Raw genomic sequence first — 115,343 nt, forward strand, 5'->3', positions numbered from 1 at the left:
GAGGAGTTCAACGAAATAATGAGCGCCCTTGATGAGTAAGCCCTTTCCCTCAGAACAGGGAATTAACCGGGGAAATAGTAAATTCTATCCCATTTCGGTACACCCTTTTATACACTGGAAAATATATTTCTGTAGCGATAATGTAGGCGTAATGTCCCTACATTATCAGGATAACTAGGCGTATCGCTTCACTCACACCGGGCTAAGAATGAAGCCTGTCTTACTCAGAGGGTATGATGAATGCCATACATTCACCTGTTCAAAAGGATTCAGTTTGTAAGTCTACAAATGTACAAGCGGGATTCGCGGTTTAATTCGTGTACCTTAGAGGGCTACAAACTAACCAGTACTGAAATATCCAAATGGTATACACCAAACTGAAGTTCGAAAAGATACTGGAATTGTACGTATTTAGAGTAGCCGAAGGGTTTATTGATCGCGTTGACGCTGAGACGCAAGCCAAACTCATCCGGATGATTAACGACATCAACAATGAAAAAAAGTAAAAATTAAGCTTGCAGGAAAGAGTACTGCAAACGGAGTCGCTACCCTTACTCTCCTTCTTACACCAATTTACCGGGTACAGCCAACCGCTGTAGCGGGCTGGCATCTAGGCGGCATTAATTGACTACGCCCCAAATCGTATGAATACCCGATTCTATGGTCACATTCCGATTTGTTCCAATCCAGTCCTGTAGGTCAATACCTCCAGTGTCGCCGATCTTTGGGCTTATTCCTTTACCCACTACAGGGCCAGCTAAAATGCGTACCGGTACCCGACAAACAAACCCTGTATTGGTCTGGATGAAAAGGTAGTTAAAGATAATCGTCATGGTTTGGGGAAGTTATGGTTGGGATTTCTAGCGGCTGAACTAGAAAATAGATTGTTCTAAAAACCCACTTTTAGCATTGAATCCAAAATTGGGTTTATTCGTTGGTAAACCTTGCGGTAGTTAACGTGTGCAGGCCGTATCTATGCAATCGGGAATTCGCAATGATTTCCTAAGCGTCTAGCTGTTTCACCGATCTTAAGATTGCTTTCAATGCAGGTTAACTTCAATGCTCCAATACCTGACTACTTCAACGACTACTTTTTGAGTTGACATCCCAGGAGCGATCGGCATATTTCGTTTTTAGCTGTTGCTAGCCTATGATCACTAGATATTGGCTGCTTCAGGCATACCAGGCGGTCGGTACTTCAGTCAATACCCGTTTTAGTCTCAAGTTTGCTGCCATCAACTACTTTCGCCTGCTGCTGAGCCCTATCCGAGTGGTTTTTATAACTAAAATAACCAATTAACAGGAGTAGGATGCCAATCAGCATGTTGTAAAATGTATTCGATTGGTGGGCAATCGGAGCCTGGTCAACAGACAAGCCTGGTGCCAAAAGCTGGCAAAGAAAGATTCGAGTCATGATAATAGAAGGTAAAAATAGATGCATACTCAACTGGCAGTTAGCTACAGACAAGGTCAATACCGTTTGGCAGTACTATTTTCTTGCTGGCTTAGTAGCCAATCCATGAGCGAGTCTGTTGGCAGAATAAGACCAAGCCGTGAGTCGATGGTTTACGCCATGCCACACAAGTCTTTTTTAATCAATAGCTCATCATTGAGGGTTAGTTTTCCGTTTTGCCCAAAATCATAAAAAGTCCGACCACAGGTGAGGGCTTGATTTCTGTCCCCACTGGCTATGGCCCTTCGGTAAGCCTGCTGCAAGGCTTGCCCTCGTGTATGGCGATTACGGGCCTGCTGAAGAATAAGCCAGAAAGCGCCAATTCCAAACGCCAAGCATACGATTGTTTCCATAGGTTTAACCGATTAGGTATCGGTAATAAGTGAGTTAATTAAATGAGTTGGGCCCGTCAACTCACCCAGCTCCTTCTATTGAGACAGTAGGAGAAAAGTATTCATTGGTCTGAAGCCATCGAATGACTTCCTGGGTTGACGGAAAAACCAACACTATAGCCGGATCGTGAGGCTGATGGCCACAACGAGTTAATTCCATTAATTTGTTGAGCCGACAGGTAATGCTTGGCTGGTTCAGGTTGGGCAGGTGGGTAGCCGGACTCACTTGAATCTGTAGGAGTTCGACCGCGCCCAGCTCTGGCCTGTCGCTATCTAAGAACAAGAGCTCTAGTGACTGGTGGCCCACATGGTTTAGTTCACCAAGTACCTGATTTTTTCGTAAAGGCTGGCGGGTGGTTAATGCCTCGACGGCCCAGTCTAGTAACTGCTTCATACGTTTAGTCAAATTAGTCTGAAGCGTAGTTACTCCAGTTTAGGGTTATAAAGTTGGCCCATACCAGGGGGTAGATGATTGCTCAAAACGGGAACGGCTTTCTTGCCAATCTTTCTCGCTCAGGACATAGATGTCTATGTCCTGCACCGTATCTGTTGAAAATCATGGATGTTTTCTTCTTGTAGGGTGATTGGCAATCACATAGGTTTTCGCCACACTTCCTTCTGTTTGCTCGATCAACAGGACTGATTGACCCTTGGTAAAGCTTTGCATCGAACTAGTCTGGGTATCGGCTAGTAGGTAATGGTAGGTTTGCTGCTGAGCGTCATCATAGGCAAAAAAACGTACGTAAAATGGCATGAGTATGGGCATATACCAACCTGTGGCTGCCACAGCTTGACAATCAAAAAGCAATGATTTCAGAATCGAAAGAAGACTAGTGAAGGCTCGTAGTCAATTAATGGAACGATGGCTACGAGTCTGGATTAGGCCGCTACCTAATACGAGTGAAGTACAAGTCTATAAGCACCTTTGGGGTGTAATTGTTCAACGACTAATGAAAAAGATTTGATTTACTGCCAATGGCCCATCCGACCTTAGGGCCGGTTGCACCAGGTGACTCCATTTAAATCGAAGGAAAAACTTCTAAGAGTTGGTAATCATTTTTCTTCTAGCCGTGTTCACTGGGTAATACCCTAGCCGCGTGCTAGTTTTTCGGCAGTCAACTGCCTGGTTTACTGGTCAACTTCCCCAGTGTAATCCCGAATAAGAAGGGCTAGGTTAACTCCCTAGTTCAGCTTCCTTGAACCATTGTGGGCTAACAGCCTTTTCCTTCTGGCTGCAATACGTATTTCTTCCCGTGATTAGGCACTTGGTAGTAGGCGATCGGATCAATCACCTACTTGAGTAGACCCTACTAAGCAGGGCTTACTGTCACATTGTCTTGCCTGTTTTTGATACTTTATGTATGGAAGGCAGCGCATACCCTATTTAGTCTCACCTTTAATGAACCAATCGCATGCGAATCAATTTTGATGAACTCTTCACAGTGGAAGATGGGGTAATGACCCCTAAAGTGCTGATCAATATTATGAGCGTAATCCGGGGTGGCCCTGAGATCAGTCTGGCCAAAGATTCGCTTACGATTAACGGAGTTGACCCGTTTAGCTGGCGGGGAAAAGACTTGATGGTCGATCTGCGCAAAGCAGGAACGATTCAGGAGTACTATATTCGAGGCTTAGCGATCGGCTAATTCTCGACTGCAATCGGATCTAACAATCAATTTATCAGGTATGGCATCGAAAACACTAGTCATCATCGCTGGGGATGGATCTGTCTCCCCGAAACCCTGGAAAAAAGCGTATTTCAATATGAGTGTTGAGGAGGCAAAGCAACGTTTTATGCAAACGTATCCTCAGTCCAGAGATGTTACGATTGCCAGCGTTGTCTTTAAGGATGAATTTACGATCGGTCCTCATGGGGAAATTTCTTCCAGCTACTATTAAGCCGATCAAGATGCTACTGCGAACTTTTGACGAACAATTCTTATGAAAACCGTATACACTCGTTGGGTATTCAGCCAAACTCACGGCATACTTTTCGTGTCCGTATCGGCCTATCACTTTTCCCAGCAGCGACATTGGCATATGTCATTAAATTAGCTATATGCTGGAAGCGATGAGGATGCTAGAGATGGTTACAGTCATAGGACGAAGTATGTTTTTCTTGCCTAGTTTGATAATAGTGAATGGTACGCATTATTCAAACAAGTAAGCCAGCGGCATGTTATACTACATATCACACGATTAGTTCTTACATCCCCGACTCGTCATTTGGCCGGGTTTTGTTTGGGGTTTACTCTGCTCTATCCTAATCGTTTACCTGTAGAGTTGTTCCAGTGTTTCTTTCTGTCTATTCTATACCAATCTCTCACGTAATAACTTGAGTTGCTTAATATTATCAAGGCAACTGGTTATATTCTCATTTGCTATTTCGACAAGGATTATATCCGTTTCAGAGGGCTCTTCTCCATGCATAGTGATACTGAGTAACATTCGTTCAAAGCCAACTTGTAACTGACCGTACTTATCGATTTGGTGGTCGATCTGCTCAACTGTTTTGGTGCTATGCATATATAATTGCTTCTGTTGAAACTGTTGGCGGTAAGGGGCATCAATACGGGGACGGTTGACCAACCGTTGGCCATTTTCACACCAGAGTTAGTTTTAAGTCGTGGAGGTAAATCTCCACCCATTCATCTCGTACGGATCAGATCTGGGCGCCAAAGTCAGCTACCGCTTGATGGCGCTGCTCGTCAGCTTTTATGTTGACTAGCCTGATGCCAAGACCAGTAAATGTTTGCCCGGCTCAGAGGTTGATCATTTTTTGGTTAAGACGACAGATCCAGAGACCTAATACAGGATTCGTTTTTCTGGTATTGGGAAACTTTGGGTGCGTCTAGAACCTTAGTGACCACGAAGGCAAATTCTTACCATTCTTATTGTTCTTTCCTTAGAGAACAATGTTCGAAGTGTTCAGGGATATAACACGGAGCAATGGAAAACGATTTAATTAATTTTTACCTTGTAGTAAGTATTGGGCCGATCAGAGAGTTTTTCAAAACCGGGGAAGTACAAACTCACATATGGGTAGTTCTGGGGAAAAGGTGCGACTCGTTCATCCGTCCCTGAGTTTCACACTCATTTAGGATGAACGAGTCGCACCTTTTCCCCAGAACTACCCGACATCGCTTACTCGAATTATAGCCAAGGATAAATTAGAGACCGATGGGTGGCTTTACGATCCGTATGCAACTGACTGGACTGCGGTAGCGACGGTCAGTCGCTGCTGGCCACTTGATATTCTCATGAAAAGAATCGTCTCCCTAAACGCTCCCAACTGAGACGAGGAGAGAGTTGAGATCTGCCTCGATCAACCTAGTTATATCCCGGCGAAGCGATCCATCAGGCTGTGCCACCACAACCACTGACCCGCCAAGTTCATCGTTAAATGCAAAAGCAGAAACAGCCCCAAGGCCAACGGATAAGCGGGCTGTAACCTACCCATTCGCCTATCGTCAAGCAGCAACAGCACCAATACCGCTTCAATGGCGAAGAAGCTGCCATTGAGCGTTTTAGCGAAACTATCGAACCAGGGAATGAAAAATAACAGGCGTGTAATGGCGGGCGGCAGGATGATGAGGACGGTACAAACCATATAGCGGGCATGGAGGGCCAATCGGCGTCCATGCCATAAGCTTAAGCCTAGAAACAAGCTAAATAAGATCAACGAGGCAGCATCAATAAAGGACAGCTGATAAACTGCACCGGGTGGGTATGCATCGGCGGCCTCGATCATCAGCTGCATCATCTTGAGTCCGCCAATCAGCAGGGCAGGCACCAGCACAATCGTGCCGATCCAACCCAGTTTTCGATGCCAGGCTAATTGTCCACGCCGATACAAAATAGGTTGTAAGATTAGTAGTACCATCCATAATCCAGCGGATGCTCCATGCAGATGGTGGTAGAGGTCAGTCTGCATGAGCCGGGAAAAATAAGAGCGGGAAAAGCCCAGCCAGGTGATGAGCACGGCTAGCCCAAAATACCAGGGGGCATTGGGATAGAGCAGAGTCGGTTTGCGGGTAGTTGACTTGACGTGGTCTGGGCTAGGCTCTTTCAACTTAGGTAGCAGTCTATGGGAAGGCTTTTTCAAGTAAGATAGGTATAAAACCGTACAGATTAAAGATCGTAGGGTGTGTAGTTACTGCTCAATATTTGGGTTTGGTACTTCCGGTGGTTACTAACAAAACGAAGCTAGCCAATACCAAGGAATTAATCATCGGCTAAATCTCAAGATAGGCTCCCCCTTGAGACGAAGGAGCGTTTATGAATAGGCTCCCATCTTAGACGACGAAGTATTCATGTAGCTGCTCATTAATTCGGGCATTTAAAAAGACACTGAAAGAGTCAGGTCAAATCGAGACTATCAAACCTTTATTGGTATTGTTCAACCCAGTACAGTTGCTTATTAAGTTGGCCCACCGAACTAGCTGGCCATTTTAGACGTAGACCTATGTATCCTCCGTCTCAGGTGGGGGCGATTGGTGAGATCATAAAAAAGGGGAGTAGACCCATTATTCGTCGTTGAATTAGAAAATAAATCGACCACAACTTGCCTGCCTTGGCATGCCTCGTCATGAACACTCAATTTGCATACTAGCCCCTACACCCAGCCAAAACGCTCCAGAAGTCGGTCTTTTTGTTGACGCGATACGGGAATGTTGCTGCCATCGCTCAATACCAGATACGTACCTTCTCCTTTGACCAGTCGTTTTATGTGGCTGAGGTTAACGATATATTGCCGGTGAACACGTAGGAAATTGCGGCTTTCGAGCAGTTCCTGAACATCGCCCAATGTTTTGGAAACCAAATACTTCTCGCCAGTATTCAGCACAAAATGGGTGTAGTTGCTGTCGGATTCGGCGTATAGGATTTGGTTAGTGTCGACAAAAGCCAGGCCATTTGCGTGCGGAAGGGCGAGTCGGGAGGACGTAGCAGCGTGAACGGCTCCCGATTCGCCAGTTGTCGGGTAATACGTTCTTAACAATTCCAGTTGTTCCGTCAGGATATGAGCCGGTATCGGCCAAGATGACGTACTACGTTGGATGGCCTGCTCAGCTCGACCAACGGATTTGACTAAATCGATGGTATCGACGGGTTTCAGTAGATAATCTAAAGCAGCAAATCGAAAGGCCTGTACTGCATACTGATTGTAAGCCGTTACGAAGATGACCTGAAAGGAAATCTCGCCTAACTGTTCCAGCATTTGAAACCCGTTTAACATCGGCATCTCAATGTCCAGGAATACCAGCGCAGGCTGAAGCGAACGTATCGCCATTAATGCCTTCGGGCTTTCGGTAAATTGCCCAACGATCTCAATCTGTGGACAGTGACGCGCCAATTGCATTGCCAGCAACTCCACATTGTCGGGTTCGTCGTCGATGATAACGGTACGTAGCATGCTTAAAGAGTGAATGAGCGAAAGAGTGAATGAGTGTGGTCCGGCATTCCGGTTGGCGTTGGCAATACGCTCTTTCACTCTTTAAATTGGTATGTCCAGCACGACTTTCGTGCCTAGGGGGTCGCCATCGGGGGCCACTAAGTCAAACACCTGCGCCTGGGTGTGGGTATTGTAAAGCTGGTTGATCATCCGAATGCGATCGGCGGTTACCTGCATCCCAAACGACTTATGCATTCCTGCTGACTTGCTTTTTAGTACCTTGGCCCGCTCCCTGCCAACGCCGTCATCGGTGATTTCGACATGTAGTAAATGGTCTCCTGCCTGTTGCACCTCCACCTGCACGGAACCTCCCTCGGGCTTGTGCATCAATCCATGCCAGATGGCGTTTTCCACATAAGGCTGCAACAATAAGGGCGGAATCTGCACAAACTGCTGATCGATTTCGGGCGATACCTGAATCAGAAACTGTACTTTCTGTTTGAAACGCATGGCTTCCAGTTCGATGTAAAGTTGCAGGGCTTCCAGTTCATTTTGCAACGTAACGCGTTCTGAACGAGAGTTTTCCAGCACCAGACGTATTAGTCGGGCAAACTTGGTGAGGTAATCAGACGCTTTGTCGGCGTTGTGCTGGAGGGTATACAGTTTGATCGAGTTGAGGCAATTGAAAATGAAGTGTGGATTCATCTGAGCGCGCAGGGTCGTCATCTCGGTATCAGCCAGTTTCTGCTCGAACTCGGTTTCGAGTTGGCGCAGGTGTTGCGCTTCCAGCTGGCGATTCTGGCGATTGTTGCGGTACAGAAAGAAAGCCGCCAATAAGGCCACAACCAATAAACCTAGTAAAGCATAAAGGCGCAGTTGATTCTGATAAGCCAGCGCATTCGCTTCTAACCGCCGTTGGGTAGCGGCCTCCCGCTCCCGATCTTCGTAAGCTGCTTTTTCCGCTTCTCTTACTTTTTCCTGGGTTTTCAGGCTGTCTTTAGTGGCTGTTGCAATGAGGTGGTATTTAAGCGCTTCAGCTGCGTTTGACGTTTTATACAGGTCGAAAAGCAAGCTGGCCGTTTGAATGATGTAGATGGTCTCTTCTCGTTCCAACTGAATGCCCAGTGCTTTTTTGGCGTAAAATCGGGCCGAATCCAGTTGATTTCTGTCCCGAAAAATCTTGGCAATACCTTGGTAGGTTTGCCCATTTGGTTTGCCCCCTGATGCCGCAATCGACCGACGAAAATAGCGCAGGGCCAGGTCCGGCTGCTTTTTTTCATAGTAGAGTCTCCCCAATGACACATACCTATAATTGAGATTGCGTTTTTCTTTTAGCGCAATCTGTTCGCTTTTTTGCAGATAAAATAAGGCTGAATCTAGTACATCCCATTCAAGGTAGAAATCGCCCAGGATTTCTTCGATTGGTTTGGGGCCTATGGGCAAGTTTTCTTTGCCAATTAATTCCTGGCTTAACTTATTGTAGTATAGGGCTTTTTTAAAATCAAATTTGCTGTAGGCATAGCCCAAATAGTTGAGGGAGATCAACAGTCCAGGCTTGTCATTTCGCTTTTCACAAAGCTGTTTGGTTTCCATTAGTATCGGGATGGCCTTGTAGTAATCCCATTCGACCAGACAGAATCCAAGTTTTTGCCCGCAAAGGATCGTTCCTCTATCGAAATGGATCCGTTTCGCCAGGGCGAATCCCCGCTGCCCATACTCGATGGCCGCCTTTTTATGCAGCCATGTGTATACGGCCGTCAATTGCGCATAAATCAGCACACGGTCTGTATCGCTTTTGGCTTTGGCTAATTCGCGTATCAAGCTATCATGCTGCATGACCCTGGTATCCGTTTGGGCCGAGAGTAGGTGGGCATGCACAAAGAGAAGTAAACAAACCAGAACGTTTTTCATCTAAGGTAAGCCAGCATAGAGGGGTGTAATTATGAGCCAAAGTACTGATAAGCAGCCGTATTATCCACTTCTTCCAGGACGAATGACCTCCTATTTCGCGTAAGTGGTTGCTTTTTTCGAGTAAACCGATTCATACACCGGTTAAACGCTTCGCTCAAGAATTTCGGCCACTGACGCGAAATTCTTCACCACTAATCCTACTTCACTTGAGGAGCCTGTTTATACCTGCTACGTTTGGATCAGTCAACCGGCGGGATGCCCCGCTACTCCTAAAAACAGCTCCATTATCCCATGAAAAAGTTACTTTATTCCCTATCTGGCACCCTACTGCTTGGGCTCACTCTTTCGCTCGTCCAGGCCCAGTCCAATGCCCAAGCTCAACCGACACCGCCTGATAACGATACCGCTCTGGTAGCTGCTTTCCTCAACGACATTACTAGTGGTCACTACGATGCCGCCCGCAATCGAATGACTGACGATTTTCGGGCCTATGGTCCCGACTACGACGATTATGTATCGGCCGATAATCTGCTACAGCGTTCCGAACGAAATCAGTACCTGTTTACCCATCAGAAGCTGACTATTGACCAGCTAAAATCGGTAACGGTCACTACGGGCGAGCGAAAGGGGAAATGGGTGTTTGTCAAGGGCGTTTGGTCGGCCGAGGATGGTCGGCAACGGGGAAACCCTATCCGGATGACCTTCCACGAGCTGTTCCGTCTGTCTAACGACAAAATTGATCGCACCTACATCAGCTATGGTAACGATCAGATATTCTATGATCTGGGTTTCCCGCTCTATGCTGATGGACCAACGCATTTGCCCTTAGCCACGAAGAAAAAGTGATAGCAAATTATCGATCTGTATACCCCCAATTTTCATTTACCAACCCTCAATTCACACCATGAGAAAGCTCCTTATTTACACCTTGCTTGGCCTGATTAGCCTGTCGTGCCAGAAAACCAACAATGACCCCGCACCTGATACCTGTAAACTTAGCACCTCACCGAGCGTAAAAAATAGTACCTACGATAGCAACGGGCGGGTGGCTACTCTGTCGACAGAAAGTTTCAATGACACCACGACGGTACTTATCCTCAGCACATTCACCTATGACACGGCAGGTAAGCTAACTAAAACGGGTTATACGTCAAACGGCAATCCCATTTCAGAAGAAACATACACCTACACAAACGGACGTATCACGCGGGTCAATTTTAGTGGACCTAACTCCCCAACGGGCCTTAACAATCTAAGCTACGACGCTGCCGGGCGGCTGGCCCGCTATAGTGTTGAAGTAGGTGGAAAAGTGCAGTACGTGCAAACCTACGCGTACAACGCGGATGGTATATTGACCGAACAGGCTGTAGTGGATGAACAGGGGAATGCCTTGTTCAAAGTAGTGACCAAACCCGTTGGTACTGTTAAGTCGCCGGAACAATTGCTCATCCGTAAGGGCCTTCCTTATTTACTACCAACCGGTGAACCACTCGTGGCGGCTGAGGGGAATATCGGAACGGTAAAAGACTATTTTTCAATAGATGATACGGGAAAATTGGTTTCTGTTGGCAGCCAGAAAATAACGGCGCTGAAAACCAACACCCAACAGTATCTCACCGAGATGACAATGGCCGATTCCGATGGTAAGAATCCGTTAATCGTGAATTACACACTCAGTGATTGTCCTTAAGAGTTAACCCAGACTGTCCACATGATGAAAGTCATTAGCCTAGTATTGCTTCTACCCATATCTTCCCAACTGGCTCAGGCTCAGACAACCCTAAACGGGACCGTTCATGATGGTGCAGGTCGTCCTATACCCTTTGCCACCGTAGCCCTGCTCAATGCCCGCGATTCGAGCCTGGCCAAAGGTTCTGCCAGCGACCAGCAGGGGCTGTATAGCTTCACCAATGTCCGAGCCGGTCACTACATCGTACGGGCTACTGCTGTTGGCTACCAGAAGAGGCACTCGAACGTAGTGGAGGTAACAAACCGACCGACCGACGTAGCACCCCTCATGTTACCTGAAATAACCGGCAAACTGGCCGAAGTTCAGGTACTGGCCAAAAAACCATTTGTTGAACAGCAACTCGACCGCATGGTGGTCAACGTAGCGGGTAGCATTGTGGGGAGTGGCAGCACTGCGCTCGAAGTACTCGAAAAATTGCCGGGCGTAACGGTCGACTACCAGCATGAACGTCTTCAACTCCGGGGTAAAGACGGCGTCATTGTGCAAATTGACGGCAAACAGACGTACCTCTCGGCACAGGACGTAGTGGCACTGCTCCGTACCATGTCGAGCGATAATATTGCCACGATTGAACTCATCACCAACCCCGGTGCCCGTTACGACGCGGCTGGCAACTCAGGCATTATCAACATTCGGCTCCGAAAAAACGCGGATCTGGGTACAAATGGCACACTCACCTTAGCCGGTGGGTCAGGCCGATACGACCGGGAGCGGGGCAGCCTGCAACTGAATCACCGGAGTCAAAAACTAAACCTGTTTGGCTCCTATAGCCTGAATCGGAGCGGCACCTACTGGGATTTTACATTTAATCGAAATCAACCTGATCCCTCACCCGATGATGCCAGCCGACGTAATATTGTTACTGCCACGACGTATCAGATCACGCGCGATCTAGGGCAAAATGCCAAAGCCGGATTTGATTTTTCGCCCACGAAACAAACCACACTAGGTGCCGTCTGGACAGGTTTCTGGAGCGATCATCGTTCGGATACGGACTTGCCCGCCAACGCCAGTTTTCGCCGACAGGATAACCTACCGGCCTACTATCAGATTCAGACCGATAAAAAAGAGAAAACCATCAGTCAGAATCAGGTTATCAATTTGAATGGACAACACCTATTCGGGGAAAAGGGCACCAAAGGCCAGTTGAGCGCCGATGTAGATTACGGCCAATTCAACAGTGACTTTACGAATAGTCTCCTGACACGAACGCTAATGTCGATCGAAAGTCCGGCCAAACCGGCGCAGGTATTGATCACCACCCAGCCGACAACGGTGGACATTCGCACCGCAAAAATTGATTTTATCCGTACGCTACCCATTGGCTGGAAACTCGAAACAGGCCTGAAATGGGCATCAGTCAAAACAGATAACGACCTGGCGCTGCGTACTGGCCCACTCGAACAGGTGCAATCCGATCCGTTGCTATCGAATCGGTTTCAGTACACCGAGCGAGTGGGCGGGGCTTATGCAAGCCTGTCGGGTAAACTGGGCCGGGGCACCGGGCCCAAAACCGAGGTGCAGTTGGGGCTGCGGGCCGAGCACACCCAGTCGGAAGGTCGGTCGCTGACGCTCAACCAGGTGGTGCCACGCACGTATTTCAATCTGTTTCCGAGCCTGTTCGTAACCCGCGCACTGGCAAAGGGCCAAACGATTTCCCTGTCGTACAGCTACCGCATCGACCGGCCTAATTACCAAATCCTGAATCCAGCCCGGAGTTTCGTCGATCCGTATTCGTACCGGAAGGGCAACGCCTTTCTCAAACCCCAGTATACCTCGGCGGTCGAGTTGCGCTACGGACTCAAAAGCGGGCTATTCGTTTCGGCAGGTGCCAATTTCACCATCGATCTGGTTAACCCGATTGTGTACGGCACAGGGGGCAATGCGTCGTACATCATCTGGCAGAATGCCGGTAACGCACAGGGGTATATGCTTACGGCAGGCTGGCCCCTAACCCTTATGAAAGGCTGGCAGCTCCAGACCACCCTGCTGGGCTACTACAACCAGTTTCAGGTAGACTATGAAGGGCAGGCGGTACGGGTAAGCAACGTAGCGGGGCGTATCAATGGTAACAATGCCTTTACGTTAGGCCGGGGCTGGACGGCTGAATTGACGGGCTGGATAAAAACGCCTGCCGTCCAAGTGCTCGACCGATCCCCCTGGCTTGGGTCGCTGGATTTGGGTCTACAACGCGCCGTGTCACCGGTATTGAAGTTGAAGCTCAGTGTTCAGGACGTCTTTCACTCCAATCGGTTTGCGAGCGCAATGAGTGTGCCCGGAAAATTCTCGTCGGATGGCAGTTTTTATATGGATACACGCGTACTTCTGGTTAATCTAACGTATTCGTTTGGTAATCAGAAAGTAAAAGCCGTCCGGCAACGACGTAGCGGCTCAGATGACGAAACCCGGCGGGCGAATTAATGGCCTTCATCCTCTACCCTATCACCTGAACTCAATACGTTATCGAACGACTGTCTTATTGATCACAAGCTGTTTAAGAAAGGCACAAACATTTAGACCAGCTTACTTGATTAGGGCCAACTTTTATAGCCAGGTACTATTGATCGCAATCTCAGAAAAGGCTACTCTAATGCGACGTTGAGTTGGGTAAATGACGCTTCAAAAACTCATTTACGGCGCTAAAAAATAGGTTGGGCTGTTCAACATTGACGAAATGACCCGCTTCATTGATACCCCGTACTTCAGCCTGGGGTAGCGCTTGGCTAAGCGAATAAAACGTGGTGGCTCCAATAGAATCTTGCCAGCCGTAAATAATCAGGGCGGGTCCCTTGTAGGCTTTCAGCGTCAATTCTAGATTAAATCCTTCCCGGCGCAAGCTACTCCACATCAGCGAACCCATGGCTCGATTTCTAACCCCTTTTTCTACCTGAGCAAAAACACGAGCTAGTTTTGATCGATCATAAACCGAATTAGCGGTCCTTATTCGTCTTAGTTCTCGGGTGGCCAGTTGAGGGTCTTTTTTGGCCGTGGGGGAATCTAACCAATAATTGATCGCACTGGTATCCGAAAGTTGGTAACTCTTCTGTTCACTGGCGTTAATAATGGGCGAATGAGCCAGGTTAATTTCGCCACACCCATTCAGGATAAGCAGGCCAACCCGGTTAGGATAGCTAGCTGCATAAGCTGCGGCTAACATACCACCCCAGGAATGGCCATACAGATTTAGTTTAGTGACCCCTAAGCGCTTACGAAGTAAATCCAGGTCATTTATGGCGGAGTGAATATTGATCGTGGTGCTATCCAGGGGTTTAGTCCAGGAGCGCCCCGTACCCCGCTGCTCAAAGAGGATGGCTCGGTACGACTTAGCCAAGCTCTCCACTACATCGGACTCTTGTTGGGCGCTAATGCCTGGTCCGCCACTCAATACCACGATTGGCGTACCGGTCCCATAGGTATGATAGTACAAAACCGCCTGATCGAGCACGAGTGAATCGGTCTTCTGAGCCCATGATTGAGTGGGCATGAATGGCTGCCAAAAGACGAGAATGAGTAGATAATACTTCATTTGAGGTGGCGATAGAGGCTGAGTGTGTTTTGGCTCCTTTCTGGAGGAGGCCAGCTTTGGGTTTATTTCTTCAATATCGCTAATTTTCTGTAGCTGCATTAGTAGCTGCATTAATTGACTTAGTAAATGGTCTTCATCACCGCTATGTTACGGGCTGGTAGAGCAATAGGAACAATCTTGATGGCGATGCGTCTTTTTGAGGATGCCAGTTCGGCCAGGAATAAGTATGGTAGTCAATATTACCCTAGACCCTTAATTGCATTTAATAAAAGATTGTACCCTCTGATTTTACAGTCTCAAGATTCGCTCATTTTGGGTTAGCGAATAACCATCTGGCAACAAGTCGGACATATCGAGGCATAATCACAAAGGTCATTAAACCTACAATAATCCCACTCGTTAGTAAAGGCTTAACTAAAGGAAAAGCCAAAAAGGGAACCGCCGAAAAAATAGGGGCGAGTAGCCAGGGAACCAGTATACTGAGGGGAAAAATGGCCGACAGCGTGATCAGAAACTGTTTATAAGCCGGTGCTAATTTCCTGGTTTGGGGTGGAGTGAACCAAAATTCAAGACCCGTTTTTAGTTGAATGGTTTCATCCGCCTGCAGCAATGGCCGCACTTTTTCAATCAATTGCTGGCGAGTATCGGACTCAAGCCAAGCCCGTAGATTCGCTTCGGAATCAAAGTGAAGCACAATAGTGAATGGCTGGGAAGCCTCATGGGGTCGAATTATAGTTACGCCACGATGCCCGGCTGCTTTCTGGGCTAGTGGAACAATTTCGGTTAACCAGTTTTCATAGGCTTGCATGTGTTGCTTGGTAGGGTGTTGCAAGATAATGGTGGTAACAGCGCTGTCCATTTCGATCGGTGTCTTTGTGGGCATAATCGGATTGGTAGGGGTAGCTTAAGCCTTGGGGTGACACCAGGGGCAGGTAGGTCCATCCGCATTGGTTTAAGCACGCATAGTCATTTTAAATGAACCGGGTTAGGGGTTAGGGTTAGTGACCTAAGCCATCTTTGTCCAGACAAAGATGGCTTAGTTTTCTGTCCAGTAAAAGGTAGCAAGTCTAATCTCAGAAAATGCTTCTTAGTGAGACGAATCGAGATTTGAGTAACTATAATAGGGGCGTTTAATAGGACACTGTCTACCTTTCCTACTGCCTGGAAAAGTACGAAATCATAAGAGGGCTATGCTGTCAGAAGCACTCAATCACTACCAGCAACCAGCCAAGGAGCGCTCGAGCCGATCAATCGTTAGCCCATACTGCGCCAGTAACTTGCTCTTTCGAGCTCCGTCGCTCAAACAACATTGAGCACTTTCCCGTAACTCGAGCATCTGAATGAGTGTGTCTTCCAGATTAGCCCGGTAATCCAGACGCGACTGCACCAACCGCGCTTTCAGGGCCGCTACCGATCCCTGATGAGACTGGGGGATGGCCAAGGGGACAGCCAAACAGTGTTCCCACTGCTGTTTCAATTGGTGAACGGGATTCCGCCAGCCACCTTGATTGAGCTCCTCGACCGCTAGACCGTACCGACCGCGCCGATCAACCAACTCAGCGGTTAAAAAGACATCCCCGCCTTGTTGGACATGGAGCATAAAATTATAGGCTTTCTCCAAGTCATCGAACTCACAGTGGAACTCTTTGCTATGGTGTTGAGCAGTGATGGTACAAATGTTTAGCGTCATTACGGGGCAGTTCTACTGGCAATGTAACCCTAAATCGGTACAAACGTTCTCCGCAGTAAGCAAAAGGGCCAGGGAACGATGAATGAGTGCCGTGTTACGGTTGGCTGAAGAAAAAATAACCACTCTCGTTTGACTCCTCGATGAATAGGCTCACCTTTGAGCTAATCAGTTCACACTGAGTTTCTTCTCCGTCTCCTCTTGTTAATGCTGCCGGTCAAGTCACTTCCAAACCAGCCGGTCGTATGGATCAGCCAATCATGCTCCTTAAAAATACCCAAGCTCGCTTGCGGTTTACCCAAAATTGCCGGGTATTGAGCGCTAAAATCACCACGCTCCAAACCAGCAATGAACGTCTGTCCCATCGGTTAGAGGCCCTGATCGACCAGCAGGCCCGGTTGATTGATCGGCTGAAGGATTTACTAGCCAGATAGCGTTAGCGTCTTTTGGATGCATGCTGGAGGGCTTTTAGCTTGGTCTCCAGGACATCCATGCGGTGCAGGAGATTGGCTTTTATCTGCTGGAGTTGGTGCTGTCTTCGGTTGATTTGCTCAGCTTGCCACCGATAGTAGCTAATTCGATCTTGGTAGTTAGCCGTAGATTGCCGGGGCAGTTCGTTCTGCTTGTTCATTGATAGAAGAAGTGCTCTTCCAACTATCATATGAAGATCACTCTCTATAAAGATACTGATTCATTGGCCATGTACCAAGCCTATAGGGTGAGCTTGAAACCGCCATTGTAGATAAACCCATCCGTTGGTGCCCAGATATCCACAAAGCGCGGGTTCTGAATCGTACCCGTGTACATCGGCTCGAAACGACTTTGACGCACGTCCAGGAAGTTTTCAAAGTTGACAAACAAACTGAATTGCTTCCAACGCCGTTCGGCTGAAATGCCCATCATCCAATACGAGGGCTTTCGGCTGCCATCCCGAATGGTTTGATGGCCCACGTAAAATAACTCGTACCCGATCCGCAGTTTCTCTTCGATTTCATAAAGAACCGTCGTGTAAAGCCGATTTCGGGATGTGAACGGATTTTGCCGAATTTCGGGCATGCTGGCCAGGGGGCTATAATCGGTTTTGGCATCAATGAAGGTGTAACCCAGATAAACCGACAGATCGTCATACGACAGCTTTACGTTGGTTTCCATGCCCCTGGAAACCAATCTTCCTGCTGCGCTGTAGAATTGATAATAGCCATCTGAGGCAGGCCTATCCTCCAGTAACAAGGCGTGCTTCAACCGCGTATAAAAAAACAGATGATTGATCGACAGATTGATCTCGTCGGAAAGCTGGGTTCGATAGGTAAAGTCCAGATTACCACCCAGCGAGGTTTCATTTTGCGTAGTGGCTAAGTCAATCGGACGAATCGCCTGAAAGGCTTGTTCTTCGGCTTCTTCGGTAAAGATAGTGGGTGCTTTATACCCCATGCCTCCCCCGGCACGAATGGAAAAAGAGGGTGAGAGCTTATAGAGAGCCGATACCCGAGGGAGCAAAAAGGCGGTTCCCCGGTTGATGTAATCTAGCCGCAGCCCCGTTTCTAGGACCAATTTGGCCGATGGTTTCCAGTTGCTCTGGGCAAATGCCCCTACCGTGTTGAGCGAGTAATCTAAGGGGATTGACGGAGCGTTGTTTTGACGAAACTGGTCCGTCCATAGATTCGCGCCTAATACCCATTCAAAAACTGGATTGGGGCGGCTGTAGGTCAGCTCCGAATACGTGGCCAGTTGATGCCCACCAAACTGATACGTCGGTCGCGTTAGATCACGAGTAAAATACCCGACGCTATTTTTAAGGGTGAGTACGTCCTTATTGGCGTAGGTCTTATCGAAACGGAATTGGGTGGAAAGCCGGGCTGTGTTGTTGCCTTCCACATACTGGTGCATGTTGTCAGTCCTCCTGCCAATCACCTGCATATCCCCGCCCAGGCGATCTTCAAACGTGCTATTGATGCCTAAACTGATCGTAGTCGATGGATGGACATACCAAAACCATTTGGGGTTGATCGTGTAGCGGGTGTAGTGGGGAATATCCGAAAAGCCGTCTTTATTGACATCATAGGCGGCCTGGCTGTTACGAGCCACGTAGAGGGTCAGTCCTGTTTTGCCAAACTGCTGGCTGTAAAAGCCGCTCAGATCGAGCGCGCCCGTTTGGTTGATGTTGGCCAGAAAAGATAACTCTCTCTCAGCGGTGGGCTCTTTGGTGACCAGGTTAATTAGTCCGGCAATCGCTCCGCCCCCATACAAAGTTGATGAAGAACCTTTGACCACTTCGACCCGCTTTAAATTCAAGGGGGGAATTTGCAAAATGCTTAATCCGCTGGCAAAGCCGGAATAGAGCGGAAAGCCATCCTGAAGCAATTGCGTATAGCGTCCATCCAGCCCCTGAATCCGAATGGTGGTATTAGCCGACGTAGGCGAGGTTTGCTGGGTTTGAATGCCGGTGCTCTCCGATAAGGTCATGCGGATATTGCTAGGCTGCATGCTGGCTTTTTCGTCTAGTTCCCCGGCTGAAATGACCTCTACTCGGGTGGGAATATCACTAATCGTGCGACTGCTGCGCGTGGCGGAAACCGTAATTTCAGCCAGCTCTTCGCCAGTAGGGGATAAAGCGAATTGAAGTGTATCCGTTGTCGAAAGAGGAAAGCGGTATTGGCTTTGGCTGGATTTATAGCCAATGAATCGAGCGATCACCTCATACGAACCCGCCGGAATGTTGGCTAAAGTAACTAAGCCATTGGCATCCGCTGCGGCTTCCAAATTAAGCGCCGTTAGTTGAAGGGTAGCCCCTGGTAATGGAGACAGCGATTGCGCATCGACAATGCGGGCACGGAGGATGGATTGTCCGGCTGCGGATGTAGCCATCATCAGAAAAGGAAGTAGCCAGTATCGCCAGCGCAGTCTCACGCGGTAAAAATAAAGCTTTTGGCTAACCAAGCTTGGCTAGAACGCTATTTCGTTGCCTATTCTATCAAAAGGCTCATTTTTGGGACGACGAGAGATTAGCGTATCTGTAATTCGGGCGTTTCACGAGACTATATGTGAACGGGAAAAACTACGCAGCGTAACATAGCCAATTGCGCCAGCTAGGACTGAGCCCAGAAGAATGGCAAACTTACTTCGAGAAAGTAACGCTAACTCCTCAAAAGATAGGTTGGCGACAAAAATCGAAATGGTAAACCCGATGCCCCCCTAAAATTCCAATCCCAATGATATGCTTCCATTCCGCCCCAGAAGGCAGCGTGGATATACCCAGCTTTACCGATATAAACGAGAATAAAGAAATGCCGAGCGGCTTACCTACCAACAGGCCCAGCAAAATACCAAGCCCTAGGGGCGTTGTTAGGCCCTCTACCATGCCATCTTCAAACCGAATGTTCGTGTTTACTAGTGCGAAGAGGGGCATGATTACAAAATTTACCGGCCGAGCGAGTGCATGCTCCAGTTCCTCAAGAGGTGAGCGCCCGTTGATCTGATTAGCTGGGATCATGAGCGCCGTCAGCACGCCTGCAATAGTGGCGTGGATACCAGAATGATGAATGCAATACCACAACACGAGGCCAGGAATGAGATAGAAGAATAGGTTTCTAATGCCGCCCCGATTTAGAGCGAACAGTAGCAACACAATCCCACTCGCATATAACAAGTATAGGATGTGTAAACTGGTCGAATAAAAAACAGCGATCACAATAATGGCTGATAGGTCATCGACAATAGCCAGCGCTGATAAAAAGATTTTCAAGGACATCGGAATCCTGTTGCCCAGCATCACAATGATTGCTAGAGCAAAGGCCACATCGGTCGCCATTGGGATGCCCCACCCTTTAGCGGTCGGTGTTCCTTGATTGATGAGTGCGTAAACCAGGGCCGGAACGATGACCCCTCCCAAAGCGGCAAAAATGGGAAGCGCGGCTTTTTTGATCGAGGCTAATTCGCCGTAAAGCGCTTCTCGTTTGATTTCCAGACCAACTAGCAGAAAGAAGACAGCCATTAGCCCGTCATTGATCCATAGTAAAACCGAGTGGCGCAAGTGCAGGAAGTATGAGTCAAATCCGATCTCTTTGTTTAACAGCCAGTCAAAGCCTTCTGCCGCAGCGGAATTAGCCAGCAGTAAGGAAGTGATGACACAAACTAATAAAAGGATACCCGGAAACGTCGGCGATTTGAGAAAGTTCTTGATGCTTCCTAGGTATTGATATTGCATTGAGATTTGTAGCAGTACTGGTCAAAGTTCGGAATAAAGGATCATAATTGAGCAAAAGGCATCCTTAGAATAAGCTTAGAAAATTCTCCTCAAACGCTTCTAAGTGATACAGAAAGAAATTTCCATATTCTCATTCCTAGCATTTGATACAATACATTGACGGATCATGCACAAGTAGTTAGCCTATAAGCATTTACTTTGACTGATAGTAGGCAATCCATTTAACCTCGATGATCCGGTATTTCATACTTGTGCTTTTTACCGCCTTGATCAGCTCGTCAACATGGGCGGCTAACACCAATAATCGATATGATTCTACCCAGGTCAGAATCAAAACTGATTCGCTCAAGCTGATGGATAAAGTCCGTAACCGACTTATTCCCGTGGCTTTATACATGCCTCAATCGTCAACTGACCCCTTAAAGCTAGCCGTACTCAGTCATGGATACGGGGGCAGCAATAAAGCCTATTCGTTCATCGCTCAGAATTTAGTTATCCATGGCTATTTGGTCGCCAGTATTCAACATGAACTACCAACCGACGAACCCTTACCAATGAGTGGCAACCCTTATGAAGTTCGAATGCCAAATTGGCAACGAGGTTCGGACAATATTCTCTTTGTTATTAAAGTACTCCAAAAACTGAAACCGAATCTGGATGCGGACCACGTGTTATTGATCGGTCACTCAAATGGCGGGGACATGACGATGTTGTTTGCTCAGCAATATCCAAGTTTAGTAAATCAGGTAATTTCGCTGGATAATCGACGGATGCCGCCACCGCGAGTGCGGCGGCCTCGCATCCTATCGATCCGTTCAAGTGATCAGGTCGCTGACAAAGGGGTGCTGTCCACCCCTGAAGAGCAGCAGCAATTCGGTATACGAATTGTTCAACTGCCAGCCACGATTCATAATGATATGTGGGACGGGGCAACTCTAAGTCAAAAACAGGAAATTAATAAAGCGATATCCGACTTTATTAAGTGAACTAACACGACCGCATCGTTTCAGACAGGCCTGGCAGCATGCTCGGTACTGAAATGGACAGGAATATATAAATAGTATTCCTATAAAAGGCCTCAGCCTGAAATTGAGAGATTTGTGTATCGATAATTCGAGCGTTGCAGGAGATGAGGTTATGCATGGGAATCAGACTTTTCTCGTTGTGGTAATTCAATGGCAAACGTAGCTCCTTCACCCGCTTGGCTCTCCACTCGAAGCATGCCGCCATGTCCTTTAGTGATAATATCATAACTTAGTGATAAGCCTAATCCGGTTCCCTCTCCCGTGGGCTTGGTGGTAAAAAAGGGCTGGAAAATCTTGGCCTTCACCGATTCCGGAATGCCCGTACCGTTATCCTTCACTTGAATGATAACCCCATCAGCTAGCCGACGCGTACGAACCTCAACGGTTGGCTTGTAGTCGGGATCAGGAGTTTGTTTAGCTCGCTCTGAAACGGCATAGAAGGCATTGTTATAGAGGTTCAATAAAACCCGTCCAATCTCTTGAGGGGCTACTGCCACGGGTTTCAAAGTCGGGTCAAAATGGGTGACTAACTCACAGGTAAAGGATTTGTCCTTTGCTCTCAGGCCGTGATAGGCAATCTTGAGGTATTCATCCGCTAAGGCATTCAGATTGGTAGGCCTTCGTTCACCCGACTCAGAACGGGAATGTTCGAGCATCCCCTTAACGATGCTACTGGCCCGGCTACCGTGGTGATGAATCTTTTGCAGATTTTGTGTCAGGTCATTGGCGATAGCTTTGGCTTCCTGAGTATCCCCCCGATCCAGTTCGTCTTTTAATTCGTCAACTAGCTCAGCACTCACTTCGGAGAAGTTGTTGACGAAATTCAAGGGATTCTGAATCTCGTGGGCGATACCCGCTGTCAGTTCGCCCAGGCTGGCCAGTTTCTCTTTCTGAATAAGTTGGGTCTGGGTAGCCTTCAAGTCGTTGAGGGTTTCTTCCAGATAGTCGCGCTGCGTTTCGATCTCCTCCTTCTGTTGATGAACTTCGGCCGTACGCTGGGCAATCCTTTCTTCCAAGAGCTGATTTTCCCGACGTAAGGTTCTTGACCGATAGGATATATACGCACGAAGTAGGCCCGCGACAATCAACGCGTACAATATATACGCCCACCAGGTTTGCCACCAGGGGGAACGGATGGTCACCTGGAGGCTCGTTCCGGTTTCGTTCCAGACCCCATCCGCATTGGCCGCTTTGAGCTGAAAGGTATAGGTGCCGGGCTGTAAATCCAGAAAGCGGGCTTGCCGGGTGGCGCCTAAAGGCACCCAGGCCGTATCAATTGGGCATAATTTAAACGCATATTCCGATTCGCCACCCCGGTTATAACTCAGCGCGGCAAACTGGAAGGTAAGATCACGCTGGTCATGAGATAGGATAATTTCGTTCGTGACCGAGATATGACTGGGTAATTGGCCGCCAGGACCAAGCGTAGCGGGTCGACCATTAATGAGTAGATCGGTCAGGACGACGGGTGGTGGTATGGGGTCGTCCTGAACCTGCTCGGGGAAGAACGCAACGACATCCCGATCACTGCCCGCATAGACTTCACCAGTGCTGGAGACCCAGCTGGGCGTGAATAAACCCTGTAACCCGTTGCGCTGGTTAAAGTGGCGAATTTGATCCGTTTTGGGATCTAGCCGCACCAACCCGTTGCCCGTTCCAATCCATAGTATACCTTGTTTGTCGCGATGTACACTAATCACGGTATTACTTGGCAGGCCGTTCGCGCGGGTAAAGTGTTTCAGAATCCGCCCCTTGTCATTGACCAGCCAAAGGCCAGCCGTAAAATCACCCACCCAAAAACAGCCCGGTCGGGTATCGGCTAACAGACACTGGACACTGGAAAGGCCGTTTGCCTCGGTCAGGATGGTGGTTAATTTGCCCGTAATGGGGTCTAGCACCTGGATACCACCGCTTAGCGACGTGCCAATCCAGATACGTTTCTGAGCATCTTCTGCCAGCGATAACACATACGTGCTGTGTAAACCAGTGAACCGCCGTTTACGGGCTAATTGGGCCATAGCTTGACCTTCGGCCGCTGAAAGGGCAATGCATTGGATGCCCCACAACTGGGGGTGATAGGGAGGAGCTACTTCCCACTGACCGTAAGCGTAGGTGTCATTGGATCGATATCGCAGCCGATAGTTGCCTGCTTTCAGGTGAATAACGGCTATCTGATTGCGGACTTGCTCCACTGGGCCATCGACCGCGCTCTGCTTGTCGGTAGTGGTCCAGATACGCTTGCCCTGTTCGTCTTCCAACCAGCCATAATCGAGCTTTGTATCAGCGGTCCATTCCCCACCAACCACCAGCAGCAAATCGCTCGGCTGGGTTAAGCGGAACGCCACCGTCTGGTTTACGTTCGTACCTGGTTGCCGGATAGCCGCCACGGGTTTGCGGGCGGTCGTCAGCGATTGGATGCGGGCGTAGAGTTCAGGCGTATAGAGGGAGTCGGCCTGGTAAAAGTGAGTAAACGTCTGATGGATTGGGTCATAATGATCCAGTCCCTGAAAGGTGCCGATCCAAAGCGTACCGTCCGAAGCCGGGAAAACCGCTCGAATATGATCATTCATCAGGCTATTGGCATTGGCCGGATCGTGCATCAAGTGGGTAAACGTCCCGCGCTTCCTATCGAATAGGTTTAGGCCCCCTCCCTGGGTTCCTACCCAGAACCGGCCCTGCTTATCCTCAGCCATCCCAAAGACATAGCCATTACTGATCGACTGGTTGTTCCGATCTTGGTGGCCATACGTCGTTCGGCGCCCTGTTTTTCGATCCAGCCGCTCTACTCCGCCGTCAGTACCCAACCAGAGAACACCCGGCTCGGAGGGAGCCTCGTACATTCGGAAAACGAACGAGCTTGGTACCGAGCTAGAGGGAGCCTGTTGAGCCGACTCCGGTTCACCATTGATCGACGAAAATTTAACCGCCCGGCTCTGTTTGTAGACGCCATCTTCAGCCTTTCCCGCCCAGACTACGTTGGTTCGATCCACCAGAAACGAGATGATTTCCCCTCCGGATTTTAGTCCATCCGGCTCATTACGCTTCTGATTTGGCCGGGTTATGGCGAAAATAGGTCCAGGTTGCTGTTTTAGGATTCAAACGATCCAGCAAGAAGGCATTGTCGCCATAATTACCGGTGATCGTCCAGATATGGCCCCGCTGGTCTTGATGGATCAAGGCGACGAAGTTGGCGCTTCGCTTGCCTTCGGGTGCTTTCTGGGGATACTCGATAAATCGCCCGGTAGCCCGTTCAAACCGGATCAGCCGCTCACAACCGATCCAAATGTCGCCGTTGGGGTCTTCGTAGATGGATTGGACATTGCTGCCTTTAAAGGAGTATTTATTTTTACTGTCTTCTTGAAAATCAATAATTTGCGTGCCATCATACCGGGCCAGGCCACCCTGAGTGCCTATCCAGATAAATCCCATATGGTCCTGAATCATACAGGTGACCGAATTTTCAGGCAGGCCATCGGCCACCGTCAGGTGCTCGAAACGAATGCGAGTCGGAAATTCGCTGGGGGGAACGGATGTTTTCTGGGCCAGCCCGTTGGGCAGCCTTGTCAGACATATCAGAACGAGGAAGGATAAACGAAGTCGACTCATGGGGGTGGTATGTAGCAAGCGGATAGCTAGTCAGTAGCCGCGTATTTGCCCGGCTAAGATAGGTAATCGATGCTTGGCGAGGCTATGTCATTTGAGACAAAAGCTATACCATTTGGGTCATCACTTTAGTAGGTAAACGATTGTGTCGTAATCCGTTACTCATTCTCAAAAAAGGCTCATATGTGAGACCTTGTAGCTTATATTACTATTTGTAAACCTACTATTGATACTCATCGGGAAAACACTAGTCAATCAGTAACCTGCGCATGCGATGCATACCTATGATTGCCTCACGACCTGTAGGATTACCCAATGGCTTGGCTGATCGGGTTTACTAGGGCATTAACCCTTACTAGATGGTCTAGTAAGTCTAACTGTTTGGCGTAGTGTTGTAGGGAAGGGACCTTCTGGGGGGAGACATCATCCGTGTAGGTCAACCGCTGCGTTCGGGCCTCATACTGTACCGTGACGTAACTGTCAGTCTGGGCACTTACCCCACGGACGGCCTGTAAAACATCCGATTGGCGTAGCCGCTCACCCAGGGCTTGATCCTGGGCATGAATCATCAATTCTTTGGGGCCTTGCCCCAGCCAGCCCGTTACATAAAATTGCAGGTGCCAGTCCTGCTGGCCCACCACATGAAGGATCTCGATGATGAAGGCATTGATGCGAGTTGCGCTCTCGCCTGTACCTACTGATTGGTCGGGGAAAAAGGTGACCATTACTTGGTGACCACGGTAGCGGCCCCGAATCAGGCCCTGCTCTAGTTTACCCTCAATGGGTGTGGCCAAGGGGGCCAGCAAACGAGCCGAGTTAGCATCGGCGACCTTGGTCGCTAGCCGTGCCAGCAGGTACAGCAGTGGTAGGGCAATTACTAAAATGATTGCGCCCAGTAGTGTATCGGATAGTTCTAGCAGCATGGCAGTTGGTCAGTTAAACTTTGTCGTGAGGGAAGTAGGGTAAACCCCATGAAACAAGTTGATGGGATGAAATTGAGGATTTATTCTGACAATTAGCAAGGCGTAATCTACAAGTTGGGCAACCCCAATTAGAAGAGCTTATCCAGGCGTTCAGTTTTGAGTAACTAACCAAGTGGTAAGCGAAAAATGTGCCCTGTGTAGATCAGTGAAACCAGCTCACTTCTATTGGCTGATTATTGATTCAAGATGACTATAGAGCCAATAAATCATCTGACGGCCACGTTGAATGGAGCTTTCCCCTGTCTCAGTTGGGAGCAACAAATAGACAGGGGAATCTCCCAAGATTTGACTCTTTAATTGGGCGTTTTAAGAAATGTTTGTATACAAAAGCTATTGATTGTTATGTGCTTATGTTCCTATAGCCCTTGTCGTTTTTTGAGAAAGGCCAGAAACCCGCCGATCATGGATTTGAGTTGCGGGAGTGAAAAATGTCATTTTTTTACCAGTATCCAACCACGATACCCGTCTAGTTTTGCCCCTGAATTATTCACTTACTGCAAAAGATTCGGGTATGGATATGAACACACCTACGCAGGAATCGGGCGAAAAAACGCTACGTCCTTTTATTGTTGAACCGTCAAAACCCACCGACATCGGCGTTGGAAATGGTGTAAACATCGTCCGAACCATGATTCGGCAAAGCCAGACCAACAACCGTTTCAGTTGCATCGAAGGCTACGTAGCCCCCAAACGAATGGGACCGCCAATTCATCTGCACAAAGAAGCGGACGAACTGATGTATGTCGTAGAAGGTACAGCCGGTATGATGGTCGATGGGAAGATTTTCATTGTCGAAGCGGGTGGATTTGGCTTTCGCCCGCATGGCCTGGTACACACCTTTTTCAATCCCTCAGATAAGCCGCTACGGTTCATCGACATGTTTCCCAATCAAGGGTTCGAGGTGTATCTGGAGGGTATGTTTAGGGACATCCCTGCCAAATTGATCGCGCAGGGAATCCAGCCCGGAACCCCTGAATTTGGGGCAGCTATGCAGGCTGGTATCCAGGAACTGGATCAACAATTCGACGTCGTCTGGTTTATGGCCGATCCTCGCTACCAGCAAATTGTCGATACGTATGGATTGACCGTATAAGCTCATCCCTACATATCATGGAGCGTTCCTATAAACACGTTAGCTATTTATTCGTAGCTATGCTGGCGATTATTATTGCTGGGTTCTACAAAAACTATTTCGGCAAGTTCCCGGTATTCGCTGGCCTTTCGTATGTGCATCATACGCACACGATGCTGCTGTTACTGTGGTTTGCTATGCTCATCATACAACCGATTCTTATTTACCAGAAACGGCTCGATCTGCACCGGTTCATTGGAAAAGCGTCTTACGTACTGGTACCGATGATCGTCTGGTCGATGCTGGCTGTCATGCGGAGACAGTACCTGCGAAACTTGCCCAAAATGCCGGAAGCGCGGAACTTAGCGTCTCTGTATCTTCCCGTATCCGCTCTGATTCCGTTTGTTACGTTGTATGTGCTGGCAATTATTTATCGCAAAACGCCAGCCCTGCACATGCTCTACATGATTGCATCGGCAATTGCCTTGCTAGGGCCCGCTATCGGACGTATCAATTTCGGATTTGCTGATTTCAAATTAGCTGTCCTGTTTGCTTTTGCACTTGGCGATGTTTTTCTGGTTGGGCTATTGATTTATGAATTTGTCAAGGTTAAAAACTACCGCCCTTACCTTCTTTCGCTGCTCATATGTATGCTTTTTTATGACGCATTTCCGTGGGTACCTAACTCGGCAGGCTGGCAATGGATAGCCCAGGGATTTGTACGCTTGTTTGGCATTGCTGCGTTATAGCCGCTAACTAAAGCTAGTTTGGTTTACGTGCTGTAAATCAGTATATTTCCCTAGAGAACAAGCCGATGTTTTATATGGGTGCTCTATTTTACAAGGGTCAGTTCGACAATCTTGCTTTGCAAACATGTGTTCTTCGGTACGAAGTTTTCCGCTTCGAATTTGAGAAGCATATGTGTTTACCTGTCAAATACTATACACCCCGCCCTGAACATTGCCTAACCTTTTATGTTCGCGATCCGCAACGGGCCAGTTATATCGATTCGCCCACGATTATCACCTACCCGCGAAGCATCATTTACGGCCTTCAGGATATCCCCATCTATCGCTACGGTGGGTACAATTTTTGGGCGATAAAAGTAATTTTTCAGCCAGGAATGCTCTATCGACTCACGGGTATTGCGTTGCATGAATTGACGAATACATTCATCGATGCAGAAGCCATATGGGGCACTACTATTCGGGATGTTTGTATTCGTTTGAACAGTAGCGATGACCTGGTGGAAATGCTTGAAATCATAGGTGTATTTCTGGAACGTTTGATAAAAACTGTTCCCAAGGCTGAGTCGGCTGTTGACAAAGCAAGTCAATATATTTTGCACCAAAAGCAGCCCATTTCATTAGATCGACTCGCTGATCAATCGTGCCTGAGTGTACGGCAGTTTATCCGGAAATTCGATGAGCGGATGGGGGTAAGCCCTAAAACGTTCGACCGGATTATCCGATTTGATAAAGCCCTTCGACTGAAAAATAAGTATCCAGCTTTAGATTGGCTTAGTATTGCCCTGGCCTGCGGTTATTTTGATTATCAACATCTGGCAAAAGATTATAAAGAGTTTACCCATCTCACGCCAGCCTCTTATCTGGAAATGGAAAAAGCCACAAACAGCCGCTTTTTCGGCTTCTGCGAAGAGTGAACCGGTAACTTTTTGTGACATGGTGTCAAAGGCGTTTACCCTCGAAATTCATGAAATCTCATTAAACCCTCCCACTTGGGACGACGAAGCATTCATGGTCTGCTTTAGGGATGGGTGATTAATGAGATGGCGAGACAATATCGGCTTCAGTTACATTGACAACTAATTGGCCGCTCCAATGGCTACTATCGGCATGGTCAATGGCTCAACAACACGATCTTGTAAAAGAGAAGAAGCCGGCTGGAGTTAATCTATCCCGCCAAACATCGGTTACAGATTAACAACGACGGCTCCGTTTTTCGAGCCGACCTGGAAGTAGACACGTATGCGTTGCCTGATCGTTGATGATGAACCCCTGGCCCATGAGGTGATCCTGGCTTACGGGGCAGATATCCCATTTCTGGAAATAGTAGGTCAGTGCTATCTGGCCACCGAAGCCGTTGCGGTGTTAAATCGTCAAGCGGTAGACCTGATTTTCCTGGACATCCAGATGCCCAAACTAAATGGACTGGATTTTCTGCGAAGCTTGCCCCAGCACCCGCTGATCATTGTGACCTCGGCCCATCAGGAGCACGCCCTGGAAAGCTTCGAGCTGGAGGTCTGCGATTACCTGCTGAAACCGTTTCGTTTTGACCGCTTTCTCAAAGCAGTCAACCGGGCACAGACGCAATTTACGCTGCGCCAGCTACCGATACCCAGTGGAGCGGAAGCGCCTATCAGGCTCCAGGCTGCGTCCGACCATATCTACGTTAAATCTGACAAACGGCTGGTGAAGGTACTGCTAGAAGACATCAGCTATCTGGAAAGCCTGGGCAATTACGTCAAGGTTTGGGGGAAGCAGACGTTTCTGTTAACAGCCCGTACCTTAAGTAGTTTTGAGGACCAATTGCCCGCTATTTCCTTCGTACGGATCCATAAGTCCTATATTTTGAATAAACACTATGTTCATTATCTGGAAGGCAATCGGATCCATCTCAAAACGGGTAGCGAGTTGCCGATAGGCAAAAATTATCGGCATTTGCTGTCGAACGGTGCTTTGGGTAATTAGTAACCGTTCGCCTTTAAGTGGCTATGTTGCGCCCGAAACGGATGCCATAAAACTCACACGGGTTCTTCTCAAAAAAGGCTCCTGCATGAGACGACAGGGTTTACATGCGCCTTTAATAGGGGCATTCGCTAAATGATTAGGAGTAGTGTTTGGCCTGACGTCTCGTACTTCAGAATTTTACTTTAATACTGAATACCGCAGGTGTGTAACGCCTTCGCCTGAGGTGACAGTTGGATTACCAAGAACAAATGGGGTATTGGCTAGCCGGTCAAAGAGCCGAATGCCCGAACCCAGTAGAACGGCAGCCAAGTCAATCTGTAACTCATCCAGTAGACCCGCGTTCAAACATTGTTGAATGGTATCCGCACCATGAACCCCAACGGCCTTGCCAGCAGCCGCAGTTTTCGCTTGCCTGACAGCCGATTCCAGTCCATCCGTAACGAAGTGTACGGTCGAGTTAGGCCTTGGCCAGCCAGCAGGAATCGAGTGCGTCAGCACGAAGGCGGGTCCCCAACTATGATTGCCACCCCAGCCATGGGCCACCTCGAAGGTACGTCTACCGGTTAGTACAGCGCCTAGTTCATCAGAAAGACTTTTATAATGTTGGGCACTGGGAGCAGATAAGCGAAAGGTCATGGAATCGGCTCCGCCAGTCTTGATTTCTACATCACCCGAGAAATACCAATCAAACACCTCGGCTACGCCATCTTGCTTGTCAGCGACAAAGCCGTCCAGCGACATGGACATGATTGCAATGATTTTTGACATAGTTTGTTAGATATAGCTAACTCGTATACCGTATATAACGCATGTTGTACGATAGGTAGTAAACAGTTTTGATTCCAACTCAAAATCCGCTTTTCTTAAGTATCAACCGTGCACGTCTTAATTTTTCCAGCTCGTCGGTGGTTTGCCCTGAGGGCGCCACCAATGGATATAAACTCAAAAATAGCCATAGTTCGTTTCTCCCAATCGTATCGTCTGTACACAACCCAATCCATCGGTAAGCACCGTTTACCGAAAAATAGAGTCGTTGACCAGAAAAAGGCTACCACCCCACTTCCCAAGATCAATTCTCGCTAAACCCTCCAAACTGAGACGTAGGGGATAGGCATACTGTCACCTTGGCCTATTTCGACCAAAGGCGAGGGTCAATTACTAGTGGCTTCTCATTAATCACCTGTATGGAGCCATAGCTACTATGGGCCGGATGCAATAAATAGTTGATGCCATCAGGCATAACCGAGGAGGGTACACCTAAGGCTAGCACATCCGGCTTGGCTAGCCAATCGGCTAAAAGATGTTGACTACGGTTGTACGTATTTTCCTGCCAATAAGGCGGTAGTTGAGTCACATTCAATACACGCTGACTGTCAGGAGGTAACTCCAGACTCAACAACCGATAGGTGGGTAACTCATCATAGGGCACCTGAGGCATATGCACTAAGATTTCCACCAAAGCAAGTGCCGGATGTTCGGCTGTATAAAGAATGCCAACACCCGGCGGATTCCACCGACCTCCATTGAGCCATGTACCAGTAACATCTAGGGGTTGGGCGGCATACTTCTGACGCACTACGCGATAAACAATAGCCATAGCTTATCCGAAGATGCCATAGTCAATACGGCCCAGTACCCGATCTACCAACGTATAGCCCGTAACCGTATCTAGTGTCTGAAGGGGCGTTTGGTAGTCAAGTTCACGTAAGGGGGCACGCATCCAATTGAGGGCCGTTAAAGCACGTCCTTCGAAGGTATCTAACATGTGTAGAAGTAAGTTCTCTAGCAGCAGCAGTCGCTCGGAGGCATTCTGACTAATGCGTTGATCGACTTTCAGCCGATGCAGGTAGGATGCTGATAAGCCTAAAGCAATAGCCATTTCTTTATCGGTTAAGCCAACTAACCGTGCTATGCGGTCAGCTTCCGCTCGTAGCACGCCTTGTCGACTGCGGGCGATGATCTCCTGCTCGGTCATGAGCCGGGGGAGCAGGGCTTGATTAGGCGGTAAGAAGGGCAGCGTGATGGCCATCGGAGTGAATTTATCCACTAAATTAACTATAAAAGTTCACTCGGTCAAATTCACCATCTGCTTGGCCAGCCTGATAGCATGTAATAATAAGCGTAGACCAAAATGATAATTTCTCAGGAAGATGCAACTGACGGATTTCTAGTCGCATCTTCCTGAGAAACTATAGCTAAGGTCATGGCTTGTCAATCAGCTCCCCCCGACTGATTCACTTACGAAGTACATGGTTCGCTGCTATTGGTTCAGCCTAGCTTCCTTGCCTGCATTGAAATAATAGTATGCTATTCGGATACGCCCGCGTTTCAACGCAAGATCAAAACCTGAACTTGCAACTAGATGACCTCAAAAAAGCAGGTTGTCAAAAGATCTTCCAAGAGAAGGTTTCCTCGGCTAAAGAGAGGCCCCAGTTACGAAAGTTACTGGAAATGCTGCGAGAAGGTGATACGGTCATTGTTTGGAAGCTTGACCGACTGGGCAGGTCACTAAAAGAACTCTTCACGCTGGTCAACGATTTTCAAACCAATGGCATTGGTTTCCGTAGCCTAAATGATGCTATCGATACCACCACTGCACAAGGTCGTTTGGTATTTAACCTGTTTGCTTCGCTGGCCGAATTTGAAAGAGATTTAATCCGCGAGCGTACCCTAGCGGGTTTGGCCGCAGCGCGGGCTAGGGGACGAATAGGCGGCCGTCCGAAAGGACTCTCTACCGAAGCCCAAGTAAAGGCCCAAGCTGTAAAGACGATGTATACTCTTAAAACCCATACGATTTTAGAGATTGGTCAGTTATTTCACCTAAGCCGAGCGACAGTTTACCGCTACTTAGCTTGGCGAGAAGCAAAATAACGGTTGCTTCAAAAAATGGGTGTTTCGTGATTCGGTAAAAGTATTACAAGAAATCAAGCTAAACCGTATGTTCGTGCCATGAACTGGATTACCCGCGAACGACCTAAAATTGACCGCCTGGCTTGCCCCTGGCTTATCAAACGATTCATTGACCAGCAGGCCACAATTATTTTTGTACCGGAAGACCAGGTAATCCAGCAAGCTCAAACACTCCAAGCGACTCCATTCGATGTACCAGGTGTCGAATACTCCCATTACGAGGATCGATGCACCTTCGATTATTTTCTTCAAAAACATGACCTTACCGATGCCGCTTTGCAAGCAATGGCACCTATTATTCGTGGGGCTGATACCGATAACCACACGTTAGCGGCTCAGTCGGCGGGGTTGTGGGCTATATCTGCCGGGCTGGCCTTTAATATCCAGGATGACCAACAATTGCTCACGCAAGGCCTAATGATCTATGATGCCCTGTATAGCTGGGCAAAACATCTCCAGGCCATCAGGCACACCCAAAGCCCAACCGAACAGCTACTATTAGCCGTTTTACAAGCCTACCTCAAACCAACCGGTCAGCGAAAAACACCCGGCTGGGTGCAGGAATTGAGAGGATTAATTCAGGATCAGATCGATACTAACCTGTCGCTAAGTCTCAATGAGTTATCAGAAAGTTTGGCCGTCAACCCGGCCTATGTTTCGCGCACATTCGCCCGTTACTTTGATGATCTTTCCTTTGGGGAATATATTCGTAAACTCCGTATTGAGAAGGCCTTGCAATTGCTGGAAACAACCACCTATACCCTAACCGAAATTGCCTATCTAACCGGTTTCTCCGATCAAAGCCACTTTACGCGAATATTCAAAAAAACGGTGGGCCAAAACCCCTCGAATTACCGAAAAAATAAGTCCATAGGTAAAACCAATACAAACAGGTAAAATCCATTCTATTTTTGGGCTCTATCGAGGGCGTATCCTTGCAAAAAGTATAACCATTCGATGGATAAAGCTAACTGTCTTGTACCTATCCAGACCACGTTTAAAGTGGTTTCTAGGAGCATTTATGCTTTCGTGTTGCTGACCATACTACAGTCGGCCAGCGTATTGGCTCAACCACTAGCCTCACCACCCATAGCCCCTGTATATCCGCGAATGGTTGGCTACCTAGGGGTATTACATCCGCTGGTTACCTGGAATGATACAGGAACCGAAACCAATTTTAATAGCTATTATGCGGTTGGATTTCCGATTGGGTTGAATCTGTGGAAAACTAAACAAATTGGTTTTAGTGTAGAGGTCGTTCCGCTGGTGCGGTCTGAGCATGGAACCAGTAAGGTGGCCAACGTACTGGTTCATCCCGGTGTATTAGTAAACCTGGGAAAAGACTATACGCTAGCTACCCGTTTAGCCTTTGAGACTTCGGGGCGCTATGGATTCACCCCCGTTCTGAACAAAATCGTTCGTAAAGCCCCAACCAACAGCTACTTTGTCGCTCTGCCCCTACCGGTTCGTTTTGGCAATGATCATGGGGCTTCGTTTACGATAGGTTTTCAGTTTGGTATTGTCTTTTAATGCAATCAGGATGCATTCACCTCCCTGTTTGTATACGCTAACCGAACTGATCCGGTATTTTCTGCGCTTAGGCACGATTGGCTTCGAAGAGCCACCCGCTTGACAATAATTTGGTTGAACTCTCGTACATATCCATCATAATAAGTTCCGGTAGCTGATCCCGTGTAGCCCGTATGAATCAGGGCCACATTGCCCTGCTTATCGAGGATAGTCGTGGTTAAAGCCAGTACTTTACTCAGTGCAGGCAGAGCATACGACGCCACTTTCTTATTGGCCAGCCCCGCAAACAGCAAATCGTAATCGACATCGTACCGCTTTAATAGTCGCGACAGAGCCGTTTTGGAAAGTGCCAGATCATTTTTTCGCTCGAAAGTCAACCCAAGGATTTCGACACCGCGGTTTCGGTTGGCTTTGTACAAGGGAGCCAAAATCGCCGTTTGATAAATTGATCCCCTTGGCTTCGGCATTATTTTTACCCAATCAAATACGGATATGTTCAAATTCTCCGTAACTGAAATTGGGCTTTTTCTAACGAAACAATAAAGAGGCTATAGCAAGGGTAATAAAGATATTGAACGTCTGAGCGATAAGAAACGCATAAAGGGGTCGGCGGTTATCGGCATTGAACAGATCAGCGAAGCGGGTTTCCAGACCGATGCTAGTGAAGGCCAGCGCAAACCAAAGTCCCTGTAAACTTTTCAAACTACCTTTTACGACATTCACTGTATCCGGACTGATGAAAAACGAAAACAGTAACGATGCGGCTAGGAAACCCAGAATGAATTTTGGGAAACGTTCCCAGATAACATCTAATGTTGGCTTGCTGGTTTTTACTGTTTCAGACTGATTTTTCGTATAAGTCCAATAAACACTGATGGCAAAAGCAGCAATTCCTAGCAATACGTTCTGCGAAAACTTAACGATTGTACTGATTTTCAGGGCTTCTTCTCCAGCGAGTGTGCCAGATGCGACCACCGCTCCTGTGGTATCAATAGTGCCGCCGAGCCAGGCCCCGGTCACTTCGGGCGATAAGCCCAGTGCCTGAGCCGCGTATGGCATCAGCAACATCATTGGAATGGCTGTAATCAATACTAATGAAATCACGTAAGACAGTTTTTTCCCGTCTCCCTGAATAGCGCCCGAGGTGGCAATGGCTGCTGATACGCCACAGATCGATACCGCTGAAGCCAGCATCATCGTGAGTTCATCATCTACGTTCAGCCGCTTGCTGATCCAGTACGCAAAATACCAGACAGATACTACCACGGCTAGTGCCTGTATAAGCCCTAATGATCCAGCTTTCAGGATATCACCAAAAATGACCGTGGTTCCTAGCAGAACTAGCCCAATTTTGACGAACAGTTCGGTAGACAGGGAAGCTCGTAGCCAGTCTGGTAAGCGGAAGAGATTTCCGACCGCTAACCCGATACTGAGACTAAAAATGACCGCTTCGAGGTTCAGATTTTTAAGCGTTTTATTCCCTGCCAATAGCAGTGCCAGCAAGGTAAGTGCGAAAATCACCGGGAAACCAAGCAGCGTAGCGCGAACGGATTTGACGATCGAACCATCACTTTTTAACAGACTGCCAAGTAGTGCTAGTGTGTATGTAAAGAGAAACTGTTCGACAATTAATAAGCCATTCTTCGATGTAAAAATACTAGTAAATAAGTCGTCAGTACTGTACCAATCGAATTTAGGAGCGGGAATAATTAGGCCGCTCAAGGCTAGTATAATACTCAGCAAGCCAAGGACGACAACCGTCCAATCTTCTGTGAGAGCAAAGCGGGTTTTAGAATTTGTGGCAGCAACTGTTGACATAAAATTGCAGGTTAATTAAAAGTAAACTCAGTTTATTGGCCGGCCAGGGTAATCGGTACGGGTTTACCAAAGCCTTCGCGTAGGGCGACCCGAGCCGCGTGATAGCCACACATGCCATGAACGCCACCACCCGGTGGAGTCGCTGATGAACAGATAAAAATGCCCGGTTCGGAGGTTTGGTAGGGCGATAAGCCAATGACTGGGCGTGTATATAATTGCCAGATATCGAGGATGCCACCGTTAATATCACCCCCAACATAGTTCGGATTCCAGGATTCAATTTGCGCTGTATTCATGGAATGACGAGCCAGAATTCGGTCTCGGAAACCCGGTGCAAATCGCTCTACTTGCCGTTCGATTCGCTCGGTCATATCTACTGTTGAACCATTAGGGACGTGACAATACGCCCAAGCCGTTTGCTTGCCTGCCGGAGCACGGGTGGGGTCGAACAAACTTTGCTGAGCCAGTAGGACAAACGGCTGGTCTGGAGGTTGTCCATCGTAGGTTTGTTGTTCGGATCGGACAATTTCTTCGAACGTACCCCCTAAGTGAACCGTACCGGCTTGCTGGCAGTCCGAAGCAGTAAACGGAATAGGCCCATCTAACGCCCAGTCGACTTTGAAAATGCCAGGGCCATATCGGTAATGTTCCAACTGTTTCCTATAAATCTGATTCGCTAATCCGCTGGATAGTTTACCGTTGAGAATAGTCAGCAGTTGCTTCGGCGTCAGATCAAACAGCACCACCCGTGATTTGGGTAAATCAGCCAGGGATCGAACCGGATGGTCTACTTCTATATGACCACCTAATGTTTTAAAATAAGATCCTAAAGCATTCGCAATCGCCTGAGCCCCCCCTTTGGGCATCGGCCAGCCACGTTGGTGGCCGATTGCCATCAACACGAGGGCAACCGCTGAGGTAGTCAGATTCGTGAGCGGTTGAATAGCATGTGCGGCCATTCCTGCCCAGAGTCCTCGGGCTTCAGGCGTTTTAAATCGATTGGCTATGGCCGTTGCGGGAAGCAGTGCATCCAAACCAAACTGCGCTAGATCAAGCGGATGAGTCGGAAAACGTAAAGGGCCCAAGAGATCAACTGCCAGAGTAGGCCAATGCTGAACGATAGAGTTGAAGAGTTTATGATACGTCTTTCCATCAGCTCCCAGCTTACGGGCAGTATCGTCTACAGTGCCAACGAGCGTAGCAGCCGTACCGCCGTCGAGGGGATGCGCAGCGGCTATAGGTGGATAAATGAATTCCAGACCATGTTCGGCCAAAGGCAATTGCTGAAACAAGGGTGAACCAGCCGCCATCGGATGAATGGCCGATCCCATATCATGTACAAAACCGGGCAATGTAAGTTCTGCCGAACGCGTCCCTCCGCCAATCACTGACTGAGCTTCCAGCACTATGACCGACAAACCGGCTCGGGCCAGTACAATAGCCGCGCTTAAACCATTCGGTCCAGCGCCAACGATTACCGCATCAAATTCATGTTTCGCCATGCCTCACTATTCTGGTCTGAATAAGACCGAGCCGTTGGACTTAATTCGCCAGGCTGTAATCGGGTTAAAATGATAGCCGGTGGTATGGTATTACCACGCGCTTCAATTAATTGGTTCATAGTAGGCTGAAGATAACCTGTATCGTCAGTTACGCGACTCAAAATCTCTGTTTCACCCCCGTTCCAATTCCACAGATACCGAAACGCTGTATGCGCTTTGTCCATAACTGGCTCCTGAAGCGCAGCTAATTGCCAGGATTTCCCCGCATCGGTGCTAACCTCTACCCGTATCACCTTACCTCGACCACTCCAGGCCAGGCCCCGAACTTCGATCCAGCCTTTTTCAACCGTCTTCGGGTAAGCTGGAAAGGTGATGATTGACCGGGCATCAATGTCGAAACTAAACTGTCGATACTTGCCCGGGCCGCGTTCGGCGTCTTTGATCGGTTCAGTATATTTCGAAGTCTCTTCGCGAGTCATAAACGGCTGATCGGACAACTCGATTCGGCGGAGCCATTTGACGGACGTATTCCCCTCCCAGCCGGGTAGAAACAGTCGGACTGGGTAGCCCTGTTCAGGACGAAGGGCCTCGCCATTCTGGGCGTAGGCAATAATGGTATCATCCCAACCTTTTTTGACGGGAATACTGCGCGTCATAATAGCTGCGTCTGACCCTTCGGCCAGAAACCAACTGGCAGTCGGTTTGACACCTACCTCCCGAAACAAGGTCGAGAGTTTTACGCCCGTCCATTCACTTTGGCTGGTTAGTCCGCAGATTTCCTGCGGACTAAGCGTTTCTTTGCCGCTACGGAAATTGCCTGAACACTCTAAAAAAGCAATTCGTGAAACCGATGGAAAGCGTTTTAGGTCTGCAACAGTAAATACCAGTGGCTTATCGACCATGCCATGAATCAGTAATTCGTGTTTAGCCGGATCTATGACAGGTACACCCGCATGGTGCCGTTCAAAATGCAGATCGGATGGGGTAATGATCCCGTAAAAATCCTGCAATGGCGAACGCGAAGAAATGTCGGACGGTTTTTTGACGACTTTTTCAAACGCAGATCGTGTTCCAACTTCACCAGCCAACGTACCTACTTGTTTGGTTGGATCGTCGGGTAGTAACTCGTTGAGCGATACGCCTTGCTGGATCGTTTTGCCTGAGGCCGTCTGAACAAATGCTACGGCTGCCGTGGCCGCACCTCCAAGCATCGTCCTTCGGGAAATACGGTTCGTAAACTGCTCTAGTTGAATGCGAAATTTCTTCATTTACTTAATTTCAGGTCCACCCTTTCGGTCGTCTGGAACGAACAGTTTTTGCGCAGGCATCACCACACGCGGAAGCGTCTGCGCATTGATGATGGTTTTTTCGTTGATGACTCCATTGGCCTGTAGCAAGTAGGCTGTCAGGTGGTACACTTCGTCATTCGTAAGCGAACCAGGCTGGCTGAATGGCATTGCCCGACGGATGTAATCAAACACTGTTGTGGCATACGGCCAGTAATTGCCAATGGTTTTTTCCGACCGTTTTCGGTCTGAATTAGTCGTAGTTACCAGTGAACCGTTTGGGCCGCCCACGCCCCCCGGACCGTGACAGGCTGCACATTTGGTCGCAAAAATCTGTTTGCCAGTAACAGCCAGCCCCTGGCCAGGCGGTAATCCTTTTCCATCGGGTCGAACGTCGATATCCAGCCGAGCAATGTCAATTGCTGTAGCTGGTCGTCCGAAACCGAAACGAGCGGGTATCGTATCGATTTTGGCTGTCGGTGAATATATAGTCGTTTCGCCGTCCGTCTGTAAATAGCTAGTCAACGTCACGAATAAAAAGACACCTGGTAGCCAAAGACTATATCGGTTCATAATGAAAATCAGCGGCTAACGTGAATCAAGGTCAGGATGACAAAAATCGTCTATAATAGCTTGTTAATAAATAGTATTTGTAGGCCGAATCAACTGTAGCTCACAATAACTAATATACACCTGCATTCAGCCTACTCTTCGACAGCGCGTAGGGCCGATTGATCCGGTCCAGCACGACATAAATTGAATCCTTATTTTCGTTGACACCGGTCAGAATAACATGCGATCCGTTGGTCGTCTGGTAGTTGAGAATCATTCGCTTCCGTTTGCCATCTTCCTGACGCATTTCGGATTTTATCCCTTTTGTACGTCGAGTAGTACGGGCAATCGCTTCAATTTTTGAATTTTCGGGGCCAATATTCGCCAAGGCTGTCGCCGGAATCCAGTTGTCTGCTGGTTTATCCTTGCGGTCTTTTGGGCTCGGTTTACCCTTCTTGGAATCCTGTCCAGAAGGCGAATCGCCCTCACCACCTTCACCTCGTCGACCATCGAACGGGCGGTATTTATCCTGTAAATACAGCGTGTGATTAACGGGGTCGGCATCGTAATAAAATACCCGCTGGCCACCCGCTACGCCTGTCAGCTCAAAGGTTCGGTTAAGATCACGCATGGGCGAGCCACCGCCATTAGACAAATCCAACGGCGTCGCTCGAGCTACCTTAAACGTCAATGTTGACCAATTTTCAAATGTGGCTTCCTGCCAACGCAGAGAATCCACTGGTGAATAAGGGATGGTCTTATTGTTAATTCGGAACTCCGTTATATTGTAATTACCCCGAAGCTCCCGAACGCCTTTCTGAGCGGGCTGTTTGTACGGATCGTATCGGAAATTGAGGTATTGAATCCAGCCTAGCAGCACTAGGAAAACGAATATAGTAGCGGTTTTAAGGCCAATGCGGGCTCCTTTCTGCCAACCTTTAAATGTTGGATAGTAATAAACGGGAATCGTGAATTTCTCCCGAATAAACAGATTATACAAATCCCGAACGTAGTATATCAGTAGAAATCCGGAAAGTAGTACGAAATACGAACTGTACCCATGAACCCCACCATCGTAAGCGATATTCACGTAAACAATATCAGCTAGGGCACCGAAAAGCAGCACAGAGCCCCAAAACGTAGTGGCCCGGAAGAAGAGCAGCGCCCCCGCCAGCACTTCGACGACACCCGTAAATACTTCATACCAGGGTGCAATACCGATGGACAACCAATAAATTTTCTGCGCCGTCAGATCGCCAAAATTGGTGTTCAGTAAACCCAGTGATGGATACGGCAATTGCGTCGGCATCAATTTGGTAAACCCAAACCCAATAATCCCGATTCCCGCCCGGTAGCGAACGACGACTCGCAGCCAGTAATACAATAAATTATAGTTACGCGGCTCTGCTTTTCGAAGTCGAACGATGGCCGTCCATACTAACCCGATAGCCGCAGAAACAAGCAGGATAAACACCCATTCACCCCAACCCATCCAGGCAGGCCACCATTTCACTCTGCCTAACAAGTTTGGTTGGAAACGCGCTACGTCATATAGATCGCGGTAATGCAGATGTAGCCAGTCGAGCGAGAAGGCATTTTTATACCAGTTCGCGCTGGTTGGCAGCGACATGGCAATGAAGAAAATAAAGGCAATACGGAACAGGATTTTTTGCCAACTACTCCAGTCTTGAAAACGTTTGATCGTTGCAGTTGAAGCGTCGTCGGGAGCGGGCTTTTTCGCCAATACGTAAGTATCTACCAGTTCTTCGGGCGAAACCAGTCCTAAGTCTAACCGTTCGGGAGTGATATTTGGAAGTGCCATGAATACGCAATGGTTAGAGTTTGAGAGTACCGCGACGGCCCGCTTTGGCCGCTTCGTTGAGTAGGTATTTCTTATTCAACTTATGTAGCACAACGTAGACCGAATCCCGATTCTCGTTAAGTCCTGACAGAACTAAATCCTGTTTGCCAACTTGATTATAGTGCAGCGTCAGCGTTTCGTTTGGATAATTCGGATTCCGATTTTTCAGCGATAATATGTGCTGTACCGAATCAATCTGATAGCTGTAATAATGCCGTCCGGCGGAGCCAGCTTCTTCGTACGTACGGTCTGCATCTGCCTTATGAATCTGTTCGGTTTCTACTTTGTCGAGTAAAACGGGCCGGTTTGATTTGATGCTGATCGTATTCCAGGTTTCAAAGACGACATCCTGCCAACGCAACGAATCTGTTTTCGAATAGGGATGTGTCTGTCCCGCCAGTTTGAATTCAGCGACGTCATACACTCCGGCAGTTCCCGGCAGACCAGGCGTTTTGGGGAACTGGTATGGGCCAATCCGATAAGCCGCGTAGGTTTTGTATCCGTAAACGAAAACGGCAAAAAGGATAAACGCGCTTTTAAGTGCCAGACGACCATAACGCTGCCAGGCTTCTGTCAGCACAGGCTTAAATCGATTGGGTATGGCCGGTTGCTCCAGTGAAACGAGTCGAAATAGCCGAACGGCATCGAAGGCAAATAGAAACAGAGCATACGTGATTAGCAAAAAGCTATACACATACTCGCCCCCTTCGTAGGCCAGGTTCGACATGAAGATATTTCCCAGAAACGGAATGATGATCAGTGTAGCAATCGAGGTCGTTTTCCGATTCAGCAGTAGCAATCCTCCAAGAATTTCAACTAGCCCTAAAAATGACTCGTAGGAAGGCACAATCCCTATGCTCAGCGAAAACAATTTCCAGGCTGTAAAATCACCGTAGGCCGTATTTAGGTTGCTGATCGATGGTAGTGGCGCCTGCATCGGAAATAATTTAAGAAATCCGTACGCCAACACACCGATGGCCAGCCGATAGCGAAGAATGACTTGTAGCCAGTAATAAAGCTCCGTATAATCCTGTCGTTGATTATCGCGAATCGTCCATATCACCGTACCTACTAATGCGATAATCGCAACAATACCCCAGTTAGCGAACGTATCGACGGGACCGAAAAAATGCGGGGCGTAGTGTGACAGATTGAACAGGTCACGATAGTAATAGGCACCCCAATCGATCGTAAACAGATCGCGGTAAAAGTGCCAATCGAGTGGAACAGCCTGGATTACAAAATACAGGAAGACAAAGCGGAAAACGATCCGTTCGCCGTTCGACCAGGCAGGTAGTGAAGCAGATTCAGCGTTAGACATCGTTCGAGTAGTTGGATTTTATTTAGCTGGTTCGTTGGGCCGGGCGGGTGATTGATTGATCACTTTGCGCGCTTTCAGATCGAACTTTTGCCCTTTGCCAATAAAGTAGAACGGTCCGCCAGTGCTGTTTTGGCTCGATGGGTATTTCGTACTATTCGCAATTTGGGCTGCTTCATAAATGCCTACGTACGAGTTACCAATTACGTCGAATGTATTTTGTTGCACCACAATCGCTGTGCTTTCGTCGATTGCAATACCGAGTAATTCGGGCCTAGATTTGATGACATCAACCAGATCGAACTGGCGATTTCGGCGTAGAAAGTGCTGATCAATCGTGACGTTGTGAATAAAATCGAGGCCCTGTGTATGATCGCCAATCATGATCGAGTTGCCTTTAGTATCGCCCCGAACCATGAATGAACCTTGAATCGTTGCACCCGCTGACGTACCGCCAATCACGCCACCCCGATCGAGTACAGCCTTGAATTCTTTGTGAGATAGTGTATTCAGATACGAATCGGCTATCCGCCAGTGACGTCCACCGACAAACCAGACGCCTGTAGCATTCTTTAATGGCGCCACAAACGATTCCTGGTTGGCGACTTTGGGATCGCGTGTATGAAGAACAGTCAGATTCTTGACGCCTAGTTTCTGTAATTGTTCCAGTTCCCGTGGCGTGCGGACAACGGACGAATCCTCACCCGCTGTGGGAACTACCACAATCCAGGCGTTGGCCGCTCCACCCGCCAAGTCAATAAATCGATGCCAGATTTCGGGGCCCATAGCTCCACCACCGACAATTACCAACGCCCCTTTTTCAGGGCCCACCGTTGGGGGTGTCTGCGCCTGAGTTAACGTTGTGATTAAGCTTAAAAAGAGGAAGGTGAAAATGAGTTGCTTTTTCATGTTAATGATTTCTCTAAAGAACATTAGCCTATTATTTGTCCTGCTGACGAAGGAAGCATCTTCGAGGGAGATCATTTATTTAGCTACCGAACCGGGCCGCCGGAGCGGATGCTTCCTTCGTCAGCAGGACAAAAACGCCTTTTCAAAATAAACTGAGCTATTTTACTTGGGCACTTATTATACAATCGTTATATCGATACACGGCTTTATAAGCTAATAGCCAGGATTTTGCGTAAGTGCTTTATCGGCTAGAATCTCGCTGTTTGGAATGGGTAGTACGTATTTATTCGCATCGGTAATGCCCAGTACAGTCGCTACCCGACCCGTTCGCACTAGGTTAAACCAACGGTCAGTTTCAAAGGGAAACTCAACCTGCCGTTCGGTTTCAATGGCTAGTAGGATGGCATCCTTTGTTGCCGCTTGTGATGCCGCTAAACCAGCTCGGTCGCGAACGGCGTTTAGGTCTGCTAATGCCGTTGTTATTTTGCCGAGTTGGGCGCGCGCTTCGGCCCGAATTAGATACAATTCCGACAACCGGATGATGTAAGCCGGATCAGTTCCCAGAGGAGTACGATAGTAAAGTTTGCCATACCACAAATTACCCGGAGCAGCGGTTTGGGCGATCAGGTCTTTACGGTTGCCACCGACGGCTGGATCGTTGAGTAGTGTAACCAGAGCCGCATTAGGCGCCCATTCGCGCCGACCACTCAGGGCCGGGGGAAGCCACCAGTTATAATTGCCATTCTTAAACGAATTCGTATAGGCAACTTCGAAAATCGATTCAGTCGTAGCCGCAGCATTATTCGCATAGAAGGTATTGTATGGCTTGGCTAACTTGTAACTCGTGGCATCGTCAATGATTTTGCTGGCGTAGGTTTCGGCCTGATCCCATTCCTGTCGATACAGGTGATAGCGCGCCCGCAACGCCCACACTGTTTTCCGGGTTATTTTGTTACGATTAGTGGTTGCACTCACTAACGGTTCAGCAGCCGTCAAATCCTTTAGAATTTGAGCATAGGTATCAGCCACACTACTACGGGCAATTCCGGTATTATCCGAAGGTGTACGCGTTGCTTTTAGAATCAACTGAACGCCACCCCATCCCCGAACCAGATCGAAATACGATAACGCCCGAATAGCATACGCTTCGCCCTGAATCTGGTTCTTGCGATCAGCCGTTAGTTGCGGATCGGCCAACGTAGGAACCGTTTCGAGTAAATAATTTGCCTGTAAAATTGCCCGGTAAATTGCCTGCCAGGCTGAACCTACATAGCTGTTATCGGCGGTTAATTTCCGGGAGGTAATTTCCTGTGGAGCCGACTGAGAACCAGTCCATTGAATATCACCACCCGATAAGTATGACAATGATGGATAGTTGGAACCGTAATACCCATCGCTACCCAGCCGATTATAAAGGCCATTGACGGCAGCTTCGGCCGTACTGGCATTGGTAATGGCCTGCGACTCATCGACCTGTAGTTCGGGCTGCACATTTAGAAAACTCTGGCAACCCGCGAGTAAAAGGACAAACGGAATCAGTTTAAACGAATTTTTCATGATATCGGATCGTGGCTGATTCGACCGCAGAGAGCGAATCAGCCACTGGTTTACTGTTAGATAGTCAGATTGAGGCCAAATTGGGCAGTACGGGGCTGAGGGGGTGTACCCAGGTCATAGCCTTGCGTAGTGGGATTTCCTGTTACGTTTACTTCTGGATCAGGCCCCTGATAATTACTCAGCAACCACAGATTGGAGCCATTGTAATAAACACGCGCTGAAGAGATACCAATTTTGCTTAGGATCGCTTTAGGAATCGTGTAACCAAACACGACTGAATTGAGCCGGATGAACGAACCATCTTCTACAAATCGGCTGGTTGGGCTCAGGTTGTAATTGTTTCCTATCGTTGTTACGCGGGGAACATCCGTAATGTCGCCTTCTTTCTGCCAGCGATTCAACTGGTTTTTGTTGATAGCCCGTCGGTCGTCGCGCGTACCGCCCGATTCATGGAAAAATCGATTGTTGTTGAAGACTTTACTGCCGGAACTGAAATTGAAGAATACCGACAGATCGAACCCTTTATAGGAAAATGAATTGTTCAAACCACCAAAGAATTTCGGTAATGCACTGCCGTAGAATTGCTTATCAGCCACGGTAATCAGCCCGTCTTTATTCACATCTTCGTAGACAGCATCACCCGTTTTTGGATCGACATAGAGTTGCTTGTAGACGAAAAAGGCGTGAAACGGCTGGCCCTGCGCCATGCGTTCGGTAGCATAGCTGGCATCCACAGGAATCGAAAGCCGCTCGATCCGGTTTACGTTGGTCGCAATATTAAAACTGGTATTCCACTGAAAACCGCCTTTGCTGATGTTCAGGGAGTTGATGGCAAACTCAAGTCCGCGATTGCTGATTTCGCCGTCGTTGCGGTAGATGCTGGCAAAGCCTGAACTCTGCGCCAGGGGCACTTGCAGCAACAAATCGTAGGTGTATTTCGAATAGGCGTTGATTTCCAGACCAATTCGGTTGTTTAGCAAGCCTACGTTTACCCCAATATTCGTCTGGCGAGTCGTTTCCCATTTCAATTCCGGATTCGCCAGTTGAACAGGAACCGTGCCAGGATTGTCCTGATAATTGTAACCACCGCCCCAAAGTCCGCGCGATGCATAATTGTCGATGCCGTTCTGATTCCCAGTCCAGCCAACGCTCGCCCGGATTTTCAGATCACTCAGGAACGTAGCATTCTGGAGAAAACGCTCCTGTTTCAACTGCCAGGCTACCCCAGCGGAAGGGAAATAGCCCCAGCGATGTCCATCCGCAAACTTCGACGACGCATCAGCCCGCAAGCTGGCTTCGAAAAAGTATTTCCGGGCAAAGTTGTAATCGACCCGTCCGAAGAAAGAGGCAAGATTATATTGGTTGCGGTTGGACGACGATGTAGTGACCGATGCTGATGCAATCTGTTTGAACGCATCTGATGGGAAATTGGTCCCCTGCGCTAACGTCTGAGTCGATACGTTGCCCTGGAATGTATTGCCTAACAGCGCGCCAAAATTATGTTGTGAACCGAACGTTTGCCGATACGAAAGTGTCTGTTCGTTAATCCAGATCGTATTTTTGCTAATGCTCGAGGTTGCCAATCCTTTGCTGGCACTACCCCGGTTCGTGAGCGTATTCCAGTATTCGTATTCATTATAGTCGTTGTAATCAATACTCCAGCTACTCCGAAATTTCAGGTTGCTCAGAATGTCGTATTCGCCGTAGATATTACCAATATAACGCGTACTGGTCGAGTGCATATCGGTATTGTTGATCAGTACGTCGAGGTTATCGAACCCAGCCCATTTGGCGTACGTACCGTCCGTGTTGAACTTAGGCAAATAGGTTGGTGTGTGTAGCGCGGCTTGTAAAATACCCCCTTGTGGACCATCACCGACACGGGCGTTGGTCCGGTTCGACTGCGAAAAAATGTTGCTCGTGCCAATCCGAACTTTATCCGTAATATCCTGATCCAGATTTAGTTTAAAACTTGCCCGAGAAAAGTCGTTGGTCCGTAGCGTAGCTTGTTGACTGGTATAGCCACCGCCCAGATAAAACCGCGTTTGCTTAGTACCGCCCGATACAGCTACATCATAATTCTGTAGAGCCCCCGTCCGGAAAATGTCGCTTAGTCGATCATACGTAGGTTGATCTTCTGGTAAACCACGTTCACCTTCCGAAACGGGTCGGAAAGGTCGCGTAGAGGCTGGTTTACCGTCGTTGGTCCAGGCTTCGTTGATAATCGTCGCGTGTTCGGGGCCCGTTACCAAATCCCAAAGCTTGGGCGCCCATGCCTTCCCGACCGAAGCGTTGAGCCTCACTTTCGTTTTGCTATTGTAATTGCCTCGCTTGGTCGTAATCAGGACGACACCATTGGCTGCCCGCGCTCCGTAAATAGCCGTTGCTTCGGCATCTTTCAAAATCGAAATCGATTCAATATCAGCAGGATTAATGTCGGCTAGTGGGTTATTGGATTGCCCCTGCGTCGTGATTTTTTGCAGGGACTGGTTGTTGACGAACACACCATCCACAACATAAAGTGGATCGTTGCTGGCATTGATAGATGTCGTTCCCCGAATTCGGAAAAAGATTCCATCGCCGGGTACGCCCGTATTTGCGGCTACCTGCACACCAGCGGCCCGTCCCTGCAATTGTTGATCGAAACTGGCAACGGGACGATTCTTGATCTCATCAGCATTGACCTGACTGACCGAACCCACCAGATTTTTACGATCCTGGGTACCGTAGCCAACCACCACCACTTCACTCAGCTGCGAAGCTGACTCTTGTAAAGTAATGTTAAGTGGATTGCTTGAGCTAATTTTTAGAGTAGTCGTTTGGTAGCCAATGGCCGAAACAACTACCTCGTCACCAACCTGCGCTTCCAGCGTAAAATGGCCTTCAGCGTTCGTGGTTGCCCCTTTTGTTTGATTTTTCAGGACGATGTTTGCGCCTGGAAGTGCTTCGCCTGTCTGGGTTCGAATCGTACCCGATTGGCGGGAAGGGGTTGATTGAGCGAATACTCCTCCGCAGGAAAGTAGCCAGATTACTCCTGCAAATAAAAGTTTTTGCATTACTTTGTTTTGGTTATATGAAAAATGAGGCTTGTCAGAGCCTTGTTAGTAACTAGCCGGAACGGTTGCCGCCGTTTCGGCTTTTTTATGCCTCATAAACCAGTTGCCGCTGAATCACGAAGCTGTACGTATTAGCTATTCTTCCTGAAACTTTACCTTTCCAGGGAATTTATAAAACCATATATCCTATTGATTTTGTAGGATAAAAAGCAATCATTTAGTTTTCCGTCATTTTAACTTGCACTTGTGAATTGATGAATATTGTGTTAAAGTAGGCAGTCTATTATCCAACCCGAAAATTGTACGAAGCAGATAAGAGCAGAGAATCATTAGGGGCAGCAATCAGGCGCATTAAATTCAAAAAATGCACCGATACGAACAGAGTGCCCTATTCATTTTTAGGAAGTACTCATGGTAAAACGCCTACTAATCTTGTTAATTAGTAGGCAAAGGTGATTAGCCGATTTTACATTTCCAAAAATATTTAAAAAAAATGATTATCAGGCAATTATCTATTAGTCTATAGAGAATTACTGTTATTACAAACTGGCTATAAGTCTTTTTACTTAGAAAGTATAGTGGTTAATTGGCTCCGAATGACAGGTAAGTTTTAGAAATTGAGCAGGTTAGTGTAGTTAGCTTACTTGGTTTAACCTAACAAGAATCTACTTGAAAAAGGCCTACTATATACACTAAATCTATCAAAGCGGCTGATGTAAAAAGTAGGACTTTGTTGGGAATTTCAGTGAGCCGACCGGATGAATAATACAGAAACTATCGCCAGACCGACCCTAATCGAGTAAGGTCGGCTGACGTAGTAACGTACCTACTAACCTATCATGCTAATACTTATGGACTGTATTCTATAATCTCGCTTATTAATCGAATCAGTGATCGCCATATCGTTTTTCTCCCGCCAGGATAGCAACCGCCAGTTTGTTGTCTTTAGGTGGGGTTGGGCAGGTGGCATAGGACGTAAAGGCACAGGGCGGATTGGTCGCTTTATTGAAATCCAGATACGTAAAGCCTTCGGCATCTGGCCCTGGCGCGTCTAAAAACCGCCCCCACCATACGTTTCATGTTTATTGGTCTGATCGGCAAAAACGAAGTGCAAATGAGTAAGATTTCCGGTCGCATCAAGGCCATACTCTTTGCCATTTATCATAAATAACAACCGCCCTGGCGAGTCCTGATCACTTGTCCGACCAGTGATGTCGGTAATGGCAATTTTCTTACCGGGCGTTGGTACAAACTTCGCTTTAATGCGCCAGTCGGTACTGATTGGATATGTGTCGATACCCTTAAATTCTTTTAAAAAAGGGCTTTCCAGATCGCGCAGACGAATCGCGTATTTATCGCCCCGCTGGATGACAAACCACCGCAACGACTTATGTTTCAGCGTAACAGGTTTGCCTGTGTACGGAAAAAGCTGGAGTTTCTGACCGGTGTATCGCCTGAAAATACTTGAGCATTAGATGCCGTTTCTACTGAAACAGTGCCGTTTTTTAGGATGAATTTGCCTAGCGTTGCATCGCTATGATCTGACGGAAACACAATCTTGTTTTTATCGCTGCAGCCAAAGGTGTTTTCACCTTCGGTTAGCCAGAATAGCCCTGCCAGATTAAGCCAGCCTTCTTCTTTTTTCAGAAGTGTCTATAAATCCACAGCTACTCTGCAGCCGGGCTGCCGGAGCAGTAGTAATTGTAAGACGGCGTAAAGGTAAAGCCCCCTTTTTTTCATTTCCAAACTTAATATATGAATTTTATAGAAATAAACTAACTATATCAAAGGGAGTATAGAAAACCTTTTATTAATCCAAAATTAGTACTCCTATCAACTACAGTAATCGATAGAGCAAAAGATAACTTTCTAGTAGTCAGACGATTATGCTTGCTCAGCAACCTCCGTACTTTTAACAGATTTCAACACTGAGCTTAGAACACCCGGAAATTTTTTCTCCAATTCTTCAGTCCGTAGCGAAATCAAACTTTGGTTACTGTAAGGTCTTATATGAATAACCCCAGCTTCTCGCAGCACCCGAATATGATGAGACATAGTTGACTTGGCAACGGAAGTCGGGATGGTGCCACAGGCCTGTTCACATTCGGATAGGGCCAGACATTGCACGTAATTTAGCCGTACGGGGTCACTCAGCGCGTGGAGCACACCCGTCAGCGTGATTTGGTCAGCGGTAGGATGTTGGTACTGTTTCATAAAGTAGATTCTGTTGCTAATTAATGAAGTAGCTACAGTAGTTGTCAACACAACAATGTGACTACTGAAAATAATTCATTAGTTTTTTTAGAATTGAGAAACCATCTGCATAGTCATCTTGTTCGACATCCATAAAACAATCAAAGTTCGATAATTGTAGAACAATAAAACATTCAACCTGATTTAAAATGAAAACGTTAAACTTTCGAACTCAGTCGCTGATCGCAGGCATGCTCGTCTTGACAATCGCGCTATTTTTAATCACGCCAAACTTATTTTCTAATAAGCCAACATCATCCAATAGTGGTAATCCTACTTCGCCAACACCGCCGACCGAAAGCAAAGTAGCCACCGATGCTTTCGTTATAAAACGTGAAACAATTACCGATGAACTTCAATCAACTGGGACTATTCAGGCCAATCAGGAAGTCGATCTGGTCAGTGAAGTGTCCCGTAAGCTGATTCGGGTTTATGCTCGTGAAGGTAGTAACGTAAACCAGGGTACGTTGCTTTACAAGTTAGACGACGCTGATCTGCTCGCTAAAAAGCATAAAATAGCGCTTCAGGAAAAATTGGCTAAGCTAGACGAAAAACGCTTCCGCGAACTTTTGGCCACAGAAGCGATCAATCAGCAGGAATACGATAAAGTATTGACCAATCTGAATGTGTTGCAGGCTGAAATGGCGATGGTTGATGTAGACTTGGCCAAAACCGAAATCCGGGCGCCGTTTGCGGGAAAATTAGGTCTAAAACGCGTCGACGTTGGTGCTTACGTAACCCCATCGACTGTTTTAAGTTCGATTGATGACATTAGCCGGGTAGAGGTAACATTCACGATCCCCGAAAAATATGCGTCACAGGTTCGCCCAGGCCAGACTATTCATTTTACGACCGAAAACAGCAGTCGTCCGTTTTTGGCGAAGGTTACGGCTACGGAACAAAAGATGGAAGCCAATACCCGGAGTTTATTGGTCAAGGCCATTAGTGAAAACAAAGGCGGTAAACTGGTACCCGGTTCTTCGGCTAAGATTGCATTTGCGCTGCATGTGGCTCAAGACGGAATTTTGGTACCTACGCAAGCCCTGATTCCGAATGCTAAAGGGTATTCTTTGTTCAGAATCAAAAGCGGAAAAGCCGAGCGTCGGGAAGTAAAAACCGGAAATCGAACCAAAGGAACCGTACAGATTCTGGAAGGCCTAGCGATTGGCGATACGGTATTGACGACCAATTTACTACGTATAGACACGGGTGTATCAGTGACAGCATCAACTATTGAGTAATTAGTACTGAGGCTCCCAGGGTCTGTGTCCTTACAGACACATGTGCGCCAGCAGCAGTAATCATCCGAAAGGGTGTCTGTGAGGACACAGACCCTGGGAATGGAAGTCTTTATCTTTATTTAGGAAGGGCGCCAGCCACATTCATTGTTCTCCTTCTCTTTGTTTTAAACATACTCCACAATGAGTTTATCGGGAATCAGTATTCAGCGGCCAGTGCTGGCCGGGGTACTCTCTGTATTAATTATACTTTTTGGGTTCGTCGGGCTGACATACCTAGGAATTCGCGAATATCCCGTTACGGATTCGCCAATCGTAACAGTTACCACAACCTATCCAGGTGCCAGCCCCGACGTAATTGCCTATCAGATTACCAAGCCATTAGAAGAGGCCGTCGGAGAAGCCAACGGCATTCGAACCATTTCGTCGGTATCGCGGGAAGCGGCCAGTGTGATTACGGTTGAATTTAACCTCAATGCAGATCTGGAAGCGGCCGCTAATGATGTACGGGATAAGGTAACCAAAGCCCGGCGTCTGCTGCCCGGTGACGTTGATCCACCCATCGTGGAAAAAGCCAACAGTGGCGACATTGTGATTTTTATGGCGGTGGAAAGCAAAACTCGTAGCATTCTAGAAGTAAGCAACATTGCCTCCACGGTCATCAAAGAGCGTATGCAGACCATTCCGGGCGTAAAAAGGGTGGGTATTGCTGGGGAGAAAAAGTACGCTATGCGCTTGCGAATCGATCCGGCAAAACTGGCGGCTTACCGGCTCACACCTTCGGATATTGAACAAGCTTTGCGTAAAGAAAACGTGGACCTACCTTCGGGCCGGATTGAAGGCGATCGCAATGAACTGACGGTTCGAACGCTAGGACGATTGACGAGAGAGGACGATTTCAACAACATGATCGTCAAGCAGGAGGGTAACAGTATTATTCGGTTTCGGGATATTGGCTATGCTGAGTTGGGCGCGGAGAACGAGCGGACGGCCATTCTGAATAGTTTGAAGGGGAATTCCGCTACCATCGGTGTTTTTGTTGAACCTCAACGCGGAGCTAACGCTGTTGCCATTGCCGATGAGTTTTACGCGCGACTGAAGGAACTGCGTAAAGAAATACCCGCCGATTACGAGCTGACAATCGGGAAAGACTTTACCGAACCGATCCGGGACTCCATTTCTGAAGTGGAAGAAACGCTGTTCGTTGCGTTTGGGCTGGTTATTCTGATTCTGTTTCTTTTCCTGCGCGACTGGCGATCGACGATTATCCCGGTCGTTGCTATTCCGGTGTCCATTGTCTCGGCTTTCTTTATCATGTACATCGCGGGTTATTCGATCAATATCTTGACGCTGCTGGCGCTGGTACTGGCGATTGGTTTGGTGGTGGATGATGCCATTGTGGTACTGGAGAATATTTATGCCAAAGTGGAAGAGGGCATGTCGCCGTTGCAGGCTGCGTTTAAAGGATCGTCGGAAATCTACTTTGCTGTCATCTCGACCACCATTACGTTAGCGGCCGTATTTCTGCCGATTCTGTTTCTGCCGGGTATTACCGGAAAGCTTTTCCAGGAGTTCGCCGTAGTCGTTGCGGGTTCGGTGTTGGTGTCAGCATTTGTGGCTCTGACGCTTTCTCCGATGATGAGTGCGTACCTGCTAAAACGGCATGACAAACCCAACTGGCTATACCGAAAAACGGAGCCTTATTTTCTGGCGTTGAACCGGGGATACGAACGGTCGCTGTCTGGATTCATGCGCTACCGCTGGGTTGCTTTTCCGACATTGATCGTAACGTTCGGGCTAATCTATATTATTGGTAAACAACTCCCTTCTGAGCTGGCTCCGCTGGAAGATCGCTCGCAGATCAGCTTGGCCGTCATAGCACCGGAAGGATCGTCGTACGAGTATACGGAAAAGTACATGGCCGAGATTGCCAAATTCTCGGTCGACTCAACGCCGGGTTTGTTTCAAACGTATTCGATTTTGGCTCTGACATTTGGCCCTCCGGCTCCGGTGAATATTGCCATTCAGAATACGTTCCTCAAAAAAGCCGACCAGCGCACCACGACCCAGGCCGATGTCTTCGCGACCTACGCCAGAAATATCCAGAACTTCCGAGGTGTGATGGTCTTCCCAGTGCAGCCACCAACCATTGGTAGTCGATTCGGACAGGCCCAGCCCGTTCAGTACGTCTTGCAGGGCACGAATCTGGCGGCTATTACAGCTGTGTTGCCTAAGTTTATGGATGAAGCGCGCAAAAGCCCAGTTCTACGATTCGCTGATTCAGATTTGAAGGTCAATAAACCGGAATTAGTCCTTCAGATTAACCGCGATAAAGCAGCTGAGTTAGGTATCTCCGTTGCGGAAATTGCCCGGAGCCTGCAACTGGCACTAAGTGGTCAGCGGTACGGGTATTTTATTTACAATGATCGTCAGTATGAGGTAATCGGTCAGTTGCAAAAACAGGATCGTGATACGCCCTATGATTTAAAAGCGATGTATGTACGGACCCGAACCGGAGACGTTGTATCGCTGGATAACCTGGTTTCGTTCAAGGAAAGCATTAGTCCGGCGGCCATTTATCGGTACGATCAATCCATTTCAGCAACTGTATCGGCGGGGTTAGCACCCGGTTTCACAATCGGCGACGGTGTAGCGGAAATGAACCGAATTGCCAAGATCGTTTTGCCGCCAACTATCAAAACCTCCCTGGCGGGTGAATCGCGGGATTACTCCGAAAGCTCGTCGAGTTTGCTCTTTGCGTTTGTGTTCGCGCTGGTGCTGATCTATCTGGTTCTGGCGGCTCAGTTTGAAAGCTTAGTCGATCCGTTTATTATCCTATTGACGGTACCGATGGCTATGACGGGTGCTCTGCTAAGTCTATGGGTATTCGGTCAGACGCTAAATATTTTCAGCCAGATCGGGATTATTACCCTCATCGGGTTAATCACTAAAAATGGTATCCTGATTGTTGAGTTTGCCAACCAACAAAAAGAAGAAGGTTTGAGTACGCTCGAAGCCGCCAAAATGGCAGCAGCCTCCCGATTCAGGCCAATTTTAATGACCAGCCTCGCGATGATCTTCGGTACCATTCCGATCGCACTGACCGTAAACAGTCGAAACTCGCTCGGAACAGTAATTGTCGGCGGTTTGCTGTTCGCTGGTCTGCTCACACTCTACATCATTCCCGCAGTGTATTCTTATTTCTCGCGCGTACCCAAGAAGAAAGCCGAAGAGCTGGAACTGGTCGCGTGATACCAATTTGTTTCTCACCATACGATTATGAAATATCCAATTAATACCGTCGGCTTATTGCTGGTAATCGGTGCTCTATTTAGCTCAATAACGCGGGCACAGGTTCGTCAATTGACGATGGAAAGTGCCGTTCAACTGGCAATCGATAAAAATCGCGACTTGCAGGTAGCCACGCTGGAAACTTCGAAAGCCGCTCAAAAAGTGCAGGAAGCACGGGGCTATGCGTTGCCAACAGTAGCCGCTTCAGCGCAATACCTGTATTATTTCAACAAGCAGGTTTCATTCCTACCCGGTAGTTTTGTCGGGTTAGGTGAAGATCAACTGGCCATGTTCCGGGTTGGAGGTTCGAATGCATTTTTGGGTGGAGTAGCTGTATCTCAACCGTTATTTCAGGCCAGTGTTCGCTCGGGTATTCAAGCAGCACAAATCGATAGGTTAGTCACGGAACAGGCGCTGGCGGATGTTCGGGCAACCGTCGTCACCGATGTAAAAAAAGCGTATCTGGACGTACTAATCACGCAGGAACAACTGCGATTGCACCAGCAGAGTATCACTCGCAATGAGCAAGCGTTGAAAGATTCCCGTTCGCTGTTAGCACAAGGACGGGCCTCACGCGTCGATACGCTGCGCGCTTATGTAACACTCGAAAACCTGCGCCCGACACTTATTCAGTTAACGAACCGAATTGGCATTACGACAACGGTGCTGAAGCGTACAATGGGATTGGACGAGCGGGAAGAAATTGACCTACAGGACTCGCTACGTTACGACAATGCTTTCTTCGTTTCGCCGGGTACCGATGCCTTCCTCGACGCTGTACAAGCCCGGCCTGAAGTGCGCCGTTTGGAATTGATTGAACAGCTAAACAGGGAACAAATTGCGTTGCAGGTAGCCGAGAAAGGACCAAAATTATCTGCGATTGGATTGGTACAATCCCAGTCGCAGGCTAATAATTTTCGGCTAGGTGATTACCAATGGCCCGTAAGCTCGTACGTAGGCTTGCAGCTTAATGTTCCGATTTTTACGGGTTTTCGAACGAATTCGCGGATTCAACAGGCGCAGATAACCCGTCGGCAAAGCGAAACACAATTGGCTAATCTGAAGGAGATCGTGCGGGCGCAGGTGAAAATAAGTCTGGCGAACGTACAGGAAGCTCGGTTACGTATCCAAACCCAGCAACAGACGATTTCCGTTGCCGAATTAGGCTACCGGATCACTCGCGACCGCTGGAAACAGGGCATTGCCTCCCGATTAGATCTGACCGATGCAGAACTCTCGCTTACGCAGGCTAAATCAAACTACCTCCAGGCCGTTTATGATTACCTGATTGCATCGGTCGAATTAGATAAGGTATTAGGTCGAATAAAGTAGTGTCTTAGGGGCAAACGGTGTCTACCGCATAAATGATGGTACTTACTATCCTAGGGTCGTGAGTTATTTAGTTTTCAGATATAAGAAATAGCTATTTAACAAAAGTCCGGCGTCTAAATGTTAGCTAAAGTATGAAAAATAACGTGCTAACTGCTTCTGGATTTTGCATCTCGTAAAACGCTGATTTATTAATATTTGTCTACCTCAGTCAGTCGCATAGGTTGAAATCAGGTAATTATACGCTAAAGCCATTTAGTCTGTCTAAATAATTTTGGCCTTCCTTAAACGGCTCATTATTACTTTACCTTATGAAACGATTCTTTGTCGTTACGCTCCTACTAGGCGCTAGCTTAACGGCTACTGCCCAGGTGAAAAACCAGTTAGCTAATACCGCCTGGCAAGGTACCGTCGAGACCAGCAAAGTCGTGGATGTTGTGCTTCGGTATGGAGCAGACACGATGAGGATGTATACGGTAGCCGACAAGCAGTTGCTCGAAACAATGTCTTATACGATGAAAGGAGATACACTGACTTGGCAAAAAGTAAGTGGCACTAGTCCCTGTGACACCCAAGCGATTGGGATCTATCAAGTGGTGATCAAGAATGAGGAGATGGTATTGAAACTACTTAAAGATGATTGTCGATTACGATCAGGTTCCTTGCTACCAAAGCCATTCAAGAAAGTAGAATACAGCAATAAATAGCTTAAAATTTGAGGTGAGTGAAATGATTTTTACTGTATGAAAGTGAAGCTATACCTAGTCACAGTGGTAATAGCGAAGCGTATACGACTGATGGCGTTTGACAGATAGTAAAACATAACCGTCTCCTAAAAGGCTCATTTACGCAGTCGGCTATCGAGTGGTATGAGAGATTGACCAACTACCTCCACTTCCGCATATGAAGCATGTTGGGGGTGCAACAAGAGATTGTACGACATCTCCAAGATGACAGAAGGTACCGCTACAGCTAAGCAAAAAGGGGCTTGCAGCCATTCCGTTAGGATCGTTTGAGTTTCGCCTAAAGTACCACTCTTCCAATAAGCCGGTAGCTTGGTAGGATCAAGCCAAAAAATACTGTCAGCTTCGACAGGCAAACGTAGAGTACTCAACCACAGTTGAGGTAGTTCGGTTAAGGTTAAGGGAGGTAAATGCACCAACGTTTCCAGCAGTGCCAGCTCGGGTGTACGACTGGTGTACAGGATCCCCGTACCTTTCGGATTCCAACGGCCTCCATGTCGATGGCTTCCCACAACCGATAATGGCTCCTGGTGGTAGGGCTCTTTGTTGATACGATAGACGTCCATTCGCTTACCCCACCAGGCCCCATTCGATGCGACCCAGTACATCTTCGGCTAGTGAGAAACCGGATACTGTATCCAGCACCGCTAGAGGGGATTGAACTACCAATGAGTCTTTAGACAACGCATGGGGCGTTTCTTTGATAGCTAGCTGAGTAGGCGGCTCAAGGGGTTGACTAAAAGTCCCCATATCTTGAAGAGAGCTAGGGACGATTAGCTCAAGATTCGAGTTCGTCTCTGGACGGTAGGCTAATTCAGCCAGTGGCGTACGTAACCAACGAGCCAGTAGATCCGCTCGTCCGTCAAAGACGGCAAGACCTCGCTGGACGAGTCGCTCCAGCAACAAGAGTCGTTCACTAGCGGCCAAACTCAATCGTGTCGCCGTGGCCTTTCCATGCAAGCCTCTGATGGACATGTTCAGGATACGGGCCATCTCTTTATCGGTGAGCCCCACCAAGCGAGCGACTTCATCGACGCGTCGGCGCAAAACACCTTGTCTGGCTTGGCTGATAATGCTGGTAACTGGCAGAACCGTTTGCATAAGCTAGGTAGGAATATATAGCGCAAAAATACACATTATAAATGGCAAATTTGCACTAAAAGTTTCTCATCCTACGTACAAGCCAAACAGGTTAATCTGTATGTTTTAATTATACCTCGTTCGCCGAACGAGAATAGATGCAGGCGGGGTGACCAGACATGGCTTCACCTGACAATCTTTCCCGAATGAATAGTTATCGGTATTAATATCCCAATCACAGAAAAGACGCTCCTTTGAGACAAATGAATTTTATGATCTACCTCTGAAATGTGGCGCTAGAAGATGTTTTTTCGTATAGATACAACTAGTAATCAGGCATTTGCATCTACACGAAACCCATAATATATTAATCAGACCCTTTTTGAGACAATTCTATGCTATTCGGATATGCACGCGTTTCTATCGCTCCGGCGGCCCGGTCAAGATCAGAACTTAGTTCTCCAGTTGGATGATCTCAAAAAAGCAGGTTGTCAGAAAATCTTTCAGGAGAAGGTATCTTCGGCCAAAGTAAGACCGCAACTTCAAAAGCGGTTAGATATTCTTCGAGAAGGAGATACAATTATAGTCTGGAAACTGGATCGGCTAGGGAGATCACTCAAAGAGCTTTTCACACTGACCAATGACTTTGAAAGTAAAGAACCGGGTCGCCGGAGCGATCGGTTTTCGGAGTTTGAATGATGCCATTGATACCACTACGGCTCAAGGGCGTTTAGTATTTAATTTGTTTGCATCCCTAGCCGAATTCGATGGCACCGGCCACCCGGCGTGATCTGATCCGCGAGCGAACCAAAGCGGGTTGGCCGCTGCGTGTGCCAGAGGGCGAATCGGCGGACGACCGAAGGGCCTTTCTAGCGAAGCCCAAGCAAAGGCAAGGGCTGTTAAGTCGATACATGCCCTCAAGACGCATACGATTCCGGAAATTGGTCAGTTGTTTAATCTCAGCCGAGCAACGGTATACCGGTATTTGGCTTGGCAGAGAAAAAATAGCAGTTGATTCATTAATGATAGTGCTTCATAAAATGGGCGTTTCACGAGATAGTAGCCAATTCTACACTTAGAGTAAAGCGCGTTATTGGTTCAAGAACAATCGCAAAGTAGGTATGCCAATCCGAGGCTATTCCCTTTCTCGTTCACAGTTACCGATCCCTTAAAAATACAGTAAATCCTTGCTTTTTCAGTCGCTTATGGGTCAATTGCTCGTTCAATTGATCACTTTTCTTTTCGCTGAATTAATCATGAATAAACTAATTATTTTCTGCACTATTCTTGGATGGCTAAGCTCTCTCAGCCTACTAAAAGCGCAAGGTAATAAAACCAATCTGTTAATGGGTATTGGTAATAATACGACCAATGGTAGTTACAATACGAGTTATGGCTGGTTGGACAATCTGCCTGGAGTGCCCAACCAGCCTGACTATCCGACCGGATCGGGAAATACCTTTATGGGGGCAAACTCTGGTACCGACAACCGAGGCTCCAACAACACTGCGGTAGGTTTTAATGCGGGCGGCTGGTTTATTAAAGGGTCCCAGAATGTGTTTATTGGCACTAATGCAGCCTCCTATGCTTACTCTTCAGATTATGGCGATATCGGCCCCGGCGTTACTAGTAGAACGCTAACGGGCAACAGCTTTTTAGGCTATCAGGCCGGCTATTATAATCGGGCCGATTACAACGTATTTATTGGTTACCAGTCAGGCTACTCCAATGTGACCGGCACCCATAATGTGTTTGTGGGATCAAACACAGGCTATACTAATACGGGGGCCGACAATGCCTTTCTAGGTTTTCAGGCGGGTCAGAATAACACCACCGGCACGGATAACACCTTTCTGGGGTCGCTGGCTGGACAGAGCAATACCACCGGTCAATTCAACTCGTTTGTGGGCAGCTATACAGGTCAGGCCAATACCACGGGTCGACTGAATGTCTTTATGGGCTATGGCACTGGCTCGAACAATTCCGCAGGCCGAGTCAATACCTTTCTAGGGTCTTATGCCGGCTTAGCCAATACCACCGGCAATCAAAATTCCTTTGTGGGCTACCAGGCAGGCCAGGCCAACACGACTGGCACCAATAACACATTCATGGGTTACAATGCAGGGTATAATGTAACCACGGGTAGCAACAACATTATCATCGGGCCCAGTTCGGGCACTGCCGTCACGGATGGCAGTGATAATGTATTGATGGGCTACAACAGCCAGTCCGAAGATGGACTTGATAACGCCATCGCCATCGGTGCCAATAGTCGGGTGGCGGCTAGTAATGCCCTAATCTTGGGCAATCGGGTCAACGTAGGCATTGGTACCTCTGCCCCTGCTAACCGCTTAGAAGTGGTCAGCCAATTGGCCAATACTAGCGGTTTAACCTTAACCAACCTGACGACTGCCAGCCCCACCAGCCGCACCACCGATCAATTTTTAACGGTTAGTGAAGCGGGAGAAGTTGTTAAAGCTAGATATCAATTACGCATCAATAATGCCAACGAATGGAGTGATAAGGTTTTCAGTCCAACTTATCCCCTACAATCGCTTTCTTCTGTCGAAGCATACATTGGCCAACACCGTCATTTGCCGGGAGTGCCCTCAGCGGAGCAGGTAGCGAAAGAAGGCATCGATCTAGTGAAGATGAATGCTATGCTGCTGGAGAAGTTGGAAGAGTTGACACTGTATAGTATTGAGCTTGAGAAGACGAATCAACACCTTCGTCAAAAAGATCAACAGTTAGACTCTGACAACAAGCAGCAACAAACGGAGATTGACGAATTAAAGAGGCTCATGAAACAAGTACTTCAGAAGAAGTGATGTTTGATAATCTCACAAAACGCTAAATAATAGGAACGCCAACATGACAACAGCAATGAAAATATCCGAAATCATTGCTAGCCATTCATTTGGGCTAACTGGCTTTTTGACCAGGTGAGTAATACCCGCAATGCCAAAGAAAAGCCCCCCTCCGCAGGCCACTATAACCTGAGCCGCTGGCACATATGCGGATAGTATGGCCATAAGCCCTAAACAGATATTGGCAAAGCCAAGCTCTCTGATAATCACAAAACTTTCCCGAGTTGTAAGGTGAAAAATATCCTGGGCTGTAAAGGCAGGATTGATAGCCTGCCGGATACCTGCCGTAAAGAGCCGAATGCCCACTGCCCAAAACAAAAACCATTTACCTACCAGGTTCATAACGGGGAATGGGACTTTATTGACGAACAAATCAATAAAAATTGAACTCAGCGGTAAAACAAACATCAATAAGATGACCGCGATTGAATAAGAACGGCTAGGTTTAGTTTGACTTTGATGGGCCATTTGTGTTAAATCCTTAAACGATAACTAGAATTCTATGATCTACCTGTTGATGTAAGTCTCCAGTCACCTGCTGATGGCCTGAAGACAGGGCCTTTATCGCCTGCTAGGATATCCCAGAGCGCCTTTTGCCGCGTAACCGGCGTTGTACATGTGCCGAAAGCACGTTTCAAAGGAGGCTTCGCCCTTTGAGAAGTCCCACAGGGGCAACAGGATTATGACCGATACGTCCGTGTCAGGGTCATAAGCCATCACCGAGAGATAGCCCGCAATGGCCCCATTGTGGCCGTAGCCCAGGTTGGCAAACTGGTTGCAGCCCAATCCGTACCTTGGATTCGCCGATGAACCGTCGGTGCGCATAAGGTACGCAGACTGAGGATTGAGCACGTTCTCACCCCGCATCAGTGAACGGATGTAGGTGTTGAGTGCGGTTAACGTACCATATCCGTTGCCTTCGCCCACGTGGGCACTCATATTGACCGGACCAAAGCCTACGCCCCATTTGGCCGATTGCCGGATCAGACTGGCTACACTGGGCAGGGGCAGTAACTGGTCATCGGTCCGGTAGGGAAACGACACGGAGACAGGTACCCGGCTAGCCGGGCCAGTGACGTGATCGTTGAGGTAGTCCGCATAGGTCCTCATCCTACCGCTTTTGGCCGAGTAGACCCGTTCGATGATCCGGCTCAGGATGGTGTAGCCCGTATTGCTGTAGTGGTAGCCCGTACCTGGGGCAAAGTAGCGCAGTTGGTGATCGATCAGGGGCTTTATGAGTTGCTCGGCGGTGAACTGGTGGCTGGAATCCCGGGTTTGGACGTAGTTGACATAACTCTCTCCATTGAGACCGGGCACGGGATCGTTATCCACGTCGTATACCCCAGCGCTGTGCTGCAGGAGCTGCTCAATCGTGATCTGACTTTTGCTGGGAATGTTCCAGTCGGCGCCAGCCGGTACGTAGGGCTCATTGGTACCTGGAATCAGATCAGTGATGTGGGCTTTGTAGTCCAGCCAATCATCCTGATACATCTTCAAGATGGCGGTAGCGGTAAAGTTTTTGGTGTTGCTGGCGAAACGGAAATAGGTTTGGGGGGTGAGGGGTTGACGCCCCGCCGGGACCGAGGAGGCAAAATAGGTCTGGGCAGGGGTTTGGATGAGTACTGTCAGCGAGGGTACCGACTGGCCCAGGCTATCTTCCAGTACCTGCCGCACGCTGTCAACAGCCACCTGGACACGGTTTTGCCGCGCCGGGTCGGTAAATAGGTGATCGTTACAGGACAACACCAGACTACATATACTAAGTATCCCAATAATCGCAAGCCGGGTCGATACGATGTGCCAACGAGCCTGGCTTGCAATTATTGACCCTCTCAAGCATAACAGCTTGTTTATCAATAAAATATAACGCATATAAGTATTCATACGGATTAATGATTAATTAAGAGTACTGCCTGGCTATGAGCTCGTTTTCAGTTAGGGAGTTAGCAAGTCACTTCAACACGATTGGGTTGTCCTAACTAAATTCGGCAGGAACTAAACTGTCTGATAAGAAGATTTTGCGCAGATGATCCAGGAGACGTTGATCCATATAATCTGTTCCATACCAGCTACTGTACCCATCGGGTCTGATGAGCCAGCTGGCTTGGTTTTGTGCACCGTAGGTACGGGCAAATGAGCCATCCTGATCATGTAAAAAGGCGATACCCGGTGCCGAAATGAGTCCATTCGCTGCCGGGCTGATCACTACCATCCGCAGGTATACCCCAATCTTTTCCCCAAATTCAGCTTGTAGTTGCGTTTGTAGAGCATGCAGATCGTCCAGATCAGGAGGTATTAGGTCTCGCCGATAAATCAATAACACATGGGCGGTACCCCGCAGCACATCAAAAAGCCGGAGCGGATAATTGACTCCCACCCGACGCAAACCCAGACAATCGGGTGCCCGATCTCCCGGCTGCAGAGCCGATAGCCGGTCCTCTTCAGGCATGGAGTCAACCCAGGGGCTATTGCGGTACGATACCAGAAGCTGCGTATCCGCCAGACGGTCGGTTTTAAAACCAGAGGCTCCAGTGTTCGTTGCAGCCCGAAGGGAGCGATCAATGACGTTTTCTCCTTCCTCCCGCCGTTCAGGGCTATAGCTATCCAAGAGACTTGCCGGTGAGATGCCCTTTAAGACGAGGGCCATTTTCCAGGCCAGGTTATAGGCGTCCTGTATGCCTGTATTCATGCCCTGACCACCCGTTGGAGGGTGAATATGAGCCGCATCCCCGGCCAGAAACAGATTATCGGCCTGATAAGCGCTGGCCAGCCGCATACTGATTCGGAAAATAGACGACCACCGCAAGTCACTTAACAAAGCAGGCTCACCAACCAGTTGATCGGCTTTTGTCTGAAGGTAGTCCAGACTGAGTGCAGACCGATCGGATTGACGGCCATGATTGGTACCTTCTAGTATTAGGGTCAAATCAGGGGGCGCCACATCCATGGGGGCCAGCATCGATACCCGGTACCGATTGGGTTCCGGTAAGGGAATTGCCACAAAAAATTCGGGGGCGGTATCGGCTGCCGGATAAATGGACTGGAACGATATTCCCCGGGGCACTTGCCAGTCAATCCGCACATCGCCCAGCATAAACGCAAAGGGCATTGTTTCTCCTTCAAAGTCAATGCCAGCGGCCTTTCGTACGAAACTATGGGCACCATCACAACCAATCACGTAGCGAAATCGGCCTTCATGGATCGCACCATCCGCCTGAAGAAGTTGTACTGTAACGCCTTCGGTGTCCTGAACCAGATCAGTCAGCGTAACGCCCCGCTCAATTGTAATACCAACTGTTTGCAATTGCCTGGTCAAAATCCGCTCCGTCTCAGGCTGGGGCAGGCTCAACGGGGCATACGGGCAATCAGCCAAATCGTTAACGAAATCCCGGGCCGGGCCACCGCCGATGGTCACTCGTCGACCACTGATCCAAATTCCGGCGTCAATCGCTTCGTGGAGTATCCCCATATTCTCCCAGACCTCCAGCGTTCGGGCGGTTACGGCCAGGGCCCGGCAAAAAGGGGATGGTTGAGGGAGTGCGTCAATAATCCGACAGCGAATACCATGGCGGGCCAATTCGGCCGCCATCACCAGGCCCACGGGACCGGCACCTACCACAAGAACAGAATGCGTCATTACCAATAGAGTAGAGATTTAGTTACCCCTTTGTCTCAACGTATAAGAAAGATGTGACCAAATCAGGAGTGATGCTCTGATTCTGGTTTATCTCATTAGGGTTTACCGGGGTATCCTAAGGCAGATCGGGCTGCGTAACCAGCGTCATAGATGGCATTGAAGCACTTAAAGAAGGAGTCAGTGTCCTTGGTAAGATCCCACAACGGCAGATAAACCACGATCGATACGTCGGTGGTCGGATCGTAAGCCATCAGGGCCAGGTTGCCAATACGGGCTCCGTTATGACCATAGCCCAGATTTTGGGTAAACGTAGTGCCTAACGCATAGTTGGTGCTACCCGGCGATACAGCGGTTTGCATCATCTTCACCGTTGCCGACGTTAATACATTCTGGCCTTTCATCAGCGAGCGAATGTAGGTATTCAGGGAGGCCATATTGCCGTAGCCGTTGCCTTCGCCCACCTGCGCACTCATGTTGTAATCACCGTATTTCTTCTGAACATTACCCGGCAATAGCTCAAGACCTTCCACTCGGGGGCTGGGCAAGACTGTATCATCGGCCCGAACCGGAAAATGAACGGTAACGGGTACCGGCGCATTTGGCCCCACTACGTAATCGTGCAGATAATCGCCATAGGTTTTAGCGCTCCCGCTTTTGGCCGAGTACACACGCCCGATAATATAGCCTAGCATCGAATAGCCGGTATTGCTATAATGGTGGTTCGTGCCGGGAGCAAAATAAGACAGGTTGTTTAGGATCAACTGCTGTACCATTTCCTCGGTGTTGAACTGATGCGTTGGATCAGCGGTTTGGGTAGCCTCGGTGTAGGACAGGCCATTGAAGCCCGGAACCGGGTCATTGTCTACGTCGAAAACCCCGGCGCTGTGTTGCAGCAATTGCTCGATGGTAATCTGATTTTTATACGGAAAATCCCAGGCTGGTGAGTTGGGTACATACGGCAGATTGGTGCCCGGAATCAGATCGGTGATTTTGGCTTTATAGTTCAGCCAGCCGTCTTCGTGCATATTCATCACAGACGTAGCCGTAAAGTTTTTGGTGTTGCTGGCGAAGCGGAAATAGGTCGTTTCCGTAACCGGCGCGTTGCCGGGTTTGCAGGAATGTGACCGTTGCTGCTTTATCCACTATCGTAACTTGCATATTGTCTCGTTTGAACGTCGTGGCCGGACCCGGCGTTGGATCATTAAAATAGCCTTCAAACATGTGGCTGTAAGCATCCCAGCTAGCCTGCGTCAAGATACTGGTAGCCCCGCCCTGGGCCGTCCAGCTAACGTATGGTTCGTGTGCCCAGTGGCTGGCCCACTTCTCGCGATTTTTCGTAAAAAAAGCCTCGCTTTCATCGGCAATGACTTTTCTGATGGCTGCTTCGTCAATGGCATAATTACTCGCATTTATATCGCCGTTTGACACGGCTACTGTTTTCTGCGCCTGAACCGACCCGACCATACAGGCGAAGCAAATGGCAATCAATAGGTTTTTCATAAGATTTGTAAACCGTTTATGTGGAAAGAAAAAAGGCCTCCTGTCGGGGAAAGTCGATGAAAAGCCTGGCCAATTTTTCGAGACGTGACACGCAATTATATCCTTATCTATGATGGTGAGAACGGCAATGAAATCCCCTTACGGTCAATGCCAGTAACCTGGGCTCAAAAGAACTACTGATTCGGCAAGTCAAAATTGCGGGAGTTGTGTGTAAATGGCAATCGCATAGGTATGCGTATTTTCAAGCTCGCCGGTGTACTTGAGTTAGCCTTTTTACACCAACTTATGCGTCATCGCTTTCACAATGGCTTCCGACCGGGAGTGGACTTGCAGCTTTTCGTAGATGCTGCGGATGTAAGTGCGAACGGTATCAACGGCTATGAAATACTTCTCCCCGATCATTTTATACGTCAGGCCTTCAACTAAACCTTCCAGCACCTCCAGCTCCCGTTTGTTAAGCTGAAACTGATTTTTTGGCGAAGCGTAGGTTCCTTTGACCAGGCCTAATACTTTACGGGCAATCCCCGGTGACATGGGCGAACCGGCATTCATCACCTGCCGAATACCGTCCATGATCTGTTCGGGCGAGGCACTTTTTAACAGGTAACCGGAGGCACCGGCCATAATAGCCTCCAGCACCTTTGTTTCTTCCTCCAGCACGGTGAGGATAATCACCTGCGCCGGAAAGGGTAGTTCAGTGGCTTTTAGTTCACGAGTGCAGTCAATCCCGTTTTTCTCGGGCAGGTCAATGTCCATCAACACGACATCAGGCGCTGAGACCCTAATATCAGCCAGTGCCTCCACCCCCGAACTATAATCACCCACACAGGTGAACTGGGGTGAAAAGTCAAGAAGGGCCTTCAAACCTTTCCGAAAGAGTTCGTTGTCTTCGACAATCACAATACGAATGGGGAGCGGTGGCATAGCCTAAATAAAGTAATGCTTAAAGGTATTCTTTTTATTTCAGGCCAGTCATCGCATACATATGCGGTTTTTTCAGCTTGTCAGCCAGGGGGCAGGTAAAAAAAACAGCAGTACCCTTTTCAGGAGCCGACTGAACGAAGAGCGTGCCGTCTGATTGAGCAGCCCGCTTCTGCATATTGCGAAGCCCATTCCCCCGTTTTGCCGTAGACAGGTCAAAGCCTCTACCATCGTCCTTTATTTCGAGGGTAAGTTGTTCTTTTTTACAGGTCAGACTCACTAGGATGGTTTTAGCCCCGGAGTATTTAAAGGCATTGTTCAGGGCTTCTTTGAAAATAAGATACAGGTTTTTTCGCTTTTCCATCGAGAGATGAACACTTCTAATCGTTTCCTCGATCTGCAGGTTCAGTGCTATGTTTGTTACTTCGGCAAAGGGAAAAGCATAGGTTTTCATCCGGAAAACCATTTCTTCCAGATTATCATTGGCTGGTTCAATCGTCCAGATCATGTCTTTCATGGCCGACACTGTATTACGGGCGGATTCGCTGATCTGGGATAATACCGATTGAAGCTGCGGTGTGGCTTCCCCCTGGCTGTAGAGAACCATTTCGCTTGAAAGCGCAATGCTGCTGAGGGTGGAGCCTAACTCATCATGAAAATCGGCGGCAATCGTAGCCCGGATTTTTTCCAGTTCTCTTTCTTTTTTCAAGCGTTGGTATCGGTAAACATAGATAAACCCACCAGCCAGTACCAGCATGCCCAACGCCAATAGTAATTGATTACGGCGCTGCAGCGAAAGCGCCAGGCTCTTTACTTCATTTTGCTGGCGAAGATTTTTCACGGTCATCCCGTTCACCACGATTGCTTTGTTGTAGTTCTCCAGTTTCAATTGGTTCAGCGAATCGGCCTGTTGCAAATTGCTGACCTGCAGTTGAGCCAACTGCTTTTCGCTGACCAGATTAGTCAGCTGTAGTTGTGTGATTGTGTTTTCATTCTGCAGGTTGCTAAGTGCCAGTTGCTTCAGGGCATTTTCTTTTTGCAGCGAAAGGATCTCTTTTTGTTTTTTCCCTGTCTGCAATTCGAATTGGTAACTGGCTTCCAACACGCCGATCCGATCTAATCGCTGCCGGGCATGCACACTGTCGCGGGCAGCTATAAACTTACGCAGGTAGGTGTTGGCTTGTTGATGGTCGCCACTTTTCTCATAGCCATTCGCCAATACCTCATAACAAAGCCATTCCAGGCTTTTGATCCGGTATTTTTTCGTTAGCGTAATGCTTTGCAACGCATAGCGGATCGCGGCTGTGGTATTGTTCAGTGCGTGGGCTGCCAGGGCAAAACTGTAATAGCTGTAGGCTCTACCCCGCGGATTTTTCACGGTGTCTTCTAGGGCATAAGCTTTCTGAAAGAGTGACAAGGCTTCGGCAGGCTGTTGCAGTTTGAGGTACACATTGCCCGTGTTGTTATACGCCAGCACTTGGGTATATGGGTCGTTGGGATGCAGGTTCAGGTACTGCTGGTAAAGGGAGAGGCTATTTTGGTAATGGCCAAGGTACTCTTCCACGTTGCCCAGGTTCATTAAGATGTCGTACAAAGGACCAGTGCCCGAACGGATGGCTTCTTTATACGCTGTCTCTAAGTAGGCTTTGGCGTTAGGATAATCCTCCACGCGTTTGTAAATCATGCCCATCCGGTTGTTAAGCCTGATAATCAATCCGGGGTCAGTAATGTGTGGAGAAAGCTGCAACGCTTTCAGGCAATAGTCAACGGCCTGCGCGTAATCAAACTTACCAAAATACGCCACCCCCAATTCATAGAAAAGAGCAGCCTCCAGCGCAGGGCTCTTTGCCTTGCGGGCCTGGTTGATTCCTTCGTTTCCATAGCGGATGCAGTCGTCGTACCGAAATTTACCATAACAGTACTGACTTAATGTAACGCTCAGCCCGGCGGCTTCCCTCCAGTTTTGTTGCTGGATAGCGGTCGTACGCTTCTCCTCCAGGCTCGCCTGCAGCGTGTCGATTACGGACTGTTTGGCAGGAATGCGACCGGCTATCGGTGCGTTCGGGTGAACCAGTAGCCGGGATTTGTTTACCTGTTTTTGTTTTTCCCTGCCGGTATCAGGTGCTGATACCGCAGTCTGTTGAAAAATAAGCCAGCAACAAACAATCAGGAGAGTAATCTTCCCCCAGCTAAAGAAACGGTTACGGAACGGAACGAGCTTGAGACAGAACATGGGTAATTACCTGTTATATCGGAGTGGATAGCCAGTAAAAAAGCCTAAACAACCGGTCTATGCTGTGCAAACCCTCATAAGGTGTACCCTTCTGGCTTGATTGCTGGCACAAGTACTCTTTACGCTTGACCTTCAATGTCTTGCTTAGTAGGGGTTCTTCTAAGGGTATACTGTTGGCGAATTCATTCTAAAGATACCACCTGTGGGGCTAATTTGATAAAAGCCGCTTGCCGCGTTTTAGCGAAAGGTACTTCATTAAGCCAGTCTACAAACTGGTAGGGGTTGATTGACGTAGCTATAAAAACAATGTTTAGGGCAATCCAATAGAATGCGAACGTCTTCTGCCCAATCCACGAACACCTTGGGAAAGTCAACCCACAATGCCCACTTATTGGTGATACAAAACTGGTTAACGCCCTGTTCTTATTCTCGAGTGACCTGCTAAGCTGAGATGGTCGGGTTTATCGGCACATGGAACCTGCTTAATTTCGTCGCTGGGCTACCGAAACCGCCGACGCGGCAGGAATAGTATACAATTCCGACAAATTCAGTTTGCCGCTAAACCGGACAACATCAGTAGCTATTATTTGACGATTTGCAAAGGCATTTCACATAGCAGCATGCCTGGGTTATGACATACTTAGCTTTTTTCCATTGGCTCATTCCTAGCCCGCTGAGCTAAGCGCATGACTTGGGTAGCTTGAAAGGCACTGCCACGAGCCGTTTTGAAACCCGCTTTGTTCAACTGGTGGGCAATGGCCACGTATGTGAATTTTGCGCCGAGTAAGGCCTGGACCAAAGCGGTAGCTTCTCGATTATTTTCATTCTCTGCGGCCCGGTTTCGATTTGACTGGGCCGCTTTTGCCGAAACTACTGGATCCTGACATACGCGACCACTCCTACGCCACTGACCGATCCGCAATAATTTTTCATCCAGGGCTTTCTTGGTGCGTTCGCTAATCAGCTTTCGTTCCTGCTGGGCCAAAGCCGCGAAGATGTGAATGGTAAACTCATTGGCATCAGGCATGTCGGCGCATACAAAGCTGACATGGAAGTCCATCAACAACGATACAAAAGTCAAGTTGCGACTGAGCCGGTCCAACTTGGCAATCACCAGGCGGGCTTGATGTTGCTTGGCATAGTCAATGGCTTTAAGCAACTCGGGTCGCCGATCCTGTTTGCCCGACTCAATGTCACAAAATTCAGCAACGATTAGCACTTGATTTTTGACGAAGCTGAGTACGCTACTACGCTGGGCATCGAGTCCTAATCCGGATTGCCCCTGCTTCTTGGTACTCACTCGGTAGTAGGCCACAAAGGTTTGCATGCTGCATGATAGTGTTCCACGGTTATTTTACACATCATTAACGAGCGCGTAAATAATATGTAATATCCAGCAGAATCATTTTAGACATGTGATTTAAGCCCTGACATGATTAAAAAAATGTAAGTGGAACGAGGGGGCATGACTTCCGTCATGGCTTTGTTAAGAGAATGATCTTTTAAACCGAATCCACCTGATAGGATGACAGAGGAAAGAAAACCATCCCATTATCTCTCAGCAGCTATGCAACTAGTGGTAAAGCGAAGTCATTTCAAGCCGTCTATAAATTGACGAGATATCTCCTTGGTGAAAACAGATTTATAGTGTGGAAATGATCCCGCTTAGCAAGTCAAGCCTAGTTTTAACTAGTACAGCTTTTGTTGAACGGACTTTATAGTTCAACTTTTTTAAGAGAATCAGATTTAACGGAAGACTTCAGGAATGCGATCGCTCGTTCTAGGGATATATAAAAGAGGGATCAATTGATAAACATGCATTCAATTTCATTACGCTTTACCAAAGAGTTAACACAACGTCTTAACCAAATGAATATCCGAAGCACCCGGTATAAAGTTGCTCTCTATAAGCATCTTAATCAGGAGCAGCCAGACGGACATAATCTAACCGATGTTAAGGCAGAAAATACAGAGTTCGCCTTCAACATCATGTTTGAGCGCAATAATCCCGAGTCTGAATGGCGATTAGTAACCCCACTTAAATTTACAGATTAACCAAAAGTTCCAACCAAGGAACTCTTGGTATAACCAGTCTTATTCAGTTATTGAAGGGTTTTCGTGGACGATATTGTCAAGCACCTCAAATGAAAATATTCATTTGATTTTTAGTTATTTATAGTGTCAAATCGATTATAAATCGAAGTCTTTCGTTGAACGATTTCAAGACTATTCCGCCAATATATACTAATAGTACAAGACGATTAACAGCAAGAACAAAACTTCGAGCCTGACTAAAACCAGTAGTACTGATTATCGCATTATCTGATTATTAATACAATCAACAGACCCATCTGTTAATCCACTTATTCTTCTAGAACTACTGGTTCTACCTATCTAGGCCATTTTATGATTGGTCCCACATCAGCTTAGTGGAAATCCCCTCTTTTTACTGGAATACCATCAGTTTGTACCGTGTCTTCCAGGCTAGCCCCTCATAGCTTTGTTTCATCAAAAACAGAAATTTCATTTTTGATAAGTGATTGAATTACAGTTATGTATCTCAATTGTTTTAATCAAAATAAGCAATGGTTATTTTGATCAACATGAAACCTCCTTAACAGCCGCTATTACCTGAACTGTATCAATACATACTATCAAGAAAATCATCAATAATCATGAATACAATTAATACTGCCATTTTGAGCGCCCTATTCATTATTATCATGACACTTTCAACAACCGAAGACGGTTTGGCTCAGGCATCCGCCACCGGTGTAAAAAATGTAGTACTGGTTCACGGCACGTGGGCAGATGGCTCAAGCTGGGCTAAAGTAATCCCATTGCTTGAAGCGAAAGGGCTCAATGTCATTGCGGTACAAAACCCTCTTACCTCCTTAGGCGATGACGTAGCGGCTACCAAACGGGCAATCGAATTGATGAATGGTCCCGTTTTACTGGTCGGCCATTCCTGGGGTGGGGTGGTCATTACCGAAGCGGGTAACCACGATAAGGTAACCGGGCTTGTTTACGTAGCCGCAGCTGCGCCTGATGAAGGCCAGTCGTTCCTGGAACTGGTACAGACGGCGGCATCCACGCCCGGCAATGACCAAATAAGACCGGATGCTTATGGATTTGTCAGCATGTCGCCTAAAGGGATCAACGAAGATTTTGCTCAGGATTTACCCGAATCTGAGCGGAAGCTAATGGTGGCGACTCAAGGGCCACAGGCTTTCACGGCATTGAAAGAAAAAATCACCAAAGCAGCCTGGAAAAGCAAACCTTCCTGGTACGTCGTAGCTGCCAATGACCGTATGATTAATCCAGATCTGGAACGGACGCTGGCCAAGAAACTAAAGGCAACCACTCTTGAAGTAAAATCCAGTCACGTAGCTATGCTGGCTCAGCCGGAGAAAGTCGCAGCGTTCATTTTAGAAGCTGCTAAAAAAGTAAAGTCGATGTAAACAATGACATGACTCCCACTTTTGGAATGAATTAGCTTGAAAGTGGGAGTTCTGTTTTTGGAAATTTGGGAATGCTCAGGTCCTAGGGAGACAGTTGATCGTTTAGGAAGAATCCGCTCATTGATTACTACAAGAGACTATGTACCAAAGCCAGACGACCATTTTACTGACCGATGATGACCGCAACGGCGGACCGTGACGATGATCGTTATTTCCTTCGTCAGGCCATCGAGCGAAACATCGGCGTTTCAGCTATTCTGGAGGCCAAAAATGGGGCAGAAGCCTTAGACCTACTGGGGAAACATATTATTCAGTTAGTCATTATGGACATGAACATGCCAGGATTAAATGGTCTGGAAACTCTGGAATTTATTCGTTCGAAAAGTCAACTGTTTTCTACGCCAGTCGTCATGCTCTCTACCAGTGACCAGCCCGAACTAATCATCTCAGCTTATGCAAAAGGGATTAACTCCTTTATCAAGAAACCCGTGCGAGTAGGCGAATATGATCAGATTGCTGATGCGATCAAAGTTTGTTTCCTATCCCTTCCATTGGGTTGACAGCTACTAGATAAATGACAACCAGGCCGCTTTTTCAAGCATTCTGGCTGTCTATCAGGAAATTAAATGAATTATAAAACTCAAGTGATAACCATTCACGAACCAACTATGGATAACCGTATTTTAGGGCTTCATCATATCACGGCTATTGCCAACAACGCGCAGCGTAACTATGATTTTTATACCCATGTGCTGGGCCTACGAATGGTAAAAAAAACCGTCAACTTTGATGATCCTGGCACGTATCATTTTTACTACGGCAACGAGGTCGGCTCGCCCGGAACTATCCTCACTTTTTTCCCTTGGGAAGGCATTGGACCGGGTAGAAACGGTGTGGGTATGGCGACAGAGATCGGCTATTCCGTACCAATTGGAAGTCTGGACAACTGGGCTGGGCGTTTCAGGGAGTTTGGTGTAACAATGGGGGAACAAGCGGAGCGGTTTGGCCAGAATTATTTACCATTTACCGACCCGGATGGGCTAGGCATTGCCCTGATTCAGCATTCGGATACTCGATCAGCCTGGGAAACAGAGGATATTAAACAGGACATGGCAACGCAGGGATTTCATAGTGTTACCTTGAGCCTGCAAAAAATTGAGGCAACTGCCAGCATACTAACCGATATTTTTGGCTATACCCTACAGGGGCAGGAAGGGAATCGTTACCGGTTCATTACGGATGCAACTCCCACTGCCTCCATCGTTGATTTGCTGGAAGAACCAACCGGTACAATTGGTAAAAATGCTGCTGGAACGAATCATCACGTAGCTTTCCGGGTCGCAAATGACACCATCCAGATGGAGTTTCGGGAGAAGATTCTGAGTAAGGGATTACAGATAACCCCCAAAATTGATCGTGATTATTTCTTCTCGCTTTATTTCCGCGAGCCCGGTGGTGTCCTGTTTGAAATTGCTACCGACAATCCCGGCTTTACAGTCGACGAGCCGTTGCAGGAACTGGGTAGTCATTTAAAACTCCCGAAGCAGTACGAATCATCAAGGGGGCGTATTGAAAAGGCTCTTCCGTTATTAGCGGCACAATAGCCAACTAAGTTCATATCGGAACAGACCCTCCAAAGCTACCTCCAAAAACATTGGAGAATCCATTATAACTGGAGGTAGGCTTTGGAATTACGAAAAAGTCAATTTATTGATTTTCAACATATTAACTTAAGTTATCTGTACATATAAGTACGCTTTTCAAAGTGGCATTTTATTGGCAAAGTAGTTCATAGGGGCGGATTAACAGACCTCTATTTAGAACTACTCCCATGATGAAACGTAGGATCCAGCATGAACTTCTAACTGTTCAAGTCGTTGAAACAAACCATTGGCCGTACCCAATTCATGAGCATAATCATTTTGAACTAATCCTGATTCGAAGCGGTAGTGGACAGCACATAATTAATGGAAACCGACATGCTTTCCAGGCTGGAGATGTATTCTTCCTGGGACCGCTGGACAACCATTATTTTGTGATTGACAAACTAACCTGTTTTTGCAGCCTCTCCTTCACCGAGCTTTACATGCGCGGATTAACAACACCTGGAACAGACTGCTGGCCACGTATAAGAGAAAGAGGGCTTACTGATAGCCAACAACTTGTGGGGAGTATCGTTACCGACCGTATCGAACAACAACATCTAAATGCGCTTGCTGAGATGGTTATAACTGAACAGAACAACCACCAACCATTAGTTTCAAACCAGATCGTGGAAGCGTTAATGAAAACGATTCTAAGTTTAGTTGATCGGCAGCTCAGTCAGCAACAGGGTTTACCGGCAACGACTGTTCATTCGTCATCGCTCGTGCAGCGAATTGGGGCGTATATCTGCCACCATATTACCAGACCTGAGTACCTGCGCATGGAAAAAATGGCAGATGTATTCAATTATTCCCAGAGCCATTTGGCCGCCCTGTTTAAACAACAAGCCGGTGAATCCATCAGTCAGTACATTATTCGGTATAAGCTTCAATTGGTTGAAACCCGGTTGCGATTGAGTGGGATGAATATCTCGCAAATAGCTGACGAATTTGATTTTACGGATATCTGCCATCTGAACAAATTATTCAAACGGTATTACCAAACTACGCCTACCGAGTACCGACGAAACTTACTCGGTCCTAACCGCGTCAGCAATGCGTATTTGCAAGCTTCATTCGGTTTGTCAGCAGAGCTCGCCCACACATAGAGTAAACGTAGTAGACACTACGTTACCGCTGACGAACCTACCTTTTCTTCCGTAAACGTCAGACTGATCTGCACCCCATTTAGCTGGTCGATTTGAAGCTTCCCACCCAGTTGTTTACTGAGCCCCCGAATCAGGCTCATACCTAATGTTCGACTTCGGTTCGGGTTTAAATCAGGTGGAAAACCCACGCCATCATCACTGACCGTGAGACGGTACGTCTGATTGGCTACCACGGCAAAGTCAATGGTAAGATTTCCTCGTCTATTAGACGGGAAAGCATACTTTAGCGAATTGGTCACAACTTCATTGAGGATGAGCCCCAGTGGTACCGCCAGAATGACATCAAGCTGAACAGGAGCAATGGCCATTTTTTTGATGACCGTATCCTGTCGGGCGAACGTAACGAGCAAATAATCGACGATCTCCTCAATGTACTCGGCCATTGGAATGGTAGCCAACCGGTCTGATTGATAGAGTTTCTGGTGAGTAAGGGCCATTACGTGCACCCGGTTCTGACTCTCCTGTATGGCTGAAAGAGCGGCCTTATCTTTCAGATAAACGCCCTGAGAATTGAGTAAGCTCGTAATAATCTGAAGGTTATTTTTAACCCGGTGATGGATCTCTTTGAGCATCCACTCTTTTTCTTCCAGCAGCCCTTCCTTTTCCTTCAGCAGATTATCCTTCTCGGTCAAAATAGATTGAAGAGACTCATTTTTCTGATTGATTTCAATCTGTTTGGCTTCCAGTAGTTTATTGCTACGTCGTTTTAATCGGTACTGATTATAACTGACGCCTAGCAACCCTAACAATAAAAAAGTCCCCGCTAATATGCCGTTGCGCGTTGTTTTTTCCTGCGTCAGTTCCTGCTGCTGACGCTGTATCTGCTGCACTTTCTGGGCCGTGGCATAGCGCACTTCCAGTTCAGCGAGCTGCCTCGTTTTTGCTTCATTAAAAATGCTGTCATTCAGCATTTTGTGTAGCCTGAAATGATTGATGGCCGACACATAATTCCCCTCCGTAGAATCCACTTTGTAGAGCATAAGGTGAACATCCTTTATCGTTGACAGCGAGTTTTTCAACGGGGTATAGCTCAGCGATTTCCGGAGAAATAAACCAGCTTTTTTATAATTGTTGCGCTTTAGATAAAACTGGCCAACATCTACCTGCACTTTTTGGGACATCTCGAAATCCCCACCCGACCGATCATACCAGTCAACGGCTTCCAGATAGTATTTTTCAGCCAGCGAGTAATTTTTCAAATCATCATAACAACACGCTAATGCCTGCGCCACACAGCCTTTTTGAATATTATTAATGGGCTTTATTTCATGGACGAGTTCCGCTATCAAACCAAGCGCTTCCTGTGTTTTGTGATGAATCACTAAATCCTGAACAACATGGTAGGCGGCATTGTACAACGAAAAGTTAGGCAGCTTTTCATAGCGCCATTGCTGAAGTGTTTTTTTATACCAGTAGATACTTTCAGCAGGCTTATTTAAATCGCCATATATTTCTGCGACAGTGCCGTAGAAAGCGGCTGCTGACAACGTATCCCGCGATCGGTTCATGCTGCTCAGGCATTGTAAGGCATAATACAAGGCCTTATCATAATTTCCTTTTAATCGATTCACACTAGCCAGACTGCTATAGATATACTGTAATCTAGGATAGTTTATCGCTTTGTACCGTTTCAATACGGTACGAAATTTTTCTTCTGCCAGATCCAGATGACCAAGATCCTCATGGAGGGATGCAATCTGCTCAGCCATCTGAATTTCTTTTTCCGGCCTGTTCAGCGCTTTGTAGAGGGCTTCCGCCTGATTGTAGTATGAAAATGCTTCCGGGTAATTTTTAACGATATACCGCACACAGGTTGCGAAGCGATAGTTGGCATCGGCTTCCATCTCTTTGTCTCCTGTACGCCGACAGTCGTCAATCAATTTGGTGAAATGATCCTTCCCCATTTGAACACTGCCCCCTTCGATGTAGGCTACGCTCAACAGAATCTCTGCTTCGTGCTGCTTTTTGGGCAACTGCAATTTTCTACTTAAGTCGTTTGCCGCATTCAGATAGGTTATAGCGCTGTCTAGATCCGTTTTTACCTCGCCAGCTTTATAGATCTGAAACTTGCCCAGTTCAATCAAGGTAGAAAGCCGGGACGTATCAGCTGTACTCTTCTCCAGCCTGACAATCAATTGATTGGCCATTTCCCGGGTAATATTTTGTCCCGAAGAAGATATAGGGCTCCCCCCTAGAAAGACAACTATCGATACGTACAGAAAAGCAATGCTTGTTGAAAGCTGGCCAGTCAACTTATTCCTTCGGTGAAGAACCAATAGCCCGTTTGACATCAGTTGTGTTCGTTAAAACCATGCTTCATACAGTCCTTTTCCATATCTGCTTAACCGCGTTTGCAGCAGATAAGTAATTCACTAAAAACCCATTAGTTTATTTTTGTCATGCTGACGAAGGAAGCATCTTAAAGCGTCCAGGCTTGAGAGTTTGGATCATTTAAGATGCTTCCTTCGTCAGCATGACAAAAACGGCCGTTTAGAATATATGCTTGAGTATTTATAAACATTACGCTTCGATTAAATTGGGCTGAACTACCTTTTCAACGGTGAATGTCAGACTGATCTGGACACCATTGAACTGGTTGATTTGCAGTTCGCCCCCGAGTTGTTTGCTCAGCCCCCGAATCAGGCTCATGCCCAGCGTACGACTTCGGGTTGGATTCAAGTTATTCGGTAGACCAATGCCGTCGTCGCTAATGAGTAGCCAATAATCCTGATAATCGAGCCGTTTCAACTCAATCTGTATGTTTCCATTTCGTCCCGCAGGAAACGCGTATTTCAATGAGTTCGTGATCGCTTCATTAATGATCAGGCCAAGGGGAACCGCCAGGGTAACATCCAGGTCGACCGGTGAAATGCTAATCTGCTTGTTGATACTCGCTTTTATAGCAAATGTACCCATGAGGTAGTCAACGATTTCGTTGATGTACTCAGCCATTGGAATACTGGACAACCGGTTCGATTGATATAATTTCTGGTGGATCAATGCCATCGCATGCACCCGGTTCTGACTCTCGCGGATGGCAGCCAGGGCTGCTGGATCTTTAAGATAGGTGGATTGGGAGTGAAGCAGGCTTGTGATGATTTGCAGGTTGTTTTTTACCCGGTGGTGAATCTCCCGAAGCATCCATTCCCGCTCCCGAAGTAAATGCTCCTGATCATGGACCGCTTTTTGAAGGGATTCATTCTTCTGATTGATCTCCAGCTGTTTCGCTTCCAGGAGTTTGTTACTACGTTGTTTAAGGTGATAGCGATTATAGCTCAGGCCCAGCAATAAAATCAGCATGATCGTACCGACAATAATACCGTTCCGAATGGTACGTGCCTGTTGTAACTGGGTCTGTTGCACTAAGCTTTGCTCCGTTAAGAACTGAATATTCTGCTGACTTTGCTTTAAATGCTGATCTTTCTTTTCGCTTTCAAACTCGATTTCCAACTGCGCGATCTGCCGACTTTTTGTAGTATTTAGTAAGGAGTCCTGCAAGACTTTATAGCGTTGGTAATGCTGGATAGCAGAAACGTAATTGGTCTGGGTCGAATCAAGCCGGAACCATTGTAAGTGATTTTTAGCCAGCGCCATAATCGATCCATTCAGTTGGCATCGCGACTCATTAAGGGCCAGATAGCGACGGGCCTGCTGAAACTGCCCGCTTTTAATAAAAAAATTAATAACAGCCTGATAAATCCGGGCGCGTCCTAAACTGCCTATCCCTCTTTTCGCCAGTAAATCCAATGCCTGATCGCAGTAGGCCTGAGCTTGTGTAAACTGATTTAATTCGGTATAAAGGGAAACAAAGCGAAAGTAGACCAGGAGCTGACTTTCAGCGGTCGTGGGCGGATACTGTTGAGATTTTCGCTGCAAATACCGAAGGGCCTGCTGAGGTTTATCCTGTTGAAGTAATAAATCAGACAGGTTACCCACCAGATGTAAGATATACGCGTTGTTGGCATGTTTCAAGGCAATAGCCAGTGCCTTTTGAAAATAGAATTTTGCCTGATTAAATTGACCCAATCCATAATAGGTGAGACCGACCCGGTTGTAGATGGTACACATGGATAACGAACTATCCTTAACGGATTCAGCAGCCCGAACCGCCATCAAGCCAAAGGCAAGGCCTTCTTTATAATCACCTAGCTTGGTTGACACAAAACCGAGCAGATCATATACCATCGCTAAATCGGTGTGGCCAATGGCGCGGAATAAGGTTAAGGCGCTTTGTAATTCGGTTAGGGCCAGCGCATAATTTTCCTGTATCTGATGGAGATCAGACAGTTCCTTATACATATCCGCCTGTTTCACTTTATCATTGGCCTGTTTGAAATACGCAAGGGCTGTTTCGTAGTAGTGTATTTTTTTAGGCAGTTCATCCCCTTCAAGCGTATAAAAACGGGCTTGATTCATGTACACATAGCCAAGCTGTTTCCACTGATTATGGCGTAAAAAAAAATCGACCGCCTGTTGCGCATACGTTCGGGCCCTGGTAAAGTCCCCTTTTTCCAGCCAGATCAAAAACGAGGTATAGGCCGCTTCACCCATACAGGACTGATAACGTAGTGACTGGCTCAGCCTGGTAGCCTGTTGGCTCATCTGCAGCGCTGTATCCAGATCATGCGCTTCTTCACCGGGTCTAAGAACGTAGCACTGACTCAGTTGTAAGAGTACGTTTACCCGATTCGTATCCTGTTTTACCTTAGTCAATACCCGTTGTAAACTGTCAATCTGAGACGGCGCCCATTGCGCGTTAGCAGGTATAGCTAGCAGTGTCCATAGCGTCAGGAAAATGTACTGTTTCATTGGCAGCAATAAGCGACTAAATCCTATCTGAAGAAGTGGGCGGCTGAACGGAAAGGACTTTTCGAATGCCCAGTTTTTCCATTCGATATTCGAGCGTCGTGGGTTTTAGGTTCATTAATTCAGCGGCTCCTCCATTGCCCCGAATACGTCCATTGGTTTGTTTTAGAATCGCCAGGATGTATTCCCGTTCGGTTTCCTGCTGAATCTGTTTAACACCCTGTAAATCCTTTGGCGTTGAGCTTCCAGATTTCAAACTGGTATCAAGCGGAATCATGGGGTCCGGCATCGTCATGGAAAATAAGCTATTAATCAGGGGGCGGCCCAGTGTTAGGGGCGATTGCCCATCATTGATAATGACAGCCTGTTCAATCACATTTTCCAACTCCCGAATATTACCGGGCCAACTGTAATTGATTAGCTCATTGAGTACTGGTTCGCTAATTCCTCGATAGGGTTTCCCTAATTTACGGGCCGATCGTTGGGCGAAAAATTGGGCTAATAGCGGTATATCGCCAGGGCGTTCGCGTAAGGTTGGTAAGGTGATCGGAAACGTAGCTAATCGAAAATACAGGTCCATCCGAAAGCGCCCTTCGGCTACTTCTTTTTCCAGATGCCGATTAGTGGCCGCCACCACGCGCACATCCGTTTTTATAGGACTCTTCCCCCCTACCCGCTCGATCTCTTTTTCCTGGAGTACACGCAGGAGTTTGGCTTGTAATTCAAGGGGCATCTCCCCGACTTCATCCAGAAAAATAGTTCCTCCCTGCGCTAATTCAAACTTGCCAATCCGCTTCTCGAAGGCCCCTGTGAATGCACCTTTCTCATGACCAAACAGCTCGGATTCAATCAGTGTAGCCGGTAGTGCTGCACAGTTAATTTTTACCAGAATTTTATCTTTCCGGGATGATAGATTATGCAGCGCTCGGGCAATCAACTCTTTCCCGGTACCACTCTCGCCTAATAGGAGTACCGTGGTATTGGTATTCGCTACCTGGGTAACCTGATCAAAAACACGTAACAGCCGTTGACTGCGCCCAATAATTTCGTCAAAATTGGCCAGCGTTTTTACCTCCTCCTGCAAATAGGTATTCTCCCGTTTAAGTTGTTCACTCAGTCGGGCTACTTCCTCAAAGGCAAGAACCCGCTCCAGCATTAGGACAATTGGTTGTTCCAGCCGCTCCAGCAGGCTAAGGTGCCGGGAAAGGTAGGTATCAGGCTTACGACTTAGGAATGTGACATGAAATGCATCCGCTGGCCCTACCTTCAGGGGCATCACTAAGGCAGATTCAAGCCGAAACGTTTTCGCCAATATCTGAGTAAAGCGATTCTGCTGGCAGAAAACACCGAAGGTTTCCTCCGGGTAGCGTACAGGTCTGACAGGCACATAGTCATGTTGAAACTGAAGAAGTTGATCGACTGGCGTGTTCGTCATCTGCTGAATATCAGTCAGACTAATCGTCTGATATTCCTCAAAGCCAACCCGGTAGTAATTGAAACACTGCGTAGTGCCTTTTTTCTGGTATTGAATCGATACAAAATCGAACGGCATCTGCGGCTGGAGAACCATCGCTGCATTCAGTAGCTTTTGCTCCCAATTTCCTGGAGCCGACAGCGCATCGGTCAGGGCAATCTGTAGTGCCTTTTCTTCCCGGAGTTTCATTTCCACACTGTGGGCATGCCGATACCGGCTGATTTCCAACGTAGTAATAATATCTTTCTCCCGAAACGGTTTGACAATATAGCCAATTGGCTGGGTGGCTTTTACCGCTTCCAGCACGCTTTTATTGTCGTTGGCTGATATATAAATAAACGGAATGCTGAGTTCTTCCAGTTGTTTCGCCAGATCAATACCCGTTTCTTTCCCTTTCAGGTAAATATCCAGCAAGACAATATCGGGGGTTTGCTGATCCATAAGCGCTAAAGCTTCCGCAACGGAGTCGGCAACGCCGATGACTGGATAGCCGGCTTCATCCAGGATGAGCTCCAGATCATTGGCGATAATGTATTCATCTTCAACAATTAAAATTTTGCAGGCCGAGGTTAGCGAAAGAGGAGTATTAACAGGTGGTTGCATAGTCCGAAATGAGTTAGAGGATAGCCTGCACTGACCGCGTTTTTATACGTCTACAAGAAGTATTCCCGTTCTGGCCAGGGTTATCAGACATGGTATGAAAATTAGCTACATTATATAGTTAGGCGCTGAGAACAAGGATGAAAAGCGAAGTAATCGACATAAAATATACTGATATCTGCGCTTTACTTCGCCCTGATGCGGTTTCTGCACCCTTACACCGTCTACGAAAAATACTGAAATCTCCAGTTTTTCTGGAGAACTCCAGAATATAAAAGACGATTGAAGAAATCGGCAAATTCTGGAAGGACACACTTTTACTTGACATTGAGGGATTTAAATCGATTCATCAACTCAAATTCATGCTTTATCCGAATCTCGAAAGCTGGCACTCACCTTGATAGGACGTATCGCAGGTAGCATACCTTATTAAAGCAAGCATGCATCCACTTGAAACGGTTCTTCTGTTACTGATTTTTGTCATTGGGCTGGCCCTGATTGCCCGGCGGCTCAATCTGGTCTTCCCGATCGTACTGACCGTAGGTGGCTTAGTCATCGGCTTCATCCCGGGTTTACCAACCGTGGCTTTGGATTCGTCGGTTGTACTTCTGGTCTTTTTACCGCCCATTCTTTACAGTGCGGCCTGGTATACAAACTGGAGCGACTTTCGCCGGAATTTAGAACCTGTCGTTGTACTCGCCTTAGGTCTGGTGCTGGCTACCAGCATCGGTATCGCTTACGTAGCTCAATCGGCCATTCCGGGCTTTACGCTAGCCACGGGCTTGTTATTAGGAGCCATCGTTTCGCCATCCGATGCCGTTGCCGCTACGGCGATCATGAAGACTCTGGCAGTACCTCGAAAAATTGTCGCCATCCTGGAAGGCGAAAGCCTGGTTAATGATGCGACGGCATTAGTTCTCTTTCAACTGGCGCTGGCGACCATGAATACCGGGAGTTTTTCACTAACTGACTCGATAGTGGATTTTATCCGATTAGCCGGGGGTGGCATTGCGGTGGGGCTAGCTATCGGCTATTTATCATTCTGGCTCCATAAACACGGCAATCTGGAACCCGCTCTGGAAACCGTGCTAACATTTGTGACGGCCTACTCGGCTTATATAGCCGCCGAACACCTTCATTTAAGTGGAGTGCTCAGTGTAGTTACGGCGGGATTATTACTAGGCCATAAGCAATCAAGCGTACATAGTCCAACCACGCGAATGCAGGCGGTAGCTGTCTGGGATTTTGTGGTTGTCCTGTTGAATGGACTTATCTTTATTTTGATTGGGTTGCAACTACCGCATGTAGTAGCCTCGATAAAAGGGCAGTCAATTGGACAACTGGTCTGGTTTGGATTACTCATTAGTGTAACGGCTGTCGTTATTCGCTTCCTGGGTATCTTTTTGGCGGATACAGTTTCCAATCAGGCTCGAAAGACGATTCATCTTCCGCCGGTTTTTCCATCGTATAAACACACGACACTACTAGCTTACATCAGCATGCGGGGCATTGTTTCGCTGGCGGCTGCCTTATCGATTCCTGAACGGTTACCCAATGGACTTCCCTGCCCAGGTCGAAATCTAATCCTGTTTATTACCTTTTGCGTGATTTTGTTTACGCTGGTTGGGCAGGGCAGTCTACTTCCACTTGTCATTCGGGCCTTGCAATTTGGGCAGCAGCCTACCGATTATCTTTCCCGGCGGGAAATTCGCAAACGGCTTTCCCAAAAAGCCCTGACCGTCATTCATCGTGTGGTCAGTAAAGAAGGGCTTACCGGAACCGCAGTTCAGGAAATCATCGATCGGCACCAGGAACGCGTCGATGAACTGGAACGGGGTGATTCTGAAAAGACGCTTTCCCAGCATCAACTTGGCCAGAAACTGACCCTGTCATCCATTCAGGCGCAACGAGCCGAATTATTGACGTTACGCGACGGTCAACTAATTGACGTTGACCTGTTTCATGAATTGGAGAACGAGCTGGATCGGGAGGAGATACAATTGCAGACCAGTGGTATATAGGAACTGCGGTTAAAATCCATACTTTTTACCGCAAAACCAGCTGTTTATACTACGTTCTTCAGCCCTTCCTCCAGTAGGTTTGCACTGACGAAAACGAAGATTATCAACCGCTAATTTTTTATTTACTCTCAACTTTTAATCCCAAAAACATGAGCAAGATCACTGTAAAAGACGGAACAGAAATTTACTACAAAGATTGGGGCACAGGTCAACCCCTTGTTTTTCACCACGGCTGGCCTTTATCGAGCGACGACTGGGATGCCCAACTGATGTTTTTCGTCAACAAAGGGTTTCGCGTCATCGCCCATGATCGCCGGGGACATGGCCGGTCATCTCAGACCTCGGAAGGCCATAATATGGATACCTACGTAGCGGATGTAGCAGAGCTTATGGAGTTTCTCGACATTAAAGATTCGGTGCACATTGGCCACTCAACCGGCGGGGGCGAAGTGATTCGCTACGTAGCAAAACACGGCAAGGGCAGGGTCGCCAAAGCCGTGCTTATCAGCGCGGTTACCCCGCTCATGGTTCAAACCGAAACCAATCCAGACGGTATTCCTATGTCTGTATTTGATGAAATTCGGGAAGGTACGGCTACCCACCGCCCCCAATATTTCCAGGATTTTACCCTTCCGTTTTATGGGTACAACCGGGAAGGAGCGAACGTATCACAAGGCATCCGGGACAATTGGTGGCGCCAGGGCATGATGGGAAGCATTAAAGCTCATCATGATGGTATTAAAGCGTTTTCAGAAACAGACTTTACTGAAGACCTTAAAAGCGTGGATATACCTGTTCTGGTGCTGCATGGCGAGGATGACCAGATCGTTCCCTTCCCTATCTCAGGTGCCAAGGCAGTGAAATTGTTAAAACACGGAAAACTGATTTCATATCCTGGCTTTCCGCATGGGATGCCTACCACCGAAGCGGCCACCATTAACGCAGACCTATTGGCATTTATTAACTCGTAACAAACCAATAGCTTTATATGCTACAAAAGGCTGTCATTTTTCTAATGACAGCCTTTTGTAGCATATAAGAAACACAACTACAGATAGGCCTTGATACCGAGACCAATCTTTTTTATGAGCCGTCCTCCAGCTCGACTTTAACTAAACAGTGCTATGAAGGAATTAATCTGTTTGGCTATAGGATCAATCGGTCAATGGTTTGTTAGCGAAAAGAAAAACACATTGACGATTGTATGTGTGTTTCTCTACACGTTGAATGCGACTGGGCAGACTATAAACCGGCAACAGGTAAACCGGCTCCTGATACAAGTACAAAAAAGCAGAACCGATGAGGCCAAAATTCAACGTTTAGTCGAGCTGGGTAAGTTTCATATTTATAAGCCGGGGGAAACAAGAATTGATTTGGATAGTGGCCTAACCTATTTGTACCAGGCAAAAAAACTAAGTGATTCACTCCAGTTGGTACGATGGCAACACGAGACAGAAAGTCTGTTTGTCATTGCCGATATGGAAGGAAAAAATAATGAACTTGGTCAGTCACGATTCCGTCGATTACTGGATGAATGCCAGCGAACAGGCGATAAACGGTCAGAAGCTGTAGCCAGATTTAGATACGCCATTTGGTTAAGAAATATCGATAAGAATTACAGCCACGTGATTAGCCAATTTGGCCAGGCTGCAACTATTTACCGAGCCATAAGCGATCAGCAAAATGAACTTTTAGCGCTAAAAGAAATCGCCGTTACGTATTTGATTCAGGGCGATTATGCTATTGCAGAGGCCCGATTACTGGACGTATTGATGCGATATAAAACCATTAACTACCTAAAGTTCTATGATATCTACAATTTGCTGGCGGTAGTGGGCCGGTTGAAAGGTGAGTTAAATAAAGGGCTTCTTTACTCACTCTTGTGCATTGAAAGCATGAACAAGACGGGCGATACAACCTCAGCGGCTACATACTATAGTGATCTCGCCAAAATTTATGTGGAAATAGGAAACTATAACAAAGGACTGGAATGGTATAGGAAATCGCTTACTAAATGGAGACAGGAGCGACAACCTTTGTACGCACTCTACAATACAGCTGGTATTATTAGCCAGGATCATATTGCTCACCATAAACCCCGGGAAGCATTACGTTTACTTACGACCCTCGTCAACGAAATACCGACCAATACGATGATTCAAAAAGGTTGCGTTGCTCAAAATTTAGCTTACTGCTACGAAGCGCTCCATACTTATACGTTGGCAGAAAAATATTATCTGGAAGCCATCGGCTGGTATAATAGAGACAAGCTGGACTCTGAAAAGGCTCAAAAAGCGCACCAGGACATAGGAGCATTTTATTTCAAGCAGAAAAGATTGCCTAAAGCCCGTTACCATTTAGAGAAAGCCTTGCGCATTATGCCACAAGAAAATAGGTTGCTAACGGTTCGGGATATCCATTAGCTAAACGACTTTATAGCTAATACGATAACAGGTCTGGCTATCGAAACCCAGCTAAAGAAGAGTCAAGTACGACTGTTTATCAATTAGTCGAAAAGTTAAGGTCATTTATGTAAGTGAGGCTTTGTTGATCTCGATCGTTCAATTAAACTTCAGTTCTATCAAAAACGCTGAACTACTAAAATGAACGGGTTTATTGAACGCAAAAAAGGCCATTTTTACACACTTCCCTCCTACTCGACCACCGTTCAGAAAAACGTCCCATTCAGGAGCCTTTTAGCATAGATTTTTCAGCTTATCGCCTTAGGCTTGAAGCGCATGCTGGCCTAGGTGGCTATACGGGCGGGAAGCATGAGTTTATTCAACACATTCTGTCAATGGTTACTTCGTCTCAGCTGGGAGACTATTTTGATAATCAGTAATTTATAATTACTACAGTATTGGGCTAACTAATGAATTAGTAAGGCAGATTGGTAAAAAGGATTATTATTGAGCTATACAGCTTACATATGCGGACTAAAAATGCCGGAGGAAATTAAGATTGGGCAATTTCATGTTGCGGTTGGTTGACGTACTTTTTTAAGAAATCTGCTTTGTGATCTCGGTAAGACGAAACGGCCCCAAGTTTGTATAAGCTGTAGATATATATCCAGGCCAGATCGAGTTGAAAAGGAAGAAAGCCGGCTCGCGCACTACTCGGATATAAGTGATGATTATTGTGCCATTCACCCGCAAAAAGGCCCGGACGCGTCTGATTCACCGAAAGGTTGCGTCGATCAAAATCAATTCCATCCACGTGTTTTTCTTCCCCTTTTCCATGGCCCGTATAGTTGAAGGCACGTACCAGCACGAACCAGAATAAAGCTCCTGTGAAGGCAGCACAAGCCAGTCCTACGCCACCAACCAGATAAAAAGCGGTGAACCAAAAGGACCAGTTGAGTAGCCATAACCCAATCGTGTAGTATGGAGAAGCCACTGAACCCCATTTCAGATAATCCGGATAGCTGTTGATCCATACTCCCGTATGTTTCAAAAAATTGGCCGCCTTGGCATACTCCTCTTCAGTTAAATCCTTGGCAATACTCTGGTGATTTACGTCGGACAACATACAATACCAAAAACCACCTCTGGCATTATAAGGGTCGCCGGGTTGGTCAGATTTGGCATGATGAACATGATGCGATACCACATAAATCTCTTCGGGAAATGTTTTTAAAACCAGGTTTTGGGTGATGAACCGCCAGATTGGATGGCTAAACGTATAGGCTTTGTGGGTACAATACCGATGAAACCAGATCGTTGCATGTGTACTCATGATAATCATACCGTACACAATGCCAAAGGCAAATAGCGGGAAAGAAAAATAGACTAAAAAAGCAACCAGAACGAAAGGTATCAGACAAACCGCCATCAGCCAGCTTACAGCGGAAATCCAGTTCTTTCTGGAAGCAAAAATATTAATTCTGGAAAAGGCTTCACGATAGAGTTCTTTGGTTGTCGGAACAATTAATTCGCCATGTTGATCAATCCACCCGTAGGAAGGTTGTTGAAGAACTTTATCAATAAAAGCCATTGGAAATACGATAAATGAAAAATTGAGTCTAAGTATAGGTAAAACGTGGTGATCAACGCCGGGTTAAGAGCCGGTTCAGCTCACCGTCTTACGATCAGGTAGTACGATAATTTCGGCTGATATCTGGTTGGCATCAGCAATGGCTTTAGCAAAAATAGCGTGGCCTTTTGGTGTCAGTAAAATCAATTGCCCACCCCGCAATCGAGCTAGTTGATGGAGCAGTTTCAGCTTAATGGTTAGTTCTTCCGTGTCCTTTGTTTTAAGGACGATTTCAAAATAGGAGGTTTGGCCATCTTGCTGCCCGGTAACATCGGGGACAAATGACTTTTCACCCCCTCGTTGTCCATAGCTAGCTGGCATCGGATAGCCTTCGGCATTGGCTTTAATGTCTGTATATCCACCTAGTCTGACCCAATTAAGTACGGTCTGAAGATAAGCCTGTTTGTTTATCGATAGCATAGTATGTAGGGGTGTAGGAGTAACTTCTTAGTATAGCTTGTACTGCATCTGTATTTGGCCTCAGAAATTGCCATATCAACTAGCAGTAGGCATAAACTGGGGAATCAAATCCGTGCGTTTTGCCGCTTGCTCGCAGGTTAGGTAAAGCACCGTTTTAGGCATATTTCGCACTAAGTACGGTTTTTTACTGGCTTCAGTTGCCTGGTGAGCTATTCGTTGCCGATCTTTTGCCGTTATTTTTTGCATAGAGTTTATTAGAATGAGAGACGCGTTAACCGTATTTTTGACTTTAGACAAACGATGACCTGCTCCACCAGTCAACAATCGATAGGCATGTCACTACCGGGAATTTAGGTCGTGTACAATGCGCCCAGGCGTGTTGGCTCAGACTACTGGAGTCGGTAACAGCAAGCGGTTTTCGAAGCAGGCTCCCTGACTAGGCATAAGCGGCCGACAGGCAATCCTGGTTGAGCAGAAGAGTCGAATGACATGATGGACGGTTAGATGAATACAACCGCCAGTTTGTCAAGGTGGAGAGCGTATCCGGGTGAAACAAAAACCCTGTTGATCTTCTAAGGTAACGTGTATACAGGCCAACTATTGTGATCCTGCTGGCAATGAAGGAACTTACCCCAAATCGAACATTAACGAAGCTTTCGGATGTCGATGGCGCTTAAGCCCTTTGGCGTGTTTTCAACCTGGAAGCTGACAGCGTCATTCAGACGAATTGGATCAATCAGCCCACTTTTATGGAAAAATATCGTCTGCTGAGCGTGTGCCTCTTTGATAAAACCATACCCTTTTGATTCGGTATACGCACTGACGACCCCTTCGCGAGTAGTCCGATGCGGAACATTTTCCTGCCTGCTTACCCCAATCACAATATCTTCAATGGCTACCTCTTTCCTGCGTTGCAGGTCAGGGGGCGTATGGGTTAGGTTACCATACTCATCCACATAAGCCAGCATGGTATCCAGGCTTTGTCCTTTGGTGGGATTGGCTTTGCGCTCTTCTTTTTTCTTTTCTTTATCCTGTCTTTTTTTATCCCGGGCCTTTTCTTTCTCTTTTTTAGAAAATGTTTCCTGCGATCTACCCATTGGCAATATTGGTTTAGTGAACGATTAGCAAAAGCTTCCAGCCAACTACCGGGCTAAAAACGATGTGGCCCCAATCCGTCGAAACCTGGTTACCTGTTTCGACGGATTGGGGCCACATTTATAGATAGAACCTCTAGGGTAGTGAATAAGTTGCGTCCTGGGTTTAATTATTTACGAATGCCACAGAAAGCGAGTTTATTTACGTTTGTTCGCCCGTAAGGATACGCTGGCAATCAAGTAAATAAAGGTAATTAATAGGAATCGCCGGTTAGATTGTCGTTGTTTGTGGCAAATCATACAAAAAATGCAAGAAGGAACAGTTAAATTTTTTAATGAGACCAAAGGATTTGGTTTCATTAGCCCAAGTAACGGTGGTGATGATATCTTTGTCCATGTATCTGGTCTGATTGATCAGATTCGGGAGCAGGACCAGGTGACGTTTCGAGTTGAGCAAGGGAAGAAAGGCCTGAACGCAGTTGAAGTCAAACTCCTCTAATTGGTAGCGATAGCCAGTAACGTTTTGGAAGCATGCCCGATCAGGCATGCTTTTTTATGTGGCTTATTTCGTCACCATCCTTTTTGACGGCCATTATTCTTTGGGCAGTTTCCAAGGCAAACCCAATGCCCCATTTGAAAAGCAGTTCTATAAACGTGCTGGGTAGATATGCCGTCCGGTTTTTTATCGACGAAAACAACAACCAAAAGCTAAACAAAAGCCTGTTGGGCGTGCCCAAAGAAGGCTGGGGCTGCTCCATTGATGCGAAAGGGACGTCTGGACCACCCAAGTTTGACGCCATGCTGTTTTCACTGAATGCCGAAAAGACGATTGTAATTCACGCTTATTAGCTCAATTCCGGCCTCCTCCTTTATTAATTGTCTGGTGGTGTGTCACCACGACTCAATCTATAGCTAAACCCAACCTTCTTTCTATCTCCTTAAGAAAGCGTTTGTTAAGACTCAACAACTAACCGTAGCCAGCTTGTTGGGCTGTTGACTGGCTGAGGAAAGTCGTGACTCAGGGCTTATCTGACTACATCCGAGCCGCTATAGCATGAGTACATTTCTAGACAGACATGAGTATTTTATACTACATATTATTATAGTAAACGAATAACACATCCAGAGATAACGCGCTAACAATCAGGTTTTAAAATTTTAATGTATCCTTACAAGGAAGTTGGTACACTTTTTACACGAGTTAGGTTGAGCGGATTTGTTCTGCTTCCAGAAGTGCATAAACCTTGTAATCCAACTAATCATCTTGAAAGCGCTCTACTGCATTGCCTTATTGACGGTATCCAACACATTTATGACGCTGGCCTGGTATGGCCATTTGCAGCTTAAACAATACCCTTTTCTAGCCAAACTGTCCTTGTTTGGTATCATCCTGCTTAGTTGGGGACTGGCTTTTTTTGAATACCTGTTTCAAGTACCAGCCAACCGGATTGGCTCTACTGAAACAGGTGGCCCTTTCTCGCTATTCGAACTTAAAACGATTCAGGAGGCCGTCTCTCTCATCGTTTTCACGTTAATTACCCTCTTTTTCTTTAAAACCGACAAGCTGGCCTGGAATCATCTGGTGGGCTTTATGTTCATTGTTATCGCCGTCTTTTTCATCTTCAAAAAATGGTAACTCAGTCGGCGAACTCCGTGGAGAAAAGGCCAACAGCAGGTAGTTTACGAGCGCTCGATGGGGCCAACTTCTTTTTAGCCGATGTCCGGGATGGGCTAGGCCCCTACCTGGCCATTTACTTGCTAACAACCCTGCATTGGGATGCACAAACCATCGGTATTGCTATGTCGGTGATGGGCATTGCCACTGTAGTCGCTCAAACACCGGCGGGTGCGCTGGTTGATCGAACCCGCCGGAAGCGCGCTTACTCGATTGTGGCCTCGCTGCTGATTGCCCTGGCCGCCATTATTACCATAACCGTACCAACTTACCCGGTAATCCTTGGAGGACAGGCCATTATGGGTGTAGCAGCCGCCTGGTTTACCCCAGCAATTGCCGCTATGACACTGGGGCTGGTTGGGCCTAAATCGTTCGATAGACGTGTTGGTCGTAATGAAACATTCAATCATGCAGGAAATGTAGTTGCCGCTTTGCTGGCTGGCCTACTAGGCTATTATGTGAGTACAAAAGGAATCTTTCTCCTGTTGGCGGCCATGTCAGTTCTGAGTAGTATTTCCGTCTGGCTAATTCAGGAAGACGATATTGATCATCAGCTAGCTCGCGGAGATGGTCAGCCAAAGACCGATCAGCAAGCGGTTAACCAATCGGCGTTGCAGGCTATTCTGAGAAATCGGCCTATCCTGTTTTTCGCCCTGGCCTGTGTGTTATTTCATTTTGCGAATGCAGCCATGTTACCCCTCCTGGGACAACAATTAGCTATAGGCACTGCCGCTGGTACTTCTTCGGTTTATATGTCGGCCTGTATTATTGTGGCTCAGTTGGTTATGATTCCGGTGAGCTATTTAACGGGTCGGCTGGCTCCCGGGGGCCGTAAGCGACTATTGCTCATAGGTTTTGCCGTTCTACCCATTCGAGGCATCTTATACACCTTGACATCCGACCCCCTTCTGCTGGTATCTATTCAAGTGCTGGATGGAATAGGTGCTGGCGTGTTTGGTGTGCTGTCTATTTTAATTGTTTCCGACCTGACTGCTGGGAGTGGCCTGTTTAATACGACCCAGGGAGCCATTGCTACGGCCGTTGGGTTGGGAGCATCGCTCAGTAATGCCTTTGCCGGAGCCGTTCTGCAACGTACCAGCTATACGACTACTTATTTCGTATTGGCTGCCATTGCACTGATCGCTGTGCTCGTCGCCTGGATAGGTGTTCCTGAAACAACCCTTCTGGCTTCATCGACTCATAAGCAGACGTAGAGCTGGCGTACTTTCATTAGCCATCTTACTCACTCAACTCATTATGAAATCCGGTCTACAATTTGTAAGCTATCAGAGCTTATTCGGGCTTTTGACGCTCAGTCTGAGTGTAGCGTCTTGTTCATCGAATCAGTCATTACTCGCCCTTCGCCAAGCCGCCCGCCAAACGTGTCAGATGGACTCGAGTTCAACCTCCGGCTATGTTTTTCATCCAGCGGCACTCCAGGCCGGATCAGCCGAAGAGTCTTTGTTAGTGAAACGGTTCAGCGCCCGCAGCTTACGGATCGCTCAGGCCATGGGGCTTACACCTAAGCTGGTGCAACTGCTACCGTTGGAAGCAGATACGGCAGGTCATTGGAAAGATGCTCGGTATCTGGCCTTGCGGCAACAAATAACCGATCAAATTCAATTGGCCAATTTTGATGTGGCGAGTACAGCGGCCGTATTAGATTGCGAAGCCCGACGCGCATCCCAGGCCGCTGACTTACTGACCAAACGCGACAATTCGCGGGTGAAACAAATTACGATCGCAGCCATTACGGTGGGGGCATTCACGGCCTTGCTAGGTGGGGTGCTGCAAATCCAGGACATCAATCCGTCGAGTGAATACGTAGATATTGGGGGAGGTTTATTAGAAGCCGGACTCGGTTCGAGTGTCTTCTGGCTTAAGCCTTATCAACTTTCCTATCAACATCCAGCTAATCCATTACAGGCGATTTGGGTAAACCAATCAAATATCGCTCATTTCCCACCTATTGTGTGGTATTATCTGACCCATGCCCTTTCGGGAGGCACTTCTATTGCCCAGCAATTACGGGCCAATTGGCAACCCCTTGTTGCCGAAGAAAAGAAGCGACACCTAGGGAGAAAGACCATTAACTTGTCCCAGGAAAGCCTTTATTTTCAGTCGGGTGGGCCATATTCAGCCGAAAAGCTACTGATCCGCACGACTATGCTAAACCAACTGGAAACTCAAATTCGATTAATGAATACGGATCTGACCATTTTGTTAAATGAATTAGTGGTAGCCAAACCCAGTCGATAAGTGAGATAGATAAGAGTGATAGTTCCACGCTTGTTCAGAAGTACAGGCGGAGTTGAAGATTAATTTAGGTTTTCCAGTTGGACTTTAACCAAGCGACATTTCTGATCAACTAGTAGCCGATGGTGGTTGAGCTGGGACAAGCTTAAGGGGCAATGGGTGCTGTCGGTATCGTGAAGAAAAGCTAATAGCATAGTGATTATGCCATCTCGCAACTGGCAAAGCTTTTTCTGATTCTTGGGATTGGGCATATCCTGCTGCTTGACAAGCAGCAACTGACTTTCGATATGTTGATGAATTCGGTAGAGTTGCGCCATGGCTGTTTGCCAATTCTTGATGGCAATAATAAAAGGCGGATTTAAAGGAGCATCAGTAGGCTCAACCGATGGCAGGTAGTTTTTATTCATAGAATGGGTTAGAAGTCGTGAAAACTGAATCTAACTACTTGACGTTGATACTAATAGTTTTAAACCTGGTCGTTATTTACTAAGTGGACGGTTAAGTAACCGTACTCCCTATACGTTTGCCTACTTAGCGTTCATCGCCAGGGGATAAGCTGTTTACGGGTTTAGGTATTTGTTTGCCCCGAAATACCTATAATGTAGCGATGGGAAATAGCACTAATGTTTATGGAGACCGGCTCCCTCGTCTCAGGCGGGAGCTAGCAGTGCGGTTTGGTTACCATCCGTCGGCTTGTTAACTGGCTAAATCCTTTCCTACTCACAACCCAGGCCAGGAAATTACCTGTCTTGATCAGCCATTAAAACGGTTCGTCGGCTTCGTCGAAATAGAGTTTGGGGGTGCTGACCGTTTGATACCAGTATGTGCGTAGCTGGGATACGTAGGATTTCCAGTCTTTAAAGCCAAACGGCTTACTGGTAAAGGCATTGGCGCCCCGCAAAAAGGCTTCCTTACACTCCTTCTCGGCCGTGTGGGAGGAGAGCATAACCACGGGTAAAGCGCAGCCTTTGGGGTGTTGTCGCACTAGGGTTAAAAAGTCGAACCCGTTGAACCCACTTTGTAAGTCCATATCCAACAGCACCAACTTAGGCCCTAATCCATTCAAGCCATCTAAGTAAGCGACTGCGTCGGAGTAACTGCTAACATAGCTGAAATCAGCTTCGGGAAAGGTATATATTGCTGCCCGATTTAGCACTTCGGCAACATCGGGTTCATCATCGACAAGTAGAATACGAAATCGTTCTGGCATGGACTATTAATGGCAATTCTTATTATAACAGATTGGCATTCCAATCTACTGAAACGTAGAACTCCAGAGTTGGCTAACTTGTTCAACCCCACTCGGCTAGTTAAGTTGCTTAACAAGCAATGTGCCATTTTATACTTTCGTAGGTAGGGTGCGAAAATAATTATCCAAAATAGACTTTACACAAAGGTCAGCTTTTCAACAAAATCTGTTTCGTACTCGTATCAATAACCGGATTGCTACCAGCTCACCCTGCCCGAATTCGTTACCAGAAATTAATGATAGACGCTTAAGGCACCAGTTTAGCCTATCTAAAGGCAGCTGGTTGATTTTTTATAGTATTTGGATCATTTTTTATAGCCCACCCGGCCCTGTATAGGCCACTTTTGTGAACGCTTCGGCAAGACTGACCAGGGCGGTCAGTTGTTTTCACAAAAATTATATACCCATGCAACGCACTGTCTTTTTTCGCACAATTAGCTACAGTTTGTAGTGAATGTACCCGTGGGGTCTGTTTCCCTATCGGCAATGTAAACCAGTTCGTAACCATACCCATCTGGGCAACAATCGAACCGACACACCGATCAAAACCCGCCCCGGCCTTGAACACTGAGAAGCGGTTCACTTGGCTACCCGTTTATCGATCACTCTCAATTGACAGACAAGCTTATCCAACCCTCATCATCTTGCCCACGCTTTATGCAAAGCCTGTTGGGAACAGATACCTTGGATGTACACTGGCAACCAATTTTCTTAATTAGTCAGTCCTCATTAACTCTCCATCAAAATGAATTCCTTTATTCGTCGTCCCTTGGCCTTTGGCCTTCTTTATTTAGCTATCGTTTCCTGCTCAACGACTGATTCTGTTCCCCCATCTGAACCGGGCCAAGCGCGCGTTGCTGCGAACCAATTGTCCATCGCCTGTGACCTGAACCAAGGCTATCGTTTTAACAAAGACCAGCACACTACTTTTGGCTACCTAATCGCTTTGAACTTTAAAGATCATAATCCTATTGCGCCCGACATCAAAGCTATAGCAACTGGCATCTTCAACCAACAGGTGGTCGGTGTGCTTAGTAGTGCCAATTGGTCAATGCTACCCAATGACAATATTGTTCTCAAAGGCCGGATTACAGCAGCCAACGCCCAAACCATCAAGATGATTACGATGTTGAGTATGACTCGCATCTCCGTTGCCTTGTCATTCGTTATCTATCAGTATGATCCCGTATCCAAAGCCTATTTTACGCAATTCAAGTCTTACAAAGGTACATTTCCCCCCAGCGTCACGAAATTAGCAACCAGCAGTGACCAGATTTACGCTTTTACCAGCAAGAATACCGAGTTGGGTATTAAGATCGGTGATAAGGCGGAGAAAGATCTTGTTGGGAATTACACGTTTGAGCTAACGCTGACACCGCCAATCGCTACCAGTTCCCAGCAAATTCTGCTTCAAACTTCGCCAAACGCCAAGCATATCCTACCCTGGGGCCTTCCACAATTCTAATCAGGGAGAGCAGTGGGAACAGGTGGAGGCTACTCAGACCATCGAGTAGTCGATGTCGGGTCAGGCGAGTAGGGTATGCCTGTTGCAGGCCATAACGCCTGATCAGCGCCAGAACACGAAAGTAGTGAAGCCCTGAAGTAAGTTTTCTTATCATCGATTCAAACAAAACCTGGTCTCGCTGGAGGGCCGGGTTTTGTTTTCTATGAAAATACGTAAGGTTTTATTACCCTAACCCTGCTAAACTTCCATTTCTTGAATCACCCGAAGGCAAATACATGAATAATCCTTCGTCTCAAGTAGGAGCTTTTTATGGAAATTGAAAACACTGGCAGTTCGTATTGAACCGAAGACGAGTTAGCTCGCTAGACGGGAGCGGCTGTATTTGCCAAAGTGCTGGAACCAAGTGCTCAGCGTAGCCTCAACCGGCATCAGGGTTTGTAAAACTGGAAATGGTAGTTATTGAGGTACGTCAGCGTTTGGATAAACTGCCTACGCTCTACCTCGTCCAGATCGGCCAGTACGCTGGTGGGAATCTGCTCAAACTGCGCATAGACTCGGTTGATCATGGCTTGTCCCCGGTCAGTTAGCGACAGACGTTTGGCCCGCCCGTCGCGAGCATCGGGCGTTTCCTGAACCAGCCCATTTTTGACTAGTCGGCGCAGGATGTCCATGCCCGTAGTAAGCTCCGTTGCGTTGGCGATGCACACTTCCTTCTTGGTCGGCTGATCCATCCGGGAAATTAGCGACAAAAATAGAAACTCGTCGGAGCTGGCGAAACCATGCTCGGCCATAATCGACTTGCCGTAGGATTTGGCGTACCGACCAAGTCGCCCGATAAAAAAACCAGCTAGAAAATCGTCGTTGTCGAACGCTTCCGACAGCCGCTGCCCCGATTTCATGATGGGTTCGGAGTTGGGTAGTTCCGGGGTTTGCCGCAGCGGATCGAGATGATTAAGCAGCCAGCTGGCAAACTCACGGAGACTCCCCTGTGGTTGCTCGTCGCAGAAACGCTCCCAGGCTGTCAGAACGGGAATAGCCGATACGTGGGGCATATTTATTTTATTTTCGTACTAAATAAACAACAATGATACGAAATAGTTATTTTATCGTTCGTCGGTAATGACGGGCATAAAGCTACAATGCTTTATGAGTCAAAAGCTTAATTGTGAATCATGCCTTCATCAGTAGCCAAAAAAGTACTAATAGCTGGAGCCAGCATTGCTGGTCCAACAATGGCCTTCTGGCTGGCCAAATACGGATTCGCCATTACCGTTGTTGAACGGGCACCGGCCCTGCGCCTGGGTGGGCAGAATATCGACGTCAATGGTCCAGCCCGGAAGGTCGTCCGAAAAATGGGCATCGAGGCCGCTATCCTGGCTCAGAATACCACCGAAGTCGGTTTACAGATTATCGGGCAGGATGGCGAGGTAGCGGGTGAGTTTCCCAAAGATGCATCGCTCACTGGAACCCGCGAACTGGAAATTCTGCGGGGCGACTTGGTTAAGATTCTTTATGATTGCTCGAAGGAGTACGTCGATTATCGATTCGGCGATTCGATAACGGCCCTGGAGCAGCATCCCGACGATGTGTCAGTAACGTTCGCCAGCGGCAAAACCGAAACCTTTCATCTGGTCATTGCGGCCGATGGGGTTCGGTCGAAAACCCGGCAGCTTATGTTTGGCGACGAACCCCAGTTCAAATCACTAGGTCTGTATATATCCTACATGACCATCCCCCGGCAGAAAAACGACAACGACTGGTGGCGCTGGTACACCGCCGTCGACCGCCGGGTGCTCATGCTCCGCCCCGACAACAAGGGCACTATTCGGGCGTCGGTGGCTTTCCTGGAAGACAAGAGTGAAACCCACGAGAAACAACCGATCGACGAGCAGAAAAACATACTGAAGGCAAAACTGGCCGGTGCGGGCTGGGAAGCCGACCGCATCCGTCAGGCCATTGACGGAACGGATGACCTGTACCTCGACAAAGCCGGACAGATCAAAGCTCCGCGCTGGTCAGACGGGCGGGTCGCGATGATTGGCGACGCAGCCTATTGCCCTACACCCATCAGTGGAAAAGGAACGACTCTGGCCATTGTGGGAGCTTATGTGCTAGCCGGTGAACTGTCGCGACACGAACGGCACGAGGATGCCTTTGCGGCTTACGAAAAGCTGATGCGCCCTTACGTAGACGAGGTGCAGAAACTACCGCCGGGTACCCCCAAGCTGGTGTATCCCGAAACGAAATTCGGCGTGTCGGTGCTCAATACGGTGGCTGGGATTGTGGCCAGCAAACCGGTTCAGAAGGTAGTCGGTCTATTCAGCTCCGACGATGCCGAGGAAGAAAAAGAAGGTATCGACCTGCCTGATTATCACTAATTGATAGGGTAGTCAGTTTGCTTACAAAGGTGGTAATCCCCAAATTCTGTCCACTATTCTGGAGAAGGCATGGCGGGCACTTTGCCAGGCTGGTATCGGCCAGAAATCTATTGCTAGTGTTTTTTGCTGAAGATAAAACGCAGAGACAATTCCGGTTTAGCACATCCAATGCAAGCTCTTTTGCCGAGCGAATCGCCCTGGTCAGTCGTTATAGGTGCCGTTTTTATTAAATCTCTGGCTGATTCACTAATTTTATCCCTGCCCGGTGGCATCAAAAAATCACCTGGTACCGATAGCATTCGGCAACTATGATCGTTACGTTTTTGAGACAATCTAGCCAATTTATTCTGGCCGGATACCTGCTGGCCTTGTTGACCAGTGGGCACCTATTGGCCCAGCAGGTGATGCCTAGGCTAATCCGTCAGATTGGGGAAACGCCGGGAATTAGCCTGAAAACCAACGAAATTGAAGAAGATAAGCAGGGGCGACTGTGGATGGCTACCCATAACGGGCTGGTGCAGTTTGACGGAAAGCAATTTCGGGTATTTCATGATCCAGCGCTCAAGCAAGGAGATTACTATTATCATTGTGTATTCTCTCCCGATGGTCGCATCTGGTTAAAACAGGATGAAGGCTATGCGCTACCTTACTTTGACCCTCAGCGGCAACAGATTCGGCGCGTGGCCGACACCACACGACTGATCCGTGATTATTTAGCCAAGTATGGTTGCCACTACCTGTTCGCCGATACCCAGGCTAATCTCTGGATTGGTTTACGTGGACAAGGCATGATCCGCTTTAACCCGCGCACAGGAGTCGTTGATCATGTTTTCAATCAGAAAGCGAATGTGCGCTGGATTACCCAGGATAAGCAGGGAAGAATCTGGTTTACCAGTGATCAGGGATTATATGTCTACCACCCCATTACCGCAAGCCTGACAGCCTATCGGCCAGACCCACAGCATCCGACTACATCGCTGGGCAGTCTACTTACGTACGGCTTGTGCGTCCGCTCCGATGGCACTATTCTGGTCGGCCTGGATAACGAAGTTGATCTACTGAACCCGGCGACCGGCCAGATCCGGCGATTCCGCCTGATTCCTTCCACCCGCTTTCCCCGCCAGGCCGTGTTTGACATTGTTGATGATCCGGAGGGGAATACCTACTTCCTGACCCCGACAGCCTTATATCGCTATACAAAGCGTGACGTTATTGAGCGCATCGAACTGCAGCATCCCATGCAGCTACCGTCTGACTGCTTGCCCAATGCGGCCAATCGGCTGTGGGTGACAGCGGGCCGGGTATTATACGAATATGATCTTAAACAGATGCGGCCATTGCCCCCCTTAAATCTACTGGACGTAGTGGTTAACGGAACCCGGCTAGAAACTAATTCTGATAAACGTCGTTTAGAGCGTGATAGCCTAGGACCATCCAGTCCGGAACAAATAACACTGACCATCCAGGAGAACGACTTACTCAGTATCCGTTTTTCCCCTTACGCGAGCTGGCATTCGTCAACGTTTCGCTTTCGCCTGGAAGGCTTCGATCAGCAGTGGAATGTGGACGAGGGCCTCGATGTTACAGCCAATTATCAATTGCCTGCTGGTAACTATACGTTTGTCGTTAATCGAGCGCTAAAAGCGGGCCAATGGGAGACCAGGCAACAGACATTCCGGCTGGTTGTACAACCGCCTTTCTGGAAAACCGGCTGGTTTTTACTGCTGATGGGCATTGTCCTAACCAGTGGTCTGCTGTTCCTCTATCGATCAATCATTAATCGGTACAGATTACGCCAGCAGCTTGTTCAGCGGCAGATGGAGGCCGATAACTTACGGCAACTGGATGAAATGAAAAGTCGGTTTTTCACCAACATTACCCACGAATTCCGTACTCCTCTAACGCTGATTCTGGGGCCTATCGAACAACTGTTACACGAAGGGCAATCCCCGGCAATTCAGGGGCGACTTTCTGGGATCGAAACCCATGCCCGACAGCTACTGGGGCTGATTAATCAGTTGATGGATCTGGCTAAATTAGAAGCCGGGATGATGCCTGTTCATACTTCGCATGGCAACCTGACTGAATTCATTCGTACCGTTATCAGCGGGTTTCAGGCGCAGGCTGAAAGCCAAACCATTACCTTAGCCGTTACCGGCCACCTTGAGGGAGACTACTGGTTTGATGCCGACAAACTCAAACAGATCCTGGTTAACTTGCTCTCCAATGCGCTGAAGTTCACACCCAAAGGCGGGCGCATTACAGTTTCCATTCAGGACGCTTCTCCGCTCACGCTCACTGTCACAGACACGGGCATCGGTATAGCGGCCGAACAACTGCCTTTAATTTTTAATCGCTTTTATCAGGTGGGTGATACGGCAACCCGGCCGCGTTCGGCTGATGATTCAGCAACTGGAACCACCCCACAGGAAGGTACCGGTATCGGTCTGGCCCTGGTGAAAGAACTCACCGAACGACAAGGGGGGCAGATTAAAGCCGAAAGTACGGTGGGCCAGGGCACGAGTTTTACCCTTTACTTACCCTGTCGTCCAGTAGTAACCGCTGAGTCGGCGCTGGCTCCACTCCCTTCTGCGGACGAGCTGGAGGAGATTAGCAAGGAGATCGACGATGATCACGCCTATAGGCCAATCGTACTGATCGTAGAGGATAATCGAGAACTTGCCGAATTTATTACCCAAAGTCTTCCCCGGGATTACCAGATTCATTGGGCACGAAATGGCGCGGAGGGATTGGAGAGAGCTATGCAACTCATGCCGGATCTGGTCATTAGCGATGTGCTTATGCCCGTTGAGGTCGTGTCTATCCAATCTGGATCAATCCAGGCCGAACCCGAACTAGATGGCTTTATGCTCTGCAATCGGCTCAAGAATGATAGCCGAACGAGCCATATTCCTGTTCTGTTATTAACGGCCAAAGCGTCGGTTGAGAGTCGGTTGGAGGGGTTAGCGCAGGGAGCCGATGATTACCTGACTAAACCCTTTCAGGTGACCGAGTTGCAACTGCGAGTGCGTAACCAACTGGCCAGTCGACAGCGCTTACGGGATTGGGTCCGCTCGACGCTCGATAGTTTAGATCCCGCCCCATTAGCTTCTCAAGCGCCTGATCCTTTTCTGGCCCAGCTTTACCAACTTATGGACACACACCTGCCGGATGCCGACTTCAATGTAGAAACGATGATGAATCAATTAAGCCTGAGCCGTTCAAATTTATTTCGTAAAGTGAAAACGCTAACGGGTTTATCGGCCAATGATTTGCTGCGCCAGTACCGTCTTAAACAGTCAACCTACTACCTCCGCGAAGGACTGACTGTCAGTGAGACAGCCTATCGGGTTGGCTTCGAGAACCCCGCTTATTTCACCAAATGTTTCCGAAAGAGTTATGGGCTAACACCCCGCGAATTTGCGAACCAGTCGTAGTTTTCCTATCCTTTTCCGCAACCGGATCAGGACCACAGCCAGTGACCAGGCTCCCTACATTTGACTTTACTCTTCTTCCAGTTGCATCATATTATCGTCGATTCTCAGGTCGATCATTAGAAAGTTAGGATCAATACCGCCACGTTCAGGCTTTCGCGGTACGGTTACGTTAATGGTCTGCTTACCAGACCGGATGCGGTGCATCTGAAGGTAGATTGGCCTGTCTACCCCGTTGCTTTTCTCATACAGGCCCACTTCCAGCCATTCATTCATCGGCTCGTCATGTTCATTACCAGTACTGTCAATTAGTACCTTTTGAGCCTGGACCTTCATGCTTACCTGCCAAGTACCTGCTTTGGTTTTTGCTACAGCCAGTTTCTCTGTTTTGAGCCGCCAGTACATATTCTTCTTAAAGAAGTCGTTCAACAGATACTGTAAGGAGTCGGGGGTTACCTTATGTAGCTCCTGATAGAGATCCAGGGTAGTCGGCAGGGGTAGCTCTCCTGAGCTTCGTTTTTGAAGCAGGCTCCGAAGCGCACCATTCACCTTTTCTTTACCTATATACTTGCTAAGGGCATACATGGCGAGCCCACCCTTTCGATAATATAAAAAGTCTTCATTGGCCCGCAGCAAGGACGCTGTTGCCAGTGAACGTGGCATTTCATAAGCCGAATGTAGATAGGTAAGGTATCGCCGTAAATGCCTGTCTCCATAGTTCTTTTCCAGAACCTGCATACCGGAATATACGGCAAGCCCCTCGATCAGGACTCCGGCCCCTTCGACGTAGGCAGGTGTTAATCTGGAAATTCCCCACCACTGATGCGCCACTTCATGAGCCAAAATATAGTAGGGTAGGTCAAAACCAGTAGGTCCATCATCGGGATTCAGCAGCGAATAATCTTCTCCATAATAGATCATGCTGGCATCAGCACTGGCTCCACCCTGGTTACCGGCCCGCTCTATTACCGTGAAATGCCTGAATGGGTATGGACCAAAATGCTCCGTATAATAGGCCATCGACGCTTTTACGCTCCGGAGTATACGGTCAATATTGAGGGCATGGCCCGGATGGTAGTAAATCCTGATCGCAACATCTTTCCACTTGCTTTCCAGCCTCGCATACCTCCCGGATAGGATGGCGTACTCACTCCCGATAGGAGCGTCCGTTTTGTAATGGAAGTAGCGTCTATCCCCTTTTGTCCAGGATCGGTGCAAAGCTCCTGGCGCAACGGCTACCTCATCGGCTACCGTACTGACAATGGCCTCAACCGTAGCCTGATCTGTACTGACTGGCTTTCTACGTGCTTCCCGATCATACAGCGAAGGGATGGCAGGTTGCGCAGCAAGCTTATACTTTTTTCGAATGACCGCATCTGTAAGTTCCCTATAGCGTTGGTAGCCAATGGCTGGCATCAGGTCGTAATTGGTGAAGTAGGTCCCATTGTTTACCACCAATGCGTTTGTGCCGCTATTCCTGAACCCTTGCTCTTGATAATGAACAACAAAGTGTAGCAGTAGTGAATCGCCTGGTCGTAGAGGTTGCTTCAGTGCATAAATGTGGTGGCTAAGTTCGTTGTCGATCCGCACGGCGGCAGCGGGCCTATTAAATTTTACCTCAGAAGGCGCCAGGCCCGAAACACTCCCTACATGGATAGAGTCTATTGGTGCTGTAGTGTTATTTAACAATGTATACGCTGCACGAATCTCGACGTGCTGCCTTTCGGGGTAGATATCGACGTGCAGTTTTATAGCCTTAAGCTGGGGTTGCGGAGTATTTCTGTACTGTCCATACCGCCGTTCATATTCAGCCTTGCGTTCAGCTATGTCGGAGTTGTTGCGGTACTCGTTCAGCACATTGGTATTATAGAAAATGAAGCTCCCCAGGGAAAGGATAAGCCCCAGGGAGATTACGGTAACCCAGGTTGTTGAGTGGGTAAAGCGACGCTTTGCTACCTGAAGACGGTATTTCAGACGTTGTTCTCGTCCCCTTGCCCAAAGCAATCTCGCGCCTACGGCAAGTAGCAAAGCCCAGCCTATCCAATAGGCTTTAAACCATAGCCACGGCCCAATGGCAGGTCCGAAGCCACGCATATCGGTATACCTCCATCCCGAGTCTGCGCCAAAAATGAGCAAGTTGTGCTCAACCTTAACCAGGGCAGGAAAGGCGATGAAGCTAAACAGGAAGATCATCAACAGGTAACTTATCTGTTTTTGATTCACCACTACGTGTACCACCAGAGCAAGTAAGGCAAAGAGCAGGTAGTTTATGAACTGTAATCCAAAGAGAGTCTGCAGGTACAGGCCTATCTCTAGGTTATCGTAATCCAGGCCCAACTGCATTCCAATACCTCCTGCCATCATCAGGACTATCCAGGCAAGGATGACGAGGCCTAACCCCAGCAATTTACCGATCAAGAGCACCCATTCCGGTACGGGAGCTGCATCAGCCATATCACCCAGGCCGACATCGCGCTCCTGCCAGACAAGCTCGCCCATGAAATATATGATGAGTAGCGGAATAACTGCCCATGGGGTACTGAGGTTACCTACAGGAGGGCTCAGATAGGCTAACACCTGCGCAGTCGTTGGTAGTAGCGGAATGTCAAACTGCGTCATGATTTGATAGCCGAATACTGCTGAGGCCAAGGCAATAGCACCAACCAGGGTAAGTCCTAACGGGTGCCTGGCTATTTTTATAAACGATGCCCACGCAATCGTGAGCGTCTGACGGACGTAGACCCCTAAGCCAACCATTCGCTGAACTGGCGGAACGGTAACCGTGATGGCCGTTGTTCGAACGCTTGACCGCTCATGTGTCGTTTCGGTCTGTTCGGTAGTCCGTTGGTTGAAGCGGCTCCACCAGCTACTGAGTACGACATTGGCAAAACGGAAGCGAACATAGGTAATCCCCAACAACCCGATCGCGACACTCAGCCACAAGATGCGATTCCAGAGAAACATGCCATCCAACGTAATGAGCCGCGTATTTTTCTCAGTTGGGGTCCAGGTTTGCAGCTCACTACCCACAATACCGGCAACCCCTACCGGATCCAATAGTTGTACCAGGTGCCAGTTCCCAAAAAGCTGTGCCGCAGCCATGACGATCACCTGAGCAATAAGGGCCAGGAGCAGGCTGGCCAGATAACTGGTCATTACCCGGCGGCTAAGGGCTGCCAGACTGAATTGAACCGCTGTGGCTATAAACGTATTCGGTAAGGCGATCAGGAGGTAGACACTCAGATAAGCCCAGGGCCTAACCGGTAATAATTCTTCCTGATCCAGACCTGGCACGTAGAAGGAAAGCAGCACACCTAACGGCAACGAAAGGATCAACAACGCATTCACCGCAAAGGCGGCCAAAAATCGCCCGCTCAGGTAATCAAGTCTGGTAACAGACGTTGTAAACGTAAGCGGATGCATACGTACTTTCACGTCCCGGGCGGCAGCTTCTCCGGCTACAGACGCTCCTATTACGAGCCAGATAAAGCCCCCAATTACCGTAATGGCTGTAATGTGGAAAGTATTGTTTGGGTATACGCCGTCGCCCGGTGTGGTGAGCAGATTCATCACCAGCGTAAATAGAAGAAGCACCGCTAAACAGAGCCAAGTGGTGATGCGCTGGCCAAGATAGGCGAATTCAAAGCGAAAGATTTTCCAGAGCTTCATCGTATGATCTCCGGTTTGTGGTTTCCAATATGGCCGGTCATGGCACTGAAATAGACATCCTCCAAGTCCGGCTCTACCGCTTCAAAACCATTACCGGGCATCTCGGGACTATATACATGCACTAGGGTGCGACCACTCAACAGCTTGGCCGAAATGATCTGGTGTTCCTGCTCCAGCGCAGGCAGGGCCTGTTTATTGGTCAGTTTGCGCCAGATTCGGCCTTTCAGAGCGGCTACAGCATCCAGCGGCTGCGCTTCCAGCAGAATTTGGCCCCGGTTGATGATGGCCATGTTGGTGCACAGCTCCGAAACATCTTCTACGATGTGGGTGGAAAGAATGACGACGCTGGCTTCGCCCAATTCGCTTAACAGGTTAAGGAAACGAACTCGCTCAGCAGGGTCAAGACCCGCCGTTGGCTCATCAACGATTAGTAGTTTGGGGTTGCCCAGTAAGGCCACTGCTACGCCAAAGCGTTGTCGCATGCCGCCTGAGTAACCGCCCAGCTTCTGTTTGCGTTTTTCCCAGAGGTTCGTTTGTTTGAGTAAAGCCTCTATGGTTTCCCGTCGCACAGCTCGGTTAGTAATCCCTTTCAGCACCGCGAAATAGTCGAGCAGCTCCTCCGCACTAACTTTCGGGTAGACACCGAACTCCTGAGGAAGGTAGCCCAGCGTTTGGCGGACAGTTTCCTTCTGGTTCACTACGTCGATGTCGCCCAGAAATATTTGCCCCTCGTCTGGCTCCTGCAACGTAGCAAGCGTGCGCATGAGGGTTGATTTACCAGCGCCATTAGGCCCCAGCAGTCCATACATGCCCGGCGGAATGTCTAGCGACACGTTCGTTAATGCCTGTACGACATCGGCGGACCGGCCATTCACATAAGTTTTAGAGACATTACGAATGGACAGGCCCAACAGGTGATTTCCCATTTTAGCGGATGATCTTCGGTTGATCGTTTAAATTGAGGGAAGAGAAGCACCTTTGCCGATGCTTTCTTTATCTATTCCGGTGCGAAGCAATGGGTACCGGGTCGGAAAGTGAAACCCGATATACGAATGCAGTGAAGTAATCGACCAAGGATGGCTTTGCTTCTGCCAAAGCGCTTGCAGGCTCTATATCACATTTCGTAGATTGGAATGGGCATCTAGTCGAGAAGGTGGCTTGGGTATGGCAGAAAAAAAGAACTTTGTTCTATGGATCGAATTAAAAAAATCTTTCGGCTGATTCACCTATCCGTCTGGTTCATATTCACCTTATTGGTTGGCGTGCAACTTGGGGGTGAAGGCGATACCCATTGGCTTACCACAACCTGGGCATTTATAGCGACCTGTTTATACGTTTTTTATAGCCATTTCTATCTACTGACCCATTATACAGGTAAGAGAAAGCGATGGGGCTATTTTCTGATACTGGCGGGAATCGTGCTGACCGGCCCTTTCCCTTTTTTGGCCTTCCATCACAAAGCTTTGGACACCTGGCCTCTTTTTCAGGGGTATTACAGGATTCACCTGGGATCTACTATACCCATCTTTCTTTTCCTAAGCTGGCTGGCCAGGATCACTGAGAACCTGGTACTTAATACGATCAGGAAAGAACAGCTAGAGAAACAGGCCGCGGAGGCTGAATTGCACTACCTAAAATCGCAGATCAACCCGCACTTCCTCTTCAATACACTCAACAATATTCATACACTGGTTTATAAACAAGCCTCAACAGCCCCAGAGGCCGTCATGCAACTGGCCTCGTTGATGCGTTATATGATTTATGAGTCCAATGCGTCCACGGTTCCGCTGTCGAGAGAAATGGACTATTTGCGGGATTATATAAGTTTGCAGCAGCTCCGCTATAAGAACAATCCGGTGGTAGACCTACAGGTTGAAGGGGAGATAGAAGCCTGCTACGTCGCTCCTTTGCTGTTTATCCACCTGCTGGAAAACGCTTACAAACACAGCCCCGCCCGCCTAGGACAAGGCGAGCTGAAGATCAGGGTGGCAATAAAAGACGATAGCCTGGCTTTCAGTGTACAGAACCCCATTGGCAAACGGTCGGTTAATGCGCTGGAAGAACCTGGCGGCATCGGTTTGCCTAATGTCCGCAAAAGGTTGTCTTTGTTGTATCCTGATCAGCATACCTTTACCATTGAGAATACTGGCGAAACGTTTACGGTCAATCTGTCCATTCACGGTCTTCATTTACAGACGCATGAACCAAAAGCTCACCTGCTCCATCATTGAAGATGAGCATCTGGCTCAGGAAATACTGGAAGAATACATCCGGAAAGTCCCTTTCCTGGCGTTAAAAGGCTCTTATGCGAGCCCTCTGGAGGCCGCTCCTTATTTAGCAGAAGACGGCCCTGATCTGCTGTTTCTCGATATCAACATGCCGGATCTGGATGGGCTAAGTTTCATTCCGATGTTGATCCCAAAACCCATGATTATCTTAACGACAGCTTATGATCAGTATGCGCTAAAGGCCTATGAATTGGAAGTGAAAGACTATCTGCTAAAACCCTTTACGTTTGAGCGGTTTTACAAAAGCGTTTTACGGCTGTACCAGGAACAAAGCTCCAGGCATTCCCCGGAAAAAAAGGAGGAAAAAGCGGAAACGAAGCCTGAACAGGCGTATGTTTTTCTGAAGGTGGGCCACCGCATTCAGAAAGTGGCGACCCGCGATATACTCTTTGTGGAGGGTATGAAAGACTATTTACGAATTTATACTCCTAAGGAGAAGATTATGACGCTGTTGAGTTTCGCCAAACTAGAAGAGTTGTTGCCATCTCATGAGTTTGCCCGTGTGCACAAGTCGTTTCTGGTTGCTATCGACAAAATTGATCACATCGAGAAAAACAGAATTCAGATTGCAGACCAAATCATTCCGATCAGTGATACGTATGCCGAGGCTTTTTATAAACTGCTGAAAGGGTTACAGTAAGCAGAGCCTGGTAGTGTCTCCGTCTGAATACGGTTTGCTCCTCCTCGGTCTAATCTTTAATTTTCATACCGGGCACTAGCGGATCAACCGATACCAGTTCCAGCGACTTTACCATGTCCTTTGTTCCATTTTTATACTTCAAAAAATGTGGGGTCTGTATATGCGCTTTGTAGGCATTGGCATCGGTATAGATTTCCAGAATTGTAAAGTGTGTGGGGTTATCTTTTTCGGCTACGGCATATAGCGTCAATACACCTGGTTCTAGCCGTATTGACGCTTCAATTTCTTCTTTCGCAAGCGCCTTATAAGCTTCCAACTGTGCCGGATCAACCACAATTTTAGCGATTCGTACCATTTGCGCTTTAGTTTGAGCAAAAGCTTGCTCAGTGCATACCAAAGTCAATAAACTTGCTGTAAGCAGTAGCAACAGCCGTAAGCCATGGCAACGAGTATCAGTAATTAACTTCTGGCGCAGGTTTAGCTTATTTATCATAGCCTGTAAATGTCTGTATAGTATAAATAACCAACTTCCCAGGCCGAACGTAGCTATTTATCGGTCAATTTTCTAATCGATCAAGTATTAAAATACTAACGGAGACACGACCCAGAGTTTGTACATTTCATAGTAATCGTCCAGAACGTAAGGGTATGTTTATGGCACCTATAGATACGGGTTGTGAATTCGGGTAGCAATTCGAACAGGTATACTCCTTTCATAAGAGAAGGAATTTCAGATGCTCTTAAGGTACGTCGTCAAATGAAAGTGGACAGATAAGATAGGAATAGAACGAGGCAATTAGTAAACTGATCTGCCTAAATCTAATTGTCAACACGCCCTAAGGAAACTTTTATTGTTTGATGATAGCAAAACGGCTATTTTTAGTTGTTTATTAGCCTCTATCTAACCGGCAGCATTTGAAACAATATGTCCTTCTCTCCAGCCTTCGATCAACTTCGTGCGTTCACCCAAACTGTCCGTGAAGAACTGTATGGTTCGGGCAGAACCATACCCAGCCATCTAGACCATGAAGTAGCCGTCGAATTGCTAGAACTACTTCCCTGAAATAATGTCTGCGCGATATCTATTGCTGCTTGTTGGGCTGCTAGTGGCTCATCTAGCGCCAGCTGCCAAACATGGATTACTGATCGAAATTGGACAATATCCGCCGGGCCGTAAGGGACTTGGTACCAACCGCGACATATACTGGATGACCCAAACGCTGAACCGGCAGGGCTTTTCGGTAAGATTGCTGGCCAACCATGATGCCCGAGCCATCGCGATTCGGAATGTGCTCGATAGCTTGGTCAGGCAGTGTCGGCCGGGTGACAAAGTCGTTATCCACTACGGAGGACACGGTACGCAACTCCCCGACCAGCCTGACGGTGACGAAAAAGATCATCTTGACGAAGCCCTCGTTCCTTACGATGCCCCTCTACCTACCATTGCCGGTTATGCCCAGTCAACTCTTTTTATCCGCGACGACGAACTGGGTCTGTATCTCGACCGGCTAAGACGGGCGGTGGGGCCTTCGGGCCATGTACTACTGCTGCTGGACACTTGCTATTCGGGTACGGTATCAGGCGGGCAGGGTCGACTTCGCACGGACAACATCCGCCGTAATCCCACACCCGATTCACTGGCTACCAACACCGTATCGGGTTGGCTTGACGAGCCACTGAACGCTTTGCGAGCTGTTCAGGAATCTGGCGCGGTAGTGCTAATAGCCGGAGCATCCGCCAGCCAAGACCAATACGAATTGCTCGACTACACTAACCAGCTGGCGGGACCGATGGCCTTCGGATTCGCCGAAGCTATGTTAACCATCGACGAGCAAACAACCTATAAAACTCTATTCGCTCAACTACTGACGGTTGTGCGACGCGAAGCCTTTCGACAACGCAGAGGTACACCAATGCCTACTCTCGAAGGTAACGCGCAACATCGGCTGTTGGGGGGCGATTTGGTACTCCCCTCGCGACTATCAACAGTTAAACTAGACGATCAACGGAAATTCCGGCATTTGAAAGGTGGCTTGCAGGGTTACCTCCCTGGCTCTACCATGACGGTATGGGTGACACGGAGCGACGGCAGCCGGAACGATTCGCTAATGGGCCGCGTGCTCGAAGCCACACCCTTGGAATCGATTGTCGAGCTAATCGACCCTCTGCCCAATGCCGATTCGGTGCAGGTACAAACCACACTGCTCAGGCAAGCATTCCAACCCGGCAATTCCCGCGTTACCTTACCCGACAACCTACCCCGTCGTACGGAAATAGCCGAATGGCTCCAGGCCCTGCCAGGCATCACCCTCGTACCGAACGAGGCAGACTGGCTCATCCGGCCTGTTGGTGACGGTCTGGCTCTTTGCAGAGCGGGTGATGGAGAACCCGTCGAGACAATTAGCCTGGCGCATTTAACTACATTACCGTCCCGCTTGCTGGCCCACGCACAGGCCGATTGGCTTCGCGATCTGACGATGTTCAATCAGGATATGCAAGTAGAGGCAAGCCTAACCCCAGCCCAACTCGATGCTGCCGCTGATCGGGTGCTGGCAACCTACACCGCCAAAGTACGCAACGGCCTACCCATACTGCGGACTGACCAACAGGCGGTTTTTACGCTTCGTAACACTGGCAAACGGCCTTACTACGTAACGCTGATCGATATTCAGCCCAATGCCGAACTGAGTATATCGTTACCTAATAGCCACTACCCCGTCGATTCGCTCTGGCTGCAGCCTGGCCAACGTCGCACTTATAATATCCTCGACATTATGCCACCGCTGGGTCTGGAGACGTTCAAAATTCTACTGTCTGCACAGCCACCAGATCTAGATACGCTACTACAATCGAGAGGAGGGAAGGTCACTAGTACCACACCGACACACCCACTTCTCATATTGCTGGGAAAACGCTTACAGAACACCCCTAATCAGACAATCGGTATAGATCAGGCGGGGTTATTGACATACCTATTCTGGATTGATAAACCAAACCCATAACCTGCTATGCATTGGTTGCTACGCACCCTGCTTATGACTGGCTGGCTGGCCAGCTTCGCACTAACTAATCTTCACGCTCAATTGACCCAACTCGCTGCTGACAAGCCAGAAGGGCTTAAACTTGTGCAGGAAGCACAAGAAGCATATCGGCGCAAAGACCTGGGGCAGGCAGTTAGTCTAGCCCAACGAGCGATTTCGTTTCTTGAATTCTGCCAAGAGAAGCATGTCTGGTGCATGGTACTGCAGATGTCTGTCAACGGAAAAGCCATGGCTGCGGAGACAGGTACCCAGCACCTATACCCATCAACCGTAGATCGATCGGAAGCCAGGTTTCTCTCTAAGCCTACTCATAGAAATGCTAAAGCACTAATTGATACCTATTTAAAGGCTAGTAAGCAGGCGAATAACAGCAGTAACCCTGTACTGGCTATGGGGTGGAAATCGACCTCTTTTTGTCTGTCCCATCACTATGATCCGGTTCGGGAGACCATGATTCAGAACGACCTGTTCAGCGGCATAGAGAAGCTGGCTAAACAAGTGCTTGCTCAGAAAGAAAAAGACCTTAGCCCGGAAGAAAAGGCCTTGAAAGAGCAAGAACGGCAGGCCGTTTATGTGCTGTTCAAGCAGATTGGCATCGAACAGAGCCGAACGACGATGTCAAAATCAGCGTCGGATGGGAAGCCGGTGGATTGGGAAGAGGGACAGAAAAAAGTAGTAAATCTCTACGGAGCCAATAGCCTGGAGGAAGCACTGACCCTGAAAGCTGCCAGCAATTTTTACCAGGCCAGCGGCAATACAAAAACGGCTGATGAGAAGCTACGAAAGGCGATTTCGATACTGAAACCGAAGCGATCTGAATACGCCCCCCAACTGCTGTCCTGCTACGTGGATATGGCCCTACTAAGTTTGCAAATGGGCCGATACGACTCCGTATCGACCGCAATCCGCGAGACATATCCTCTGCTGACAAGCCAGAACCGGCTTAACATGAGTATGTCTGTTTCGGGCCGACGAAAGGAATTGTATGCGCTTGCCAATACGGATATGCGTTCGCTGATTGCATTTGCGGCTTGCGTAAGCCCCCATAAAACCGACCCTCTTCTTCAGGAAATAGCCTACGATGCCATGCTGTATCTGAGCGGCTTACTCCTCGACGACAGCCGACAACTGCGCGCCACGCTGCACCATCAACTGGCCCAAGTAACCAACCCAAACTTGCCGAAGCTATATGCCAACTGGCTAACCCAACGCAAAGCGTTTCTGAATGCGCCCGCCACTGAACGCGAAAAAGCCGGTGAGGCAATCGCCACCGCCGAAGCCCGATTAGTTAAGGAATTGCGACCCGAAACCAACACACCCAATCGGGGCACCGACCTAACCTGGAAGCAGGTGCAGGCCAAGCTGCGCCCTACCGAAGCTGCGGTTTCGTTTGTACGCTTTATGACCATGCCAGCTAAAAACAATGCACGATTCCCGCTACGGCTGCCAACCTTCGATACCACGTCCCAGACAGGCGAGTGGCTCTATGCAGCGATGGTCGTCAGACCCGGTTATGCGTACCCAAGATTGGCAGTACTGGGTAGTGAACAGGCCCTGAAGCTGCTGCTAAAAAAAGCCAAAACACCGACCGAATTATACAGCAAAACACGCGGTCCAGGTTTCAAAAACAGCACATACGCCGACTCGCTCTACCGCTTCGTTTGGAAACCCATTGAAACTTGGATGGTCGGCGCTGACTCGATTTATGTGTCGACAGAAGGCCTTATCAGTCAGCTTGCGCTTGCGGCTCTACCGCTACCCACCACTACCCGCACCACGCCTGTCTATGAACGTTACCTAAGCAGCCGCCACTATCTGAACCATGTATTCGAGATGCGGCAGGTGGCGCAGGGTATCCGGCCACTCCGCCTAACTAACCAAACGACCATTACCCTACTTGGCGATATCGATTTCGAACACCCCACCGAATCCACTGACAACCCCACTACACCGACGTACCTGCAGGCCGCAATTGCCCAACGGGGATTAGTGCCGCTCAACCCCCTGCGAGCAACCGGGCCGGAGGTCAGCGCGATTGCCAGCCTGTTGCCAAACAATAGCCTATTACGCGAGCGGGACGCCACCGAGGTGCGGTTCAGGCAACTGATGGCCAAACCCCCAACACTGCTGCACATCGCCACCCACGGGATTTACCTGCCTTACCGGGCGGATGCCGATTCTGCCGAAGCTCTTATCTATAGCGACGATGCCCTGACACGCTCAGCGCTGGCTCTGTCGGGGGCCAATCAGCTATGGCACAGCAACAGTCCCGTAGGAGCCGCACATGACGGGCTATTGACTGCCTACGAAATCGCCGACCTTGACTTGAGCCAGACCCGACTCGCAGTGCTGAGCGCCTGCGAAACCGGTCTTGGGGATATTGGGTTGTTTGCCAGCAGTGAAGGGTTGTTAGGTCTACAACGTGGTTTCCGGCTGGCGGGTGTCGAGAAGATGATAGTGAGCCTATGGTCGGTTGATGATGAACGCACTCAACAGTTCATGAACACCTTTTACACGGCCCTTAAAGCGGGCAGCGAAGTCCGAACCGCCTTCCGCCAAGCCCAGGCAACCCTCCAGACAACCGACGACCCTGCCTACTGGGCCGCTTTCGTGTTGATTGAATGAATTATACATACTCAACTCATCAGCCAACCGACGATCAAAACTATCTAGATTGCCTGGCTTACCGATCGCCTTTATATCCTTAGCCCAAGCCTAACGCCAGCAGCAGTTTTGCGGGCCGATATTTATTCGATAAATCGCTACTATCCCCGAAATTAAGTGAGAACAACGGCATGTTTCCCGACTACCTGGGCAATATCGTCGTTGGAAAGGCTTTCGCACACTTTCAGAAATACAACTTCCGGCTGTCTTTTGGGCAACTGATCAACTACTTTCTATAGATTTTATCTGGTACTAGCCTGCGTTTCTTCGGCAGTCCAGCTAGCTTCAATAGTCAGGTCGTCTGTCCGGCCGAAATTGAGCCCAGAGTTAATAGGTAGATAAATATACCCGTCATATGCCAACTAAAAACCAGGTTACAGATCTTACATAAGTGCGTTATATATAAAAAATCCTGTTGTTTTATAGGCACCAAAAATTGGGCAGTCTCAGTTATCAACGCGTAAGCGACTTGAATTTTCGGGTTAGTTCAGTTAATGATTGTTCTACACCCATACGTTCGAGCGACGAAGCACCCACAAAACCCTGAACGTTCGTCCGATCAAGCACGATGCGAACATCATCGGGTGTGTTGATGGGACCACCGTGCGTCAACGTGAAAACATCGGGATTTACAGCCCTGCCTGCGTCAATGATCGCCTGCGTTCGCTCAACGGCTTCGTCCATGGAACAGCTTGCGTCTGTTACGCCGATTGATCCACCCACGGTAGTGCCTACGTGAGCAATGATCGCGTCAGCTCCGACTT

Annotated in this window: 98 protein-coding genes and 2 pseudogenes (1 of these 100 running past the window's edge); 44 read left to right on the forward strand and 56 right to left on the reverse strand. The window is 48.0% G+C overall.

All coding sequences use genetic code 11. The features are described 5' to 3' along the window. The first annotated feature begins 362 nt into the window (after positions 1-362). Complete coding sequence (locus ACYVE4_RS03170) at positions 363-506, forward strand: hypothetical protein (protein WP_460995460.1); 144 nt, start codon at positions 363-365, stop codon at positions 504-506. A 114-nt stretch (positions 507-620) separates the two neighbouring features. Here the strand turns inward: ACYVE4_RS03170 and ACYVE4_RS03175 are convergent, their stop codons facing one another. From ACYVE4_RS03175 to ACYVE4_RS03195, 5 genes are all read right to left on the reverse strand, one after another. Then, on the reverse strand, positions 621-833 hold the full coding sequence (locus ACYVE4_RS03175; RefSeq protein ID WP_460995461.1) for a hypothetical protein: 213 nt from the start codon (positions 831-833) through the stop codon (positions 621-623). Between the two features lie 365 nt (positions 834-1,198). Next, on the reverse strand, positions 1,199-1,414 hold the full coding sequence (locus tag ACYVE4_RS03180; RefSeq protein ID WP_460995462.1) for a hypothetical protein: 216 nt from the start codon (positions 1,412-1,414) through the stop codon (positions 1,199-1,201). A gap of 152 nt (positions 1,415-1,566) precedes the next feature. Then, positions 1,567-1,806: a hypothetical protein gene (locus ACYVE4_RS03185; protein ID WP_460995463.1), complete on the reverse strand. Its 240-nt coding sequence runs from the start codon at positions 1,804-1,806 to the stop codon at positions 1,567-1,569. Positions 1,807-1,867: 61 nt separating this feature from the next. Next, positions 1,868-2,239: a hypothetical protein gene (locus tag ACYVE4_RS03190; protein ID WP_460995464.1), complete on the reverse strand. Its 372-nt coding sequence runs from the start codon at positions 2,237-2,239 to the stop codon at positions 1,868-1,870. Between the two features lie 162 nt (positions 2,240-2,401). Then, positions 2,402-2,611 carry a hypothetical protein gene (locus ACYVE4_RS03195; RefSeq protein WP_460995465.1) on the reverse strand — a complete coding sequence of 70 codons (210 nt, stop codon included), beginning with the start codon at positions 2,609-2,611 and terminating at the stop codon, positions 2,402-2,404. A gap of 646 nt (positions 2,612-3,257) precedes the next feature. Between ACYVE4_RS03195 and ACYVE4_RS03200 the strand changes: the two genes are divergently transcribed. Together ACYVE4_RS03200 and ACYVE4_RS03205 are read left to right on the forward strand one after the other, a co-directional pair. Then, positions 3,258-3,491, forward strand: a complete 234-nt coding sequence (locus tag ACYVE4_RS03200; RefSeq protein ID WP_460995466.1) for a hypothetical protein — start codon at positions 3,258-3,260, stop codon at positions 3,489-3,491. A gap of 40 nt (positions 3,492-3,531) precedes the next feature. Beyond that, positions 3,532-3,744 carry a hypothetical protein gene (locus ACYVE4_RS03205; RefSeq protein ID WP_460995467.1) on the forward strand — a complete coding sequence of 71 codons (213 nt, stop codon included), beginning with the start codon at positions 3,532-3,534 and terminating at the stop codon, positions 3,742-3,744. A gap of 1,435 nt (positions 3,745-5,179) precedes the next feature. On the opposite strand, the gene ACYVE4_RS03210 is transcribed toward ACYVE4_RS03205, so the two are convergent. The 3 genes from ACYVE4_RS03210 to ACYVE4_RS03220 form a co-directional block, all read right to left on the reverse strand. Further along, positions 5,180-5,917: a hypothetical protein gene (locus tag ACYVE4_RS03210; protein WP_460995468.1), complete on the reverse strand. Its 738-nt coding sequence runs from the start codon at positions 5,915-5,917 to the stop codon at positions 5,180-5,182. Positions 5,918-6,460: 543 nt separating this feature from the next. After that, positions 6,461-7,336 carry a LytR/AlgR family response regulator transcription factor gene (locus ACYVE4_RS03215; protein ID WP_460995469.1) on the reverse strand — a complete coding sequence of 292 codons (876 nt, stop codon included), beginning with the start codon at positions 7,334-7,336 and terminating at the stop codon, positions 6,461-6,463. Positions 7,337-7,339: 3 nt separating this feature from the next. Further along, positions 7,340-9,148: a histidine kinase gene (locus tag ACYVE4_RS03220; protein ID WP_460995470.1), complete on the reverse strand. Its 1,809-nt coding sequence runs from the start codon at positions 9,146-9,148 to the stop codon at positions 7,340-7,342. A gap of 291 nt (positions 9,149-9,439) precedes the next feature. Between ACYVE4_RS03220 and ACYVE4_RS03225 the strand changes: the two genes are divergently transcribed. From ACYVE4_RS03225 to ACYVE4_RS03235, 3 genes are read left to right on the forward strand one after another with little or no spacing between them, the layout of a single operon-like run. Next, entirely contained in the window at positions 9,440-9,994 is a 555-nt protein-coding gene (locus ACYVE4_RS03225) for a nuclear transport factor 2 family protein (RefSeq protein WP_460995471.1), read from the forward strand. Positions 9,995-10,052: 58 nt separating this feature from the next. Next, on the forward strand, positions 10,053-10,838 hold the full coding sequence (locus ACYVE4_RS03230; RefSeq protein ID WP_460995472.1) for a hypothetical protein: 786 nt from the start codon (positions 10,053-10,055) through the stop codon (positions 10,836-10,838). Between the two features lie 21 nt (positions 10,839-10,859). Beyond that, the gene (locus tag ACYVE4_RS03235; RefSeq protein WP_460995473.1) at positions 10,860-13,319 is read left to right on the forward strand and encodes an outer membrane beta-barrel protein; all 2,460 of its coding nucleotides are present in this window, start codon (positions 10,860-10,862) and stop codon (positions 13,317-13,319) included. A gap of 166 nt (positions 13,320-13,485) precedes the next feature. Here the strand turns inward: ACYVE4_RS03235 and ACYVE4_RS03240 are convergent, their stop codons facing one another. The 3 genes from ACYVE4_RS03240 to ACYVE4_RS03250 form a co-directional block, all read right to left on the reverse strand. Further along, entirely contained in the window at positions 13,486-14,523 is a 1,038-nt protein-coding gene (locus tag ACYVE4_RS03240) for an alpha/beta fold hydrolase (protein ID WP_460995474.1), read from the reverse strand. A 208-nt stretch (positions 14,524-14,731) separates the two neighbouring features. Further along, positions 14,732-15,307, reverse strand: a complete 576-nt coding sequence (locus ACYVE4_RS03245) for an antibiotic biosynthesis monooxygenase (RefSeq protein ID WP_460995475.1) — start codon at positions 15,305-15,307, stop codon at positions 14,732-14,734. Between the two features lie 330 nt (positions 15,308-15,637). After that, positions 15,638-16,114, reverse strand: a complete 477-nt coding sequence (locus tag ACYVE4_RS03250) for a hypothetical protein (RefSeq protein WP_460995476.1) — start codon at positions 16,112-16,114, stop codon at positions 15,638-15,640. Between the two features lie 242 nt (positions 16,115-16,356). Between ACYVE4_RS03250 and ACYVE4_RS03255 the strand changes: the two genes are divergently transcribed. Further along, positions 16,357-16,545 (forward strand): hypothetical protein, encoded by a 189-nt coding sequence (locus ACYVE4_RS03255; protein ID WP_460995477.1) that lies wholly within the window; start codon positions 16,357-16,359, stop codon positions 16,543-16,545. Positions 16,546-16,547: 2 nt separating this feature from the next. Here ACYVE4_RS03255 and ACYVE4_RS03260 read toward each other — a convergent pair whose 3' ends face one another. From ACYVE4_RS03260 to nhaA, 4 genes are all read right to left on the reverse strand, one after another. Beyond that, complete coding sequence (locus ACYVE4_RS03260) at positions 16,548-16,742, reverse strand: hypothetical protein (RefSeq protein ID WP_460995478.1); 195 nt, start codon at positions 16,740-16,742, stop codon at positions 16,548-16,550. Between the two features lie 80 nt (positions 16,743-16,822). Further along, the gene (locus ACYVE4_RS03265) at positions 16,823-19,018 is read right to left on the reverse strand and encodes a TonB-dependent receptor (RefSeq protein ID WP_460995479.1); all 2,196 of its coding nucleotides are present in this window, start codon (positions 19,016-19,018) and stop codon (positions 16,823-16,825) included. 120 nt (positions 19,019-19,138) lie between these two features. Further along, the gene (locus tag ACYVE4_RS03270; protein ID WP_460995570.1) at positions 19,139-19,297 is read right to left on the reverse strand and encodes a Na+/H+ antiporter NhaA; all 159 of its coding nucleotides are present in this window, start codon (positions 19,295-19,297) and stop codon (positions 19,139-19,141) included. Next, the gene (gene nhaA, locus ACYVE4_RS03275; protein WP_460995480.1) at positions 19,254-20,315 is read right to left on the reverse strand and encodes a Na+/H+ antiporter NhaA; all 1,062 of its coding nucleotides are present in this window, start codon (positions 20,313-20,315) and stop codon (positions 19,254-19,256) included. The genes ACYVE4_RS03270 and nhaA overlap by 44 nt, the downstream gene beginning before the upstream one ends. Before the next feature lie 230 nt (positions 20,316-20,545). Between nhaA and ACYVE4_RS03280 the strand changes: the two genes are divergently transcribed. Next, the gene (locus ACYVE4_RS03280; RefSeq protein ID WP_460995481.1) at positions 20,546-21,301 is read left to right on the forward strand and encodes an alpha/beta hydrolase; all 756 of its coding nucleotides are present in this window, start codon (positions 20,546-20,548) and stop codon (positions 21,299-21,301) included. 149 nt (positions 21,302-21,450) lie between these two features. Here the strand turns inward: ACYVE4_RS03280 and ACYVE4_RS03285 are convergent, their stop codons facing one another. The 3 genes from ACYVE4_RS03285 to ACYVE4_RS03295 all read right to left on the reverse strand — a co-directional run bounded on the left by ACYVE4_RS03285 (position 21,451) and on the right by ACYVE4_RS03295 (position 25,866). Next, the gene (locus tag ACYVE4_RS03285; RefSeq protein ID WP_460995482.1) at positions 21,451-24,330 is read right to left on the reverse strand and encodes a sensor histidine kinase; all 2,880 of its coding nucleotides are present in this window, start codon (positions 24,328-24,330) and stop codon (positions 21,451-21,453) included. Positions 24,331-24,376: 46 nt separating this feature from the next. Continuing rightward, positions 24,377-24,946, reverse strand: coding sequence for a ligand-binding sensor domain-containing protein (locus ACYVE4_RS03290; RefSeq protein ID WP_460995483.1), 570 nt, complete (start codon positions 24,944-24,946; stop codon positions 24,377-24,379). A gap of 305 nt (positions 24,947-25,251) precedes the next feature. Beyond that, positions 25,252-25,866 (reverse strand): hypothetical protein, encoded by a 615-nt coding sequence (locus ACYVE4_RS03295; protein ID WP_460995484.1) that lies wholly within the window; start codon positions 25,864-25,866, stop codon positions 25,252-25,254. Positions 25,867-26,398: 532 nt separating this feature from the next. Here ACYVE4_RS03295 and ACYVE4_RS03300 point away from each other — a divergent pair. The 4 genes from ACYVE4_RS03300 (at position 26,399) to ACYVE4_RS03315 (ending at position 29,709) form a co-directional block, all read left to right on the forward strand. Beyond that, positions 26,399-27,019, forward strand: coding sequence for a cupin domain-containing protein (locus tag ACYVE4_RS03300; RefSeq protein WP_460995485.1), 621 nt, complete (start codon positions 26,399-26,401; stop codon positions 27,017-27,019). 17 nt (positions 27,020-27,036) lie between these two features. After that, positions 27,037-27,747, forward strand: coding sequence for a hypothetical protein (locus ACYVE4_RS03305; protein WP_460995486.1), 711 nt, complete (start codon positions 27,037-27,039; stop codon positions 27,745-27,747). A 74-nt stretch (positions 27,748-27,821) separates the two neighbouring features. Beyond that, positions 27,822-28,661 carry a helix-turn-helix domain-containing protein gene (locus tag ACYVE4_RS03310; protein ID WP_460995487.1) on the forward strand — a complete coding sequence of 280 codons (840 nt, stop codon included), beginning with the start codon at positions 27,822-27,824 and terminating at the stop codon, positions 28,659-28,661. 325 nt (positions 28,662-28,986) lie between these two features. Then, the gene (locus ACYVE4_RS03315) at positions 28,987-29,709 is read left to right on the forward strand and encodes a LytR/AlgR family response regulator transcription factor (protein WP_460995488.1); all 723 of its coding nucleotides are present in this window, start codon (positions 28,987-28,989) and stop codon (positions 29,707-29,709) included. A 177-nt stretch (positions 29,710-29,886) separates the two neighbouring features. Here ACYVE4_RS03315 and ACYVE4_RS03320 read toward each other — a convergent pair whose 3' ends face one another. The 3 genes from ACYVE4_RS03320 to ACYVE4_RS03330 form a co-directional block, all read right to left on the reverse strand. Beyond that, positions 29,887-30,477, reverse strand: a complete 591-nt coding sequence (locus tag ACYVE4_RS03320; protein ID WP_460995489.1) for a dihydrofolate reductase family protein — start codon at positions 30,475-30,477, stop codon at positions 29,887-29,889. Positions 30,478-30,838: 361 nt separating this feature from the next. Then, on the reverse strand, positions 30,839-31,306 hold the full coding sequence (locus ACYVE4_RS03325) for an RES family NAD+ phosphorylase (RefSeq protein ID WP_460995490.1): 468 nt from the start codon (positions 31,304-31,306) through the stop codon (positions 30,839-30,841). 3 nt (positions 31,307-31,309) lie between these two features. After that, the gene (locus ACYVE4_RS03330; RefSeq protein ID WP_460995491.1) at positions 31,310-31,738 is read right to left on the reverse strand and encodes an antitoxin Xre/MbcA/ParS toxin-binding domain-containing protein; all 429 of its coding nucleotides are present in this window, start codon (positions 31,736-31,738) and stop codon (positions 31,310-31,312) included. A gap of 275 nt (positions 31,739-32,013) precedes the next feature. Here ACYVE4_RS03330 and ACYVE4_RS03335 point away from each other — a divergent pair, with 275 nt between their 5' ends. The 3 genes from ACYVE4_RS03335 to ACYVE4_RS03345 all read left to right on the forward strand — a co-directional run bounded on the left by ACYVE4_RS03335 (position 32,014) and on the right by ACYVE4_RS03345 (position 34,149). After that, on the forward strand, positions 32,014-32,580 hold the full coding sequence (locus ACYVE4_RS03335; RefSeq protein WP_460995492.1) for a recombinase family protein: 567 nt from the start codon (positions 32,014-32,016) through the stop codon (positions 32,578-32,580). Positions 32,581-32,658: 78 nt separating this feature from the next. After that, positions 32,659-33,516 (forward strand): chromate resistance protein ChrB domain-containing protein, encoded by an 858-nt coding sequence (locus ACYVE4_RS03340; protein ID WP_460995493.1) that lies wholly within the window; start codon positions 32,659-32,661, stop codon positions 33,514-33,516. A 60-nt stretch (positions 33,517-33,576) separates the two neighbouring features. Next, complete coding sequence (locus tag ACYVE4_RS03345; protein ID WP_460995494.1) at positions 33,577-34,149, forward strand: hypothetical protein; 573 nt, start codon at positions 33,577-33,579, stop codon at positions 34,147-34,149. Between the two features lie 5 nt (positions 34,150-34,154). Here ACYVE4_RS03345 and ACYVE4_RS03350 read toward each other — a convergent pair whose 3' ends face one another. The 12 genes and pseudogenes from ACYVE4_RS03350 to ACYVE4_RS03405 form a co-directional block, all read right to left on the reverse strand. Further along, positions 34,155-34,616 carry a thioredoxin domain-containing protein gene (locus ACYVE4_RS03350; protein WP_460995495.1) on the reverse strand — a complete coding sequence of 154 codons (462 nt, stop codon included), beginning with the start codon at positions 34,614-34,616 and terminating at the stop codon, positions 34,155-34,157. 61 nt (positions 34,617-34,677) lie between these two features. After that, positions 34,678-35,967, reverse strand: a complete 1,290-nt coding sequence (locus ACYVE4_RS03355) for a YeiH family protein (RefSeq protein ID WP_460995496.1) — start codon at positions 35,965-35,967, stop codon at positions 34,678-34,680. 32 nt (positions 35,968-35,999) lie between these two features. Beyond that, positions 36,000-37,469, reverse strand: a complete 1,470-nt coding sequence (locus ACYVE4_RS03360; protein WP_460995497.1) for a phytoene desaturase family protein — start codon at positions 37,467-37,469, stop codon at positions 36,000-36,002. Between the two features lie 6 nt (positions 37,470-37,475). Beyond that, positions 37,476-38,737 (reverse strand): annotated as a pseudogene (gene soxC, locus ACYVE4_RS03365) (sulfite dehydrogenase). Then, a complete protein-coding gene (locus ACYVE4_RS03370) occupies positions 38,738-39,328 on the reverse strand; it encodes a c-type cytochrome (protein WP_460995498.1) in 591 nt (196 codons plus the stop codon). 109 nt (positions 39,329-39,437) lie between these two features. Continuing rightward, positions 39,438-41,129, reverse strand: coding sequence for a hypothetical protein (locus ACYVE4_RS03375; protein WP_460995499.1), 1,692 nt, complete (start codon positions 41,127-41,129; stop codon positions 39,438-39,440). 13 nt (positions 41,130-41,142) lie between these two features. Beyond that, entirely contained in the window at positions 41,143-42,489 is a 1,347-nt protein-coding gene (locus ACYVE4_RS03380; protein WP_460995500.1) for a DoxX family protein, read from the reverse strand. A gap of 18 nt (positions 42,490-42,507) precedes the next feature. Beyond that, entirely contained in the window at positions 42,508-43,395 is an 888-nt protein-coding gene (locus tag ACYVE4_RS03385; RefSeq protein WP_460995501.1) for a cyanophycinase, read from the reverse strand. Positions 43,396-43,608: 213 nt separating this feature from the next. Further along, positions 43,609-44,952, reverse strand: a complete 1,344-nt coding sequence (locus ACYVE4_RS03390) for a RagB/SusD family nutrient uptake outer membrane protein (protein ID WP_460995502.1) — start codon at positions 44,950-44,952, stop codon at positions 43,609-43,611. 56 nt (positions 44,953-45,008) lie between these two features. After that, entirely contained in the window at positions 45,009-48,008 is a 3,000-nt protein-coding gene (locus tag ACYVE4_RS03395) for a SusC/RagA family TonB-linked outer membrane protein (RefSeq protein WP_460995503.1), read from the reverse strand. Positions 48,009-48,895: 887 nt separating this feature from the next. Beyond that, positions 48,896-49,392, reverse strand: a pseudogene (locus ACYVE4_RS03400) (DUF1684 domain-containing protein). A 500-nt stretch (positions 49,393-49,892) separates the two neighbouring features. Next, entirely contained in the window at positions 49,893-50,222 is a 330-nt protein-coding gene (locus ACYVE4_RS03405; protein ID WP_460995504.1) for an ArsR/SmtB family transcription factor, read from the reverse strand. Between the two features lie 188 nt (positions 50,223-50,410). Here ACYVE4_RS03405 and ACYVE4_RS03410 point away from each other — a divergent pair, with 188 nt between their 5' ends. The 4 genes from ACYVE4_RS03410 to ACYVE4_RS03425 all read left to right on the forward strand — a co-directional run bounded on the left by ACYVE4_RS03410 (position 50,411) and on the right by ACYVE4_RS03425 (position 56,826). After that, a complete protein-coding gene (locus tag ACYVE4_RS03410) occupies positions 50,411-51,502 on the forward strand; it encodes an efflux RND transporter periplasmic adaptor subunit (protein WP_460995505.1) in 1,092 nt (363 codons plus the stop codon). A 180-nt stretch (positions 51,503-51,682) separates the two neighbouring features. Beyond that, on the forward strand, positions 51,683-54,751 hold the full coding sequence (locus ACYVE4_RS03415; protein ID WP_460995506.1) for an efflux RND transporter permease subunit: 3,069 nt from the start codon (positions 51,683-51,685) through the stop codon (positions 54,749-54,751). 27 nt (positions 54,752-54,778) lie between these two features. Further along, positions 54,779-56,122, forward strand: a complete 1,344-nt coding sequence (locus tag ACYVE4_RS03420) for a TolC family protein (protein ID WP_460995507.1) — start codon at positions 54,779-54,781, stop codon at positions 56,120-56,122. Between the two features lie 308 nt (positions 56,123-56,430). Then, positions 56,431-56,826 (forward strand): hypothetical protein, encoded by a 396-nt coding sequence (locus ACYVE4_RS03425; protein WP_460995508.1) that lies wholly within the window; start codon positions 56,431-56,433, stop codon positions 56,824-56,826. 134 nt (positions 56,827-56,960) lie between these two features. Here ACYVE4_RS03425 and ACYVE4_RS03430 read toward each other — a convergent pair whose 3' ends face one another. Together ACYVE4_RS03430 and ACYVE4_RS03435 are read right to left on the reverse strand one after the other, a co-directional pair. After that, a complete protein-coding gene (locus ACYVE4_RS03430) occupies positions 56,961-57,470 on the reverse strand; it encodes an RES family NAD+ phosphorylase (protein ID WP_460995509.1) in 510 nt (169 codons plus the stop codon). Then, a complete protein-coding gene (locus ACYVE4_RS03435) occupies positions 57,433-57,963 on the reverse strand; it encodes an antitoxin Xre-like helix-turn-helix domain-containing protein (protein ID WP_460995510.1) in 531 nt (176 codons plus the stop codon). The genes ACYVE4_RS03430 and ACYVE4_RS03435 overlap by 38 nt, the downstream gene beginning before the upstream one ends. Before the next feature lie 387 nt (positions 57,964-58,350). Between ACYVE4_RS03435 and ACYVE4_RS03440 the strand changes: the two genes are divergently transcribed. From ACYVE4_RS03440 to ACYVE4_RS03450, 3 genes are all read left to right on the forward strand, one after another. After that, positions 58,351-58,641, forward strand: coding sequence for a recombinase family protein (locus ACYVE4_RS03440; protein WP_460995511.1), 291 nt, complete (start codon positions 58,351-58,353; stop codon positions 58,639-58,641). A gap of 118 nt (positions 58,642-58,759) precedes the next feature. Next, the gene (locus ACYVE4_RS03445) at positions 58,760-58,957 is read left to right on the forward strand and encodes a helix-turn-helix domain-containing protein (protein ID WP_460995512.1); all 198 of its coding nucleotides are present in this window, start codon (positions 58,760-58,762) and stop codon (positions 58,955-58,957) included. 241 nt (positions 58,958-59,198) lie between these two features. After that, positions 59,199-60,770, forward strand: a complete 1,572-nt coding sequence (locus ACYVE4_RS03450; protein WP_460995513.1) for a hypothetical protein — start codon at positions 59,199-59,201, stop codon at positions 60,768-60,770. A 12-nt stretch (positions 60,771-60,782) separates the two neighbouring features. On the opposite strand, the gene ACYVE4_RS03455 is transcribed toward ACYVE4_RS03450, so the two are convergent. The 7 genes from ACYVE4_RS03455 to ACYVE4_RS03485 all read right to left on the reverse strand — a co-directional run bounded on the left by ACYVE4_RS03455 (position 60,783) and on the right by ACYVE4_RS03485 (position 70,427). Continuing rightward, the gene (locus ACYVE4_RS03455) at positions 60,783-61,277 is read right to left on the reverse strand and encodes a DUF6790 family protein (protein WP_460995514.1); all 495 of its coding nucleotides are present in this window, start codon (positions 61,275-61,277) and stop codon (positions 60,783-60,785) included. 93 nt (positions 61,278-61,370) lie between these two features. Beyond that, positions 61,371-62,693 carry a serine hydrolase domain-containing protein gene (locus ACYVE4_RS03460; protein WP_460995515.1) on the reverse strand — a complete coding sequence of 441 codons (1,323 nt, stop codon included), beginning with the start codon at positions 62,691-62,693 and terminating at the stop codon, positions 61,371-61,373. A gap of 91 nt (positions 62,694-62,784) precedes the next feature. Beyond that, the gene (locus tag ACYVE4_RS03465) at positions 62,785-64,446 is read right to left on the reverse strand and encodes an FAD-dependent monooxygenase (protein ID WP_460995516.1); all 1,662 of its coding nucleotides are present in this window, start codon (positions 64,444-64,446) and stop codon (positions 62,785-62,787) included. A 95-nt stretch (positions 64,447-64,541) separates the two neighbouring features. Beyond that, positions 64,542-65,585, reverse strand: coding sequence for a serine hydrolase domain-containing protein (locus ACYVE4_RS03470; RefSeq protein ID WP_460995571.1), 1,044 nt, complete (start codon positions 65,583-65,585; stop codon positions 64,542-64,544). 634 nt (positions 65,586-66,219) lie between these two features. Then, positions 66,220-66,870: a response regulator gene (locus ACYVE4_RS03475; protein WP_460995517.1), complete on the reverse strand. Its 651-nt coding sequence runs from the start codon at positions 66,868-66,870 to the stop codon at positions 66,220-66,222. A 34-nt stretch (positions 66,871-66,904) separates the two neighbouring features. Beyond that, positions 66,905-69,100 carry a tetratricopeptide repeat-containing sensor histidine kinase gene (locus tag ACYVE4_RS03480; protein WP_460995518.1) on the reverse strand — a complete coding sequence of 732 codons (2,196 nt, stop codon included), beginning with the start codon at positions 69,098-69,100 and terminating at the stop codon, positions 66,905-66,907. A gap of 640 nt (positions 69,101-69,740) precedes the next feature. After that, entirely contained in the window at positions 69,741-70,427 is a 687-nt protein-coding gene (locus ACYVE4_RS03485) for a recombinase family protein (protein WP_460995519.1), read from the reverse strand. A gap of 488 nt (positions 70,428-70,915) precedes the next feature. Between ACYVE4_RS03485 and ACYVE4_RS03490 the strand changes: the two genes are divergently transcribed. The 5 genes from ACYVE4_RS03490 (at position 70,916) to ACYVE4_RS03510 (ending at position 75,313) form a co-directional block, all read left to right on the forward strand. Then, positions 70,916-71,155, forward strand: a complete 240-nt coding sequence (locus ACYVE4_RS03490) for a hypothetical protein (protein ID WP_460995520.1) — start codon at positions 70,916-70,918, stop codon at positions 71,153-71,155. Between the two features lie 620 nt (positions 71,156-71,775). Next, the gene (locus ACYVE4_RS03495) at positions 71,776-72,561 is read left to right on the forward strand and encodes an alpha/beta fold hydrolase (protein ID WP_460995521.1); all 786 of its coding nucleotides are present in this window, start codon (positions 71,776-71,778) and stop codon (positions 72,559-72,561) included. A 173-nt stretch (positions 72,562-72,734) separates the two neighbouring features. Continuing rightward, a complete protein-coding gene (locus tag ACYVE4_RS03500; RefSeq protein WP_460995522.1) occupies positions 72,735-73,121 on the forward strand; it encodes a response regulator in 387 nt (128 codons plus the stop codon). A 108-nt stretch (positions 73,122-73,229) separates the two neighbouring features. Further along, complete coding sequence (locus ACYVE4_RS03505; protein ID WP_460995523.1) at positions 73,230-74,165, forward strand: ring-cleaving dioxygenase; 936 nt, start codon at positions 73,230-73,232, stop codon at positions 74,163-74,165. 227 nt (positions 74,166-74,392) lie between these two features. Beyond that, the gene (locus ACYVE4_RS03510; protein WP_460995524.1) at positions 74,393-75,313 is read left to right on the forward strand and encodes a helix-turn-helix domain-containing protein; all 921 of its coding nucleotides are present in this window, start codon (positions 74,393-74,395) and stop codon (positions 75,311-75,313) included. 17 nt (positions 75,314-75,330) lie between these two features. Here the strand turns inward: ACYVE4_RS03510 and ACYVE4_RS03515 are convergent, their stop codons facing one another. From ACYVE4_RS03515 to ACYVE4_RS03525, 3 genes are all read right to left on the reverse strand, one after another. Then, the gene (locus ACYVE4_RS03515) at positions 75,331-77,520 is read right to left on the reverse strand and encodes a tetratricopeptide repeat-containing sensor histidine kinase (RefSeq protein WP_460995525.1); all 2,190 of its coding nucleotides are present in this window, start codon (positions 77,518-77,520) and stop codon (positions 75,331-75,333) included. A 373-nt stretch (positions 77,521-77,893) separates the two neighbouring features. Beyond that, positions 77,894-80,182 carry a histidine kinase dimerization/phosphoacceptor domain -containing protein gene (locus ACYVE4_RS03520; protein ID WP_460995526.1) on the reverse strand — a complete coding sequence of 763 codons (2,289 nt, stop codon included), beginning with the start codon at positions 80,180-80,182 and terminating at the stop codon, positions 77,894-77,896. Positions 80,183-80,198: 16 nt separating this feature from the next. Next, positions 80,199-82,256 (reverse strand): sigma 54-interacting transcriptional regulator, encoded by a 2,058-nt coding sequence (locus tag ACYVE4_RS03525; protein WP_460995527.1) that lies wholly within the window; start codon positions 82,254-82,256, stop codon positions 80,199-80,201. Between the two features lie 437 nt (positions 82,257-82,693). On the opposite strand from ACYVE4_RS03525, the gene ACYVE4_RS03530 reads away from it, so the two are divergent. The 3 genes from ACYVE4_RS03530 (at position 82,694) to ACYVE4_RS03540 (ending at position 86,697) form a co-directional block, all read left to right on the forward strand. Further along, a complete protein-coding gene (locus ACYVE4_RS03530) occupies positions 82,694-84,274 on the forward strand; it encodes a Na+/H+ antiporter (RefSeq protein WP_460995528.1) in 1,581 nt (526 codons plus the stop codon). Between the two features lie 149 nt (positions 84,275-84,423). Beyond that, on the forward strand, positions 84,424-85,245 hold the full coding sequence (locus ACYVE4_RS03535; RefSeq protein WP_460995529.1) for an alpha/beta fold hydrolase: 822 nt from the start codon (positions 84,424-84,426) through the stop codon (positions 85,243-85,245). A 153-nt stretch (positions 85,246-85,398) separates the two neighbouring features. Next, positions 85,399-86,697 carry a tetratricopeptide repeat protein gene (locus ACYVE4_RS03540; RefSeq protein ID WP_460995530.1) on the forward strand — a complete coding sequence of 433 codons (1,299 nt, stop codon included), beginning with the start codon at positions 85,399-85,401 and terminating at the stop codon, positions 86,695-86,697. Positions 86,698-87,229: 532 nt separating this feature from the next. On the opposite strand, the gene ACYVE4_RS03545 is transcribed toward ACYVE4_RS03540, so the two are convergent. The 4 genes from ACYVE4_RS03545 to ACYVE4_RS03560 form a co-directional block, all read right to left on the reverse strand. After that, on the reverse strand, positions 87,230-88,267 hold the full coding sequence (locus ACYVE4_RS03545) for a fatty acid desaturase (RefSeq protein WP_460995531.1): 1,038 nt from the start codon (positions 88,265-88,267) through the stop codon (positions 87,230-87,232). Positions 88,268-88,342: 75 nt separating this feature from the next. Next, positions 88,343-88,726: a hypothetical protein gene (locus tag ACYVE4_RS03550; protein WP_460995532.1), complete on the reverse strand. Its 384-nt coding sequence runs from the start codon at positions 88,724-88,726 to the stop codon at positions 88,343-88,345. 75 nt (positions 88,727-88,801) lie between these two features. Next, the gene (locus tag ACYVE4_RS03555) at positions 88,802-88,972 is read right to left on the reverse strand and encodes a hypothetical protein (protein ID WP_460995533.1); all 171 of its coding nucleotides are present in this window, start codon (positions 88,970-88,972) and stop codon (positions 88,802-88,804) included. Between the two features lie 398 nt (positions 88,973-89,370). After that, positions 89,371-89,823, reverse strand: a complete 453-nt coding sequence (locus ACYVE4_RS03560; protein ID WP_460995534.1) for a cold-shock protein — start codon at positions 89,821-89,823, stop codon at positions 89,371-89,373. Positions 89,824-90,127: 304 nt separating this feature from the next. Here ACYVE4_RS03560 and ACYVE4_RS03565 point away from each other — a divergent pair, with 304 nt between their 5' ends. The 5 genes from ACYVE4_RS03565 to ACYVE4_RS03585 all read left to right on the forward strand — a co-directional run bounded on the left by ACYVE4_RS03565 (position 90,128) and on the right by ACYVE4_RS03585 (position 93,754). Next, positions 90,128-90,319, forward strand: coding sequence for a cold-shock protein (locus tag ACYVE4_RS03565; RefSeq protein WP_460995535.1), 192 nt, complete (start codon positions 90,128-90,130; stop codon positions 90,317-90,319). 125 nt (positions 90,320-90,444) lie between these two features. Beyond that, positions 90,445-90,669 carry a DUF2141 domain-containing protein gene (locus tag ACYVE4_RS03570; RefSeq protein WP_460995536.1) on the forward strand — a complete coding sequence of 75 codons (225 nt, stop codon included), beginning with the start codon at positions 90,445-90,447 and terminating at the stop codon, positions 90,667-90,669. A 415-nt stretch (positions 90,670-91,084) separates the two neighbouring features. Next, the gene (locus ACYVE4_RS03575) at positions 91,085-91,456 is read left to right on the forward strand and encodes a DMT family protein (RefSeq protein ID WP_460995537.1); all 372 of its coding nucleotides are present in this window, start codon (positions 91,085-91,087) and stop codon (positions 91,454-91,456) included. Further along, on the forward strand, positions 91,450-92,709 hold the full coding sequence (locus ACYVE4_RS03580; protein ID WP_460995538.1) for an MFS transporter: 1,260 nt from the start codon (positions 91,450-91,452) through the stop codon (positions 92,707-92,709). The genes ACYVE4_RS03575 and ACYVE4_RS03580 overlap by 7 nt, the downstream gene beginning before the upstream one ends. Positions 92,710-92,752: 43 nt before the next feature. Further along, positions 92,753-93,754, forward strand: a complete 1,002-nt coding sequence (locus tag ACYVE4_RS03585) for a hypothetical protein (protein WP_460995539.1) — start codon at positions 92,753-92,755, stop codon at positions 93,752-93,754. 59 nt (positions 93,755-93,813) lie between these two features. Here the strand turns inward: ACYVE4_RS03585 and ACYVE4_RS03590 are convergent, their stop codons facing one another. Further along, on the reverse strand, positions 93,814-94,158 hold the full coding sequence (locus tag ACYVE4_RS03590; RefSeq protein ID WP_460995540.1) for a hypothetical protein: 345 nt from the start codon (positions 94,156-94,158) through the stop codon (positions 93,814-93,816). Between the two features lie 353 nt (positions 94,159-94,511). Then, positions 94,512-94,961 (reverse strand): response regulator, encoded by a 450-nt coding sequence (locus ACYVE4_RS03595; protein ID WP_460995541.1) that lies wholly within the window; start codon positions 94,959-94,961, stop codon positions 94,512-94,514. A gap of 784 nt (positions 94,962-95,745) precedes the next feature. On the opposite strand from ACYVE4_RS03595, the gene ACYVE4_RS03600 reads away from it, so the two are divergent. Further along, positions 95,746-96,465, forward strand: coding sequence for a hypothetical protein (locus ACYVE4_RS03600; protein ID WP_460995542.1), 720 nt, complete (start codon positions 95,746-95,748; stop codon positions 96,463-96,465). A 428-nt stretch (positions 96,466-96,893) separates the two neighbouring features. On the opposite strand, the gene ACYVE4_RS03605 is transcribed toward ACYVE4_RS03600, so the two are convergent. Beyond that, on the reverse strand, positions 96,894-97,517 hold the full coding sequence (locus tag ACYVE4_RS03605; RefSeq protein ID WP_460995543.1) for a MarR family winged helix-turn-helix transcriptional regulator: 624 nt from the start codon (positions 97,515-97,517) through the stop codon (positions 96,894-96,896). Between the two features lie 120 nt (positions 97,518-97,637). On the opposite strand from ACYVE4_RS03605, the gene ACYVE4_RS03610 reads away from it, so the two are divergent. From ACYVE4_RS03610 to ACYVE4_RS03620, 3 genes are all read left to right on the forward strand, one after another. After that, positions 97,638-98,843 (forward strand): FAD-dependent monooxygenase, encoded by a 1,206-nt coding sequence (locus tag ACYVE4_RS03610; RefSeq protein ID WP_460995544.1) that lies wholly within the window; start codon positions 97,638-97,640, stop codon positions 98,841-98,843. 168 nt (positions 98,844-99,011) lie between these two features. Continuing rightward, the gene (locus tag ACYVE4_RS03615; protein WP_460995545.1) at positions 99,012-99,155 is read left to right on the forward strand and encodes a hypothetical protein; all 144 of its coding nucleotides are present in this window, start codon (positions 99,012-99,014) and stop codon (positions 99,153-99,155) included. An 11-nt stretch (positions 99,156-99,166) separates the two neighbouring features. Then, positions 99,167-102,280 (forward strand): ATP-binding protein, encoded by a 3,114-nt coding sequence (locus ACYVE4_RS03620; protein ID WP_460995546.1) that lies wholly within the window; start codon positions 99,167-99,169, stop codon positions 102,278-102,280. Between the two features lie 66 nt (positions 102,281-102,346). On the opposite strand, the gene ACYVE4_RS03625 is transcribed toward ACYVE4_RS03620, so the two are convergent. Beyond that, positions 102,347-105,946, reverse strand: coding sequence for an ABC transporter permease/M1 family aminopeptidase (locus ACYVE4_RS03625; RefSeq protein ID WP_460995547.1), 3,600 nt, complete (start codon positions 105,944-105,946; stop codon positions 102,347-102,349). Next, positions 105,943-106,857, reverse strand: coding sequence for an ABC transporter ATP-binding protein (locus ACYVE4_RS03630; RefSeq protein ID WP_460995572.1), 915 nt, complete (start codon positions 106,855-106,857; stop codon positions 105,943-105,945). Before ACYVE4_RS03630 ends, ACYVE4_RS03625 begins: the two co-directional genes overlap by 4 nt. Before the next feature lie 279 nt (positions 106,858-107,136). On the opposite strand from ACYVE4_RS03630, the gene ACYVE4_RS03635 reads away from it, so the two are divergent. Beyond that, the gene (locus ACYVE4_RS03635; RefSeq protein ID WP_460995548.1) at positions 107,137-108,177 is read left to right on the forward strand and encodes a sensor histidine kinase; all 1,041 of its coding nucleotides are present in this window, start codon (positions 107,137-107,139) and stop codon (positions 108,175-108,177) included. Continuing rightward, the gene (locus ACYVE4_RS03640; protein ID WP_460995549.1) at positions 108,146-108,874 is read left to right on the forward strand and encodes a LytR/AlgR family response regulator transcription factor; all 729 of its coding nucleotides are present in this window, start codon (positions 108,146-108,148) and stop codon (positions 108,872-108,874) included. Before ACYVE4_RS03635 ends, ACYVE4_RS03640 begins: the two co-directional genes overlap by 32 nt. A 49-nt stretch (positions 108,875-108,923) precedes the next feature. On the opposite strand, the gene ACYVE4_RS03645 is transcribed toward ACYVE4_RS03640, so the two are convergent. Continuing rightward, positions 108,924-109,229, reverse strand: coding sequence for a putative quinol monooxygenase (locus ACYVE4_RS03645; RefSeq protein ID WP_460995550.1), 306 nt, complete (start codon positions 109,227-109,229; stop codon positions 108,924-108,926). Positions 109,230-109,799: 570 nt separating this feature from the next. Here ACYVE4_RS03645 and ACYVE4_RS03650 point away from each other — a divergent pair. The 3 genes from ACYVE4_RS03650 to ACYVE4_RS03660 are packed head-to-tail and all read left to right on the forward strand — an operon-like array spanning position 109,800 to position 114,540. Beyond that, positions 109,800-109,937, forward strand: coding sequence for a hypothetical protein (locus tag ACYVE4_RS03650; RefSeq protein ID WP_460995551.1), 138 nt, complete (start codon positions 109,800-109,802; stop codon positions 109,935-109,937). A 4-nt stretch (positions 109,938-109,941) separates the two neighbouring features. Next, positions 109,942-111,876: a caspase family protein gene (locus ACYVE4_RS03655; protein ID WP_460995552.1), complete on the forward strand. Its 1,935-nt coding sequence runs from the start codon at positions 109,942-109,944 to the stop codon at positions 111,874-111,876. 6 nt (positions 111,877-111,882) lie between these two features. Then, entirely contained in the window at positions 111,883-114,540 is a 2,658-nt protein-coding gene (locus ACYVE4_RS03660; RefSeq protein ID WP_460995553.1) for a CHAT domain-containing protein, read from the forward strand. A 492-nt stretch (positions 114,541-115,032) separates the two neighbouring features. Here ACYVE4_RS03660 and ACYVE4_RS03665 read toward each other — a convergent pair whose 3' ends face one another. Then, positions 115,033-115,343, reverse strand: partial view of a phosphoenolpyruvate hydrolase family protein gene (locus ACYVE4_RS03665; protein WP_460995554.1) — the 3' portion only. It continues 547 nt past the right edge of the window; only the last 311 of its 858 coding nucleotides appear in the window; its start codon lies off the right edge, out of view; the stop codon is at positions 115,033-115,035.

Source organism: Spirosoma harenae (assembly GCF_054776975.1).

What these genes read in the sequence shown, in the direction of transcription:
- ACYVE4_RS03220 (WP_460995470.1), bottom strand. Translation starts at nt 9,148, where the DNA reads ATGAAAAACGTTCTGGTTTGTTTACTTCTCTTTGTGCATGCCCACCTA.
- ACYVE4_RS03205 (WP_460995467.1), top strand. Translation starts at nt 3,532, where the DNA reads ATGGCATCGAAAACACTAGTCATCATCGCTGGGGATGGATCTGTCTCC.
- ACYVE4_RS03500 (WP_460995522.1), top strand. Translation starts at nt 72,735, where the DNA reads ATGATGACCGCAACGGCGGACCGTGACGATGATCGTTATTTCCTTCGT.
- ACYVE4_RS03585 (WP_460995539.1), top strand. Translation starts at nt 92,753, where the DNA reads ATGAAATCCGGTCTACAATTTGTAAGCTATCAGAGCTTATTCGGGCTT.
- ACYVE4_RS03260 (WP_460995478.1), bottom strand. Translation starts at nt 16,742, where the DNA reads ATGAACAAGCAGAACGAACTGCCCCGGCAATCTACGGCTAACTACCAA.
- ACYVE4_RS03290 (WP_460995483.1), bottom strand. Translation starts at nt 24,946, where the DNA reads ATGAGTCGACTTCGTTTATCCTTCCTCGTTCTGATATGTCTGACAAGG.
- ACYVE4_RS03545 (WP_460995531.1), bottom strand. Translation starts at nt 88,267, where the DNA reads ATGGCTTTTATTGATAAAGTTCTTCAACAACCTTCCTACGGGTGGATT.
- ACYVE4_RS03460 (WP_460995515.1), bottom strand. Translation starts at nt 62,693, where the DNA reads ATGAATACTTATATGCGTTATATTTTATTGATAAACAAGCTGTTATGC.
- ACYVE4_RS03515 (WP_460995525.1), bottom strand. Translation starts at nt 77,520, where the DNA reads ATGGCCAATCAATTGATTGTCAGGCTGGAGAAGAGTACAGCTGATACG.
- ACYVE4_RS03360 (WP_460995497.1), bottom strand. Translation starts at nt 37,469, where the DNA reads ATGGCGAAACATGAATTTGATGCGGTAATCGTTGGCGCTGGACCGAAT.
- ACYVE4_RS03525 (WP_460995527.1), bottom strand. Translation starts at nt 82,256, where the DNA reads ATGCAACCACCTGTTAATACTCCTCTTTCGCTAACCTCGGCCTGCAAA.
- ACYVE4_RS03645 (WP_460995550.1), bottom strand. Translation starts at nt 109,229, where the DNA reads ATGGTACGAATCGCTAAAATTGTGGTTGATCCGGCACAGTTGGAAGCT.
- ACYVE4_RS03350 (WP_460995495.1), bottom strand. Translation starts at nt 34,616, where the DNA reads ATGCCGAAGCCAAGGGGATCAATTTATCAAACGGCGATTTTGGCTCCC.
- ACYVE4_RS03565 (WP_460995535.1), top strand. Translation starts at nt 90,128, where the DNA reads ATGCAAGAAGGAACAGTTAAATTTTTTAATGAGACCAAAGGATTTGGT.
- ACYVE4_RS03595 (WP_460995541.1), bottom strand. Translation starts at nt 94,961, where the DNA reads ATGCCAGAACGATTTCGTATTCTACTTGTCGATGATGAACCCGATGTT.
- ACYVE4_RS03305 (WP_460995486.1), top strand. Translation starts at nt 27,037, where the DNA reads ATGGAGCGTTCCTATAAACACGTTAGCTATTTATTCGTAGCTATGCTG.
- ACYVE4_RS03330 (WP_460995491.1), bottom strand. Translation starts at nt 31,738, where the DNA reads ATGGCCATCACGCTGCCCTTCTTACCGCCTAATCAAGCCCTGCTCCCC.
- ACYVE4_RS03190 (WP_460995464.1), bottom strand. Translation starts at nt 2,239, where the DNA reads ATGAAGCAGTTACTAGACTGGGCCGTCGAGGCATTAACCACCCGCCAG.
- ACYVE4_RS03395 (WP_460995503.1), bottom strand. Translation starts at nt 48,008, where the DNA reads ATGCAAAAACTTTTATTTGCAGGAGTAATCTGGCTACTTTCCTGCGGA.
- ACYVE4_RS03550 (WP_460995532.1), bottom strand. Translation starts at nt 88,726, where the DNA reads ATGCTATCGATAAACAAACAGGCTTATCTTCAGACCGTACTTAATTGG.
- ACYVE4_RS03320 (WP_460995489.1), bottom strand. Translation starts at nt 30,477, where the DNA reads ATGTCAAAAATCATTGCAATCATGTCCATGTCGCTGGACGGCTTTGTC.
- ACYVE4_RS03465 (WP_460995516.1), bottom strand. Translation starts at nt 64,446, where the DNA reads ATGACGCATTCTGTTCTTGTGGTAGGTGCCGGTCCCGTGGGCCTGGTG.
- ACYVE4_RS03655 (WP_460995552.1), top strand. Translation starts at nt 109,942, where the DNA reads ATGTCTGCGCGATATCTATTGCTGCTTGTTGGGCTGCTAGTGGCTCAT.
- ACYVE4_RS03555 (WP_460995533.1), bottom strand. Translation starts at nt 88,972, where the DNA reads ATGCAAAAAATAACGGCAAAAGATCGGCAACGAATAGCTCACCAGGCA.
- ACYVE4_RS03660 (WP_460995553.1), top strand. Translation starts at nt 111,883, where the DNA reads ATGCATTGGTTGCTACGCACCCTGCTTATGACTGGCTGGCTGGCCAGC.
- ACYVE4_RS03580 (WP_460995538.1), top strand. Translation starts at nt 91,450, where the DNA reads ATGGTAACTCAGTCGGCGAACTCCGTGGAGAAAAGGCCAACAGCAGGT.
- ACYVE4_RS03640 (WP_460995549.1), top strand. Translation starts at nt 108,146, where the DNA reads ATGAACCAAAAGCTCACCTGCTCCATCATTGAAGATGAGCATCTGGCT.
- ACYVE4_RS03410 (WP_460995505.1), top strand. Translation starts at nt 50,411, where the DNA reads ATGAAAACGTTAAACTTTCGAACTCAGTCGCTGATCGCAGGCATGCTC.
- ACYVE4_RS03430 (WP_460995509.1), bottom strand. Translation starts at nt 57,470, where the DNA reads ATGTACTGGGTCGCATCGAATGGGGCCTGGTGGGGTAAGCGAATGGAC.
- ACYVE4_RS03435 (WP_460995510.1), bottom strand. Translation starts at nt 57,963, where the DNA reads ATGCAAACGGTTCTGCCAGTTACCAGCATTATCAGCCAAGCCAGACAA.
- ACYVE4_RS03650 (WP_460995551.1), top strand. Translation starts at nt 109,800, where the DNA reads ATGTCCTTCTCTCCAGCCTTCGATCAACTTCGTGCGTTCACCCAAACT.
- ACYVE4_RS03195 (WP_460995465.1), bottom strand. Translation starts at nt 2,611, where the DNA reads ATGCCCATACTCATGCCATTTTACGTACGTTTTTTTGCCTATGATGAC.
- ACYVE4_RS03355 (WP_460995496.1), bottom strand. Translation starts at nt 35,967, where the DNA reads ATGTCAACAGTTGCTGCCACAAATTCTAAAACCCGCTTTGCTCTCACA.
- ACYVE4_RS03455 (WP_460995514.1), bottom strand. Translation starts at nt 61,277, where the DNA reads ATGGCCCATCAAAGTCAAACTAAACCTAGCCGTTCTTATTCAATCGCG.
- ACYVE4_RS03475 (WP_460995517.1), bottom strand. Translation starts at nt 66,870, where the DNA reads ATGCCACCGCTCCCCATTCGTATTGTGATTGTCGAAGACAACGAACTC.
- ACYVE4_RS03600 (WP_460995542.1), top strand. Translation starts at nt 95,746, where the DNA reads ATGAATTCCTTTATTCGTCGTCCCTTGGCCTTTGGCCTTCTTTATTTA.
- ACYVE4_RS03335 (WP_460995492.1), top strand. Translation starts at nt 32,014, where the DNA reads ATGCTATTCGGATACGCCCGCGTTTCAACGCAAGATCAAAACCTGAAC.
- ACYVE4_RS03255 (WP_460995477.1), top strand. Translation starts at nt 16,357, where the DNA reads ATGGATCAGCCAATCATGCTCCTTAAAAATACCCAAGCTCGCTTGCGG.
- ACYVE4_RS03540 (WP_460995530.1), top strand. Translation starts at nt 85,399, where the DNA reads ATGAAGGAATTAATCTGTTTGGCTATAGGATCAATCGGTCAATGGTTT.
- ACYVE4_RS03245 (WP_460995475.1), bottom strand. Translation starts at nt 15,307, where the DNA reads ATGCCCACAAAGACACCGATCGAAATGGACAGCGCTGTTACCACCATT.
- ACYVE4_RS03175 (WP_460995461.1), bottom strand. Translation starts at nt 833, where the DNA reads ATGACGATTATCTTTAACTACCTTTTCATCCAGACCAATACAGGGTTT.
- ACYVE4_RS03230 (WP_460995472.1), top strand. Translation starts at nt 10,053, where the DNA reads ATGAGAAAGCTCCTTATTTACACCTTGCTTGGCCTGATTAGCCTGTCG.
- ACYVE4_RS03295 (WP_460995484.1), bottom strand. Translation starts at nt 25,866, where the DNA reads ATGCTGCTAGAACTATCCGATACACTACTGGGCGCAATCATTTTAGTA.
- ACYVE4_RS03505 (WP_460995523.1), top strand. Translation starts at nt 73,230, where the DNA reads ATGGATAACCGTATTTTAGGGCTTCATCATATCACGGCTATTGCCAAC.
- ACYVE4_RS03340 (WP_460995493.1), top strand. Translation starts at nt 32,659, where the DNA reads ATGAACTGGATTACCCGCGAACGACCTAAAATTGACCGCCTGGCTTGC.
- ACYVE4_RS03610 (WP_460995544.1), top strand. Translation starts at nt 97,638, where the DNA reads ATGCCTTCATCAGTAGCCAAAAAAGTACTAATAGCTGGAGCCAGCATT.
- ACYVE4_RS03605 (WP_460995543.1), bottom strand. Translation starts at nt 97,517, where the DNA reads ATGCCCCACGTATCGGCTATTCCCGTTCTGACAGCCTGGGAGCGTTTC.
- ACYVE4_RS03615 (WP_460995545.1), top strand. Translation starts at nt 99,012, where the DNA reads ATGCAAGCTCTTTTGCCGAGCGAATCGCCCTGGTCAGTCGTTATAGGT.
- ACYVE4_RS03520 (WP_460995526.1), bottom strand. Translation starts at nt 80,182, where the DNA reads ATGAAACAGTACATTTTCCTGACGCTATGGACACTGCTAGCTATACCT.
- ACYVE4_RS03200 (WP_460995466.1), top strand. Translation starts at nt 3,258, where the DNA reads ATGCGAATCAATTTTGATGAACTCTTCACAGTGGAAGATGGGGTAATG.
- ACYVE4_RS03405 (WP_460995504.1), bottom strand. Translation starts at nt 50,222, where the DNA reads ATGAAACAGTACCAACATCCTACCGCTGACCAAATCACGCTGACGGGT.
- ACYVE4_RS03390 (WP_460995502.1), bottom strand. Translation starts at nt 44,952, where the DNA reads ATGAAAAATTCGTTTAAACTGATTCCGTTTGTCCTTTTACTCGCGGGT.
- ACYVE4_RS03480 (WP_460995518.1), bottom strand. Translation starts at nt 69,100, where the DNA reads ATGTTCTGTCTCAAGCTCGTTCCGTTCCGTAACCGTTTCTTTAGCTGG.
- ACYVE4_RS03590 (WP_460995540.1), bottom strand. Translation starts at nt 94,158, where the DNA reads ATGAATAAAAACTACCTGCCATCGGTTGAGCCTACTGATGCTCCTTTA.
- ACYVE4_RS03440 (WP_460995511.1), top strand. Translation starts at nt 58,351, where the DNA reads ATGCACGCGTTTCTATCGCTCCGGCGGCCCGGTCAAGATCAGAACTTA.
- ACYVE4_RS03510 (WP_460995524.1), top strand. Translation starts at nt 74,393, where the DNA reads ATGATGAAACGTAGGATCCAGCATGAACTTCTAACTGTTCAAGTCGTT.
- ACYVE4_RS03240 (WP_460995474.1), bottom strand. Translation starts at nt 14,523, where the DNA reads ATGCAGCTACAGAAAATTAGCGATATTGAAGAAATAAACCCAAAGCTG.
- ACYVE4_RS03535 (WP_460995529.1), top strand. Translation starts at nt 84,424, where the DNA reads ATGAGCAAGATCACTGTAAAAGACGGAACAGAAATTTACTACAAAGAT.
- ACYVE4_RS03425 (WP_460995508.1), top strand. Translation starts at nt 56,431, where the DNA reads ATGAAACGATTCTTTGTCGTTACGCTCCTACTAGGCGCTAGCTTAACG.
- ACYVE4_RS03420 (WP_460995507.1), top strand. Translation starts at nt 54,779, where the DNA reads ATGAAATATCCAATTAATACCGTCGGCTTATTGCTGGTAATCGGTGCT.
- ACYVE4_RS03635 (WP_460995548.1), top strand. Translation starts at nt 107,137, where the DNA reads ATGGATCGAATTAAAAAAATCTTTCGGCTGATTCACCTATCCGTCTGG.
- ACYVE4_RS03485 (WP_460995519.1), bottom strand. Translation starts at nt 70,427, where the DNA reads ATGCAAACCTTTGTGGCCTACTACCGAGTGAGTACCAAGAAGCAGGGG.
- ACYVE4_RS03530 (WP_460995528.1), top strand. Translation starts at nt 82,694, where the DNA reads ATGCATCCACTTGAAACGGTTCTTCTGTTACTGATTTTTGTCATTGGG.
- ACYVE4_RS03385 (WP_460995501.1), bottom strand. Translation starts at nt 43,395, where the DNA reads ATGAAAAAGCAACTCATTTTCACCTTCCTCTTTTTAAGCTTAATCACA.
- ACYVE4_RS03370 (WP_460995498.1), bottom strand. Translation starts at nt 39,328, where the DNA reads ATGAACCGATATAGTCTTTGGCTACCAGGTGTCTTTTTATTCGTGACG.
- ACYVE4_RS03185 (WP_460995463.1), bottom strand. Translation starts at nt 1,806, where the DNA reads ATGGAAACAATCGTATGCTTGGCGTTTGGAATTGGCGCTTTCTGGCTT.
- ACYVE4_RS03450 (WP_460995513.1), top strand. Translation starts at nt 59,199, where the DNA reads ATGAATAAACTAATTATTTTCTGCACTATTCTTGGATGGCTAAGCTCT.
- nhaA (WP_460995480.1), bottom strand. Translation starts at nt 20,315, where the DNA reads ATGCAATATCAATACCTAGGAAGCATCAAGAACTTTCTCAAATCGCCG.
- ACYVE4_RS03180 (WP_460995462.1), bottom strand. Translation starts at nt 1,414, where the DNA reads ATGACTCGAATCTTTCTTTGCCAGCTTTTGGCACCAGGCTTGTCTGTT.
- ACYVE4_RS03625 (WP_460995547.1), bottom strand. Translation starts at nt 105,946, where the DNA reads ATGAAGCTCTGGAAAATCTTTCGCTTTGAATTCGCCTATCTTGGCCAG.
- ACYVE4_RS03170 (WP_460995460.1), top strand. Translation starts at nt 363, where the DNA reads ATGGTATACACCAAACTGAAGTTCGAAAAGATACTGGAATTGTACGTA.
- ACYVE4_RS03375 (WP_460995499.1), bottom strand. Translation starts at nt 41,129, where the DNA reads ATGGCACTTCCAAATATCACTCCCGAACGGTTAGACTTAGGACTGGTT.
- ACYVE4_RS03570 (WP_460995536.1), top strand. Translation starts at nt 90,445, where the DNA reads ATGCCCCATTTGAAAAGCAGTTCTATAAACGTGCTGGGTAGATATGCC.
- ACYVE4_RS03280 (WP_460995481.1), top strand. Translation starts at nt 20,546, where the DNA reads ATGATCCGGTATTTCATACTTGTGCTTTTTACCGCCTTGATCAGCTCG.
- ACYVE4_RS03380 (WP_460995500.1), bottom strand. Translation starts at nt 42,489, where the DNA reads ATGTCTAACGCTGAATCTGCTTCACTACCTGCCTGGTCGAACGGCGAA.
- ACYVE4_RS03310 (WP_460995487.1), top strand. Translation starts at nt 27,822, where the DNA reads ATGGGTGCTCTATTTTACAAGGGTCAGTTCGACAATCTTGCTTTGCAA.
- ACYVE4_RS03315 (WP_460995488.1), top strand. Translation starts at nt 28,987, where the DNA reads ATGCGTTGCCTGATCGTTGATGATGAACCCCTGGCCCATGAGGTGATC.
- ACYVE4_RS03490 (WP_460995520.1), top strand. Translation starts at nt 70,916, where the DNA reads ATGCATTCAATTTCATTACGCTTTACCAAAGAGTTAACACAACGTCTT.
- ACYVE4_RS03225 (WP_460995471.1), top strand. Translation starts at nt 9,440, where the DNA reads ATGAAAAAGTTACTTTATTCCCTATCTGGCACCCTACTGCTTGGGCTC.
- ACYVE4_RS03415 (WP_460995506.1), top strand. Translation starts at nt 51,683, where the DNA reads ATGAGTTTATCGGGAATCAGTATTCAGCGGCCAGTGCTGGCCGGGGTA.
- ACYVE4_RS03345 (WP_460995494.1), top strand. Translation starts at nt 33,577, where the DNA reads ATGGATAAAGCTAACTGTCTTGTACCTATCCAGACCACGTTTAAAGTG.
- ACYVE4_RS03325 (WP_460995490.1), bottom strand. Translation starts at nt 31,306, where the DNA reads ATGGCTATTGTTTATCGCGTAGTGCGTCAGAAGTATGCCGCCCAACCC.
- ACYVE4_RS03495 (WP_460995521.1), top strand. Translation starts at nt 71,776, where the DNA reads ATGAATACAATTAATACTGCCATTTTGAGCGCCCTATTCATTATTATC.
- ACYVE4_RS03235 (WP_460995473.1), top strand. Translation starts at nt 10,860, where the DNA reads ATGATGAAAGTCATTAGCCTAGTATTGCTTCTACCCATATCTTCCCAA.
- ACYVE4_RS03250 (WP_460995476.1), bottom strand. Translation starts at nt 16,114, where the DNA reads ATGACGCTAAACATTTGTACCATCACTGCTCAACACCATAGCAAAGAG.
- ACYVE4_RS03560 (WP_460995534.1), bottom strand. Translation starts at nt 89,823, where the DNA reads ATGGGTAGATCGCAGGAAACATTTTCTAAAAAAGAGAAAGAAAAGGCC.